Raw genomic sequence first — 100,801 nt, forward strand, 5'->3', positions numbered from 1 at the left:
CAGAAGAGGTTGAGATTGTTCTCACCGATTATTCCCCGGTAAAGACTTTTACATTTTCTACGAAAGAAAGCCCTAAAAAAGGCGGCCGGATTGTTCTGCGGGAGCCTGAGGGGATGTCTGTGCCACATATATGGTTACCTTATAAAATTAATGGAGAAACGGTTCAGTTGCATGCGATTTTTTGTACTCAGCAGCAGACGAGCAGTCAGCTTTCAGAACTTGAACAGAACTATGAATCGAGAGCGACTGAAATTACAGGCATGGCTACCTACACAAAGGATAAATCTTTCACTGATGCAAATTCGGTGATTCAGAACCTGACAATCCCGGAATCACTCACGCCAGATTCCAAAAAATATAGTTTTGTGAATAAACAGATAAACAGAAATATTGCAGCTGTTTATCTGAATGCACCGCAGCCAGAAATTCGCCTGACCTATTATGCCCATCCACAGGTTGATCAACCGGATGATTATTTTGAATTATCAGATTCTGAAAGTGAATGGACACAAAAGGTTTATCTGAGAAGCTGTGATTTTATCGATCAAAAGCATCGAATGATCCGTTTTTCTGGCTGGCCGAGTGAAGTAAAAAAAGTCACATTGAGCCGAACGAATAAAGGCAGTGAAGCGTTTGATGTGATTGAACCTGTAATTATTTATAAAGATATAGATATCAGCGAATTATTCAATTAAAGGTTGGCAAAGGAAAGAATGATTGTGATGAAAAAAAATATGAAATCAGCACTGAAATTAAGCTTATTAAGTACTTTGCTGCTTGTCGGTTGCGGGCAAGATGAGTCCAGCGTTGAAAGTAAGCAACCGAAAAAAGAACTGACTACCGTCGAGCAAAAAAATGCTCAAGAATGGGAAGATGGTCGGATATACATTACAGAGCATAACTATATTAGCTATCAGGATAATAATGGGAAGCCCGCATATTATATTTATAAAGCTAAAGAATGGCCACGTGAAGATTTAAGTCATGAAAGTTCTTATGATTTACCACGTGTGCTTTTCCGCTGGGATAATGGTGAGGGTGAAACAGATGATTATTATGAAAGAAAAGATAAGGTCTGGAGTATCAAAACGGATGGGACTGATTTGCGTCTCGTCGCGGATGAGTTTGATGGAAACGTTCGTTTAATGAGAATGTCACCGAATAATCGTTACCTTGCTTTAGCTTATGCCAACAGTGATGGTATGTTTAAAGTGATTAAAGATTTGAAAACGGGTGAGTATATCGAATTGGGTAAATCGCGAGGGTACCCTGAGTTTTTATGGGCTGAGGACAGTAGTTATCTGTATTTTACAGATCAATGGCAGGACTGGAAATATAATCTGAAGACATCAGAAACTAAGGAAGTAGAGGTTCAATATAATGAATACTCTGTAATTTATACTGGGAAACGATATGTTCTGAATGATTATGGTGTGGTTGTATATGATGAAAAGACGAACGAATGGTTATATTCAGTTGGCGTAAACCCGGATGAGAAATCACTTGGTAAATATAAGTTTATCAAAAAATCAATTAGTCCTACAGGTCGATTTGCCTGGGGTGAAAGTGGTCGAAAGCGTTTCCTGATTGATACACATAAGAAAACATTCAATTATGAAGATATAGACAATAATAAAATAGGGAAATATCAATATTTAGATATAATTGGATTGAATGCTAACTATGCACGATCTGGTGCAGGGAATACTATATTATTTAAGTTAAACGACAAAAAAGAAATTGACGATAACTACAAAAAATGGGCGCAAATTGCGACTGGTCGTTCCGCCACAGATTCTACACTTTATAATAGTTTTGCAAACAATGGCAGTTTTGAATAATAGGAAGTGACAATGTTGGTTGAAATGTGTTTAGCACCAAATTACTATATCTTTAGTGCATATTTTAATAAGTTTCATAATCATAAAACGCAGCTAGATGAATATCCTGACTGGCATGATATATCTGATTTGAGAGAAGAAAGTGAGCTCAAAAATATACGTCCACTCCAATTGGTTCCTGTTGTTTCTTTAGACGACAATGGACAACATGAGCTATGGGCAACGGACTCCAACTATCGTTTGTGTTCACTGAGGCATGGGAGTCAAGGGAAAGAAGGGGAGTCTGATAAAAACTATTCAATTCTTGCACATTCCAACCCGATACATTCATTGTCAGATGAAAATTATAAGTTGAAATTTCCACCACTGCCTATGCTCGCGAAACTAACACAGGGTGGAACCAGTTATGAAGATTTATGTGAGAATATTAAAAAAATATCAAAGAAAGTTAATCAAAAGGATTTAAGCTATAAGTTGACGACAATTAGTTTAGACCAGTTAGCTGAACCTTTTGAAGCTAAAATAAATGGTGGGCTAACTAATGAACAGGAAAAGTATAATGCTTGGTTAATGGAGGTCAAAGAAAAAGGCGAACCGTTAAAAGGATTTATCTTACCGACTGTATCAACTCTTGTTGTTGTTTTTTCGCATGCAGATTACCAGAATGCAATTGTTTCATTACATTCATATGATGAGTTTGGAAAGGATAAATTCGATGATAAGCTTATATCAAGAGCTAATGTGTTTAAATCTAAAGAGGGTGATGAAGACTCTAAGCCATGTGCAATTTTTCATTTAAGTCCTGATGAAATAGATGATGGATTATATACAATAAGTGTGAAAGTTAATTCAGAAACAGTGGGTAAAAGTGATATACCTAACCTATTTGTCAAATCAAATATAAAATATGAGTCGAATGGTTTAAAAAAAGAATACTCATATGAACTAAGAGAGTATATTAAATTCAATTCTGATTCACCACTTGGGAAATTAGCAATTGTTAATGGGGATATGATTTCTCTTGAAGAAACACTCATCTACCAATTTCCACAGTATTTGAACGGAATGAAGCGATATTTATCAAATGATAAAGGCGCAGAAGGTGCTTCAAGTCCGACTTTGAATAGTTTGTCAACATTGAAATCTATTCGTGATGCATCCGTTCAATTTGGCGTTGATAGTCTGATAGGTGGATTACAGGGGCAATATATTGAAGCTGGAAAACAAGCAGCTTTAAACTCAGTGAGTCAAGTGTTTTGGGATAGCGTTAATAATGATATGCCGGAAGCATTGCGTGCTACAGGTGAACTGTATCATGGTATATTCACTGTTAAAGATGCATGGGAGCACTATTCAAAAATATTTAATAATAACTTAACATATGCAGAGCGTGGGTTAGGCGCCAGGGCTTTATTTTCGGAGAAGGTGCTGAATATATCTCAAGGGAAAGAGTTTCTCCAGGGATTTGTAAATGATTTTGAACATAAAGATTTCAGATCATTAAGTGGGCGTGTTGCTGAAACCTGGAATGGGGGACTGTCAGGGCTTGCAGATAATGGTTTGAATTTTATTTCGACCGCTCAATCGATGAAGTCTTTATATGATAATTATCAAAACTTAATTGATGCTGAAAAGAAAACCGAGAATGCCAGAAAAGATTTATCGACGATTGCAGGGGACTATCTCGATAAGATTCCTGTTTATCGTGAAAATGTTTTCCAGGACGCTAAAAAAATAAATGAAGCTTTAGCATGTGCAAAGGAAAAGATCGCTGATTCATCAAAATCGAATGAAGATCAGGCAGAAGCGCAAGATCAAGTTGAATTAATGACAGATGAAGGCGGTACTGGCATTAAAGTACTATTCCACTTTAATTCCAGGAAGCGTGAATTAGATGAAAATAAAGGCGTGATTGACGTCTTAGTCGAAGCTCTGAAGAGTGAAAGAAAGCTGCGAATAGAAATTGAAGGGCATGCATGTCAAGTGAGTTCAGATGCTATCAATATGAGAGTATCGAAAGAGCGAGCTGAAAATGCCAAAGCACTGTTCCCAGAAGAACTCCATCAATTTATTACTGTAAGGGCATATGGTGAGTCTGCTCCGATTTATATACCAGATGACCCGAAAGATATTCGCAGAGATAATCCAAAACTTGCAGTAAATAGACGCGTTGTTATCAAGATTTATTTAGTCTCTTTAGATGTTGTCTATAGTCCAAGTCGATTTGGCTATCAGGCGATGGAAAGGTATCGCTTGTCTTCGCTAGATGCAATGAAGAATGAAGACGATGCTGAAACTGCATTACAACTTGCAATTCTCGACAGCTTTTTGAATGTCGCACAATTTATTCCTGTATTAGCACCATTCGCGCGGGGTTTAATGCTCGCTTCAGCATCTGGTGATGTGGTTAAATCAGCGTTGACTGTATTGGATGAAACCTTGTTTGATCACAATATCAAAGAGTATTTCAAAAATGTAGAAAAAATTAATAGTCTCGTTAATCTTTCTAGATTAAATATGGAAATGCTAAGGGAAATAAAAGATATAAATATTAATTTAAATCAATCTCATTCGACATATGAAGACGTTGAAAAGTTCTTGAAGGATAAAAAAACAAACAAAGAGTTACTGAAGCGATTTAAATTAAGAGCATTTGCATTGAATGGTTTGATGCAAATGCTTGCATGGATAAAATTCAATTGTGACGAAATCAATCAAGAAAGCTTAGAAAAATATAAAGTCAGAGAATATCTTTCAAACTATATATTTAGTGATGATTGGAAATTAAACGCCATGACACAGAATTTAGGCCTTGCTTGGATTAATGGCATTAGATTTGGTGATATGGATGATGGAAAGGTTAAAGAGCTAGAAAATATCAGATATGATGTATACAACTATGCAAGTGAATTACAAAAAAATAATTCATTGAGTGTATATGTCGCACCATTACCGATAGATAATAAAATATGCATCAGACCACCTGACAATTACATTTCTGGTGCATTCAATCGGGTTTTTCCTGTTCAGACAAAATTGTTTGAACAAGGAGATGAAAGTCTTTTTGTTGAATTTGCAAATAACTTTTCCATTATCAAGGGTGCGATAAGAGAAGATAATATTGGGTTTTGCAGGCTGCTCATTGCTGATCCGAATAGTGAAAATTGGAAGACTTATCATGATTGGTTAGGCAAAAATAGATCGAACCGTATTTCACCATATCATAAAGTAAAGCTGCAATTAGTCTTAAACACGAAATACGACCAGGTGATGGCAGTTAAACTTGGATATGATCGAATTGATGGTTTGTGGAATTTAGATGGCCCATCTTATGAAGCATTAATATATCCAATGAAGATTACTGATTTTACTTGCGATCCAGGTGGTGAGTTAGCAGAATACTTTGAAAAACAACAATCTGAAACGCTTTCATCTGTAGAGTTTACACCATTTTATAATTTTGGTGAGGCTAAAATATTTGGCATCAAGCCTCTGACTTCTAAAGGAAGGATTATCTTTAATGAGTTTATTCATGATTTAAAAGAATCTGCGACTAAAACTTTTCATTATTATAATAAGCTGATGCTGTCTTTAGATATTCTTGAAGAAGATAAGGAAGTCAGTGATTTTGAACGCTATGTAAATGAAGGTGGTTTCCGCTCAATGAAGTATCGCTTATGGATTAGTGATAGTGACGGGGATTTTAAAATGTACCTGCCGAAATGGTTTAGTGATCAAAAGTATGGGACGAAGATCATTAGACTTTTGAATAAGGATATTAAAGTTGGAGTGCATTCTGAGAATAAATCTGAGGTTACCGTTTATAGGAGATTCGGTGAGAAGGCGTTACATTTAAGAGAGAAAGATACGCTTCATGAATTATTTACCTTGACCACAGATACGAAAAATTCTCAGCCAGTTCCGATTATTGAGGATATTTCAACTTACGTAGTCGGAATTAAGTCAAAAGAAACTGGCTTGAATATGTTTACGAAATCTGGAAAATTAAATGATTTTTATTTAAGTAAGCATAGACTTGCTGACAGGAGTTCCTTTGCAGATCTCACCCCAATAGATGAAAACCCTACATCAATATTTGTCATGTTTTTGGCAGAGAAAGATAATATTGAGCATTACAAAACAACTAATCTTGCATGGGACAAACTGGATATGTCTTTACAGTTGATTCTTGGTATGGATGATGCGGTATTCTCAGCAGAGAAAATAAATCATGGTCCAAGTTTTAGAACAGCATTATGTTTCCAAGGGAAATTATCTTTTAGTGAATATTATGAAAATATGAATAAATCTCATGGGACTAACTATGAAGTTTGGCGTTGGGAAGATGAAATATCTGATGGTGGTAAAGTTCATTATAGTGATGAATTACAGAGTTTTGTGAAAGATGCGATGGACAAAATTAAATCAGAGTCAGATGATTTAGATGAAAGTAAAATTTATACAATGTACGCCATGGAAGTACCTTTAAGTTATTTCTCACCGACTGGGAAGAAAGTGAACGGACTAAGACCATTTGGCGATATATTATCAAGTGGTACACTCACACTATCTCTGGCTGTTTCTCAGTCAGATACAGCAAATCAGGATGTCTATTCTGGGTTAAGTGAGATTGGTGTTGAAATCCAGCCTATTGGTAATGGCCTATTTTATGCGCCTTGGCTGCAAGAACCAGAGTCAGAAAAAGACATGAACAGGGATGCATTTGAAAGATGGAAATTGCTTTCCAAATCTGAGAAGAGAACTCTTGTTCAACACTGGATTAAAGAGCAAAGAACGGTATTGGAAGCTCCAGCAGACCCCGATCCGAGTTTACTATCATAATTTTAAGGCCCTGTTTATCAGGGCTTTATTTTCATCCCTAAACCACCGCCTTTAAGATGGTTTAGGAATGATTTGATTAAAAATAGTTATCAACTATTTGTTCAGTTCTGAATCTGTCGGGTAAACAGTGCAGAATGAAGCCAAAAACATGAATTCGTTATTGTATGCAAAAAGGTGGAAATCATTGGTGGTTCACGAAACAAGTGAGATTAAAATGAAAAGAAAGATAATTTTAAGTGTTGTCGCTGCGATACTGATATCCGGTTGTGAACAAGAAACGATGACGTCATCGAATACAGAGCATGACTTAGCAGAGCAGAGTACGACATTCGATAGTACGCCAGATAAACCCATGAGCATTGTCGAACAGAAAAATGCACAGCATTGGGATGATGGCCGGATATATATTACAGAACATAACTATATTAGTTATCAGAATAATAATGGCAAGCCCAAGTACTATGTTTTTAAAGCCAAAGAATGGCCGCGTGAAGACTTAAATAATAAAAGTTCATATGATTTACCCCGTGTTGTTTTCCGCTGGGATAATGGGGAAGGTGAAACAGATGACTATTATGAAAGAAAAGATAAAGTCTGGAGTATTAAAACGGACGGGACTGATTTACGACTCGTCGCGGATGAATTTGATGGTAGTGTAAGAGCAATGCGGATGTCACCGAATAATAGATATTTAGCATTGGGATATTGGGCAGACTCTGGTGTACATAAAGTTATAAAAGACTTGAAAACAGGTGAATATATTGATTTGGGTAAGGAATATGGTTTTCCGAATTTTTTATGGTCGGAGACAAGTGACTATCTGTATTTCTTTGAAAACAGAAAAACTTATAAGTATAACATTCAAGAAAAAAGTATTACTGAAGTTGATGTTCAGTTTAATAAAGACTCAGTAATTTATGATGGAAAGAGATTTGTTGTCAATAAACATGGGGTCGCTGTATATAATGAAGGGAATAATAAGCTTTTATATAGTGTTAGTGTGGATCTTAACTCTAAACAATTAGAAAAATTTGTTTTTAAAGAGAAAGGAATTAGCCCGGGAGGTAAGTACGCCTGGGGAGAATCAAGTGAGTATCGATTTTTAATTGACGTGAATAATAGGAAAATATATCAAGAAAAAATAGATCTTTCCAAACCGGGTGATTATGAAATGTTAAATATTTTAAGTTTGGATGCAAAATTTGCACGAAGCGGCGGATCTGCACAAGTTTTCTTATTTAGTCTTGATGAGGAAAAAAGAATAAAAAAATCTCAAGTTTGGAAGCAAATTGGTACTGGACACAGTGCAACTGAGTCTTCCCTATATAATGCCTTTGCGAACAATGGCAGTTTTGAAAAATAGGAAGTAACTATGTTGTTTGAAGTATGTTTAGCGCCAAATTATTATATTTTTCCTGTATCTTTCAAAAAGGTATTTAATAAAAAATGCAAGATTTGAATATCCTAGTTGACATGATAAATCAGATATTAGAGAAGATAGTGAGCTGAAAAATGTTCGACTTTTCCAATTGATTCCTGTTATTTCTTTAAATAATAGTGGTCAACATGATATATGGGAAACGGACTCCAACTATCGTTTGTGTTCACTGAGACATGGTAATTAAGGTAAAGAAGGTGAAATGGATAAAAATCATTCAATTCTTTCGCATTCCAACCCGATACATGTTATCTGAGAAGCTGTGATTTCATTGATAAAAAGCATCAAATGTTCCGCTTTTCTGGTTGGCCGAGTGAAGTAAAAAAGTCACATTGAGCCGAACGAATAAGGCAGTGAAGAGTTTGATGTGATTGAACCTGTAATTATTTATAAATATATAGATATCAGTGAGTTATTCAATTAAACGTTGGCACAGGAAAGAATGATTGTTATGAAAGAAAATATAAAATCAGCACTGAAATTAAGCTTATTAAGTACTTTGCTGCTTGTTGGTTGCTGGCAAGATGAGGCCAGCGTTGAAAGTAAGCAACCGAAAAAAGAACTGACTATTGTAGAGCAAAAAAATGCTCAAAAAAGGGAAGATGGTCGGATATATATTACAGAGCATAACTATATTATGCTATCAGGATAATAATGGAAAGCCCAAATACTATGTTTATAAAGCCAAAGAATGGCCGCGTGAAGACTTGAGTAATGAGAGTTCATATGACTTACCGCGTGTTGTTTTCCGCTGGGATAATGGTGGCAGAGATAGCTCACCAAAAGATGATTATTATGAACGAAAAGATAAAGTCTGGAGTATTAAAACGGATGGGACTGACCTAAGACTTGTTGCAGATGAGTTTGATGGTCAGATTCGATTGATGCGTATATCACCTAATAATCGCTATCTAGCTTTAGCATACACAAATGATAAAGGCATGTTTAAAGTCATTAAAGATTTGAAAACTGGAGAGTACATTGAACTTGGTAAATCTCGTGGTTATCCAGAGTTTTTATGGGCAGAAGATAGCAGCTATTTATATTTCACAGACCAATGGAAAGATTGGAAGTACACACTATCCTCGAATAAAGTTGAAAAAACTGATGCGGTTTATAATGAGAACTCAGTAATATATAATGGTCGAAGATATGTAACGTCTGAACTGGGAGTTGGTGTTTATAAAGAAGAAGCAGGAGAAAAGTTGTATTCAATAGTTCCTGATGATAAAAGTGAATTTAATATACGAAAATTTCTTAAAAAATCTATAAGTCCAACAGGACGGTATGTATGGGCACAGACCTCCGAGCGGAGATACCTAATAGATACTTATAAAAAATCATTTCAATCTGAGGTTATCGATAATTCTGTTCCTGGTAATCTTGAAATGTTGCATATTCTTGGTTATGAGGCGAAATATGCACGTAGTGGAGGCGGTGCACAGATATTCCAATTTAAGATGGATGATGATAAGAAAATTGGAAGCGAAGAAAAATGGTTGCAAATTGGATCAGGCCATAGTGCTACAGATGCTTCACTTTATAATGCTTTTGTAAATCATGGCAGTTTTGAAAAATAGGAAGTGACAATGTTTTCCTCTGTGCAAAAAACCTATCAACAAATTGAAGCCCTGAAAGGTGATCCGGCCAAACTGGATGCCGCTGCAACGCATTGGATGAACTTTCTGTTTATTCGAAAGGTAAAGCTTCTGAACCACAGGAACATACTTCCGATATTCAGTCAGCACAACTCCATACCGTTATTGAAGGGGAAGATATGTCATGGTTGAGTCATCAGTGTGCGGTTTTTGAGCAGTTTACTGCAATGAAAACTACTGTGGCGTATGTGGAGGGTCATAATAATGGATTGAAAGTGACTCTTGAACGAGGTTTGGACATCAGGATGTCGCTGTTGCTTTGATAACAGTAAATATTCTAGTGCGAGTTCTTTTAAGTTCGAAATGATGTCGTTCGCTATGATTTTGGCTGCGCGCAGGTTGATATGTATAACATCGCTTTCCGGCCTCAAGGATTTGTGGTTGCATCAGATGTTCCCGTTCTTCATGATTGACTTCTCTCAAGCTCACGATGAATGAAAAATGATAGAAATCCAAACAGGAACCATCACGCATGTCCCGGCAATCACAGCCCTATTGAATCATTACATTGAGCACACAAACGCGCGGTTTGAAACCGAGCCGATGACGCTGGGGAATCGTAATAACTGGTTTGCACAGTTTCAGCCAGATTCCCCGCATCAACTTTTTGTTGCGGTCGAAAATCAGACCGTGATTGGCTTTGCTTGCAGTCAGCCTTATCGACCAAGCCTGGCTTTCGCCGAAACGGTTGAAGTGACCATTTATCTCCATCCGGATGCTAAAAGGCAAGGGACAGGCAGCGCACTCATGCAGGCAATTCTCGGGGCGCTGGCAAGTCAGTCGGTGCATTGTGTGCTGTCAGGGATCGCGCTACCGAATGACGCCTCCGTGGCGTTGCATCAAAAGTTCGGATTCACAGAAGTGGGCGTTTTTCAAAACTACGCCAGAAAAAACGGTGAGCGCATCAGTTCTCTCTGGATGCAAAAACTGTTTTGAGAATCAATGGAAGCTATTTCATGCTTTGGGTTCTGTGTGCCAGCTATACTCAAACCGATTGCATGAAGCAGTAGCAGTCTGAGTTCATCATGAATCTGATCGAGGAAAAGTCATGAAATACACAGGAAGCTGCCACTGCGGAAAAATTGCGTTTGAAGTCGAAGGGAAAATTCAGGAAGCGCTGGCATGTAATTGCTCCATTTGTCGGCGAAAAGGGTCTTTATTGTGGTTTGTTTCTCGCAGTGAGTTTCGGCTACTCACACCAGAGAATGCAGTAAGCACTTACACTTTCCATCAGCATGTGATTCAACATCATTTCTGTCCGAACTGTGGTATTCATCCTTACGCTGAAGGCAAAGATCAACGAGGCAATGCGATGGTTGCGGTGAATATTCGTTGTTTGGACGAGTTTGATTTGGATGCTATCCCGGTGAAGTATTTCGATGGTCGCACGTTGTAATCCATATGGATGGATGTGATGATGTATTCTGTTGCACAAGGAAGAATGGGGCAAATGGTCGGACGTTGTGAGGTCATTTCTCTATGATTTTAGGAAAAATGATTTTCGGTAAAAATGGTTCTAGGTAAAGAAGGAAAAACCTTGCGGGGAACACACAGCACAAAGGAATTTTCGAAGCTTTGGCGACCGGCACAGAATCCTGAGATTGAGCTTTTGTCGGCTTCGTTTCAGCGGTTTGAGTTTTCCCGGCACTGGCATGATGAACTGGCGATTGGTGTCATTGAGTCTGGCGCGGAAGGTCTTTTTTATCGGGGGAATAATCTTGTTGTCCCTCAACATCAAATTGTTGCGATTAATCCTTCTGAAGTCCATACGGGGTTTTCTGGCTGTGAGCAGGGATGGCGCTATCGAATGTTCTATTTACCGCCAGAGTTTATCGCGAGTCATTTCCAGGCCAGTGAAAAACATGTCGAGCCAGTGATTAACACCTCTTTAATTCGAGACCCGGCTTTGTTCGGCCTGCTTTTACAGTGTCATATGGCTTTAGAAGTGCCCAGTCTGGATTTAACACAGTCGTCGCTGTTAACCCTCGCTCTGGAACAACTCTTTACCCAATATGGTACGGCAAAGTCTGATCGTGATATCACAGGAAAAGCGACGGACCGGACGAAACAAGTCCGGGATTATCTTCATGACCACTGGCAGGAGAATGTTTCGTTAGAAGCGCTTGAAACAGTCAGCGGTTTGACGAAATTTCAGCTCATTCGTTATTTCAAAGCCCATTATGGGCTGACACCGCATCAGTTTTTGCTGCTGTTGAAAGTACAGAAAGCTAAAGGGTTACTGATGAGTGGTCATAGTTGTGTCGACACGGCATTAAGCTGTGGCTTCTTCGACCAAAGCCACTTCACCCGCAATTTCAAACGTGCTTTTGGCGTACCGCCCAAGCATTACATGGTTTAACCTGCTCGCCTGCAATTTTATACAAGAACAAATCACTGCCAAGCAATACCATGAGGTCACTGTTGAATCTGGAGGTGAATTCATGAGTTTTTTATTGCTGTGGTTAGGGGTGATGTTTCCCTTGGTTTTTAGTCCGGGGCCGGCCAATATCGTGTTTGCGGCATCCGGAGCCAGTGTTGGTGTTCGGCGCTCAATCCCTTTATTGCTGGGCATTGATTTTGTATTCGTGATTAAGTCTCTGTTGATTGGGCTGGGTTTAGGGGCACTGATTCACGAACACCCAATGGTTTTGCAGCTTCTGCAGGTCGCTGGCGCATGCTATATCATGTATCTGGCCAAGGGTTTTTTGAAAACCAGTTTGCATCAGGCCAATGGGCCACTGAAACATCTGGGGTTTACCGATGGTGTCCTCATTCAATTGCTGAATAGCAAAGGATGGTTGTTGGTTCTGCTCATGTTTTCCCTGTTTTCAGAGAAAGCGCAGCATGAATTCGGCGATCATGCCGTCTGGGTACTGATTGTATGGCTTGCGGTTCTGAATATTTCCATGCACTTCGTCTGGATTTGGGCGGGCGGTTTACTGGCAAAACTTTCTGGGAACCGGAAAAATCAAAAAATTCAGGGATTCATCTATTTTTCCCTGATGATGGTCGTCGCGATCTGGTTGCTGGTGGATAACCCGCTTTGGCAACACCTCGTGTCATCGGTCTGATGCTGTGTTCATGCTGTGAAATCGCACGTTTAAGCTTCAATTGCATCCCTGTTGAAACGGTTTATAGTGCTGTAAAACAGTTAGAATTCGGATCGTTGAAGGTGAGGGGCGATGTTTGCAGATTATGGCGTATTGAATTTCTGGGCTTATGTTGTCGGGGCGATGTTTATCGTCCTTTTACCTGGCCCTAATTCATTGTTTGTTTTGAAAACCGGCATGAGTCAGGGAATCCGTGCGGGTTATCTGGCGGCTTCGGGGGTATTTATCGGGGATGCCGCGTTGATCTTCTGCGCCTATGCGGGCGTGGCAACCCTGATTCAGACGACGCCGATCCTCTTTACACTGGTACGTTATCTGGGGGCGATTTATCTGCTGATTCTTGGCGGGAAGATTGTTTACAACGCCTTTCAGTCCGGTGCGTCTGAAGATGCCTTACCGACTGCTGCCGGTCAGCGGGTCTTCCGAAAGGCGCTCATCCTCAGTCTGACCAATCCGAAAGCGATTTTGTTTTACGTTTCTTTCTTTGTGCAGTTTATTGATATGACATACGACAGCCCCGGGATTCCCTTCCTGATCCTGGCTGCGGTACTGGAATGCTTCAGCCTGATTTTTCTCAGTGTTCTGATAGTCGCCGGCTCTTATGTGACCCGGCTGGTCAAAGCGAGCAAGCGAGCCCAGCGATTTGGTAATACGCTGATGGGGACACTGTTTATTGGCTTTGCAGCCCGGCTGGCATTATCGAACGCGTGAGTGTGTGAACAATTCAAACCAAGGCTCAGGGATGATCGCCTGAGCCTCCCTGACACATGGTTGTTCAGATGTTCAATGCCTTCCTCATTTTAATCCTTTCACTCAATCACTCTTCTGTGTCGACTTCCGTATTGTTTAGAGCCATAGCTGTTTGATTTCTGGCCCCGACTGGCTGTTGTCTCTTGGCAAAGGTTAGAAGTTCACGCATAATCACTCAAAATTACTTAAGTGTTTGTAAGCTAATGACACAGGAAGAACGTCTCATCCATTTAACTTCGCTGGTTGAACAGCGAGGTAAAGTGACCCTCAATGATATTTGTGAACAGTTCGATGTCTCACGCGATTCTGCACGCCGAGATTTGGTCAAGCTAACGCAGCGACCCGGTATTCAGCGGATTCGGGGTGGTGCAGTCAAGGCTGCCGTCTCGACTCGGTCGGAGCCCTATGTCGGTAAAGCGATCAGTGCAGCGAAACAGCAGCTCGCGCTTTGTGCGGCCTCACTGGTTGAAGCGAATGACACCTTATTGCTGGATACAGGCACAACGCACACGTTGCTGGCTGGCCAGCTCAGTCAGCCGTCAACTGTGGTGACAAATTCGGTCGATATTCTTCAGCAGCTCGCTGGGAATCCTGACATGAAGGTTCATCTGCTGGGCGGACATTTTGATGCCTTTCACCGTGCGATTCTCGGGGCACAGGCAGAAAAACAGCTGACCGAGTACAGAGTGAACAAAGCGTTTATTGGTGTGTGTGCATTGTCGGAACACGGACTTTCGACCAATAATGAGCAGGAAGCTTCGTTGAAAAAGGCCATGATGGCGCAGGCACAGCAGGTCATTCTGGTCTGTGAGCATCATAAAATCGGACAGGATAACTTTCATCACATCTGCTCACTGGATGCAGTTGACGTCCTCATTACGGACCAACCCCTGACAACGACTGATGCCGAACTTTTTGATCACCATGATATTCAGGTGATTGTGATCAACGTAACAAAAGGACAATGCTGATGCCTTATGCTCCCGTAAAAACGGCCGTTGTTGGCTATGGATTTTCTGCAAAAACTTTCCACTTGCCTTTCATTCAAACCCTACCGGAACTCGAACTGACGGCTTTGAGCAGCAGCCAGAAGTCGGCCGTCCAGGCCGACTGGCCGGGTGTGGCTTGTTACGATGATGCAGACACCATGCTGGTGGAGAGTGATGCCGAACTGGTCATCATTACCGCACCGAATGATGTTCATTTTCGTCTGGCTAAACTGGCGCTTGAAAACGGCAAGCATGTGATTGTTGAAAAGCCTTTTGTGACCAAGGTGGAAGACGGGGAGGCACTGATTCGACTGGCTGAAGAGAAAGGGCTGGTGTTGAGTGTGTTCCACAACCGTCGTTGGGACGGTGATTTCCTGACCGTGAAAAAGCTGATCGAAGAAAGCAAGCTGGGCGATGTGAAATACTTCGAATCTCACTTTGATCGCTTTCGGCCGGAAGTGCGTCAGCGCTGGCGCGAGCAAGCACAGGATGGCGGTGGGATTTTATTTGATTTGGCACCCCATCTGCTGGATCAGGCGCTGGCCCTGTTTGGTGCACCGCAGGCATTGACCGCGCAGTGCAAAATCATGCGCCCGGGTGCAAGTACAATCGACTATTTCAATCTGGTACTGCATTACCCGGCGCACTTTGTGCATTTGCATGCCAATCTGTACAGCCCGGAACCGAATTTGCGTTACAAGGTGCTGGGGACACAAGGGAAATATGAAAAATACGGATTGGATCCGCAGGAAGAGTACCTGAAAGCTGGCGTGAAACCTGAGTTGCCAACCTGGGCTGAGGAGCCATCTTCACACTATGGTCAGTTTCATCAGGAAACGGACTCACAGGTGATTCCAACTGAGCTGGGTGGTTATCAGTGTTATTTTGCTGGTGTTGCAGATGCGATCCGCCAGGGCAAACCCAATCCGGTTCCGGCAGAGGAAGCGTTGCTGAATATCAGACTGATCCAACTGGCACTGGAAAGCAGCCAATTGGGCCAAACCTTAAAGGTGGATGTATGAGTCTGACATTGGAAGTGCTGGCTGAACAGGAAACCTGTCTGCAGCTAGACGAATTTAATCATGCGACAGCCTGGGCATTAGGCACTTGGCTGAAACGCAGCGCGGAAGCCAAGCAGGTCTCGGTGGCAATTGAAGTCTATGGTTTTGGACAAGTGTTGTTTGCATATGCGATGCCAAATACCAGCAGTGACCATCTGGACTGGATTCGCCGCAAACGCAACAGTGTCTTGCGTTATGGGAAAAGCTCCTATTATCTCGGTCGCTATAACGCCCAAAAGCAGCGTGAGTTTGAAAATCAGCCCCATATTGACTCACAGGAATACTGTGCTCACGGAGGTTCGTTTCCGATCCGTGTGAAAAATTGCGGGCTGGTTGGCGCTGTGACTGTGTCCGGTTTACCGCAGGAAGACGATCACCAATTGGTGACGGAAGCCCTGCGAGCGATTCAATGACAACAGCGCTGTTGCGCTTCAGGCCGTCCTTCTGGACGGCCTGAGTGTGGACGACATTTCTTCTTTCTTGCTTCTGCATCACAAAATCATGACTTATGAGTCAATTTGCCTATCGCTGTATGTTCGGGTGAATGTAATATGTGCTTGAAATTCATGATAATAATGAAAGGAGTCTCGAATGCAGTGTCCAAAGTGTCATTCGAAATTTGAGCATGTGACAACCCCGTTGGGTGATATTGAACGTTGTACCGCTTGCAAAGGCTTGTGGCTGGATGCCTATGAAATTGAAAAAATGAAACCTTTGGCAGATACCGTGGATATCGGTGATGCAGGCATTGGGAAGTCTTTCAACGCCATTGATCAGATTGAATGTCCGGTGTGTCCGAATAACAAGCTGTTACGGCTCGTTGAACCGAAACAGCCACATATCTGGTTTGAAAGCTGTCCGACCTGTAAAGGCCGATTTTATGATGCTGGTGAATTTAAAGATCTGGCGAAAATCGACTTGTCGGACTTTTTTAAGAAGTTCTTAGTTGAAGAACGCGCTTAATTAAATTTCATCAATGCCATCAGCAAGGTCTGAAACTTTGCTGATGTTGAGCAGAAAGGATCGGCATGGAAAATCAGAAAACAGCGCTGAAAGCACAAATTATTCATGCCTTCACCGGGCATGCTAAGACCGGATTTGCTGTCAGCGGGAATTATGCCAATGGAAACCCTGCCGCTGTTGTTTTTCTGGAGGACTGGCTTTCAGATTCTGCCTTGCTTTGTATGAGTCAGCAACTGGCGCAGCCCGTCACTGCATTTCTTGTGGAATGCGCTGAGGGTTATCACATTCGCTGGTTCAGCGTTGATGCGGAAATCAACCTGTGCGGGCATGGCAGCCTGGCTGCAGCCGCATGTATTTTTGAGTCATCTCCAGAGAATTCAGTGACGCTGTTCAGCCCGCATGGCACTGTGGTGATTCATTGTGACGACGATGCTTACAGCATGAGAATGCCTGCCTGGCAGGCGGTTCGACATGAACAGAACTGGCTGGATGCGAAGCGGCTTGGACTGACTCCTGTTGATGTTTATGCAACCCGTGATTTAGTGATCGTGCTGGAGAGTGTGCAGCAGGTTCTTGATTACCAGCCAGACTTTGAACAGATCAAAAGCCTGAATCATCACCATGCGGTTATTCTGACCGCTGCAAGCGGGAGTGGGGGATATGTGCTCAGAAACTTTGTGCCGAATATTGGGATCGATGAAGATACAGCCACGGGTTCGGCGCAATGTTCGCTGGCACCCTACTGGCTGGAGAAGCTCGGGCAGGAACAATTAGAGGTTGATCAGCTCTCCGCGGATGGCGGCTATTTTCGGGTTTCTGCGGCAGGCGAGGATATCCTGTTGACGGTCAAAGCTGAAAAGAAAGCAACGGTAAGTCTTGCCTGAATGATGACATGAGCAATGTTGTTCAAGGAGGTTGAATGCAAACACTGGAAAACAAGATCCCACCGCTTGTGGTGATGGGCATCTTTTCATTGCTGATGGGATTGCTTTCACCCTATTTACCTTCAATGGCGTTAGGCGTAGTGCCATCGGTGAGTGTCGCCTTACTGATTGCTATATTTGGCTGCTGGTTTGCGGCTTCTGGTGTCAAAGAATTCCGGAAAAGTAAAACGACGGTGAATCCACGCCAGCCGGAAAATGCCTCTGAATTAGTTGTTTCTGGTGTTTATCAGCGTTCCCGCAACCCTATGTATGTTGGTTTTGCGAGTTTGCTGGTCGCGCAAGCGGTTTATTTGCAGTCACCTTTCCTGTTCTTCGGGGTGATTGCCTTCATTCTTTATATGAACCGATTTCAGATCCTGCCTGAAGAACGGGCCATGATTCAGTGTTTTGGCGAGAAGTATTTACGGTATCAAATGACGGTCAGACGGTGGTTGTGAGGTCATCTAGGTAAGCGATTGAATGTTTGCTTTCGGGGTGTTCAAGACTGACTTCAATATTTTAATGCTCCCATTACATATGCATACAAACTAATTCAAATTAACTCGCAATTTTTCAGACACATTCACTGATTATTCTCTTCCCTGCCAGACTCCTAATTGCATGTCATGCAACTGGAGAACATATAATCATGAATCAGTTAATTACGTTAGTGGCTTTATCCATTGTCGCCAGCCAGGCTGTACAGGCGCATGATCTTTATCCTGCTGTTCCAAGTTCATCCGTACCGCAACAAATCAAGCAACAGGGCATTCAGATTCAGCCGTTGCTGTCAGATGCCGACTTTGTGTTCAGACCCTATCAGCATCCGTTTGACGCAAGCGCATTTTTCGAGACGAATGCGCCGAACTGGTCGTCGCTGAAAGAAACCTTACTGCATTGGAGTGGCGCGACCGGGGTTGATCCAAGAGTGGTTTTGGTGACCTTGCAAATCGTTGAAAACTGGCAGCCAGATGCGGTGGATACTGAAACAGATTCGGAAGTGCTGAAAGTCGCTATCAAAGAAATTGCAAATCACCTGTCACAATATTTCTATCGCTATGACGCGGATACGCTGACATCAACGAATGCGTCGACACTTGCGATTCTTAGTACTCTGAACGATAGTCAGCTTGCATCAGCATGGTTACAGCAGTATGTCGCTTGGTTTGGCGAACCTGTATCTGCTGTAGAAAGCAGGGCGGAAGCGCGCTCACTCAAGACAATTGCACCACCGAATGAGTTCATGCAAATGCCCTGGCGTCAGGGCTATAACTGGGTGCCGAATGGTCCGCATGCACACAGTGGTTCTGGTTTTCCACTGTCTTCGATTGATGTGTCTTATGACTGGCCGAGGTGGGGTGGAACGACTTACAGTGTGACGGCGGCACATGATGGTTACGTGACTGTGTTGTCCCGTTGTCAGGTTCGGGTCACCAACGCCAATGGCTGGGGAACCAACTATTACCATATGGATGGGGTTCAGGTTTCGAACGGACAGTGGGTGAATAAGAACACCAAACTAGGTGTCTATGCCAGCCAGAAATCAGTCGCACTGTGCGAAGGCGGTTCATCAACCGGTCCTCACTTACATTTCTCGCTGCTGTATCAGGGGCGCTTCCAGTCTATGCAGGGCACGAGCTTCGGGCCGTATCAGGTTCAAACGGGCCGCTACAGTTACGACGACAACTGTAACTACAGCTGGCTGGTGGATCAGCGCAGTAATCAGAAAGTCTGCTTCTGGAATCGGATTGATAATCCGGTGATGTGAACGGCTGTTGTATCCTGCGTTGCTTATGAGACAGGTATTGAATACCATCAAGGTATTCGTAAGGAATACGGGGCAGAATGACTGCCCCATTTTGAACGTAGTGCCGAGAGTTGTATTTACTTCTTCAGCGTTTTCGGTGCACTGTTCCGGTTACGAATCGCACGTTGTAAACGCATCCGGCGCTCAGCAGCAGATTGATCCGGGTTGTTGGTACGGCTTTTACGATCCCGGTACGAAGCTTTGGTGTTCAGCTTTTCGATCAGGGCATCGCGTTTCGCTGGTTCGTAGCCTTCCAGAATCACGCGGCGGATCCGTTGTTTGATAATCTTCTCGACCTGCAACAGCGTCAGCTCTTCTTCGCGGCTGACGAAGGACACGGCATGGCCTTGTTGTCCGGCACGGCCAGTCCGGCCAATCCGGTGGACATAATCTTCGGCCAGAAATGGCATGTCATAGTTCACCACATGTGGCAGGCCTTGAATATCCAGGCCGCGAGCTGCAACTTCAGTGGCAACCATCACCCGGGCTTTGCCTGTGGTGAATTCTTCCAGTGCCCGGCGACGTGCACTTTGTGCTTTATCCCCATGACAAATTACAGCTTTAATGCCGTCCAGTTTCAGTTCCTGAACTAGGGTATTCGCCGTTTCTTTGTAGTTCACAAAGACCAGAACCTGTTGCCAGTTCTTTTTCCCGATCAGCTCAGAGAGTAATTCGCGCTTGCGATCTTCATCAACCGGGTAGACCACGTGTGCAACGGTTTCAGCGGTTGAGTTTTCCGGGGTGACTGAAATACGTTTTGGTTTTTGCAGAATTTCGCCAGCCAGCTTGTTCATCATGCCTGAGAAAGTCGCTGAGAACAGCATGGTTTGCGGGTGCCCCTGAATACCGCTCATGATGGTGCGAATATCGCCGACGAAACCCATATCCAGCATCCGGTCTGCTTCGTCGAAGACCAGAAATTCCAGGTTGGCCATCGACACATTGCCCAGCTCGATATGCTCAAGCAGTCGGCCAGGCGTAGCAACCAGAATATCCACACCAGCTTCCAGCTGTTTTTCCTGGCTGGACATTTTTTTTCCGCCAAAAACAGCAAGCACTTTTAAGTCCAGAAACTGACTGTAATCTGAAATATTACGGGCAATCTGTTCTGCCAGTTCACGGGTCGGTGCAAGCACCAGTGCCCGGGTACTGAAGCCTTTACGCGGTTTGGGCTGATCCGCAATACGCTGAATGATGGGGAGTGAAAACGCTGCGGTTTTGCCCGTACCTGTCTGGGCATTCGCCAGAATATCTTCGCCGCGGCGGGCAGCAGGAATCGCTTTCTGTTGAATAGGGGTCATTTTTTCATAACCGCACTCATCCAGTGCGCGAACAATTTCCGGAGCAAAATTTTGTGAAGCAAAAGACATCTTAGATTCCTACAGACGGTATACCGAACGGAACAACCTTCAGGTTAGATGATTCCGTTTGGTATGACAGACCAAAAGCGGGGATTATAGAGCAATAATTATCGTCTGTGGCAGCAGATTTACGTATTGGCTGAAAATTTAAGCGGAAATCATGAAAACAGGCCGGGCAGATCCCGGCCATTATCAGGCTTTCAACAGCAGGGGGGGATTGTCTGTGATGATGATATCAACACCCCATTGATAGAATTGGTCAACGAGTTCCGGTTGATTCATGGTCCAGATATGGAGATCCAGTCCTGCTTGTTTAATTTGATTCGCCAGCGACGCATTCAGCAAATGGTAATCCAGGTGCAGGCTGAAGAGTTCGAGCTGGCCGGCTAAAGCAAAAAGGTTCTTTGGCAGTTTGTCGCAAATCAGCCCTCTGCGGATATGAGGCATCATTTTCTGGCAATGGGATACGGCGTTTGCAGAAAAACTGGACAGTACCAGCTCATCGGCAGAAATACCATTGCTGGCAATGGTTTGTGCGACTTGTTGAACCAGAATTTCAGCTTCATGATCATCGTGGACTTTGATTTCCAGATTCAGGTTCAAACCGTACTCATGACAGGCATTGAGTGCTTCATCCAGGGTCAGAATCCGTTCATGGGTAAACTGAGGGCCAAACCAGCAACCGGCATCCAGTGCTTTGAGCTGGGCAAGATCCAGTTCGCGCACTTTTCCGCGGCCATTGGTGCAGCGGTTCACTTTAGCGTCATGGAACATGACCGGAATGAGGTCAGCACACAGTTGGGTGTCCATTTCAACCCACTGAAGGTGACTTCTGGCTGCTGCCTGCAGCCCGGCGAGTGTATTTTCTGGAGCCAGCGCAGCGGCTCCGCGATGTCCGGAAATCATAAGTATCTCAGTACCGTCAAAAACAAGAAGGCTGGTGAATCAGGATCATTGAGCCTGAAGTATGCGCCTGAAATATAACAATTCGATGACGAAATGGAATCGGTTACTTTAGCGTCCGGCCGTGGCATTGCCAACATAACTGCCCAGCTTGACGAAATACTGCTGATGGCAGTTGCTGCACTGAAATTTGTGGCTGTTTTTATGAACAAGTTTGTCGAGAAAAGAGCGGCGGATCCGTTGAGGCACACTTTTACTTTTGCAGTGAGGGCACATATGCAATCACCTTTTTTGTGAAACAATGGGCGCATTTTAGGTGAGAATTTAATATTTTCTGGGAGTTACGTCACAAAATATTGTTGCATATTAAGCAGGATGTTATTTAAATACCCGCATATTGCGCAAAGGATAGACAGGCTGTCAAAAGGGTGTCAGGCATCATGAAGAACTATGAAAGCATGACAGGAAGTGTGATACCATGCGCCCACTTGATGACTGTGGCAGCCTGCACCCTGTGAACAGCGGTTCTCTGGCTTGCACAATAATGATGAAAAAATGAGGAATTTCAGTATGAAGCTGACTGTGCTGGATCAGGCATTGTTTGACCACTTGTATCGTGACATTCGAGAGTTTCGTACGACGTTTGATCTGGACATTGAGTGCCCGTCGACCCTGAATGAGCAAATGGATCAGCTGCATACTTCACTGGCAGTGGAAGAGCTGACCGAACTTGCGGAAGCTGATTCTCTGGTTGAACAGGCGGATGCCATTGTAGATTCAGTCTATGTCCTGATGGGACGCCTGGTTCATCTGGGACATGCGCAACTCGAAGATAACCTCGGTGTCAGTTATATGATTGATTTGCTGTTGCAAATTGCTCAGCGATTGAATATTGATTTTGTACCTTGTTGGGATGAGGTCCATGCCAGCAATATGAGCAAAGTCTGCCGGAATGAGCAGGAATTTTCTGAAACTCAGGCTTTCTATGCGCAGCAGGGTGTTGAAATCACTGGAAGTCAGAAAGGGGATTACATCATTGCGAAGTGTGCAAAAGATGTTGAGCTGGAAGATAAAGTGATTCGGAAGGGTAAAGTCTTGAAATCTGTATACTATCGCCCGGCTGATCTGGTGAAGATTGTAACTAACTAATCACATTGTTTCATCATTTATTGATCCCTGCCAGAATGCAGGGATCGTCTGAAAGACACCTGCTTGACAGACTTCGAACTGTCGACCAAACGCTTTACACTACCTTTTTAATCTAATGAATGTTGCTTATGCTCCGACGAAATGCCGCTGATTCTCAGCACTCAGGCGCGCTGTCGCGACAGCTTTTCTCGATGACCTGGCCGATGATGTTCGGTGTCCTTTCCCTGATGAGTTTTCAGCTTGTCGACAGTGCCTTTATCGGCCAGTTGGGTGTTTTGCCTCTGGCAGCTCAGGGTTTCACTCTGCCAATGCAGATGATCATTATCGGCCTTCAGGTTGGATTGGGCATTGCAACCACAGCGGTCATTTCCCGCGTCCTTGGCAGTGGGGATGAAAGACGAGCCCGGCAATTGGGCGGTCTGGTGGTTCTGACCGGCGCTGTCATTGTGGCGGTGATTGGACTGTGTATCTGGTTGCTGCGCGGCCCGATCCTCTCATTGCTCAGTGCACCCAGTGAAGTCTGGCCATTAATTGATGCCTACTGGCCCGCTTGGCTGATCAGCAGTTGGTTTGGTGCCATGGTGTATTTTGCCTACAGTCTGTGCCGCGCAAATGGGAATACGGTGTTGCCCGGTATCATGATGGTGGTGACCAGTGTACTGAATATGATTCTGGATCCCATTTTCATTTTTACTCTGGATATGGGGCTGGTCGGGGCTGCACTGGCAACGATCGTGGCGTTTGGCGTGGGGATGCTGGTGATGTTTCCGGCCGTGATTCGACGTCGTTGGATGACATTCAATTGGCACGGGTTGAAAATTCTCAGTTCTGTGAAAGAACTGATTCATATCATGGCACCTGCAATGCTCAGTCAGTTGATGCCGCCGCTGGCTTCAATGCTGGCGACAAAACTGGTGGCTGGTTTTGGGGCTGCTGCGGTTGCTGCCTGGGCGTTGGGTTCCAGACTTGAATTCTTTTCTATTGTTGTCGTTCTGGCGTTAACGATGTCACTGCCGCCGATGGTGGGCCGGTCTCTGGGCCGTCAGGACACCTCTGCCATTACCACACTGATCAAACTGGCCGTGAAGTTCGTGTTGATCTGGCAGTTGGGAATTGCGGCGATTCTTCTTGTTCTGTGTTTTTGGTTACCGACACTACTGAGCAGTGATCCTTCAGTCCGTGACATTCTGACGCTTCATCTTCAATGGGTTCCTGTAAGTCTGGGGCCTTTGGGCGTGTGCATGCTGATGGTTTCGGTCAGTAATGCGCTAGGCATGCCAATGCGTGCTCTGGTGATTTCTTGTCTGCGGCTGTTTGCCTGTTTTCTGCCACTGATTTGGCTGGGGGCGTTGACTGGTGGTATTCAAGGTCTGTTTATTGGCGCAATGTTTGGTAATCTTGCCGCCGGTATTATGGCCTGGCTTTGCTTTCAGCAGGGGATGCACAGGGTGGTGGCGAAGTTCACTCCACGTGTGATGGCAGAATCAAACGGATAAAACGAATCTAACCTGGAGTAATCATGAGCGGTATTTTTCCGGCAAACAGACAGCGTTTTCAAGGGATCAGTTATCTGGATATCGGGCAAGGGCCGGTGCTGGTTTTAGGACATGCTTTTCTTTGGGACAGCGGAATGTGGGATCATCAGGTTGCGCGTCTCAGTCAGCATTTTCGTTGCATTGTACCGGACTTCTGGGGGCATGGAGCGTCAGAGCCAGCACCTGCGGCTAGTGCAACACTGGCTGACTATGCACAGGTTATGTGCGAACTGCTGGATCATTTAGAGATTGAAACGGTTGGTCTGATTGGTCATTCAATGGGGGGGAGTTGGGCCATTGAGTTTGCCGTTCAAGCACCAGCCAGAGTCAGGGCTTTGGTGCTGCTGGACAGTTTTGCCGGTCTGGAACCGGAAGTGGTGAATCTGAAATATCAGGCCATGCTGCGTGAGGCTGAGGACAACCAGAGCTTTTCCCCAACATGCATTGACACCTTCACACCCTTGCAGTTTGGCCGCAATGCCGGGAGTTCACATCCTGAACTGATCAAGGTGTTTCGCAGCAGACTGGCACATTGGCAGGGAGCGCAGGTGACAGCTATCACTCAGGCGGGACAAATGTGGTTTGGTCGCCGGGACAGTTTTGAGGATGCAGAAAAGTTGGCGTTGCCTTGCTTGCTGATGGTTGGGGCCGAAGATCGCATTCGTTCTGTTCTGGAATCTCACCTGATGCTTGACGGGATCACGGGTAGCCAGCTTCAGGTAATTGCAGATGCCGGGCATTTGTGTCCGTTGGAACAGCCGGAAATCGTGACCGAAGGACTGTTGGCCTTCTGTCAGAATGTCATGGAATAACAACGCCAGATCAAAGGACAAAATATGCTAGGGATGGTGATCAGGCTTTTTCCGCTTTGGGCCGTATTACTGTCGGGTTATGCCTTGGTATATCCGACTTTTTTTATTGAGATGAAAACGGCGATTGTGCCATTGCTGACGGTGATCATGCTGACCATGGGGCTGACCCTGAAACCGTCAGACTTTCTTGATGTGGCAAAGAAAAAGCGAGCAGTGAGTGTCGGCGTATTGCTTCAGTTTACGGTCATGCCGATGGTCGCCATTGTGGTCAGCCTGGCGTTTGGGTTTAACCCAGAGCAGACTGTTGGCATGGTGTTGGTGGGGAGTGTCGCTGGCGGTACTGCATCTAATGTGATCTGCTATCTCGCCAAAGGCGATGTTGCCCTGTCGATTTCCATGACCGCTATTTCAACCCTACTGGGTGTTTTTCTCACTCCTGTCTTGACCGGTGCTCTGGCTGGACTCAGTGTGGAAGTGCCCATGGCGGCGATGCTACTCAGTCTGGTGAAAATCGTGCTGTTGCCCGTTCTTGGAGGCGTTTTGCTGAATCGCTACGCCTCCAATGTCACCGCCAAACTTGCGCCTGTGCTTCCTTTATTGTCTGTCTTTGCCATTGTGGTGATTATTGCGATTGTCGTGGCACTGAATGCCGAAAGTCTGGTGCAAGTGGGAACGGTGATGGCACTGGCTGTTGTGCTTCACAATAGCATTGGCCTTGCCGCGGGTTATTTTGCCTGTCGCCTGTTGGGCTTTAATGAAACCATCAGCCGGACGATTGCAATTGAAGTGGGGCTTCAGAACTCTGGTCTTGCGACTGCATTAGCGATGAAGTTCTTTAGCCCGGTTGCGGCAATTCCAGGGACTTTATTCTCCATCTGGCACAATATCTCCGGTTCACTGCTGGCGGCTTATTGGTCGAAAAGCAAACCGGGAAACGTAGCTGAGCAAATCGCGGGTTAACAAACGCGGATATCATGGATTCTGTAGTGAAAGGGCCGCATGAATCTTTCTGTTGTGCACTGGCTTTGTCAGTGCACTCGGTTTGCCAATCAACCGAGCAGTGGTATTCGATAACGAAAGATGAAGTAAATGCGACAAATATTTATCATCTATTTATCAACTTTTGCTCAGCTCTGATAGCTAAAATTCAAATCAGTTCAGTGATTCTTTTGGTTTGTTTATTCTGGGCTGTTTCTTCTGTTAAAGCTGGATGAAAAGTATCAGCGAAGTCTTATTTCATTTTCTGTTTCGCACCAATGTCTCACGAATAACGATCTGAAATCAATGACGCATTGCTTTTCTGAAAGTTCATCTTTACTGTAAGTCCGTCGTTGTAAAAAATAAGTGTTTATCATTTCAAGCATGCCATAGAAAGGAGTTATTTTATGGGCTTATACATTAAAGATTCTGCATTTACTTGCCCGCAAACTCGAATTTTAAAAGCCACGGAGTTCTATAAACCTTTCCCTACGAACGAAGATGTCGCATTCAATCAAGATCAATTACTGCCCATTGGCTTACTGGCATATTCTCAAATAGACAAACAAAGCGACAACAAAGTTTTGATTGCACTGCCTGTCTCCATGGCAATATTCGATGGCGATGTTCCTTTTATGACTTACTCGCTTACTGAGTCTGGCTGGCAAGTTGATGCGCACGATGCAGAGCACATTGATGAAGACTTAGAAGATTTTGAAGACTATGGCGAATTTTATGAACGTGCTGCGGCATTCTATGCAAAGTATCAGCGCCTCTCTTTGTCGCTGGAAGAAGAGAGCGAAAGTGTAGAGTTGCTACAGATAGGCGGCCAACCGATCCTTGGCTGTAACTGGGACGCGTATTTATGGGATGAAGCGCGTGATGACGAAGACAAGTATTTTGATGCACTAGATGAAGAAAGTGGTGCGAACTACGACGACTATATGTCACGGGAAATTGGCTTTTATGATGAAGAAAGCGAACTTGACTTTGTTTACCTCGGTACTTTCAGCTACACCACGTACGTTGATGGCGGCGGCGAGTGTATTTTGTTTTATAACGCGCAACATCAAAAAGTAATGGCTATTTCTGAGTTTTCTTAATCAAATAAAAAGCCAAAGTCCGAAAAACGACAGCGGATTTTGGCTTTGACAAAATTTCGAGCAATCGAGAGAGTTCTAATTGCTTTCCTAAGGTTTCAAACAGGCCAAATCTTCCTTTCTTTCATTTCCACTTCTTTCTCACATTCATGGTGTGAAATCGTTTTTTTCACAGATGACGGCCTTCTTTTGGTTCTGTATGAGCATCTAAATTAGGGCTTCTCAGTCATGATGAGAGTACGGTGAAACCAAGTTTTTCCGAATTATTCCTGATAAAAATCAATCAACTGATGAAGTGGTTCAGGGCTATTCTCGTGATGCGACCTTGAGAGGCTCACAAGTCAGAGAGCCCACAAGTAAAATCAATTGCATATGATTATCTATGAGATCTGTTTCACTATTTATGAAACACAACCTGTAGTTTCATTCTTTCCTTGACTAGGGTCAATGTGGTTGAAGTCAAACCAATTGCTGTCTTAACTTAAATTCATTGTTGAGGAAAATAGCATGGAAATCAGAAACAAAGCGTCAGAGGCTAAGAAAGAAGAGCAGGTTCAGCTGAAAGACTTAGATATTGAGGTTGTTGAGTCAACTGAGTTACCAGTAAATATGATGCGGCCTATCCGCCATATTCGCAGTAATCATATGGAATGATAAACATTGGCCGGTACTTTTGAGTATCGGCTTTTTGTTGTGAATATCAGGAGGAAGCTATGTCTTCAATCTCAACATTCATCAATATAAAAGAAAACTGTGTCTCTGATCTTGTCGAACATATTGTTGAGCATGAAGAAGTTTATACGCATCGGAGATATCAGCCAGAGGAAAACCCAATCTTCATGGAACCTAAGTTAATTCGTGCTTCATTTGACGCTGAGCGTTTCAATGAAAATGTGATTTTCGAATTAATGAGAAGAATTTCTAAAGATGCAGAGAAAGCAATGTCATCTTTATTTCGTGTTTATATCGAAGGTAAATTGAGCCCAAAAGATGAGCATGAGTTTATATTTAGTTCCAGAAATGAATGTGAGTCGATTGAGGCATATTTTCTAAGGTTAGCTGGAAATAGAAAGTTTGGTGTGATTATTAATGGTGCGGAGCAATGGTCTGATGAATTAAGCCGGTTTGCTCAACAAACATTTTCTCCTGTGATTCATAAAATGGGATATGACTGTTCAACTATTGAAGTCACACTATTTATTGGTAATTACGGGTATACACCTTTTGGGATTCATGTTGATGACCCTTATACCCAAGTGGTACATTTTCATCTAGGCCCATCAAATAAATCACTGACCTTATTTGAACCCAAGTTATTCCATCAGTTCAATGGTCCAAGCAAGAATTGCTATGATCCAGATGCAATGATTGAAATGGGGAATACATTCAATATTCAGCCGGGTGATATTTTTGTACTGCCACCTCATTATTATCATGTCGGAAATACGGAGTCATTTTCGATTGGGATCGCAATTGCCATATCAAAATACCCTAAAAGTCATGTGACAAAAAATGTGATGAGAACGGCCATCACAGAAAAAATCTATGATAAACCAATTAGCGATGCAATATCCTCAGATGAATTTGAATGCTTGAGTTTTTCAGAGTGGCTTTCATTTCATTATGAAAAGTATTGTTTCATTCAAAAAAGCCGAGGTGGGCTGAGATACGCATATCAAGCAGACCGAAGCGAAGAGATCAATCATGACACTATCCTGGAGATGGATAAGGATTTCAGAGTCTTACTGCATGAGAAAAAGGACAATCTTTTTGTCTTTGCAAGAGGGAATCATATCAAGGTCAGAAATCATCCGGCAGTGAAACAACTCTTTCAGATACTTCATGAAATTTCAACACCATTTACGATTCATCATTTAAATGAGTGTGTGCTTGATCAAATCAGTCAGTCTGATATTCAATATTTTATTGATTTGCTGTACTCATTTGGTGTTATTCACCTAAGGGAAAGCCATGAATATTAGAGAGAATGCTATTCAGGAACTCATGGCATTCAGCCAGGAACTGAAGAAATTTTGTGTCATTCAAAATGCAATCACGAATCATGAAGACGTTTTTTTTCAATTGAAGCAGGTTTTTACAACATTCAGCGAGTCAAATATTCCACGTGCAAGAGTGTGGATCGACGGTGGGCAAAGATATACGGCTGCGGATGATCTGGTTTCAAAATCAATCTCGCAAATTGCCAACTTAGAATTGTTTTTGAAAGAGACGCTTTCTTCTGAAAAATTTTGTATCACACTGAATGGTTTAAGTAGTTACTCAGAAGTGCTCTCTTCAGCGATTGTTGCGCATATTTTACATCCCATTTTTGCACAAGCCGGAAAAACACCCAATTGTGGTACAGATGTCTACTCATTTATTGGGAACTATGGTTTTACACCGTTTGGCGTCCATGATGACCAGGATCATTCGCTACTTTTCCATGTCGGCCCAGAGCCGAAGATTGCCTATATATGGGAGAGAGAGCAATATGAGTCAATCACAGGTGGCACCCTGGCGTCGACCGATTATGAAGCATTGCTCTCGCATGCGAATGTGATCACCCTATATCCGGGAGATTTACTATTTATCCCAAAGGGAGATTTTCATATTTTTGAAACAAAAGGATTTTCTGTCACGTTAGGGGTTACGATTTATCCAGACGATCTGCTGCTTGAATCGACGCAAGGGCTCAGATTAATGGCGGGTCAGTTGACAGATCAAGATCAAATCATGAATACAGCCCTGACCTTGAATGAGTTAGTGCAGTTACGTCGTTTAGCTGTTCTCAGTAACGGAAGTATTATTTATCCGCCCATGATGAAACGCGCTGATGATCGTCTGACGCTTGCTTTGAATCCATCCATTTCAGCGAAAACAATATACCCTGTGTATGCGATGAAAATTGGTGATCGTGAAGCATTGATCGTTCGAATGAGAGTGATTTGGTCAAAATCGACAGGATTGATGAGTCAGATTTCAGAACGAATCAATGCTGCAAACAGCCAACCTCTCAGGGAATTTCTAGTGCCATTTGAAGGTGACAATTTAAAGAAAATTGTTGTCTCTTTACTGAATCGAGTTCACCAGATGGGAGGGATCAGTGTTGAGTAATACACCACAAGAAAAAACAGGTGTTTTATATCGTATCTGGCATTCAACTTTTCGGCACTTATCGCGTCTGGATTATTTCCAGCTTCAGCAAATGTCGATTCATTATCGTGATCTGCGTATATTTCAATATATCTGTTATGCGGTTCGTTGCGCTGCACCTTTGAGTACACTGTTTCTGTTTTTTTCGTCAGCTTTGAGTGTGTCACTGAGTATCTATTTATCATTTATCATGGGTGATATTACTGAAAGTGTTTCGATTCAAGCCTATGATGAAATTAAAATGTTGGGCGTCGTCATGCTGTTGGTTTGGATTTCTATTCCAGCAGTTCAGATGATTTCATTTTTATCGAATATGTTTGTGTCTCAGAATCTGCGGGGGGCGATTATCGATCACCTTTCAGCCAGAATCACATTTGCTGAAAAGCGTGCATTGGAAAAGAATCATTTAGGGAATTTAGTTGAAAGAATAGAAGTGGCTTCTGTCTCACTTCCTGGTGTTGTGAGTGCATTATCAGATACTTTAATCAAATTATTTTCTGTGTTGATTTTAGTCAGTGTTCTGCTGACGGATGTGTCTGTAGAATTGGCTATATCCGTTGCTTTATGGATCACGAGTGCAATCATCCTTTCAGCATATCTTGCTTATTCAGGGATGAAATTTGTAGAAAATGCCAGTGACACTCACTCAAAACTAATGTCAGAAATGACCGAAGTGATTATGAATATTCCTGTGATCTCTGCTTTTCTGTCAAATCAATATGAAAGAAAAAGGCTCAACAAATATCTCTCTCAAGATATTGAAGCTTGTCGCCAGGTCAGAACCTACTGGCTACTGGTGCAATCAATTGAAACGGCCTATAAATGGCTTTTTGGTTTTTTATTTATTTTCTATTCTTTCTATCAGTTTGAATCAGGTGTGTTTACACTCGCCCAGCTTGTGACTTTATTGACTCTGATCATTATTCTATCCTGGCATTTTGAATCAGTTGCTTTTCACTTTGTCGATTTTTTCGATTCTTTGGGTGAGTTAAATGCCAGCCTGAAAGATATTCGAAGGATACCGATATCAGTGACTGAAATTGAGCCTATTGATAAGCCTGAGTCTTTCTCTATCTCCCTGAAAAATATATTTTTTGTGGAAGACGGAAAGATCATTCTGAATGATGTTAATTTAGATATTCAAAGTGGCAGTAAAGTGGCAATCGTTGGTTTTTCTGGCTCGGGGAAATCAACGCTGTTAAAAATCATTTCCGGTCAAATGAAACCCACGCATGGTGATGTTTTGATCTCGAGTGATGTTCATTTTGATGATTCATGGAATGCAATCAAATCCATTTCTAGTTTTAGCGATCAGAATGCACCCTTATTTAACAGAACTGTGAAGGAAAATATAACGTATTCATCTCATACAGCGAATGATGAAAAAATAAAGCAGGTTATCTCTGAGTCGGAATCCTTCAGTATTATTGAAAGGCTATCAGATGGGTTGAATACTGTGATTGAAGAACAAGGTACATCTGTGTCAACGGGTGAAAAACAGAGAATTTCGATTGCCAGAGCATTATATAAAGAGTCCAGTGTCTTGTTTTTTGATGAAGCAACATCTTCAGTGGATATCAAAACAGAGGCAAGAATTATTCGTAACTTGCTGAAAGATCCTCAACAAAGAACATTGTTATTTGTCACACATAGAGTTGCAAGTGTAAAAGAATTTGATCAAATTGTTGTTGTGAGTCATGGGAAAATTATTTCTTGTGGTACTCATGATGAGCTTATGACGTCATGCCATTTGTACGTATCCATGCAGACAGAAAAATCTTTTGATAACGATGAGAAAGATTTAAAAGTAGGTTAATGCAAATGAATATGAATAAACCACTGCTTTTCAAAGGATACTCAAATGGTTGGCCTGCGCTTCATCATTGGTCATGGGAATATTTCGCTGATCTGAAAGAGACCATGATTGATTTGTATGATCATCACGGGGATTTTGTATGCAAAAACCTGTTATCTGAATTTGTTCGTCAGATTGACAGCACCAAACTATATGCTTCTGGATGGCGGTTTTATCTCGAACATCCTGAAATGAAATCTCACTTCTCTGAACCTGAATTCTCTCGGCATGATTGTTTAAAAAAGATCCCGGCGACATGTTTTCTGGAACTACTGTGGATTTTTATTGGGGGGCGGGGAACCGGAACATCTCTGCACCAGGATGTGCTTGGCTCTCATGCTTGGCTAAGTATCATTGATGGGAAGAAGCTTATGGCCTTACATCCACCGGAAGATTTTTCTACCTGTATGGAAGAAAAAATTATTGAATCCGAATGTGTTTTAGAGTCTGGTTTTGGGAAAGGGCACTGGCAATTCTTTGAATTAAATCCGGGCGATCTGATTTTTATCCCCAGTCTGTGGTGGCATGCAGCAAGGAACGAGTGCAAAACGATCGCTTTAACACGAAATTTTGTTTCTGAGGATATTAAACAGAAAGCAACAGAACATTTATACGGGAATAAATTAAATCATCTGGTGAGTTATTTGGAGTAATCTATGCATTTTTCTGAAAAAAATAATGACACTTGGCAGATCCACCCTGAGATATGCATTTATCTTCGGCATGGTCATCGCGCAGAAATTGCATTAGAAGATTTTGGAATCAAAATATCATCATCGAGAAAACTGGCAGAGGTCATTGATGCGCTCAACGAAAGAGATCATTTTTCAGTAGATACTATGAGGGAACTCGTTTCGGAAGATGTGATAGACGTTCTGATGAAAAATTATTTTGTAATACCAGTGGCTATGCAAGATTTATTGAAGAAGTGTCCTGTCTATCCGGCGAATCATCCCGTTGGTCAAACGCTGAATTTGAATCAAATGGACTCACTCAAAAAAGATGATGTTGTGGTATTTCATGCCCCTGTATGCAGTACAACGCACTGTGACGTACCTGTGACCCAAGGGGGAAAATGGGTCAGAAAGTTTTTAGCAGATACTTTTCGGTGTACAGGTAGCCCAAATGACGATTGCGATATCGTAGACTTAGATTTTGGCGAGAAAGTTTCTGCCTCTGATTTGCATCTCTATGATTTAGGCGATATTGCTTATGACCCAATGACAGAAACACAGCGAACCGTTGGTGAACGGTTATCTTTTCTGTGTATGGAGATCTGCGAAAGACAATCGAAAATGATTGTATTAGGCGGGGATCATTCCCAGGCGTTTTATACGATTCAAGCACTCAGTCGTCGTCATCATCGAATTGGTGTCATTCAATTTGATGCGCATCATGATTTATATGTGTCCGGTAATCCGTCTGATTTGGCCATGAATCATGCCAATGTGTTTCATTGGGTGAAAGAGATGGCGCATGTAGAAACCATCTGGCAGGTCGGTGTCAGGGATATTTACCCTCAGAATACGCACAACGTTCAGAGAACGCAGCATTGTAAGGTGAATACTTTGTCAGCTTATGAAGCGCGAACTCGTGGTTTTGGAAGATTGATTGATGCGCTCGATCCTCAGTTAGACTGGTTTATCTCATTTGATGTGGATGTTCTGGCCGGGAGCGATATTCCGGAGACCGCCACTCCCGTGCTGGGTGGGCTGGATTATTATACCGTTCTGCCTCTTTTTGAACGGATTACACGAGCAGTGAATGTGGTCGGTATGGAAATTGTTGAAGTTGGTGAGGGCCAGCCGTCTTCCCATGGGGCTGCGGCTATCGCTGCCAGGCTTGCATCGCGCTATATCTTCAGTCTTCGTCATCCCGAAAATGTCTCCCAATCAATTTATGCACATTTGAGCCATCACACTGCGGAATGATCAGAATTTTTTAATCTGGAGGTTTCTCATGATCAACATGATGGATTTAGTCAAAATTGAACGCGGGGTACTCACATCTCAACAATGCGACTATTTAATCCGTGAATATGAAAATCATCGGGAAAAAGCCTGTCAGGAATCATCTTTTAACGCGCAGACAAAGCGCATTGAAGCGTCTTCATTTCGAGCGGTTTCTCTGCAACCTCAAACAACTGCTTTTGATCTTTTACATACAGCAACGACCAGCATGATTGAAATCTGGATTGAACATTTAGAGCGGCAAGGACGGTTCAATACCGCTTTGCTGAGGCGCTGTCTTCGGTTTTCACATGATTATCGTATTTTGAAATATCAAAAAGGAGAGCGGATTCATCCACACACAGACTGGGATTTTTTTACATTGGGAAGCTGTAGTTTCATGCTGAATGATGATTACACTGGCGGTGAATTTGTCTATTTTAACCGTGAAGTCCCAATTGTTTTGAAAAAAGGTGATGCGATTATCTGGCCTGCCGATTGTTTTTGGGTGCATGAAGTCAAAGCTGTTGAAGAAGGTGTACGATACAGTTCGAACAGTTTTATTGGTTACCTCCCTGAGCCGTATAAAGAAGAAATCAGCCCGCTGATTGAACCGACAGCTGAACAACTTGCGTCATCTCTCAGCTATTTACATAAACCGTGTGCATCCTCAGGTGGGAAACAGTAAGAACCATCATCCTAAGTCGTGAACTGATACGTTTTGAAAATCACTTTCTGGTGAGAAATATTTCTCGCGGCTGCGTATCGAATGGGCTCAGGTTATGGGGCGCGAATAAATACGAGTGTCTGCTGGTACTCTGATCCTAAATCGGGTAGAAAAGCCCCTATGATTGTTTATCTATGTGACAGTGTCACTCTTAGGGTAGGGAAGGTTGAAAATGCAGCCCACGGTTCGCGCGCTGATGGTTCAGGGGACAACATCTGATGCAGGAAAAAGTGTCCTGGTTGCCGGTTTATGCCGGGTTCTGGCAAGAAAAGGGATTCAGGTCGCGCCATTTAAACCGCAGAATATGGCGCTGAACAGTGCCGTGACTGCTGATGGTGGAGAGATTGGTCGTGCACAGGCGGTACAAGCGTTTGCCTGTGGGATTGAACCCACGGTCGATATGAATCCGGTCCTGCTCAAGCCAAATACGGATACCGGTGCTCAGGTCATTGTTCAGGGCAAAGCCGTTCAAGATATGGATGCCATCGGCTATCAGGGTTACAAAAAGTTCGTGCTTCCTTCGATTCTGGATTCTTTTTCTCGTTTGCAGCAAAACTTTGAAACCGTGCTGATTGAAGGGGCGGGCAGCCCCGCTGAAATTAATCTTCGTGAAAACGATGTGGCAAACATGGGATTTGCTGAAGAAGCGGATGTGCCGGTCATCATTGTTGCGGATATCGATCGCGGTGGAGTCTTTGCCCATTTGTACGGCACACTGGCTCTGCTGTCTGAATCAGAGCAAGCGCGTGTGAAAGGGTTTGTGATTAACCGTTTTCGGGGAGATATTTCGCTGCTGCAGTCCGGGCTGGACTGGCTGGAAGAGAAAACCGGGAAGCCTGTTTTGGGTGTGCTGCCTTATCTTCATGGCCTGATGCTGGAAGCGGAAGATGCCATTTCGGTAGAACAGGTTACTAAAGTCGCCAAGCCTTTGCAGGTGGTTGTGCCGGTGTTGACGCGGATCAGTAACCATACTGATTTTGATGTGCTGCGAATGCACCCGCAGGTGAATGTGCATCTGGTCGGTAAAGGACAGCCTTTGCCTGCTGCCGATTTGGTGATTCTGCCCGGAACGAAAAGTGTTCGAAGTGATTTGGCTTACCTGCGCGAACAGGGATGGGACCGGCAGATTGAACGTCACTTGCGTCTGGGTGGCAAAGTGATGGGAATTTGCGGCGGCTACCAGATGCTGGGCGAAATGATTGCAGATCCGAACGGGTTGGAAGGCGATGCGGGCCAGAGTCCGGGCCTGGGTTATTTGCCGGTTCAGACTGTGCTGGAGCCAGAAAAGCAGTTGAAGCAATCACACGGGACGTTAACGTTACCGGGACAGGCACCGGTTGCTGTACGTGGTTATGAAATTCACGCCGGTGTGACTTCTGGTGTCCTTCCTGATGGAGCACCGGTGAAGCTGGAAACCGGGCAAGGGCCGGTTGCCGAGGGTGTGATCGGGTTAGAGGGGCAGGTCTTCGGGACTTATCTGCACGGGGTATTCGATTTACCGGAAGCCTGTGATGCAATTCTGACCTGGGCCGGGCTTTCTGAGAGTCAGACCCCGGATATGGCGCAAATCAAGGCTGAGAATATTGAACGGCTGGCCGATGCCATTGAGTCGCATATGGATTTGGCGGCCATCTGGCCGGCGTGGCACGCTGTCTTTGAGTCAGCAGATAAAAAGGAGTAAAGCAATCTGCTGCATATGAGGTGAGCTTTAGTTCATCATAAAGATGAACAGGAAAATATCTATATAGAATTCTAAGATTGTATGGTCTGTCGTCTGGACCATACAACATTCAACGGAAAGTCGCCGACTCGGGCTGTGATTCAATTTCAATTAGCGTTTGCACATGCTGGTTGAAGGCGATAAGTTAAATGGCTATTGGAGTAGATGATCGGCCTGATACTGACCATATCAGACCAAGACATGTAAATTGGAAGTAAGCAGTATGCATAAAACAGACGACGTAAGAATTAAAGAAATTAAAGAATTATTACCACCAGTGGCTGTACTGGAGAAATATCCGGCGACTGAAAGCGCGTCTGAGACCGTTTTTCAGGCGCGTCGAGCGATTCATAACATTTTGAATGATGAAGATGATCGCCTGTTGGTTGTGGTTGGTCCATGTTCCATTCATGATCCGAAAGCCGCCCTTGAATATGGTGCCCGTCTGAAGGAACTTCGTGAAGCACTGAAAGATCATTTGGAAATTGTGATGCGGGTTTATTTTGAAAAACCACGTACCACAGTGGGCTGGAAAGGCTTAATTAACGACCCGTATATGGATGACAGTTTCCAGTTGAATGATGGCCTGCGTATGGGGCGTAAGCTGCTGCTTGATTTGACCGACATGGGCATGCCGACGGCGGGTGAGTTTCTGGATATGATCACCCCGCAGTATATGGGCGACCTGATCAGCTGGGGTGCAATTGGTGCAAGAACGACGGAGTCTCAGGTTCACCGCGAGCTGGCATCTGGCCTGTCTTGTCCGGTCGGTTTCAAAAACGGTACGGACGGTAACATCAAAATTGCGACGGATGCGATCGGCTCAGCCAGTGCACCACATCATTTTCTGTCTGTCACTAAGTTTGGTCATTCTGCGATTGTCTCTACGGCCGGGAATGAAGACTGTCATATCATTCTGCGCGGTGGGAAAGAGCCAAATTACAGTGCAGCGCATGTGAATGCCGTGATTGAACAGTTGGAAAAGGCAGGTCACCGCCAGAAAGTGATGATTGACTTCAGTCATGCCAACAGCCTGAAGCAATATAAACGCCAGATGCTGGTTGCGGAAGATGTGGGTGAACAAATTGCCCAGGGCAATCAGGCGATTTTTGGGGTGATGATTGAAAGCCATCTGGTGGAAGGCCGTCAGGATATCGTTGACGGAAAAGTCGAGACTTACGGCCAGAGTATTACCGATGCCTGTATTGGCTGGGAAGATACAGAGAAAGTGCTGCGTGAGTTAGCAGATCACGTCGCGCAACGTCGTCAGAGTGCCTGATCCCCATTGATTCTTTCTGCATGAATATAAAGCGAGGATAAATTACGTCCTCGCTTTTTTATTTTCACTGGCCCCATTAACCTCGCGATGGCGGGTACTGTGCAAACATTTCTCCGACCTGTTCCTGAATAAAATTCTCTCGTGCTGATGGTGTCATGTTTTCCGTGAGTTGCCGTCGGGAAATTGAACGCCAGATGACTTTATTCGTCTTATTGTCAATAAGCTCTACGATCAGCTTGCCGTAGTTATATTCACGGAAACGGACGGGTGTTGAATAAGCAATACTGCTGTATCTGTAGCCAACCCCAAATGCGAGGGATGTGCCGTACGAATCAAAATCCGTCATTTCCCGGATGTACGGATTCACGGTCAGATCGGCTTGTTCCTCTGCAGGTTGCAGACCTTTATAACGTAGCTCTCGTTTGATGGTATCTTCTAATCGGTCTTTATCTAGACTGACAATCGAGGATTGAGGCCCCTTGGCAAACTGATAAGTGTGATACTGGCTGAAATCCACGCTGGCATTGTAGTCAGTTGCAACTTTGGCGCTGCATCCACCCAGCAGAATCAGAAAACAGGGAACCATGCTCAGTAAGGCGCGCATATGATTTTCCTCGTAGCCCGAACGGTTTCTGAACGGTTGCTCAAACAGTTACCGAACGGTTACCCGAACGGTGATGGTTTGTTTTGAGTATAGCGTTTCCGCTGATTCTATAATCAAGGCACTGAGACGACCGTGGCAGGAGCCATGCATGAAATGCGCTTTCGTTTGTCTGGGAATGGCACTCTTCATGGCGGGATTACAGGGACATCAGCGATTTTCCGCCAGTGAACAACGCCATCATTCAGCGATGGATATTATCCGCCTGTCATCTGATTTTATAGAGCAGACGAACGCAATACAGCAAGCGCCTATCCGTTCGGATGCACCCGACGATACATTCATCCCCGGAATGGTCGTTCACCCTGAAGATGGCTATGTTGAATTTGAGCGCCCCTGGTGTTTTTCAGCCCAATTTTCAGTCCATGACTATCAAACGCAGATCACAGCGCTCTGTCATCGCCAGAACGGGCGAATGCGAGGGGAATGGTGTGTGGAACCTTCATCTGAAATTGCGCTTTTCAGTGCATCTCTCGGCCTCGAAGGCTCAACGTGTCATGCCGGGGGTGAAATTGCTGTCATTCATGTGTATCGGCCATTGGGGTCACCCCAGGATCAGCGATGGCAATTTTTCGCAAGGGCCATCGGCTTTACACCAATGCAATCAGACCAGAAGCCGAGATTGTGAATTACCGGGCTGTTTTTTTTCATTCTGGCTGTACACTTAACTGGACTGACCAGATTTTTCACAAGGATGTAACATGACAGACTGGCAACGCCTGCACATTACAGAAGCTGAGGGGATCGTGACGGTTGCGCTGAACCGGCCGGAGAAGCTGAATGCATTGGATATTCAGATGTTTCAGGAACTGGATAAAGTCAGCCGTTTACTTCGGACACGCAAAGATATTCGAGCCGTGATTCTGACCGGGGAAGGTGGAAATTTCAGCAGTGGGCTGGATGTAAAAAGCGTGGCGACTTCACCGAAGAAAGTCCTTGGTTTGCTGAAAAAATGGCTGCCGGGTAACGCAAACCTTGCACAGCGTGTGTCCCGAAACTGGCGATTGATCCCTGTGCCGGTCATTGCTGTGATTGAAGGGCGCTGTTATGGCGGTGGTACACAGATTGTATTGGGTGCCGATTTTCGGTTTGCTACCCCAGAGGCTGAACTCTCAATCATGGAAGTGCGCTGGGGCTTGGTGCCTGATATGGCCGGGCTGGTTTCACTGCGTGAACTGGTTGCTAAAGATGTGGCCATGAAGCTGACCATGACCGGAGAGATAATTTCCGGTGAGCGGGCGCAGCAGTTGGGTCTGGTGACGGAAGTGCATCCTAGCCCTTTGCGTGCAGCTCAGACTTTCGCACACCAGATATGCCAGGCCTCTCCGGATGCTATTGCGGCGATTAAGTCCACCACAAATAAGAGTTGGGTCCGGGGTGAACGGGCTTTGCTTGCCAAAGAAACGATGAGTCAGTTGCGGTTGATTCTGGGGAAAAATTTCAAAATTGCGGGTCTTCGCCAGCGAAACAATACCGATAAGGCGTATCAGAAACGTCAGTCTTTTTGGTAAATCAACAACTTTTCCTTATCTTGTGATAGCAACAGGCTTATACTTTTTAAGAGAAGTTATGGAGGAAAGCCTGTTGGATCAAAGTGATAAAGATGCCATCAATTTCATTGGCACTGTTGTTGTACTCTGTTTTGTTGTTCATGTAATCAATATGCTGATGGGAGGCTACCTGGTGGATTACGGCCTTCTGCCCAGACATGTGACACATACCATCGGCCTCGTGGCCTATCCGTTTATACACGGTTCCTGGGCGCATTTATTCAGTAATATTGTGTCTTTCTCGGTACTGGGATATCTGGTATCGCGTTCGGGCCTCTCTCGTTTCATGGCCGTATTCCTGATCTGCTGGGCGATCAGTGGGGCTGGGGTCTGGCTATTTGGACGAATGCACTATCATATTGGTTTAAGCGGCATAATTTACGGGCTTTGGGCATATTTACTGGTGTACGCGTTGTTGCGCCGAAGTATTAAGTCGATAGTGATTGCGGTGATCGTGATGTTTTTTTATGGCTCGATGCTCGCAGGGATCATTCCGGCACGTAGCTGGATCAGCTATGAAAGCCATTTATTTGGTGTCGTTGGTGGTGCCTTTGCCGGTTATGTGTTTGCCAGACGTGATAAACAACGCGCGCTGGCGAATGTGGAACAATAAGGGGGAAGGATATGCTGATTACTTTTCACAGCAAGGCCAGTGCTAACATCACGATGTTTGGCCATGTCGCGAAACAACTGATACATATGATGGGGTATTGCGAGAATGTTCCGGGCATTATTGATGTTGATGATGTTCCCAAAGCTTTGGAAAACCTTCAGAAATCGCTGGTGGTGACCAAGGCACAGGAAGACGCACAGCAGGCAGCAGAAACGGAGAAGGATGATGATCCTTGGGACGATTCTGAGCCAGATATCAGTATGCTGACGCGGGCAAGACCTTTAATCGAAATGCTTGAGGCAGCGATAGAGGAAGAATGCACCGTAATGTGGGAATCGGACAGTTAAGCAACTGAGAGATACGGCGGCTTAGCAACAAGGCCGCTCAAAAACAGGGTTACTCCACGATATGCAGCGGGGCAAAGGGATCATCATCCGGATCGTTTCGCCAGAGATATTCGGCATCGATTGCCACTTTTCGGGCGGCTTCTTCGCCGACGAGAAAGGTGATTAGCCCCAGCGTCATATCTAGCCCCGCCGCCGTGCCGGATGAAGTAAAGGTATGCTCATCCTGTACCCATCGGGCAACAGGGCACCAGAGGACGTGGCTGTTCAGTTCACTGACCCAGTGATACTGATGCTTATTCGTGGTCGCTGATTTCCCATCCAGAAGCCCTGTCTGTGCCAGCAAAGCGGAGCCGGTACAGACAGCGCATTGTATCCGTGCTTTTCTGCCCTGATGGCGCAGCCATTGAATGAGCGGTGGATTTCCCAGCTCAGCTTTGACGCCAGTACCCCCCGGCACTAAGAGCACATCGCAAAACATGTCATCCTGGAAGCTGGCATTCGCAACGATTTGCACGCCTTGCTGACTCGCTACGGCTAAGCCATTTTGTGACGTCAGGGTAATCGTGACGTCCTCTTCAAGTCCGCATAACAAGGTGATCGGCCCACTGACATCAAGCAGGTTAAAACCGGGAAATAAGGGGATCACAATGCTGAGTCCGCGTTGTTTGTCAGGGGCAAGGGCTTTAGTCATTACTTTTGTTTGTCCTTTCATTCTTTACTTACCGTAAAGCATAGTTCTTCAGCGGCTTATTCAAAAAATTCGGTATGGCCCCGGCCCGATTCCCGGTAAGCTATGACTGACTTTTCAGCAAAATCAAGACAACAATGATGATCCGGCTTTCGATTCGAAGTTACTCCCTGACAATGCGGGCGCATGAACACCACTACCATCAGCTGGTGTTTCCTTTGGCAGGTAATATCACCCTGGATATGGCTGATTTCAAAGGAAAAGCTGGCCCGGGACAATGTGTTGTGATTCCGGCAGCAAGTCGTCATGGGTTTCAGGCAGATGAAAAGAGCCGGTTTCTGGTGGCCGATACAGACCGTTTGCCATCGGAGATGCTGCAATTGCCAAGGCCGCTTTTTACCATGTCTTCCGAGTTAACGGCTTACTGTCATTTTCTGGATTTACAGCTGTCTCAGTCTGCGCAGCCCGAACTGGTGAAAAGTATGTCCGGGTTATTTTCACACTTGCTGACAAATGAAAAAGTACATGTCGTTCGTGATCACCGGATCGCCCGGGTTTTAGAGGTCCTGAACCGGGATCTCAGCCAGTCTCTGCCGCTGAGAGAGCTGGCGGCACTGGCTTGCCTGAGTTTAAGCCAGTATAAGGTTTTGTTTCAGGCGCAACTTGGGATGACGACAGGCAAGTACCTGCAAAAACAACGGATGATGAAAGCCAGAGCATTGTTATCTCACTCTGATTTGCCGGTTTCACATATTGCGGAGCAGGTTGGATTCACCGATTTGTCTGCTTTCAGCCGGCGCTTTATGGCGTATTGGGGGGAAACACCACGGCAGATACGGCATCGTTAGCGTCCACGACGCTTTTCATTGAACTCCGGCTTTTCACAAAAGTAAATCGGCTTTTGAGCAAAATTCCAGACTCTGCCCTGCGCTATTCTGTGGCTGTTCATTACAGATAAATCAATACGGAGTGTTTATGTTAATTGCATGGCAGGATTTTGAAAAAGTCGATTTGCGGGTCGGGCAGATTGTGGCAGTCGAAGCATTTCCGGAAGCACGAAGGCCCGCCTATAAACTTTATCTGGATTTTGGGCCGGACATCGGCCAGCGAAAAAGCAGCGCACAGATTACCGATTTATATGAAGCAAACACATTGGTCGGCAAAAAAGTGATGGCAGTGGTGAATTTTCCGGCAAAGCAGATTGGCCCGTTTATGTCGGAGTGTCTGGTGACTGGTTTTTATCGGGAAGATGGCGCTGTGGTTCTGGCTGTGCCGGATCAGGATATTCCGGTAGGCGCGCGGCTGGGTTAAATGAGCGGGGAATTCGACGGGCAATTCAGCCCGCCTGACCGAAACTTTACCGGACGTGTATACGGCCAAGGTACAGATTCGTGTCGTATTCAAACGTAATTTTCCCGTTAATCTGGTAGGTACGGTGCAGCTCAGTGAGTACCAGGATGAGTCGGGTGTAATTTGCAGAGCCTTCCTGAGGGCAGTACGACACAGAACGGACCCGGCCGATCAGAGCGTCGAGATCCATGCATTGACTGTTTTCAAAGACGTGTTGTTCCATGTCTCCGGCAGCAAAGAATCGCCGGATATCTTCATCTTTGAGGTTCATGTGATTGACGTATGCATAATCAGGACTGAGCTGGCGCAGTATTGCGTCATAATCTCGCTGAAGCGGCGATGAAAACCGGCGCTTGTTCCAGATCAGCGCCAGATAAGCATTCGGTTTGGCAATCCGTTGAAATTCAGTTCGGGTTACCTCGTTACAAAACCAGTGAAAAGACTGTGCAGCGGTGATGAGATCGACGGTGTGATCTGGCAGACCGGTCTGTTCCGCCGGGGCCTTGCGGCTGGTATAGCCGGGCATCCCGGCAAGAGACTGGTCCGCAGCCTGACGCATGGCATCATTTGGCTCAACGGCACATACCTGAAGCCCTTTTTCCAGCAGGAGCCGGGTCAGGATCCCTGTTCCGGCACCGATATCTGTAATCACGGACTGCGGATGAACGTCTGTTGCGCTGAGCAGCGCTTTGATCATCTCCTGAGGATAACCGGGGCGGTACTTCCGGTAATCTTCAACCCGATCTGAAAAGCGTTCTGTCGCTTGTTTCATCATGACTTGTCATCCCTGAATGTTGGTTTTATTGCTGACTCAGCTGGAGCAACTGTTCCGGTTTTTCAAACAGATATTCGGGGTGCTCAATTTCAAGCTCTTTTCGGGAGCCGTAGCCCCAGAGAACCCCAGCCGATTGCAAACCATTGTGATGGGCGGCACTCAGGTCGACGGCCCGGTCGCCAATCATGACGGCATGCTGGGTAATGGTGTACCGCTGGCGTAATCCTTCCAGTTGCTGCCACTTTTCAATACCAATATCCCCGCCATTGATGAATTCGAAGCAGTTGTCCAGTTCAAACAGGGTGAGGATTTTGCGGGCAAAGTCAGCGCGTTTTGAAGTGCAGATCCCCATCCGGACGCCCTGATTGCGTAATGCTGTCAGCGTCTCTTTGACACCGTCATAGAGGGTATTTTCTGAGTATCCGATGTCTGCGTATCGCTCACGGTATTTAGCGACAAGACTGGCAATGACGGATTTGTCGTGATTTTGGGTCAGGGTAATGAAGGTTTTATCCAATGGTGGACCAATATGAGCCGCAATGGTTGCTTCAGGGAGTTCGGGCAAGTCGTGGTGAGATAAAGCGTAATTGAATGACTTGACGATCCCCTCTCTGGGGTCACTGATCGTGCCGTCTAAATCGAAAACCAAATGGTCGTGTTTCATGCTTATCTCCTTAATTTTCTATTCATGCAGTGCGTTCCGTGCTTTGCCTGCGTTCTTGCTGATGACGCACAGTGCGCCTCATTGAAAGCAGTGCGCCTGATTGTATATGAGGTCAGCAGTCGGTCATATGAAAAATGACTGCATAAAATGCCTGAGGTCTATTGAAGCCATGGAGCAGTCCCCGGTTCGCCAGTCAGTGACGGTTCACATGACCCCGATGCGGATTGCTCGATGAGTGCCAGCCAATGCGTGGGAGACGGAAAAAGCTTAACAGTGCTCATCATCTTGGGCTACAGTGGCAATACATTTGATTCATCAGGATATTCTCATGCCTCTTCTCGATTGCGTAGAAGTGAACCCCAGAGTAAAACCAACCGCGACGGTTATCTGGTTACACGGACTTGGCTCGAATGGACACGATTTTGAAGCCATACTGCCTGAATTAAAGTTACCTGCAAATGCGCCGGTTCGCTTTATTTTTCCACATGCTCCCTCAATGCCGGTGACGGTAAACGGCGGGATGGTGATGCCAGCCTGGTACGACATTCTGGAAATGGGCTTAGGCCGTAAACTGGATAAAGCCCAGTTGCTTGAATCATCGCAAAAGATCGCGGGGTTGATTGATCGAGAGCGAGCCCGTGGTATTGCCAGTGACCGAATCATCTTGGCCGGTTTTTCTCAGGGGGGCGCCGTGGCGTATCAGACGGCGCTGACGTATCCGCATCCGCTGGCCGGCCTGCTGGCATTGTCGACCTATTTCCCAACGGCTAAGCGTGTTGAAGTTTCGCCTGCCAATCAGGAGCTGCCCATTGAGGTCATGCATGGCAGTTATGATCCGGTTGTGTTGCCATCGTTAGGGAAAGCTGCGGTTGATGCGCTGGAAGCACTTGGTTTACAGCCCCACTGGCGTTTGTATCCGATGGAGCATCAGGTATGCCTGCAGCAGGTCGAAGATATTGCGAGCTGGCTGAAGCATACCCTTCAGATTCAGTAAAAAAATGATGTATCGCCGGCTGTTGCCATGACAGCCGGGTTACTACTTCCCAGCGACTTTATTCGCCAGTAGCCCCTGCAGTTTATAAATATTGGTTTTACTGCCAAATTCCATGCCAAAGGGTTCATGTTGACCAGAAACCCAGATTTTCAGTTCGGCATCCAGGTCAAAATTTCCGGTGGATTCGACTAAGAACATGGTGATGGATTTATACGGAATCGAACGGTATTCCACTTTGCGTCCTGTCATGCCCTGTTTATCGATGAGGATCAGGCGTCGGTTCGTCAGGATCAGCATGTCACGAATCAGTTTATAGGCCAGTTCGATTTGCTCATCAGGCCCGAGGATGGCACTGAGCTCATCTGTGGCTTCCTGAATGTCCATTTCACCCGCATTCCCAAGTAGCTTATCCAGTAGTCCCATGTCATTTTCCTTGAATATCAGTGTGCTGACGCTTGTTGAGTAAAAATGTGACGCTGTTTAAACAATACGCACCTTTAAGACAAGATGCCAGAGCCACGAATTGACAGGAAAGAATTGGACTGTATATTTAAACAGTATTTTCGGGCTTTGACGTTTCAGGGGAGGTTATTTCTTGGCTGATTTTTCGGTTTCGATGCTCTCGGTGATGGGCCTGAGTGGTATCGCGATACTGACCTCAGTGGTTGCTGCCGTTCTGGGTTTTGGTGGGGGGATGCTGCTGATTGCGTTTATGCCCCTGTTTCTGCCGGCAGCCGCTGTGATTCCGGTGCATGGTGTCACACAAATGGTCAGTAACGTCAGCCGGGCTGTGTTTTCCTGGCGTGAGGTGGCTTGGCCGTTGCTGCCTGCTTATCTCATGGGGGCGGTGATGGGAACATTGCTGATTGGGTTCACCGTCGTCCATGCCGCCACCAATTACCTGCCTCTGTTCATTGGCAGTTATATTTTGCTTAACGTCTGGCACAAAGGTTTCATGCGTTGGATCAGTCAGTTTGAGTCTATGTTTATGGCAGGGTTTGTCTTGAGTGCACTGGGTCTGTTGGTTGGTGCACCCGGACCTGTTTTTCATCCAATGGTGATGAAAAAACTTGAAAATAAGCATCAGCTTGTGGCAACGACAGCCATGATGATGACCATTGCACATGGCCTGAAGTTGCTGATGTTCGGCTGGATTGGTTTTGCCTATATTGAACAGTGGCCTTTGCTGCTTGTCTTGATGCTTTCAGCAATGCTTGGCTCCTGGTTGGGAACCCATATTCGTCGGCGAACAAATGATGAGATGTGGATGGTTGCCATGAAAATCTTACTGAGTGGTCTGGCGATCCACATGATGATATCCGTTGGTACGGGGCTGCAATAACAACGCGTGGCAGCCGGTTTTCGTCGAAACAGTTTTTGTTGAAACAGATAGGGAGAGAAAACATGCAGAAGGAAACTTTAGCCGCAGGCTGGCTGGCATATGTCGAAGTGACAGGGCCTTATGGCGAGAATTATAAACCGGCATTGCAAACCTTATTTTCCTGGGCTGGAAAAAAGGGGCTTGAAGGTGGTCAGTGTATTTTCGTGTATCTGGATGATGTCGAGACGACATCACCACAGGATTGTCGTACTCGGGTGGGCGTAACTGTGCCTGAAGGAACGTCAACCGATGGGGTGATCGCCCTGATGCATTTACCGGGAGGTGAATATGCGACCCTACGGAAACAAGTCACAGATGAATCTCAATATGCCCCGTACTGGCAGCAGCTGAATCAGGAGCTTTCGGCGGTTTCTTCACTGAGTATTGATGGTGAACGACCTTGCTTTGAACTTTACCACAGTGTGGATGAAGAAAATGATATCTGTGATACCAGCTTTTGTATTCCTGTAAAGTAAGTTCGTATCAAACAGGCTCATCGCGGGGTGGGCCTGCTTGATGAAGTAGAGAAGAAAGGGGGTGGGGATAAAATAAAAGCGGCGAGGCTAATGTCCGGATAAATCCAGATATGCCTGCAACTCTGAAAGTTGTCGGCTGCGCTCGGCGGCCAGAATTCCCAACCAGTCTTGCTGTGTCAGGTTTGGATTCAGCGATGTCAGTAAGGCTGCAGTCTGATCACGGTATGTTTGCCAGGCGCGCTGAACGCTTTTTATATCCTCAGCGGTGATCTCAAGGTTGAAGTCTTCGATAGGCTCCCCCTTTAACTGATGGGTCAGGCTGTTATATGTCTGTTCCATCGTTAGATTTGCTTCTTCTAAGGCCGGAATATCTTCCGGTGCTGTGCCTGCCAGCGTATCAATGATTTGCGAAAGATATTTGTCGTTCTGCAAGGATACCGATTCAATCCGGAACGCAGCGTAGCTGCTGCCACTGTGCAATTCTTCATACCGCGCTTTGTGTTCAAAAAAATCATTTGCCATCTGAATGGCATTTTTGATGGCTTTTTGCTGTGACGGGGGAAGATGGCTGATCGCCGCATCCTGACGTTTCTTCCGAGCGAGTTGTTGTTCTCCTGCAAAGCGATTGCTACAGAAGGCGGTGCCAACACCGCTGGTGATGTACTGGCATAAGTCGAATTCAAAAGGTCGCTGATGCTGCCAGTGATCGTAGACATCCAGCACGGCATATTTCACTTCTGCGGGGGCGAATCCTCCCTGACAGACTAACTGCAGGGTGAGGTGGCTTTTTTGCTGTTGCGGGTATTGGATGTTCCGGGAGATTTTCTCAGCCACTTCCCAGATCTGGTAAAGCGAATTATCAGAAGCCGCTTTCAGATAAACCGCTTTGTCGGCATCTGTCAGGTTGTCTGGTTCCAGGTTTCCTGCCTGCACGCAACGTTGTTGGGTGTCGGGATCAAGACTGACCATCTCAGACGAGTGATCGGCCAGTGAGAGGGGGGTGATAAACAATGTCATCAGGGAAAGTGCTGAAGCCTGAACCTTCACAAAAATAGCTTTACTGGCGTGTCCTGACATAGTGGCGAGTGTGGTGAATCGGAAAGAGTGGCTGTTACGATCGCAGGTTGTCTGAAAAAGAACAAGAGGGAATGTGACAATATTTTGGCCCGTTGTGATTTCTCTCGCCAAAGAGAACAGGAACAGGCCAAAAGTGAGGTTGTTAGCGGGGCTGAGCCAGTAGTTGCTCAATGCTTTGGGTCAGTTTGGTGTCGTCCGGTTTGGTGGTACTGGCGAAAACAGTCACGACTTTCCCCTGGCGATCGACCAGGTATTTGTAGAAATTCCACTTCGGTGTCACACCCGAATCTTCGGCAAGTTGGTGAAATATAGGATTGACGTCACTGCCACGAACCGCACTTCGGGACATCATCGGAAAAGTAACGCCGTAGTCCAGATAGCAGACTTTCGCGGTGTTCTTTTCCGTGCCCCGGTCTTGAAAAAAGTCGTTTGACGGAAAACCAATGACAGCAAACCCTTGATCCTTATAGGTTTGATAAAGTGTTTCCAACCCTTCAAATTGCGGTGTAAATCCACATTGACTCGCCGTGTTGACCAGCAACAGGACCTGCCCGTGATACTGCTGACATAAGTTCACTGTGTCTGTGCTGTTCAGCTTGCCAATCTCATGGTTCAGCAGAGGCGGGCAGTCAGATTGGGCTGCCTGAACTGGAATAAAGGCCAACAGTGACGATACGAGAATCGTGGCTTTGATGAGATGTCTGACAAATGAGCGTTGCATAAGCATTTCCTGTCTGTGGCGGCCAAATGATGTTGATGATCGTTCGAATCGCTATTGTGTTCAATTTAAGCACTAAATGATAGCAACACGATCATTTCAGCAGGAATTTCTGATGTGCTTGCCTGATTGATAAGCAGTTTCTCAGAAATTTACCCTGGCACAGGGCTGGTTGGTTGCGCGAAAGCATGAGCGTCGGGAATTTTTAGTGTACAGCGATCACATGAAAAAGTGTGTCGCGTCTCTTAGGGGGCATAAATCACTCATTTTTCATCTGATACTGATGAAAATTATCAGTTTTTTTGTTTAAAACGGTGCTTATGATTTAATTTTTCAGGAAACAACAGATTAACTGGCTCAATCAAACAAAATAATTTTTAAAAGTGCGCTGTTGCGTGCTTTTTTGTTTTTATTTGTTAAAAAATTGTCATGACAATGATCAATTTATTTAACATCTGTGTGTAAAAAAATGCTCGAGTTGGCAAATACTCAATGCGGTGCAATCAGCCGTATTTGCACATCACGCTTCCTAAAACTGAGCATATTGATAATTAAGAAGAATGACGATGATGAAGAAATATCCAATCTACCTTTCAATGGCGGCCGTTCTCATGACGGGATCTGCGCAGGCAGCGCTGAACGATTATGCGGTGGTTCTGGTCCATGGTTTTCAGGCTGATCAGCTAAAGTCAAAGCCGGGCAGCGCACAAGTTGCGACAGAAGGCGCTGAGTATTGGCAGGAGTTCTGGCTGGCTCGTGCAGATGCCCGGATTGACTGGCCGTCGCATGAGCGGATCGAAGGGAAAATTGCTACTGATTATCTGTGGCCGAAACTGAAGGAACTCTCGCAGAAAGGAACCTGTCAGGCGGGGTGCGTGTTCGTCACACACTCGACCGGGGATCTGGTCACCCGTTATCTGATTGATAATCAGGCTAACTGGCTGCTGAATGCAGGGCTGGAACCCTTGAATATTGTTGCGACTTATGACTTTGCCGGTGCTGGTGGTGGTTCCGAGTTAGGAGATATGGTCGTGAATGTCGCCGAAGGGGGCGGGGCTTGGAATGCAACCCTGCGATACGCGCTTTCGCTGTGGCTGGGCGAGATTCCAGATCGTCAGAATACAGGGGTGCTCAACGATTTACGTGTTGCGAATGCCCGTCAGCTGTCAGCGTTACCAGACAGTCGGGTGCCGCGGTTACGCTTTGCCGGAGACAGCAGTGATTACCTGGGCGTGACATCAGGTTTCCTGCCGGGTCACGATGATGGCGTGGTCGCCAGCCACTCTGCCTGTGGGGCCAGCGCAGCCGGAGATTTCAGCAGTTGTTCAGTGCATGTGGCCTATAACGGTAAGCTGGCCACTCAGTCGGACGGTGTGAGTCGGTTTATGCCGTATCACTATCCATTGCTGATGGGGGAAGATTACAGTCACCGTGGCTTGATCAGCCGTCGTCATGAGGGGGAGGTGACAACAGCTACCGCTCAGGCAACCCTGTTGGATGGTCAAGTGATTCGTGTGAATTCGACAGATGAATGGTACTGGCTGAATGGTCATTATTACCGTTATGTCGATGGTTCAGACTCGAAAACGATCTCTGAGCTTGCCTATAACTTTTAATCATGACTTTGTTCAGGCTTTGGTTCTGACCGAAGCCTTTTTTAGTGAATCGTTACTATGAAGAAGCGAAACGTGGCTGTTTTGTTGACGGGAGTGAGCATCCTGATTTGGGGGGTGTCAGCAGTGTGGCCGGAAAAACAGTTTCATCATCCCATCGCAGAGGTTAATCCGCCTCAGCCCTCGCCTGAAAATGCGAGGTCGGAAGAGCGTGCTCAGCTGGTGTCGGCCAACCCTGTCGTGCCTTCGGAGAGCAATGCGCAAAGCAAAATGAACCCTGAACCTGAATTGCGGTTGCCAGTTGCGATGCAAACGGAGTTTACGATCATCTCGAAAACGTATGCGGCTGAATTGTCCTATCCGGCATATTCTCGGCCGTTGACTGCGCAGGACATCCAATGGCTGGAGCCGAATCGCTATATGCCGGTGAATGCGCCGGTACTGGATGGGAATGATTCAGCAGCTTTAGTGCTGACAAAGTACAGACATTTTTATCCGGAAGAGATCAAACTCAGTGTGCAGAGTGGATTGCCTGTGGTCGGGATGAACGTTGAGCTGTTTGATTTGGTCACAGATGAACACCTGGCTGGTGAGCAGGTGCAGGGGCGGCAGGTTGTGATACCTTCTGGAGCGCATTGGCCTGATGAAATTCGTGTGAAAGCGAGCGTGGACTTTTCGACCGGGACAGACATTCTGAGCGCAGACTTTCGGTTCTATGTACCGGTCGCTGAGGTGATTCAGGTCGCCAGACCCACCGTCTCTGGTGCAAATGTTAACATCCCGGTGATATTGGCCGTGAAGAAGGCTGGAATTTACCGGGTACGAGCCAACCTGTTTACAATCAACGGACAACCTGTTGCCGTGTTAACGGCGAAGCAAAAACTGGCTGCCGGAGATCAGATCCTGACTTTGCAGGCGCATCAGCAGGTGCTTGCTGGTGCGGGGGAGTATGAACTCAGAACAGTTCAGGTCGAAAAAATGTCCGGTTTTCCCGGAGAGAAAACTCAGTATGGCACCAGTGTTCAACCCAACTGGCCTTTGGGGCACATTGATACGTCGCTATTGACTGAGGAGCCTTATATTCCCACCGAAGATGAACAGCAGCGCATGAACTTTCTGCAAAACGCAGCATCAGGCTGACGCCTGTGGTGAAACGTCACTGAGTATCCAGTCGAACAGTAAAGTCAGGGAAGGATTCGGTGCGGTGTTTGGCCGAACCAGAGAGTAGCACTTCCCTGACGCAACACGCTGCGGGTAAGGCAGGATCAAGCGGCCTGCATCCAGATCCTGCTGAGCCAGCGTGACATCACCGACCGCAATCCCAAACCCCTGAATTGCGGCACTTACCGCCAGATCGAGTGTGGCAAAATGCTGGTTCTGGACGGCAAGCTGCCCGTCATATCCCGTATGCTCAAGCCATAACATCCAGTCTGAGTGCTGCGGGGTGGCGTGCAGCCAGGTGTATCTGTGCAGCGCGCCCAGTTCGACGGGGAGTGATTCCTGGCTGAAAAGTGAAGGGGAGCACATGGGGGATAAATACTCATCAAAGAGCCTGAATGCTTTCGTGTCTTTCTGTGGCGGCTGTTCCGCGTAGCAGATGGCGGCATCAAAAGGCTCAGTGGCAAAACTGACGCTGTGCATGATGGCTGAAGTTAATTCGACATCAATTTCCGGGTGCGCCTGTTGAAATGACATCAGCTTGGGTAATAGCCAGGCGGTAATACAGCTTGGCGCTTTTAGTTTGATCTGCTGCTTTTCATTCGAAACCTGTTCGACTGCTTTTTGCAACTGAGTGACAACCTGCTGAACCAAAGGGAGAAACTCAAGCCCTTTCGGGGTCAGGATCAGACCGCGGGCATGACGCTGGAAAAGACGAACGTTGAGTTGCTCTTCCAGCGCCTGAATCTGGCGGCTCACGGCACCTTGTGTCACATTCAGGTGTTTTGCCGCCGCCGTAAAGTTGAGGTGTTCCGCTGTGATCAGAAAGGCATGGAGTTCTCGGGTTGAAGGCAGTCTCATCGGTCACATCATCTCTGTTTCGCTGTGTCAGTTAAGCCATGTGTTTTTCTCATGGCTAGTATGCCGACTTTTCGATTCTTCTTTCAATGAGATTTGTTTAATTTATGTAAACGGAAGATATAAAGCCGCTCAAGATGAATCTTTAATCGGAAATGTGCGCTTGGGCTTGCTATTCATGCATTGCGAAGAGGTATGCTGTGATGTCATTAGCAACAAAACTGGTTCCTGAGGTGGTAAAAAATCTCATACCCTATCAGTCTGCGCGCCGGATCGGCGGTCAGGGACATATCTGGTTGAATGCCAATGAGCTTGAACAGAGTGAGCGCTATGGTGAATCCGAAAGTTATAACCGCTATCCGGACTTTTTGCCGCAACTCATAGAACAGGCTTATCTGGATTACAGTGGCAGTGATTTCTTAACAGGCCGTGCTTTGCAATGCGAGACGCTGGCTGTCCGCGGAGCGGATGAAGCCATCGATTTGCTGATTCGAACTTTTTGTCAGCCCGGTGAGGATCAGATCGTTATTTGTCCGCCAACCTATGCTATGTATGAGTTTTGTGCAGATTCGATTGCACTGAAGACTGTTAAGGTGCCATTGACAGATGATTTTGGGCTGGATGTGGCTGCAGTGAAGCCGCATCTGAAAAACAGTAAGATTCTGTTTTTATGTTCCCCGAATAACCCGACGGGGAATGTGATTCCACAGGAAGATATTGTCACGTTGCTTGAAGCGGGTAAGGCGTCGACACTGGTGGTCGTGGATGAGGCCTATATTGAGTTTGCTCCGCAGACCAGTGTGGCGCATCTGATCGCAGACTACCCCAATCTGGTTGTGATCCGTACACTGTCTAAGGCTTTTGGGTTGGCATCCATTCGTGTTGGTTTTGTTCTGGCAGACAAAAGTGTGATGGATTATGTGGCGCGACTGATTCCGCCTTATCCGATTGCGGACCCCAGTGCGCTGATTGCGCAAAAAGCACTGCAAGAAGAGGGTCTTGCAGCGATGCGCAGACAGGCTAACACTTTGATCGCGATAAGAGACGGGTTTGTGGAAGCGGTGTCGGCCCTCCCATTTGTGGCGCAGGTTTACCCTTCTTCGACCAATTTTGTACTGGTCCGGTTTAAAACCGATGACTGCCTTTATGATTATTTGCTGCAAAAAGGCATCGTGACCCGGAATCAGTCGCATGATCCGCGTCTGGCCCGCTGCGTGCGAATTTCGATTGGAACTCAGGCCAGTATGGCTGAGACACTCCAGGCGCTGAAAGATTATCCATTTGATCCAAAAAAGATAACGACGGTGTAAGAGGGAATGACAATGAAAAAACAACTGGGAATGGGCCTGATCCTGGCCGCATCACTGATCAGCAATGTTCAGGCAGCAGACAGACCGGTTCGTCTGGCATCTGACTTTACTTATCCGCCTTTTAACTACAAAGATGAACAGGGAACACCGAAAGGTTTTGATATCGAAATTGCTGATGCGTTGTGTCAGGAAGCTAAGCTGAAGTGCGTGTGGGTGGCACAAAGCTGGGATGGCCTGATTCCATCATTACTGGCCCGTAAGTCTGATGCCATCATGGCTTCAATGCGTATTACGGAAGAACGTAAAAAGCGTGTCCTGTTTACCGAGAAGTATTATCAGACCCCGGCCCGCTTTGTTGCCAGAAACAATGCCGGGATCAGCATTGATAAAGCCGGTTTAGACGGAAAGCGGATTGGCGTTCAACTGGGCACGATTCACGATCGTTACGTGACTGATATGTACGGGGATGTGGCGAAAATTCAGCGTTATACCGGTCAGGATGAAGTGTATCTGGACCTGGCATCTGGCCGTTTAGATGCGGCGTTTGGGAATTCGGATCAACTTGCGCTGGCGTTCTTGGATAAGGAGCGGGGCAAAGGATTTGAGTTTGTCGGTGCTGCCGTGACCGATAAAGCTTATATCGGTGAAGGGACGGCACTGGCATTGCGAAAAACCGATAAAGCACTGGCTGAGAAATTCAATCAAGCGATTCAGAAGATTCGTGAGAACGGCACCTATGACCGCATCGCCAGTAAATATTTTAACTTCGATATTTATGGTGAATAACCGGCCAGAATGAAGGTCACTTCATTTCAGAATCAACGCCGATCTCTGGGTCGGCGTTTCTGTTGGTGCTTCCCATATCCTTTCTTTTCTCCTGGTCGCAGGCGTCGTGTCCGGAAAACTTGCCACAATCTCTGTTGAAGCGATTCGAGTTAAGTCTCGGATCTTCTTGATTTATTTTTTTGATGCCGTAGTGTTGCGGCTTCTGTTTCATATTCTTTGGTGAGGTCCCATGCATTACCCATCTCCTTTGCAACCCGGTAGTACGATCGCGGTGACAGCATGCTCTGCGGGTGTTCCTGCAGCCTGTCATGAACGCTTGGATTTTGTGATTCAGGGACTGCGGGATCGGGGATTTAAAGTGCTTGAGGGTCAATGCCTGCGTGAGAATCAGGAACATGTCAGTGCGCCTGCTGCAGTCCGTGCAAATGAACTGATGGGTTTTCTGCTGGATGATCGGGTCGACGCAATTTTTCCGCCCTGGGGCGGTGAACTGGCCATGGAAATTCTGCCGCTGCTTGATTTGAAATTGTTGCGTCATGCCAAGCCCAAATGGCTCGTTGGTTTTTCGGATATCAGTACGATTTCTGCTGTCCTGACGGCCCAATGCGGTTGGGCCAGCCTGCACAGCGCCAATCTGATGCAGCTTCATCCGGCTCAAGATGATGCGCTGAATCGCGCTGTCTTCTCTCTGCTGGGTTTGCCTGCCGGAGAATCTCTGACACTTGATCAATCGGCTTACCATGAGTCAGCATCCGTGGATTATGCGCAGGTACCAGACGCAACGTTCTCCCTCTCAAAGCCGACCCAATGGCGTGCCTTATCGTCGGGCCATTCTGATGATGCTGATTCAGTGCATTTCTCCGGGCGCTTAATTGGCGGTTGTCTGGATACGATTGGTTTGCTGTCGAATACGGCCTATCTGGATATCAAGCAATTAAAAACAACCTATGCCAGGGATGGGGTGATTCTGTTTCTGGAGAATGGCGAACTCTCGCCAACAGCCATGGCCCGGTTGCTGTTGTCGATGAAATTGAATGGTGTATTTGATGCCGTTGATGGCGTGTTGTTTGGCCGCGATGGCACTGCCGAGACACATGGGAAAATGCTTTCACATGCACAAGTGATTGCAAAAGTGCTGGGGGATCTCTCGGTACCCGTTTTATGGGATACCGATATTGGTCATGTGGCACCGAATCTGCCCCTGGTGAATGGTGCTTACGCTGAAGTGACTCTGGCCGGCGGGCAGGGGCGGGTGGTACAAACATTCCGGTAACCCGGTACTGTGGCAAGTGATTGATACTGAGTGGCTTGCCAGAGCGTCTATACTCTCAGGGAATGTGTTTCTGTAACCGCAATCGCCTCGGATAAGTACTGAGCTATGAGAGATGACAACACAGCCGTGCTGTATGAGCACGTGCGTTCAGCGTTATCAGACGAGCAGGGTTATGCACGTCATCTGGATGAGAAAGCTGCACGCCTGCTTGGGTTGCACTCTGCGGTGATTGCGGGGTTTACCATTTTGGTTTTTATGGCGTCTTCTCTCTTCCTTCCCCCCGAACATGTCATCGGCTGGTTGGCAGGCATCGCAGTTCTGTTGACCTATGTTGGGTTGATCTCTGCCTGGAGCCTGCTTTTTCGGTTGCTGCGTCCTTCTGATGCCTACGGTGTGGTCTTGCCGGAAACCTGGTTAGAAGATATGAAACAACAGGGGGCGAACATGAATGCCCATTTGGCGCTTGTTCGTTGCTATACCGTCTGGCAGAAGCTGAATCACAACAATCAGCAGAAAAATCTGTTGTTGACGAAGGCGTACCATGAAATTGTATTTTCTGCCTGGTTAATCGCGATTGCTTTATTGCTGTTACTGGCAGCAAAGTATTTCGGGCTTGATCTGTAACTTTGACCCAAAAGTGATGTTTTGGCTCACCGGCTGGCGTCTTAGTGTTAGAGTGTGCAAAAGCGATATTTCATGTGTGCATCAGGAGGGAAGATGCAATTGGTTCACTGTAGCTTTGAAAAACACGGCGAAGCCATTCAGGCAATTTTCAATGACGCGATTCTCAATACCACGGCTTTATACGAATATCAGCCCCGATCCATGGCAGTGATTCAGGCTTGGTTTGCGACCAAAGCAGCGAATGAATTTCCGGTGATTGGTTTTGAGAGTGATACCGGTGAACTGATGGGATTTGCCAGCTACGGTACATTTCGGGCCTGGGCAGCATTTCAATATTCTGTTGAACATTCGGTTTATATTCATCCGGACCATCAGGGCAAAGGATTAGGAAAAATGTTGATGGAAGCGTTGATTCAGTCAGCCAGAGCACAGAATTATCATGTGATGGTGGGGGGAATTGACGCCTCAAACACAGGCAGTATTGCGTTACATAAAAAATTAGGTTTTGAATATTCAGGGACGATTAAGCAAGCTGCCTATAAATTTGACCGTTGGCTGGATTTGGATTTTTATCAGCTGACACTCGACACGCCGTTAAAGCCAGTTTCTGGCTCACTGAAAGATTGAAAAGGACATTGGATGTTATTGAATTGCCCGCTTGGTGAGGAAAGAGTTGAACGCCTGATCTCTATTTTGGCGCTGACACCCGACAGTAAAGTGGTTGATATTGGCTGTGGTGAAGGCGAATTATTGCTTCGCCTTGCGAAAGCAACGGGCGCGAAGTGTCTGGGGTTGGATATTTCAGAAGCCTGTATTTCAACAGCAATGCTGAAAGCGGAACAACAGGGATTGTCGGATTTGGTTCGATTTGAAGTGGCTGATGGCAGCAAACTTCAACTGACTGCCGAATATGATGTCGCAATTTGTATGGGGTCGGTGCATGCGTTTGCAACGGGGGAGGCAGCCTACCCTGCCGCGCTGTCAACGATGCAGCAATGGTTGACACCCCGTGGACAGCTTTTGATCGGTGAGGCTTACTGGAAACAATCTCCGGATCAGGCATATCTGGATTTTATGGGTGAACCTGTGGGCATTTATCAAAGCCATCAGGGGAATATTGAAGTGGCAGAATCACATGGTTTGATTGTCGCCTATGCTGCGACCAGTCATCAGGATGAATGGGATCATTTCGAAGGCAGTTTTCGTTTAAATGCGGAACGTGCTGCACAGGCTAACCCGGAAGATGAAGCCGCACTTCAAAAGCGTGATGCGGTGAGAGAATGGAATACTTACTATCATCGCTATGGCCGTGACACGATGGGCTTTGGTTTTTATCTGATGCTCAAAGTTGAAAATGGGGATCGTTAAAAATTCAGCCTGAACCCAAAAGGCTGATGTCAGCGTTGACCTAAACCGATTGGGCCGCCCTATGGCGGTCTTATTTATTTCCGGAGATGAACCGGTTGGCTGGAACGTCATAAAGAGGCGAAAAGGAGACGGTTATGGAACACAGCAGGAATAAACGTGCGCTGGTGGTTGAAGGTGGTGCGATGCGCGGGATTTTTGCAACGGGTGTACTGGACGGGTTTCTGGAAAAAGGTTACCGGCCGTTTGATTTCTGTATTGGGGTTTCAGCCGGTTCAACCAATCTGGCGGCATGGCTGGCAAACCAGCATGGGCGTAATTATCAGGTCATTACCGATTATTCCTGCCGGCCAGAGTTTATCAGCCTGCGCAGATTCGTGCGGGGCGGCCATTGGCTGGATCTGGACTGGTTGTGGAGGATTACCATCAACGAAATTCGTTTGGATCTGGATGCCTTCGCAGCGCAACCTGTGCCGTTATATGTAGTCACCACTCAAGTCGCAACCGGTGAGGCTGTCTATGCCCGGGCGACGGCAGAGAATCTGGAGCAACTTTTAAAGGCGTCTTGTTCTGTGCCGGTTGCTTATCGGGATTTTCCTGAACTGAATGGAATTGCCATGACTGATGGCGGTGTAGCTGATTCGATTCCGGTCATGAAAGCTTATGAGATGGGCGCGCGGGAGATGACCGTGATTCTGTCTCGGCCCTTGGGATACCGTAAAAAGGTTAGTAAAGCCTCCTGGCTGGTGCGTCGTCTGCTGGCAGATACGCCGCAACTGGCTTATGCCATGATGCATCGTGCTGACAGTTATAATCAGGCAATTGATTTTATTGAAAACCCACCAGCCGACTGTAAAATTCGGGTGATTGCGCCGCCGGCAGAATTTGATGTGGGCCGAATCACGACGGATAAAAAGCGGCTGGACGCCGGTTATCAAATGGGACTGGCCGCGACGGCTGTGGTGGAATCGCAATAAATTTGACCGCCACAATCTGATGAATGATGTGAATCAGCAAGGAAGACAATGATTTTTAAAAATTTTGCACCGGCAACGCTGGCTGAGCAGTTCAACCTGACACCTCAGGCGGCAGCCTGCCTGTCGGCTTATCTGGTTACATTACCAGAGGCACAGATTCCGCAGATCCCAAGTGTGAGTGCGGACTATTTTTGTGCAGACAAAGAAAATGCCGATATTTGTGCTGAACTGGTTCGAATTGGACAGAAACAAGCAACATGCAGTATGAAATACTGGTACGTCACAGGGGATGAGCAGGGGCCAGAGCCAATGCCTCAGGTTGGTCAATTACTGATTGTGACCAACTGGGATGGCGAGCCTGTCGCCATCACTCAGATTACCTCGGTGACTGAAGCGCGATTTAAAGAGATCACCGCTGATTTTGCGGCCGCAGAAGGGGAAGGGGATCAGTCACTGGACTGGTGGCGGGAAGCACACTGGCGGTTTTTCAGTGCGGAATGTGATGCGCTGGGCATCCAGATGACAGAAGAGGTTTTGCTGGTGTTGGAGCGCTTCAAGACCGTTTGGGCGAAAGAGGCAGCCTGAATGCAATGAAATGAAGGTCTTTCTTGGGCCATTTTTTTATTTGTCTCGTGATTATCTGACCTGATTTCAGCGGCTTGAGTCCCGGCTCTGCTATCTTTAATCACATTGACGATTCAGTGATGGCAGAGCGGGACATGAAAACATACTGGCTCAATCGCTGGGAAACAATCCGGAACAGCTTTTGGTTTGTGCCGGCGATGCTTCTGGTCATTGCTGTCGGCCTGGCGCGTATTGCCGTCACCTTGGATCACCAATTACCCCAATTGCCTTTTTCCTTGCCTGAGATTGGTTTTACCGGCGGCGCAGAAGGTGCCCGAAGTGTTTTGTCGACCATCGCCGGCTCCATGGTGACTGTGGCCGGTGTGGCTTTTTCGATCACCATTGTTGCTCTGACATTAGCCTCTTCTCAGTTTGGCCCAAGGCTGCTGAGGAACTTTATGCGCGATCCGGGAAATCAATATGTGCTGGGGACTTTCATTGCCACCTTCATCTACTGCCTGTTGGTTCTGAGCACCGTCACCAGCAATCATGATCATGTCTTTGTGCCCCGGCTGGCCGTAAACATCTCACTCTTGCTGGCATTACTGAATGTGGGCGTTCTCATTTATTTCATCCATCATGTTGCAACATCGATTCAGGCGGATCATGTGATCAATGGTGTGTATGAAGAATTGAATCAGCATATTGCACATTTTTTCCCGGATGAACTAGGTGCACAGGCAGCAGGACAGCGATCAGATCAACAGAAAGCAGGTCAATCGTTCACCGGCATCTTCCATCGGATTGTGCCAGCCAGGCATGAAGGGTACTTACAGGCTGTTGACCGATCATCACTTCGTCATCTTGCTGAACAACAGAACTGTCGGATTGTGTTGAGTCATCGAGCCGGGAGCTTTGTGATTAAAGGCAGTTCACTGGCTGTGGTGTTGTCGGAGACTGAGTTGGACGAAGGGCTGGATTCACAACTGCAGTCTTGTGTCATTGTTGGCAAAGTCAGAACGCCGGAACAGGATCCGGAGTTTGCCATTCACCAATTGGTCGAAGTGGCCGTCCGGGCGTTATCACCGGGAATTAATGATCCCTTTACCGCGATGACCTGTGTTGATCGGTTAAGTGCGGTGCTCTGTTCGCTGACCGGGCGTGCTTTTCATCCAGCTTGCTGGTATCACGCCGACGGGCAGCTTCAGTTGGTTGAACAACCCCTGGATTTTTCAGGCATGCTGAATGCGTCTTTCGATCAAATCCGACAACATAGCCTGACTGATGTGGCGGTTTCTATTCGTTTGCTGGAAGGTCTGTCCCGGGTTGCCAGCCACTGTCGCACGATTGAACAGCAGAAATCTGTCCGGCGACAGGCTGACATGATTATCCGGACCCGCCGGGAAAGTCTCTCCGAACCGGAAGACTTAGCTGATATGGAACAGCGATATCAAGTTCTGCAGGATGAGTTGCGCCAGCTTGGCTGATTCTGAGGTCGCACTGACAGGTCTTCAATTTGCCTTCACAATCCGCGATTGGGGTCGTTGGCCCTTCCATAACAAGCCATATAGATCCAACCGTGCGTCAACAACAGTCTGGGAAATCAACTGATAACATATACCTCTTAAAAAAGATACTTGAAAGGGAGCAGTTGTACCGTTATATTGTCTTTTATAAAAGATATTTAATTAAAAGAAATCTGAGGGAGAGGGACATGAACTATTTACTTGCACTATCTGTGCCCATGTTATGGGGCAGTACCTATGCTGCCGTGAGTTTGTTTTTGCAAGATATGTCACCTTATTGGGTTGCTGTATGGCGGGCACTACCTGCAGGCTTCGTTTTGCTCATGCTTCGTCCGAAGCTGCCACCGCTGAGCTGGGGACGTATGTCGCTCCTGAGCTTTTGCAATATCGCCGCTTTTTTTGTTCTGCTGTTTATTGCGGCTTATCGTTTGCCCGGTTCTGTCGCCGGTACTTTGGGTGCCACCATGCCATTACAACTGATGTTGTTGCAGTGGATCGGAGAAGGGAAAAGACCCGACCCCCGTTCAGTTTTGTTGGCTGTGGTGGGTTTGATTGGTGTCGGTCTGCTGCTGAATCCGTCTGCCGATCTTGATCCGATAGGAACGCTGGCTGCTTTGGCCGGGACAGCACTGGTGGCCCAGTCGGCGATCTGGATGAAACGCTGGCCTGTGAATGACGCACTGGGTTTTGCAGCCTGGCAGCTTGTGTTGGGTGGGATCATGCTGATTCCTTTCGCCTGGTTTGTAGCAGGTGCACCAGTCGCTTTGTCGATGGATGCGCTTCCCGGACTTCTGTGGCTGGTCTTGCTGAATACAGCGTTTGGTTACTGGGCGTGGGTTCGTTCTGTGAAAAAACTGGGGCCGAATGTGATGTCAATGCTGTCTTTGGTGAACCCTGTGACGGCCGTGATGCTCGGGATTGGTTTGGTCGGTGAAAGTTTAGGACTTTTACAATGGGCAGGTATTGGTTTGATTCTGTTCGCTCTGCTACTGATGAAAAAACCAGCAGCACATGCCCGGCAGGAAACCCCTCAGACTGATGAGCAAGAAAGTCATGTCCTGAATGAGCAAAACAGGAAATCGGTGCAGGCCCGGTAGAACGACATGTGTTTCAGTGATCAGTGTGTCGGGCGAAGTGATTCATAGCCCGTCAGGACGAAAAAGCGGCTTTGGCCGCTTTTTTCAGTTGAGTCCGAGCTGTCTTCTGAACTCTGATTCCGTGGCATAATCCTGAGAGTCAGCGCGATCCAGGAAGACAATGCCATTGAGGTGGTCCAGCTCGTGCTGGAAAATCCGGGCAATAAAACCGGTTAATTCGCATTGTATTTTCTGGCCGTCAAGTTGCTCATATCCCACTTTGATTGTGGTTGACCGAGGCACCAGAGCACGCATACCCGGAATGCTCAGGCAGCCTTCCCAGTCTTTTTCGATCGTTTCGCTCATCCAGTAAATTTCCGGATTCAGCATCAGCGTCGGTTGCATGGCGGGCGCATGCGGATAACGTGCATTTGGTGAGGAAGCCACAATAAATGCCCGCACAGATTCACTGACCTGCGGCGCGGCAATTCCCACCCCCTGATGAGAGAGCATCAGGTCCTGCAGTTCGGTAAAAAAGGGCGCATACTCCTTCCATTGCGCTGCGGTTAACGCTTTGGCCTGCTGGCGTAAAATCGGATGACCTAATTGCGCAATCTTCATTCCATGTCTCCCTTTTGTGCTGATATTGGCGTTATATCGCGATGGGGCGGGTACTGCAAGTTGCTACTCACTGACTTTTTTCAGCGCAACGGCATTCATACAGTATCGTAAACCACTGGGCGCAGGGCCATCCGGGAAAACATGACCCAGATGCGCATCACAGACAGAACAGGTTGTTTCAATCCGTTGCATGCCATGCGTTGTGTCCAGATGGTAACTGATGGCGTTTGCTTTGACGGGTTGGGTAAAGGATGGCCAGCCTGAGCCAGAATCAAATTTTTCACCGGCATCAAATAGCATGTTTCCGCAGCAGACACAGGCATACTCACCCGGTTCGAAGAGTTCACACATTTCCGAACCAAATGGTCGCTCTGTTCCTTTCAGGCGGGTGACATAATAGGCGTCTTCACTGAGCATCTGACGCCACTCATCTTCGCTTTTTTCAACACGACGGTCGGCGGGCAGGTTACCTTTTGCCGCATGTTCAATGACATTTTCCCAAGTGAGCATGGTGTTCTCCAAGTAATAGGGTTTGCTTATACATAGGGGGGAATGGCTGGGAATTCAAGTACAGTGTGTTACTCAGACACAGACCGCCTTCCGGGCTGAAAATAACCTTATTTTTCTTATGTGTTTTACCGTGGCAGTCTTCGCTATAATGCCGCGCTCAATGATCTAAGCTCTTATCACAATGCTCTGGATTTACGATCCAGCCCGCACTGAGGAAAAACGATGTCTCAATATGTAGTTTGTGCACTGTACAAGTTTGTTGCACTGGAAGATTTTGAAGCCCTGCGCCAGCCGCTGCAGAATCTGATGGAAGAAAAAGAAATCCGCGGCACCCTGCTGCTGGCAAAAGAAGGGATCAACGGTACGGTTGCCGCCAAGCGTGAAGCCATTGATGCACTTCTGGCCTGGTTCAAAGCGGATAACCGCCTCGCAGACATCGTCTACAAAGAATCTTTTGACGACCATCAGCCATTCAATCGTTCGAAAGTAAAATTGAAGAAAGAAATCGTCACCATGGGTGTTGAAGGGATTGACCCGCGCCATGTGGTGGGGACTTACGTGAAACCGACAGACTGGAACGCTTTGATTGCTGATCCGGAAGTCTTTGTGGTGGACACCCGCAATGATTATGAGATCGAAGTCGGCACCTTCAAGCATGCAGTCAACCCGAAAACGGAGACGTTCCGTGAGTTTCCGGATTATGTGAAAGAGAACATGGACCCTGCCAAGCACAAGAAAGTTGCCATGTTCTGTACCGGTGGTATTCGTTGTGAAAAATCAACGGCTTACATGAAAGAGCAAGGCTTTGAAGAAGTGTATCACCTGGAAGGCGGTATTCTGAAGTATCTGGAAGAAGTTCCGGCTGAAGAAAGCCTGTGGGAAGGTGAGTGCTACGTTTTTGATGGCCGTGTCACAGTGAATCACCAGCTTGAAAAGGGATCATATGACCTGTGTAATGCTTGTCGACTGCCGATTACCGAGCAGGACATGCAAAGTGTGCATTACGAGAAAGGCGTGAGTTGTCCGAAGTGTGTTGATAAACACACCGAAGAACAAAAGGCCCGTTTCCGTGAGCGTGAAAAGCAGGTTCAGTTGGCTCAGGAACGTGGTGAAGAGCACGTGGGTGGCGATGCAATGAAAACGATTGAAGCGCGACGTCAGCAGAAGATTGAGCGCAAGAAACAGCAACGCGAACAGCGTTAATCTGCTGTCTCTGTTTTTCTTTTGAAAACATGCCTATCCCTGGTCAATCTGGCCGGGGATTTTTTTGTTTGCAGTTTGCGGAATCAGTCTGTTTTGTGTGGCTTGCTAGGCCGGCGGCTGAAATGACAATCTCGTGTCAGCTCAGATGAATTGCACGAAAATGTGCCGGTGCACGAAACCTTTTTTCCACTGGGCGGGTCAAACTGATGAAACAGCACAGGACAGGAGATGCCGCATGGAAACAATTGGCTTAGGCGGGAGTTGCCATTGGTGTACTGAAGCGATATTCCGATCGCTGAAGGGTGTCCGAGAAGTCGAACAGGGTTGGTTGTCTGCACAGGGGCTGGATGGGATGTCTGAAGGGATTCTGGTTCGTTTTGATCCGGCCGGGATTGATCTGTATACCCTGATCCAAATTCATCTGCATACCCATAGCTGTACGTCTAATCATTCGTTACGTCATCGCTATCGTTCAGCAGTCTATGCGTTCAGCCCGGAACAGCAGCGAGCTTCGCAGATTTGTCTGAAGGCGCTTCAGTCTGAATTCGAACACCCTGTGCTGACTGAGGCGCTGCGCTTCGATGCATTTGAACCCTCCCGGCAGGCATTGCAAGATTACTTTTACCGGAATCCGCAACGGCCTTTTTGTCAGGTGCGTATCTCGCCTAAATTGAGTTTTTTGCTGAAACAGTTCGGTGCCTATGTGGATGGCAATAAACGGCAGGTGATTGAGCAGTCGGTAGTTGATTCTGATGCTGATTCAGCGGTCAGTCCAGATACTTCGTCAGCAACCGAATCTGCCAATCTATGAAGACCTGGACTCTCTTCGCCATATGACGGCGGGGTGATTGCTGCATTGGTTGCAGAGGAAAATGACTGGATCACGGCGCAACGTATCGAAGCTTCCGGGAGCATGTTCCTGTAAATCGAAAGGCATCCGATAGCGGAGAGAAATGTCTCCGCTTTTTCATCTTTTTGATAAAAAATGAAATGAATTCTTGACCTCAGGTTAGGTTGAGGTTTTATCGTGGCGCCATGAACTTCGGATGATGGAGCAAAAATGGAAAAGTTAATTCACCAGTACCTGAAAACACTGGATCTGCCGGCACCGCAACACACGCTGGCGTGGGTGCAGGCGTTACAGACGGCCCATTTGGCACGGTATCCGTTCTCTAGCGCCAATGTCATTCTGGGTCGGGCGCTGAGTCTGGAGCCTGAAGCATTATTCCTGCGTCTCGTGACTGAACGTAGCGGTGGATATTGTTTCGAGCATAATAAACTGATTTATCTGACCCTGAAACAGCTCGGGTTTGATGTTCGGCCGCTGATTGGCCGGGTGATGCTGAATGGGAATCCGGATAATGGCCGTTCACACCGCCTGACCTTGTTGACGCTGAATGACCGTCAGTATCTGATTGATGGCGGGTTTGGTGTGATGACGCCACGGCGGATTATTTCACTGGATGAGTATGAAGCACAGCCTGGATTGCGCCATGATTATTATCTGGAGCGGGACGGCCGGGGTGGGCTGATGCTCCTTGCCAAAAGCGGTGAGGCGGCACAAATTCTTTACCGTTTTGACTTTGCCGAGTATCTGGAGTCTGACTGTAATATCGGCCACTTTTACAGTCATCAATCGCCGGATGCGGCCTTTGTGAATCATCTGGTTGTGTCACGCATTCTGGAAAGTCGTCGTTACCTGATTCGTAACCTGACGTATGTTGAATCTGATGATGTGAACCAAACTGAAAAAGAAGTCAGTATCAGTGACAGCACCATGCTGCATCATTTGCTGACGACTCAATTGAAGCTGTCGTTCACTGAACAGGAAGCGGCGACTTTATTTGCACATCAGTCTGCAAAATTACGCCAGTTACAGCGATAAACGAAGGCTGGATCAGTGAACCGGAATTGATACTGGTTTTCTAATACAGAATATTTAGAATGATCGTTTATAAATGATGATCAAGAAAACCGGGAGATAAGCCGTGGATGCAACGCTCTATTATGTGCACGATCCCATGTGTAGCTGGTGCTGGGGGTATCAACCTGCCTTTCAGCGCCTGAAAGCCAAGTTGCCGGAGCATATCCATGTGAGATATGTCCTCGGCGGGCTGGCACCGGACAGTGATCAACCGATGCCGGAAGAGATGCAACAGATGCTTCAGCAAACCTGGCGACGTATTGAAGGACAACTTGGCACACCCTTTAACCATGACTTTTGGACGCACTGTCAGCCCCGACGCTCGACATATCCGGCTTGTCGGGCTGTGATTGCAGCGGAGCTGCAGGGACAGGGGGAAGCCATGATCGAGGCCATACAAAAAGCGTATTATCTTCGGGCGATGAATCCCTCGAATGCGGAAACGCATGTACAGCTGGCTGAGGAATTAGGGTTCAATCCGGTGCAGTTTTCCCAGGATCTAACGAGTGAGGCCGTACAGACATTATTGGAACAACAACTGGCATTGACGGCAGCACTGGGTGTCTCAGGCTTTCCATCGCTGGTGCTGGAAGTGAAGGGGCAGCGATGGCCCATTGCTGTGGCCTATCAGAATGAGCTGACCACGCTGAATGACATGAACGATAGGCTGAGCTGGGCGAGAACAAAAGCGAAAGTCGCAGGCTGGATTTCAAAATAACCGGATGAATCCGGCGAGAGAGGAGAAAATAGGGGGAAATAGCCCCCTATTTTTACGGGTTCAGGTTCAGAATTTGTATGCCAGCCCGAGGGTGAACAGGGTTTGGGTTTCGTCGTAAAAGTTGATATTGGAAGACTGTTCGTCGACCCCGGCTCTGGCGATTACACTGGCATTGCGCCACTGAAAAGGTGCCAGATAAATCAAGGTCGCTGACAGGCCATAGCGATGATCTTCCCGGGTTTTGTCAAAGATAGGATGCGTGTCTTCATAATCCACTTTGGCCGTACTGGCACCCAGCATAAAGAGATAACGCTGATAACGTTGTTTGGCTGTCAATTCAACACCATAGCGATTGTTGGCGATTGCTTTGCCTTCGGCCTTATCTTTGATGTAATGCAATTTCCAGTCGATGCCGAACCAACGGTTGAAGTCGATATTCTGACTGAGTGCGGCGTAATACAGTGCTCCTTCACGCTTTAAAGCTTCCTGTGTTGCTGCATCATACCCAGAACCGCTTTGCTCCTGCTCGATCCGGCGTTTTCCGCCGGCAAACTCAAACGACACAGTGCTGCCGGCAATGTGGTTGTATTCGAATACGCCTCCCCGAATTGTGCGGTCTGTTTTGGTTCTGGCCGAGCCGGTCAGAAAGGGATCTTCCCAGACTTCGTTATCCAGAAAACCGGGAATGAATCCCAGTCCGATGCTTGAACTGTCGTGCAAATAGTAATTGACGCCAGTCTGCAGATAGAAACTGCTGGCCATGCCGCCCAGTGCCGATTTGAAGTAAAGGGCCGTCGATGGGGAGAGTCCCCATTGGAGATCCCACATGGGCAAAGGGAGCGTCTTTTCCTCTTTTGTGCCGGAATCATCCAGAGAATTGAGAACAGCAGGTTGTTCGGTGCTTAAATGAGAATCGTCCTGCATCCAGCTGAGGTGAAGACTGACATTGCCTGAAAGTCCGGGCCTGACCGCTTGCTGTGCTGAAACCGAACATGCAGTCAGCGCTGCCAGCATGAGCGCTGACTGACAAAGTATCCGTTGCATTGCCACATCCTGTGATAAATATCAGTTATTGTTGCTTCTTTTTATGACGTTTTTTAGGCTTTCTCATCTTGTAGAGATCCAGCCGACGGTGCTTTAGGTTAGTGACAGAGCCCTCGTTATGCAATAGTTTTAGTTTGGACAGGTCAACATCTGCGAAGATAATCATTTCGGTGTTCGCATTGGCTTCCGTAATGATGGCATCGTGGGGGAAATAGACGTCAGACGGAGAAAACACAGCGGATTGTGCGTACTGAATGTCCACGTTGTCGACGCGTGGCAGGTTCCCCACACTGCCGCCCAGTGCTACATAGCATTCGTTTTCGATAGCTCTGGCCTGGCCGCAAATCCGCACACGCAAATAACCATTTTTGGTGTCTGTCCAGAAAGGGACGAATAGAATTTGGACGCCTTGATCAGCCAGTAGCCGGCCCAGTTCAGGAAATTCCACATCGTAACAAATCAGGATACCGATTCGCCCGGCGTCAGTTTCAAAGACTTTGACTTTGTCGCCGCCGTCAATAACCCAGTCTCTGACCTCGTGCGGGGTAATGTGAATTTTATACTGCTCATCAATATCGCCGTCTCTGTGCAGCAGATAAGAGATGTTATACAACTTATCATGCTTCATGCAGGGCATACTGCCTGCAATGATGTTGATGTTATAAGTGACTGCCAGTTGTGAAAACCGGTGGCGAATTTCATCCGTAAACTGACTGAGGTAACGAATGGCCTCGACGGAATCTTTGTCTCTTGCCAGTCCCATGAGTGGCGCATTAAAAAACTCTGGAAACAGGGCGAAATCCGATTGGTATTTCGAAAGCGAAGAAACAAAAAATTCAGCCTGATTCATCAGGTCGTCGACCGAAACGACCCGACGCATGTGCCACTGCACAATGCCCAGTCTGATGAGTGTCTTTTCTGTCTGATGAACAGAAATATCTTCCTCATAGAAGATATTGTCCCACTCCAGCAGTGTTGCGTAGCCTTTTGACTTGGCATCTTCCGGTAAATAGCGATTCATCAGGCGTTTGACATCAAAATCATTTGCCAGTTGGAAAGAGAGAATCGGATCATGAATTTCCCGGCGTTTGACTTTGGCGATATATTCGGAAACCGGCATTTCGTCTGCGTATTTGTGGTAGCCGGGAATGCGTCCGCCTGCCAGAATGGCTTTCAGGTTGTTGGCGCGGCACAGTTCTTTACGGGCTTCATACAGGCGTCGGCCTAATCGAAGTCCCCGGTAATCCGGATGCACAAAAACATCCAGCCCGTATAAAGCATCACCATTCATGTTGTGACAGGCCACATCATTGGCATCCACAATGTCGAGATAGGTATGATTCAGTGAATAACGGTTATAACTGACTTTGATCGTCAGGGCGGCTGCGATCAGTTTTCCTTTATCTTCAATGCAGATTTGGCCATCAGGAAATTGTCTGATGAGTTGTTGAATGGTGGATTTTGGCCAGGCTCCGCCGACATCCGGAAAGACCAGATCCATCAGTGTCGCCAGTTCTTTGTAATCGGCCGGTTCTATGGTGCGCAGGTTCAGTAATGTTGTATTGTTCTCTTCCATAACTGATTGTTTTTCATCGTTGAAAACATTGCTTTAAAGTATGGAACATTCATTGTGAATCGCCAGAAAATAGCTGTGTTGACATGATTCGAACACAGTTTGATTGATCGTCTCACTCCATTCGTTCAGACTCTGCATACATGACATAAGGCTTGGAGGAAATATGAAAGCCCGTATGATTCAACGTTACACCTCAGTTGTTGCATTCTTCGTTTTGATGGGACTGGCGCCATTTTCAGTGAGTGCGGCTGATCATGAACAAGAAAAGGCAACGACCTCTGCAGAAGAAATCAGCCAGGAAACTCAACATTTGTTAGCGTCGCTGAAAGACTATTCAATTGAGCAGAAAGACGAAGCCATGAAGGCGACGAAAGATGGGCTGGATAGTCTGGATACACAGATCGAAGCACTTCAGGCCAAGATCGATAAAGACTGGGATAACATGGATCAGGCAGCCCGGGAAAAATCCCGGAACAGCCTGAAAATGATGCAGGAACAGCGCGTGAAGCTTGCCGAATGGTACGGCAGCATGAAAAGCAGTTCTGCCGGGGCATGGGAACATGTGAAAGAAGGCTTTTCTGGCGCTTACGATAACCTGAGTGAAGCCTGGCAGAAAGCCAGCGAGGAGTTCAGCCAGGAAAGTAAAGACGAAGAGAAATAAGAGGCACGGTGTGCTGAACAACGGTTGAAGAGTCGCCCCCGAAGCAGGGGCGACTTGCCTGAACATCATTTCACGCGGCTTGTTCTGAAAGCGGGCGGCACCTCCAGATACTGCACATGTTCAATGAATGCTTTCATTCTCGCCGACAACATGGTCCGGTCCCGGTACATCATCCAGAGCGACTTTGCTTCACCAGCCCAGTCTGGTAACAGGCGGGTCAAACCTGCTTGAGTTAACGCATCGGTTTCAAAGTAGTAAGCGGGCATCCAGGTGATTCCCAGACCTTCGGCTGCTGCATCGCGAGCTACATGAATGTCGTTGACTGTCAGGGCTGTTTCCTCAAGCGGCAGGTTAAAGCGTTCACCGCTCTTACTGTTCGTCATCGCCCACGAAGTTGTATGACTGGCTGCGATCAGCTTGTGGTGACTTAATTGCTGCGGGTGCTGAATGGGATCGTGCTGACTTAAATACATTTCCGACGCACAAAGTACAAAAGGCGTTTGCCACAGCTTCCTCGCAATCCATTCACTATCTGGCAGCTCACCAACCCGGAAGGCGATATCAAACTCTTTCAAGACCAGATTTTCTAACTCGTTGCTGAGGACCAGTTCCAACTGGACTTCAGGGTAACGCTTCATAAAGTCGTAGAAACAGCGTTTGAGCCATTCCTGTGTCATGTTGACTGGTGCTGTGATCCGAATTTTACCGGTTAATGTCTGTTTTTGATGGTCTGTCTGAGCCTGCGCCTGTTCCAGTTCCTGGATGAGCGGCTGGCACAGTGAAAAATATGATTTACCTTCTTTGGTCAGTGAAAAATAGTGCGCGCTGCGGTTCAGCAGGCGGCACTGCAACTGAACTTCGAGGTTTTTGATTCTCCGGCTCAACGTTGCCAGTGGGATACCCGTGATCTCAGCCGCTTGCGTCAGGCTCTGACAGGCTGCGGCTTTGACAAAAAGCCGCATATCATCCAGGGAATAATGACTTCTCATATATGGTATTTAACTTCCAAACAATGGCCATTAACTACCATATGTGAAATCGATAATCTATGCCAAACCTGAACTGATGTGGATAAATACAGATGCAATCTCAATCTTTTGCCTGGCTGATGGTGTTTTCAGCGGTCTTTCTGTGGGGCAGTAATTTTCATGCAATCACTGGGCTGAATCATTCCCCGACGCCTCTCAGTGCCGCAACGTTTCGTTTTCTGCTGGCTGCCGCCATTCTCTTATTGTTGAGGGCTTTCCAGAGAAAACCGGAGTCGGTTCTGACGTTCAATCAACAGATCAAACTGATGATTCTGGGAGGGATTGGCGTATTTATTTTTAATTCAGCCATGTTTATTGGCCTGACGATGACGAGTGCATTGAATGGCGCCTTGATTATGGGCATGACCCCGGCAGTGGGTCTGATTCTTTCTAGTCTGTTTCTTGGCAGCCGTATTCATCAATGGCAGTGGCTTGGGTTACTCGTTGGTTTTATCGGTGTTTATCTGGTTGTAACCAAAGGGCAACTCCTGGCTGTTCAGCTTTCTGTCGGGGATAGTTTTATTGCGATTTCATGTCTGTCGGGTTGCTTGTTTTCTGTGCTGGTCAAGCGATGGCTGCCGGAGGTACCGGCGGGACAATTGACACGATGGACGATCACTTCAGGCGCGTTGATGATAGCCGTGTTTGCGGGGTTCAAGGAAGATGTTGTTTCACAGGCGATGCAGTTAAATATCCAGTCCGGCTTATTGCTGGTGTATATGGCGGTGGCAGGCACTGTCGTCGCTTACTATTGCTGGCTTTATGGAAATTTGAATCTGGGGCCAGAGAAAACCACACTGGTGTTTAATATGGTTCCGGTTTGTACCTTGCTCATTGGTATTGGGCTGGGGCAGTATCCTGCACCCGTGCAGGTTCTGGGTATGGTGACGGTGCTTGTGGGGATGCTGTTTACGTCATTGGTGCCTTTCATCCGTCAAAAGCGCCAGAGTGCATTCAGTTAAAGTGCGTTAGTGAATAGAGAATCGATAAAAGGGACAGACACTTTCGCGGACACTTGACGGCTGAAAACTTACCGGGACAGGCATGATTTGAATAGCCTGCCTGTCCCCGAAAATATGGCCCAGAATATATGTGCCTGTCCCCAGAAGTCACCTGTCCCTGACCATCCGCGGCGACACATGTCACTCCGGTAACGGAATAAACTCCGTTTCATCGCCGGGCACCAGTGGGAACCGTTGATTCCGCCAGTCCTCTTTGGCTTGTTCGATGCGCGCTTTCCGGCTGGAGACGAAGTTCCATTCGATAAAACGCGGCCCGATATTTTCACCACCGATGATGGCGATCCGGGAGGACTCGGTTGCCTCGATTTCAACCCCATCCTGGGGGGAAAGGATAGCCATGCTGTGTTCGGGCAAATCGGTGTCTTTGGCTTTTAAATGACCTTTGGCCACATAGAGAGCACGTTCATCGGCCATCGGTAGGCTCAGGCGCTGGCCGGGTTCCAGAGCGGCTTCAATATATAGGGTTTCTGCAAAGGTTTTGACTGGAGAAGTAGCGCCGAATGCCGAACCCATCATGACTCTGACCGGAACACCGTTGACGTTCAACGCGGGAATACTGTCATTCGGATAGTGATAAAACGCAGGCTCACATTCTTCGTCTTCAATGGGCAGTGCCAGCCAGAGCTGAAGGCCATGTTGCTTGTGTTCAACCGAGGTGACTTCGTAGCGCTCCCGTTCAGAATGCACAATCCCGCGACCACACACCATGAGGTTGAGATCACCGGGTTTGATTGGCTGGAGGTTGCCCAGAGAATCCCGATGCAGAATTTCTCCTTCAAACAGGTAAGTGACGGTGGCGATGCCAATGTGGGGATGAGGACGCACATTAATACCTTCGCCCGCAGGAAAGTTGGCCGGGCCCATATGATCGAAGAAAATCCAGGGCCCCACCATTTTCTGTCTGGCCGTCGGCAACAGACGACGCACTGAAAACCCGCCTAAATCTTTATCTTTGGGGGTCAGAATGACTTGAATCGCACCGCAGGCATCGGTTGCGTCACAGGGTTGTTCCACGTCTTTGAATGCATTACTCATGATTATCTCCCAAGTAACCGTTTGTCATTCAGTATGGAAGAGCACAGGAAATTCGCGAGGCAAACACATCAGGCGCCGTTGATGGCGCCTTGTGCAAAATGTGCAAAGTCGTGTTTATCGGCTGGATGGGATCAGACGACGTACAGTCAACGATTCACCACCTTGTTCAGAAATATTGATGGCTAAGGTATGGGATGGTTCGCGATTGGTGTAGACAAAGACACGACCGTCCGATTTGGTATTATAGGCTGATTTCTGACTTGGGACAGACACATCAATGTTGGCTTGCGGCACGCCGTTTTTCTCGACGAAGACCCAAGCGCCACCCCGTTGAGGGGTGACTTCAACAGACAAATGGCTCGTGAGATCAGCAAAGGCTGAAGCGGAAAAAGCGAATGTACCAGCAAGTAGTGCAGCGATGAATGTTTTCATAATTCTTACTCCTTCAGGGAACGATTTGTTTTCTTTAATGCTCAACATGGAGAAATCATAAATGTGATTTGAGTCACCATCCATAGCGATTTATTGCTCTTCTTGTTCTAAAAATCTGAACAATTAGCTTTGCAGGCGCAAGAATGCACCACTGGGCGTCAGCTTCTGATAGGATTGCGGTTGCTCAGAATAAGGGAAGGACAAGCAAATGGCAGATATCAGGGAAGATCACCAGATCAAGTTAAGAAAAGCGGGCGAGCAGGATGTGCCGTTTTTGCTGGCTCTGCGTGAACTAACGATGACACCGTACCTTGAGAAAGCAGGTGCGCCGACTGATCAAGTGTCTCATCTCAGTCGTATTCAATATCACTTCGATGCGGCTCAGATCCTTGAAGTGAATGGTCAGGATGCCGGATTGTTTAAGGCGATTTATCAGCCGGAACAACGGCAGTGGTATCTGTGCCAGATTCAGATCCACCCTCAGTTTCAGAATCTCAATCTCGGAAAAAAGCTGATTGGTGATTTGATCGCGCGGGCCTTTGCGAATCATGAATCTGTGGCACTCAGTGTCCTGAAAGGGAATCCGGCGAAACGGTTGTATGAAAAACTTGGTTTTCGTTGTATCAGCGAGTCAGAAATAGAGTTCAATTTGTTGTGTCAGCCAGAACGGCAGGGAGGTGATTCGTGATTATCAAAGCCGTGACTCGTGAACAGGTTTCTGAATTACTGGCGATTTTTCAAGAACTGGAGACGTATTATTTTGGTGATGCTGCGGCATCACGACAAGACATTGAAGCCTACTTTTCCAACGCTCTTTTTGCGTCGCATTCCGGTGTCAGGGTGATTGAGGCATTTGCAGCAGGTCGTGAATCAGAACGCGGTGTTTATTAAGTTACTTATCAGGGAAGCGAAACCAAATGAAGATTATCCGGAGTCAGGCATTTCAGGCCGATCGGGCATGGGGCGCGATGGACATCGCCAAGATGAACGGGATCACCACTCGGTTACATTGGACGGATCAGCCCTATAAATGGCACATCAATGACGGTGAAGAAGTGTTTGTCGTGCTCGATGGACAGGTCGAGATGCATTACAGGGAGCACGGGGCAGAGCAATCGGTCATGCTGAACGTTGGTGATATTTTTTATGCCTCTGTGGGGACAGAACATGTTGCTCACCCGATAGGAGAGGCACGGGTTCTGGTGATTGAAACGGAAGGCAGTGTTTAAACGAAGAATCAAAAAAGGCGCCGTTGGGTCGGGGGAATGACCGTACGGCGCCCGGGTGTAAACGTTGAATCCGTATTACATCAAGAGATTAGAAAACGCTTGCATAGATTTCAACAGTCGCCTTTTCTCCTTCATTGCTCAGCATCAGATGGACATAACCTGCCTGATCTGCGGTGATTTCAATGAATTCACGGTTGCCGGTGTAAGTCGAAGCAACGTCGTACTTTTCAGCGGTTGGCCAGTGAGCGCTGGCAGCGTACAAACTTACATCGCTGCTGGAGCCATTGACGCTGGCGGCTTCTTGAGTTGGGTTGACCCAGACGCGCAGTGTCTGACCGGCTTGCGGGATATAGAATCCCAGATAACGCTGCTCGGAAACACGAATAACCTGTGGTTTATCTGCTTCAAGAACAACGGGCGTTAAATCATCTGCAGGTTTGGTATCGTGATGATCTTCACCATGAGCCGGGGCTGCAATGTCTGCTGCTGCCTTCAGCGTGACTGAACGGAAGGCTTCACGGCCGGTCACACTCAGGTAATAGCGTCCTGGTTTGATGTAGCCATTGGTTTGCGGAGCAAACGCCAGTGTTTCGTTGCTGCCGCGTTGAAAATCGGTGAAGTCAAAGTCATAGTAATGGGCGACGCGATCATAACTGGCATAGAGATCGGCATCACCATCACCAGAAATGGACAGCGAAAATTCACGGGTATTGGCCGGAATATCGACATAATACAAGTGCTCGCTGTAGGCTTCACCCGCCAGTGTGATCGGGTGATCGATCGCCAGCGCTGTGGCTTCATCCGGGTTTGGCTGAGGTTCAGGCTGAGGATCGGGTGTCGGTTCGCCCGGCTCATTCCCCGTAGACTCGACGGTCAGCAGCCAGTCCCGGAATTCTGTCGAATAAGTACTTCCCAGTCTTTTTGCGGTGTCTGTCCATTGGGCATAGTTACCTTGCCGGCCGTAGGATAAGAGGGTATTCACTTCATTCGGGTGGTTTTCCATCAGAAAGCGGACTGCCAGATAACCCCAGCGATAAATCCGGTTCAGATCATGATCATAAGTGGTTGCCAGCACTTCAGACAGGGTATAAGTCTGCTCGCGTGCCAGTTCAACCGCTGCGGTGTAACCTTGCTTGTAATGCATGTATTCAGCGAAGCCTTCCAGCCACCAGACCGTGTGTCCCGGACTCAGTACGTCATTGAAATCGCCGTATAGGTTAAAGCGGCCATCCAGATAGTGCACATATTCGTGCTCCAGATTCAGAATGCTGTAGCCTTCAGCATATTCATTGCGATAGGCCACGAAGCGCGCCTGATTATCCGGGTTTGCCGGGTTTCCTTCCAGATACTGACCGCCATTATTGGTGGTATTGCCAAACAGGAAGTTCGAGAAACTGACATAATCAGCGTTGTTGTCGAAAACCACCACTTCAACACGGTTGTTGTGATCATCGGCAACGGGCTGGTCACCGCTGTTGACCACCTGATGAAAATCAGCTTCTTTGTCGGAAAGCACATCGCACACGTTCGCCGCCTGAGCCTGCGTCATTGCCTGTGCGCGGACAATCGCGGGGCCGTCACACTCGTAACGGAATGGCATGACACGGGCTTCGAGCTGAGCTTTAGCATCTTTTAGCCCCAGCGATTCAGCTTTATCGGGCGCAAAGTAATTGATCATTTCAGCAATCCCGACCCACATCTTGTCGCTCTTGCCACCAAGTGGGTAGCGTTCCAGCAGGGATTCCAGAATTGAAAGCACTTGCTTGCGGGTTGATTCGTGTGGTGTCACCAGCAAACGACCCATCTCACGTGCCGTATTGCTCACAAGGAAATCGGCGTCTGTACCCAATGCCCATTCGTTATTCAGAATGAACTGATGTAGTTGCTCCAGGTATTCAGGATGCTTGGCCAGATCATCATAAAAAGGCGTCAGGCTGATATGGCCGCTCATCGCACGGAACAGGTTGTTGAGTGCGTCCACAAATTGCAGATCTTTGGCTGTTTCTGCATTGAAATGATTCAGGAGTTGTAACTGATTAGCCAGGGTCAGCGGTAACTGACGAATATTATCGACCATGATGGTCATGCTTTTCAGGGCAGCGACCTGCTCCCGGCCGCTCTGCGTGGCACTTGGCGAGGTGAGAAACGCATTGATTGTGTTCGCCAGAGCGACATCAAGCGCATCCGAAAAATCACCGTACTGCGCTTTGTTCGCGTAGCGGACGTAGTAGGCTGCACGAACGAATTCACCCAGGTTCTCGATGACAACGGCCTGCTGTGTTTCACCCTGATATTGATTGATGTGCAGCATGAGCTGTTGCTGGATTTGATGGATACTGTTTTCGCTGAACAGCGTATTCAGTGTGTCTGCCGGTGCAGAAAACCAGGCGTTTCTGCAATCAATATCGGCTTTTTCGATTTCTGAGATCGGGGAAGGGGAAGCAGACAGCGCATCCATTTCACAAGATGGTGCGGCTGCGGCTGTATTTGCGTACAAACCTGCAGAAATGAGCAGCGCCAGCGCAGAGCGCTGTAAACCGGAATGAACGTTTTTCATCATGACAACCATTTGATTTTTGGTAGAAAAAGGAAATGGCGTTATACCAATCAGACATTAAAATGCATTGGGTTGAATATGAAATTTAGAGGTCAGTTCACAAATAAACAAAAGCGTATATAAGTAATGAAAGAAAATAGCCTGATGTTTCACCGGGTTATCTCAGAATTGGGTCGTCATTCAAGAGAAACAGGTCGGGCATATTGCTGATATTGACCAGAATGAGCTGAATGGGGAAAACACGGCCCTGTATTTTTCCTTGCCAGCTCACCATAAACGGGCTGGTATTTTAAACGAACGGGTTTAAATACAGTTCAAGGCAAGGTGAAGTTGTATTTCCGCTTCAAAATTGATCATGAAATTCCTTCTCCTGAAATTCTGAAAGTTTCAGTGATTGGCCCGGAATTAGCTCCGTCTTTGATGAATGAAAAATGTGAGATTGAAAACTGACAGAAATGAGCGAGTGGATGTATTCAGGGAAAGTAATCTTTTGTTTTGATTGGAAAGGATTCAACTGACTGAATCAATTTGAAGCCATTCGGTTAGTAAATAAGTGATTTATTTATTTCATTGGTTAATTGATTCAAATCACGCAATGAGCCTTTGTATGACACACGGTGCGCAGATAAATCTTTGTGTTTTGCAGACAAGGCTATATTCAACAAAATAGTAGAAGTATTCCTTCTGGAAATACTCATCGTTGTTCAGTGTCAATTGTGATTTGAATGAAAGACGTGCGTGCTTTTCATTCGCAGACAGGGATCCGTCATGCATGACGCTACGGGTTGTCGTTGAATCTCTGACACATTTCAGTTGGGCAAGGTTGAACAATATGGATACATTTCATCGTACAGGCGCAGGCCTGGTGTTTTATGTCGTTGGCGTCATGGCGCTGATTATCTTTTCATTTGTCCTGTTTGAGCAGGATGTACAGTCTTTCGTTGCTTCAGCCATCACATTTCTTTCTGAAAATACGTCTGCCGGCTTCTGGCTGATTTCTTTATTTATTATTGCATTGCTGACCTTTGATATTGTCTTGCCGATTCCATCCAGCATTGTTGCCATGTTCGCTGTCACTGCCTTAGGGCCGTTATGGGGCGGGCTGAACATTGGTCTCGGATTAAGCCTGAGCTGTTGTCTCGGATATTGGCTGGGAGAACGTTCAGACCGATTATTGGGTGCCCGGTGGCTGACTCATCAGGAGCGTCAGAAAGCCCGTCGTCTGGCTGATCGCCTTGGTGGCGGAACGCTGGTGGTGATGCGTGGTGTGCCTGTGCTGGCTGAAACCTCAGTCATTGCTGCCGGGATGATTCAGTATCCTTTTGGCAAATTTCTGATGCTCACAACGCTGGCCAATACTGGTCTGGCTGCGGCGTATGCCTATGTGGGTACTTATGCCACGATTCAGGATCCTTTTTTGCTGGTCGTGGCCGGAAGCATTGCCATACCCGCACTGGGGTGGTTGCTGAAATGGACATGGCAGCATGTGACTGTTTCTGAATCAAATTCTGAGTCAAAAGAGGGTGCTGTTTCGGCAATACCTTCTGATGAGATTCAGACCCTGAAAGCGTCATTTCACGTTCAGCATCAGTATCCTGTCTGTTTTACCCGGCATGTCTTTGCCCGGAATAATTCAGATTTGCTTACCATTTTACTGCGCTCGCGCATGAGTGCCGGAGAGGAAATACGCTCACAGGGTTGCGTGATGATCGTGGATCAAGGCGTCGTGGATGGTAATCCTGAAGTGTTGCGTGAAGCATCTCAGTATTTTTCACAGCATCAGCAATATATTCATCTGATGGCCGCGCCGATGGTGGTTGATGGTGGAGAAACCGTCAAGCAGCCGGCTCAGCTTGACGCGCTGTATCGTTATCTGCAACAGCATCAGGTTGATCGTCACAATAGGGTCATTGCCATTGGCGGTGGGGCATTGCTGGATGCCGTCGGCTATGTCTGCGCGACTTTTCATCGTGGAATCAAACTGCTGCGGATGCCCAGCACCGTACTGGCGCAAAATGACGCTGGCGTCGGTGTGAAAAACGGCATCAATGCGTATGGCAGTAAAAACCTGATTGGTACATTTTGCCCGCCTTTTGCGGTGCTCAATGATCTGGCGTTACTGAACTCCCTGCCGCAGCGGGATAAACGGGCAGGACTGGCGGAAGCCGTGAAAGTCGCCGCCATACGCAGTGCCGAATTTTTTCAGTGGCTGGAACAGAATGCACAGGCACTCAACGCCTTTGACGCCCGGGCGACACAATACGCGATTGCCCGGTGTGCTGAGCTGCATATTCATCAGATTACCCAAGGCGGAGATCCTTTTGAAACGGGTAATACGCGCCCACTCGACTACGGACACTGGGCCGCACATAAGCTTGAATCGATGACGCAATATGACGTCCGGCATGGGGAAGCGGTCGCGATTGGGATGGCACTTGATGCCTACTATGCCAGAGAAGCCGGATTCCTGAATGGTTATGAGCTGAGACGGCTGACCCGTTTACTGGAGAAGCTGGGCTTTACGTTGTGGCACCCCGCACTCGATCGGTGTGATCAGACCGGACAGCCCCTGATCTTTCAGGGACTGGAAGAGTTTCGTCAGCACTTGGGCGGCCAGTTATGTATTCCCCTGTTGACGGCTATCGGGACTGATCAGGAAGTCCATGAGATCGACACCGGCCATTTATTGTTTGCACTTCACACCTTAAAGGAACTGCATCTGCCTGCCGCTGAACGGGATGCGCTGCAAGCCCAATGGCAGGAGGTCGGCTGATGCGGATGCACACCTGGCTGACACTCGGGCGAGCTTCAAATCTGCCCAGTGTCTGGAGCAATGTATTTGCAGCCGCACTGGTGGCACAGGCCAGCCTGGGCAGTGAGATGGTGCGGACGGGAAGTCTGAGCCTGCAAGTCCTGTTGTGGGGCGGATGCCTGATCTCCCTGTCGCTGATGTATCTGGCGGGGATGTTTCTGAATGATGCCTTTGATGCCCGCTGGGACAGACGGCACGAGAACGCGCGCCCGATTCCGGAAGGAAAAGTTTCTGTGGGAGCGGTCTGGCTCAATGGGGTCATGATGTTGCTGCTTGGTGTGGGCATCGCGGGGACGCTGTATCAGCATGCATTTCCAGAACGGGCGTCGCTTGGCTGGCTGATGGTGCTTTGCCTCGCGCTATTAATCTTACTGTATAACCTGGTTCACAAGCGCTTTCGGCACAGTGCGGTTCTTATGGGCGGCTGCAGACTGGGTGTTTACCTGATCGCAGCGATGATGCTGGCCGGGATCACACCAGAAATTGTGCTGGCTGCGGTGGCGCTGTGCCTGTACATCAGCGGGATTACCTATGCAGCGCGGGAAGAACAGTTCAACCGAGTGTCTCAGTGGTGGTCGTTGGGACTTCTGTTTATTCCCGTATTTCTCCTGGGAACGCTGGGATACGCCTTTCCTTACTTCTGGCTCTATGCTGGTTTGCTGAGCCTTTACCTCTTGTTTGTGTTGAAGCGCTGTCTGTTTTCGACGCCCAGAAATGTGCGGGCGTTTATTGGGGGTTTGCTCGCAGCTGTACCGCTTCTGGATGGATTAATGCTGGCCAGTATGAATCTGGTGCTGCCCAGTCTGTGCTGTGTTGCATTGTTTTTCATGATGCCTCGCTTACAAAAGTGGGTTCAGGCCACCTGATTGTGTGAGACCAAATTATGTATTCCCGACGTTTTGATACGCCACTAAGTCACTTTTCTCCGGATGCACTGCAAAGTGAGCTGTATGCCATGCTGGATCCTGCATCCAGAACCTGGCTGCAGGTTGCCAGAGACAAAATTCTGGATTGCAGAACCCTGGATCATGCGATGAATGCCCTGATATTGACCAGTGCCATGGCCCGTCGAAAGCTGGGAGAAGCTGAACTGAAATACCAGCCGGAAGGGACACACTGGCAGGTTGATCAGGCCGGGCGGCTGTTGTTGTTGCTGACACTGAGAAGCATCGTACCGGCGGTGCAGTGGGGGGAGTTATTGTTTTCGCTTTACCGGCAATTTGATGAAAACGAGAAAATTGTCACCGTTCGGGCACTGGATTGGCTGGGGGAAAACCATGAGCTGAACCCGATTGCGATGGAAACGACCCGGACCAATGATATCAACCTGTTCGCGGCACTGGCGCTGAATAACTCCTATCCGGTGAAGTACTTCAATGAGCGAGCTTTTCATCAACTGGTGCTGAAGGCTCTGTTTCTGGATTTGAATATTCAGCAGATTGAAGGATTACCGTTACGTCAGTCGCCGGAGCTGACTCAACTCTGCGTGGATTTAACGGATGAGCGGTTGCATGCCACTCGGGAAGTGCCGCCATCGATCTGGCTGGGCATGCGCTATCGCTATCTGACAGACACCGCGAAGCAGACTTATATGCGGTTTGTGTTTTCTGAATCGGAGGCACATCAGCATTATACGTTGCTGGCACTGGTGAATAATGGCGGGCAGGACTGTCCGCCTGAATTCTGGCGCAAGTTGTCTCATCTGCAGTCATCCATGTCAGATGCGACCCGAATGCTTGCGGATCGCCTGCTCTCTCAATTCTCATTCAAACGATCGCATTCTTCATTTCCAACGACAGGACATTCTCATCATGAAATTCTTTGACCCACATATTCATATGGTGTCGCGCACTACAGATGACTATCAGCGTATGTATGCCGCTGGCATTGTCGGTGTTATCGAGCCGGCATTCTGGCAGGGACAGCCCAGAACATCGGTCGGCAGCTTCGTCGACTATTTCGACACCTTGCTGGGTTGGGAACGATTCAGGGCCAGCCAGTTTGGCATTCATCATTACTGCACCATGGGGCTGAATCCGAAAGAAGCCAATGACTTGGCGCTCGCCAACCAGGTGATGGAAGTGCTTCCCCGGTTTCTGGCCAAAGATGGCGTGGTCGCCGTAGGTGAAATTGGCTATGACGATATCACACCGGAAGAAGATATTTTTCTGGCCGAACAGATGCAACTCGCCATGGAGTTTGAGTTGCCGGTGCTCGTGCATACGCCGCACAGAGACAAAATCGGCGGCACCAAACGGACGATTGCCCTGATTCGTGAAGTCGGAATTCCTGAAGAAATGGTGCTCATTGACCACCTGAATGAACTCACGCTGCCGCTGGTGATGGAAACCGGTTGCTGGCGCGGCCATTCCATCTATCCCAATACCAAGATGTCTGAACAGCGCATGGTTGCATTGCTGAAAGAATATGGTCTGGAAAAAATGGTGGTGAACAGTGCCGCAGACTGGGGATGCAGTGATCCACTGAAAGTCCCCAAGACTGGCGCTGCGATGAAAGATGCTGGTTTTAGCGAAGCAGAGATCACCCGGGTGTTGTTCGAAAACCCAATTGATTTTTTTGCGCAAAGCGGCCGGATCAGCAGAGAGGCGGTGAATACGCCCATTCAGGTTGATCAAACCCGGTTGTGGGAATCCAACTCTGCACTGCGGGGGCAGGAGCCTGTCATCGAGGGTTAAACCCTGAGCATTGCGAAAAACGGAAAAATGGATAAATGGACATAAGGCAATGAGGTGGGTATGTGGCACCCGAGTGAATTGGCCTATTGCAGTAACCTTCATCCAGGCGAAACCCTGGCAGACGTTGAAGCGAATCTCAGCCGATTTTTTTCGCCGGTGATGGCGAAGCGCGGGCAGACGCAGATGTCGAGCGGCTTGTGGCTGAGTGCAGGCGCTGCGTCTGAATTACAGCGCCCCGAGGCGCTGCAACATTTTCGGCAATGCCTGCAACGAAACGGAGTGTCGCTGACGACCTTAAATGGCTTTCCCTATGGCAACTTTCATCAGGGCGAAGTGAAAGAAGATGTTTATCTGCCTGACTGGAGTGATCCACGGCGGCTCATCTACACCTGTCAACTGGCAGTGATTCTGGCCAGTTGTCTGCCGCATCACGTGACTATGGGCGCGATTTCAACCCTGCCGCTCGGCTATCGGCAACACTGGCGTGACGACAAACACCTGAAGGCGATTGAGCATCTGATCTGGCTGAATGAAGAGCTTGCTGTGCTGAAAGCGCTGGAGGGCCGGCATATTCAGGTTTGTCTGGAAATGGAACCGGACTGCGTGTTGGAATCGACCACGCAGATGATTGATTTCTTTGGGGAACTGACTCAAGCGAATGGTGGCTATCCGGAGCATCTTGGGGTCTGTTTTGATGTCTGTCATCAGGGGGTGATGTATGAAGATGCCTATGATTCTCTGCGTCGTCTGACGGAAGCCGGGATCTATATTGGGAAGATCCAAATCTCGAATGCGTTTGAGGTCGATACGCAAGCATTGCTGGATCCTTTATCAGACTTACCGGACGTGCTGACACTCTTTGCGGAAGCGCGGTATTTGCATCAGGTGAAAGCCAGGCATACTGATGGCCGTCTCAACGCGATGCCGGATTTGTCTGGCGCTTTGTCAGCCTTATATGCGCCGGGTTCAGAGCTGGCTGAAACGGAGAACTGGCGGGTTCACTTCCACGTTCCTTTGGATATGTCGCAATGGATCCACCCAGCCATGACGTCACTTCATGACACACTGGAGAGTGTCTTTCAGTTTTTGTCTGATTACCGGTATCAGATCAAGCCCTGGCTGGAAGTGGAAACATACTCCTGGCTGGTTTTACCTGCCGACTTACAGCCACAGAATGACCATGAATTGATTGATGGCATTGTCAAAGAGCTGAGCTGGCTGGAACATCGGCTGAGAGACAGAGGCTTGCTTCGATATGACTAAGCCCCTGATCGTGATGAACATTGTCGGCCTGACGCCCGCGTTGCTCGGGGAACACACCCCGCAGCTTCAAGCGCTGGCGAATGAAGGCATCATGACGCCTATGCAGGGTGTGTTTCCCGCCGTGACGGCAACAGCACAGGCGTCGATGCTGACCGGGCTGAGTCCTGCTGAGCACGGGATTGTCGGGAATGGCTGGTATTTTCGCGAACTGGCGGAAGTGAAGTTCTGGTTGCAGCCGAATCAACTGGTTCAGGGCGAGAAAATCTGGCACAAGCTCAAGCGATCACGTCCCGATTTTCGCTGTTCCCAGTTGTTCTGGTGGTACAACATGTATGCCGATGTGGATCATGCCGTCACACCGCGTCCGCATTATCCGGCTGATGGCCGTAAAATTCTCGGTCTGTATTCCGAACCTGCACAGCTACATCAGGATATTGAAGCGAAAGTCGGCACCTTTCCTTTTTTTAATTTCTGGGGACCCGCGGCAGACATTCGTTCCAGCCGCTGGATTGTCGACTGTGCCATGGTGGAATTCACCATGAACCGGCCGGATCTTCAGCTCGTTTACTTGCCGCATCTGGATTACAACCTACAACGGCTTGGGCCGGATTCGCCGGCGATCAATGCCGATCTTGCTCAGATTGATCGTGAAGCCGGACGATTGATCGACTTTGCCCGGGAACAGGGCGCTGATGTCATGGTGGTGTCTGAATACGGGATCACCCCGGTCAGCCAGTCGGTCTCAGTGAACCGGATCTTACGGGAAGCCGGATTCCTGCGGGTCAGAGATTCGGTGGACTGGGAATTGCTGGATTGCGGTGCCAGCCGTGCCTTTGCTGTTGCCGATCATCAGGTTGCTCATGTGTATATCAAAGATCCGCGGGATATTCAGCCTGTGAAACAGTTCCTTCAGTCCCAGCCCGGCATTGAACAGGTGCTGGATCGCCGCGAACAGCAGGTTGTGCAGGTCAATCATGACCGCAGCGGTGAGCTGGTTCTGATTGCAGAACCCGGCTGCTGGTTTGATTACTATTACTGGTTCGACGACAGCAAAGCACCAGACTTTGCCCGAACCGTAGATATTCACCGCAAACCCGGGTACGACCCGGTGGAACTCTTTGTCGACCCTACAATTCGTTTCGTCAAACTCAAAATCGCTGCCCGTTTATTACAGAAAAAACTCGGGCAGCGCATGCTGATGGATGTGATTCCGTTAGATACGTCGTTAGTGAAAGGCAGTCATGGCCGACTGGCGGATTCTCCCGAGCATGGACCGATTTTCATCACCAATAACAAGCAGATGTTGAATCGGCTGGATCAGCCGGATTGCTTATCCATGCAGCAAGTTTGTGGTCTGTTGCAACAGCACTTTCAATAGCGAGGCAATATGAGCTACTTAAATAACTTGCGGATGGTGTTCTCCGGCAAATTCCAGTCGGATGTCTCTACCGTCAATAATGATGTCCGGCATTTTGATGTCGCGGAATTCAAACCGGAATATCAGGAATATCAGGACGACCAAAATAAGAACGGCTGGTGGAACCCGTGTGGTTCCGGTGCTTTCCGGTTGATTGACTGTCAGGTGACGGAAGTCGGCTATCAGGACGGCACCACCACCCGCGATCCGAAGAAAGATCCGGTGATTGGCATGCTGATCGGCGGTTCGAACGATCTGGTCAGCGCCAAAATGGTCGATTTGGATCCGCAGATGCAGTTGGTTTCAGAGATATGGGGACTGACCATGCGCCTGACTGACGGCAAAATCCCCGGCTTTTTTGAAGGGAAGTTTCTGCCTGCGCCGTTTCGCGACATTCTGTTCAGCCGCCAGCAGCAAAACGGCGGTGGGGATCAGACGGCAACGGCGATTTACCAGTCGGTGCTGGATGACTTGTCCTGGGTGAACGTCAGTCATTCGCCATTCCTGCAGCAACTGAAAGCCATGTCGGAGAAGGTCGGCAAGCTGTCGGTTCGGATGATGGTTTACAGCTATAACACGGATCATACCAACCCGGAATTTACAATCGGGCGAGTGTCGGGTGTGATTGGCCCCGCATTGGAAGGCGAGCCAGACAGCTTTGTGCTGGGGCGTCGATTTGCACCGGCAAACGGTGACAGAACGCCGCAGAATATGAACTTTTTTAACGCTCAGGTGGATGCAGAAGGACGCAATATTTGTGTGGACCTGAGTAATGCTTTACCCCTGTTGAATGGCAATGGTGATTTTGTCGATATTGGACCGATTCAGCTGGTGGTGCTGGGCAGCGAATTTGATGAAGGCACCACACATCTGAGCGAGTCGGTATTCACACCCATTGGCGATCCGATTCCGTATATGAGCACAAACTGGATGCACAATACCGGGGCGTTGTTCAATGCCACGAATCTGACAGACAGGCAGATTCAGGCCATGAGTTTACAGCCACTGGCTTTACTCAATACGAATGACAATTCCATCATGATTCGTGAAACACAGGACGGGCTGCTGGTCCGTGCCGAACAGGTGGTTCACCGGCTGAATCCGGATATGCCGGTGGCGGTTGATTTTTATGCTTCACGCTATGGGGTGCCGTCGAAAGGCGAGCAAATCGAGGTCACGCTTCAGCCGCCGGCATCTGATCAGGGTACTGGTCCGGATGATTTGGGCATCCCGATTCCCGTCATCAACGTGCCGGAATCTGCGATCACGCTGGGCGCCAATGCCGTCACGGATGCCAACGGTAAAGCCCGCTACGAATATTCGGTGACAGGGCCCGGCAATCCCAGAAAGTATATGGATGGTCAGGTGTATCTGATGAGTTATACACCGGTGGGTGCGACGGATTATATCCAGCAGTTCATGGATATCATTGCCAATCTGGTTTTTGACCATTACACCGTGCCGGCTCAGCCGACCTGGAATGACGTCAAACCCATCATGAGTCAGTACAACAATTTGTATCCGGTGATGGGTCGCATGCTGGTCAACCTCAGCAGCTACGCGTCAATGGTGCGATTCCGCAGTGTGCTGGAGCTGGCCTTCTCCCGGGAGCATAACGATCCCAACTATATGCCGGTGACACGCGACCTGTCTGAACCCAAACGGCAGATGATCCTGAAGTGGCTGTGTGAGCAGGACAGCAGCGGGAAGTATGTGCTGCGTCGCGGTCAGGATGAGGCCCCACTGCCGATTGAACCCTGTGCGTCCTGTGAAATTTCTGAGCCTCAGGGGCAGGTGAAAGCGCGTCTGCTTGCTGAAGCGCCGGAGGTGTTGAAAGGTTCAAAAGAACTGGCAGCAGACCTGTATCGACGTCATACCAACAAACAAGATTAAAGGGCGGGCAAGATCATGTTGAAACTTAAAAAGGAAGTTGTTGAAAAGATTCGCAGGATTACCAATGTCGTGGAATTGCATTATTACCTGCAAAATGCCATTGAACTGGAGCATGCGACGATTCCGGTTTACCTGACAGGGCTGTTTTCACTGAAGCAGGCTCAGAACGTGGAAGCCGGGAATCTGGTGCGCAGTGTGGTGATTGAAGAAATGCTGCACATGAGCATTGCCTGTAATGTGCTCAATGCGATTGGTGGAAAACCACAAATTAATAAGCCCGGGTTCGTGCCGACCTTCCCGGGGCCGTTACCCATGGGGGTTGGTGAAGATCGTGGATTGGTTGCCACGTTAGCACCGTTGACCAAAGAACAGGTCAAAACTGTCTTTATGGCGATTGAGGAGCCACAAAATCCGATTGATATTCCGGTTGAGAAATTCATGCTGGCAGCCGATCCATCCTATACCACGATCGGTGAATTCTATCAGGCGATTATTGACAAGATCACGCAGTTAGGGAACGGCATTTTTACCGGCGATCAAAGTCGTCAACTGGTCGATACCAAATGGTTCCCATCTGATGAGCTGTGGGCCGTGACAGATGTGGATAGTGCCTGCAGCGCGCTGCAATTGATTGTGGATCAGGGAGAGGGCAGCAGTAAGTCGCCGGTCGATGATGAGGGTGAGCTGGCACATTATTATCGCTTTGCTGAGATTTACTACGGCAAACGGCTGGTCAGAGATAAAGCCTCACCGGTGGGCTGGTCGTTCAGTGGGGCGCCTGTGCCATTGAATCCGGATGACGTATATAACCTGAAACAAAATGCCAAAGCGGAAGATTATCCGGCAGGCAGCGTCGCCCGACGTTATGCGGATCAGACCAATTACACCTATTCCTCACTCCTGAATTCACTGCACCATACCTTCAATGGGGAGCCGCAGCAGTTGGATCATGCGATGGGGCTGATGTATGAACTGCGTCTGAGCGTGCAGAAAATGGTGACGATTGATCTGGGCAATGGTGTGCATGCTGCGCCGCCGTTCCAGTATGTCGCAACCAACGTTTAAGGAGGCACAATGATGCGCAACTTGTTCGTCTTTCATGAGATCGTGACCCCATCGCCTTCAGGGCTGTGCCGTTTTTATGGTGAGGTGTTTGGCTGGCGCTTTCAGCCGATGGATGATCAGGGGGCGTTGTTTGCCATTCTTTCAGACAGGCCCGGCGATGCGCCGGTTGGCTTACTGACGCAAACCTCGGCGGAACCGGGGTTTGCTCAGGCCACGTTGTTTTACGTTCAGGTCGAGGATATTGATAGCTTTTTGCCCCGCGTTGTCGCGCTGGGCGGAGAAATCGTGATGCCTGCCACGTCGTCGTTGCTGGGGGAATGGCAGTATCGGCTGGCGGTGATTTCTGATCCGCAACAGAATCAGGTCGGTGTCATGGAGCCTGTGACCCGGGACGGGCAAGTTGTGCCTGTCCCGGTATCGCCTTTCCGGTTTAACGAGATTGTTACGCCTGATCCGGTCAGTCTGGCGGATGAATTTTATGCGTTGCTGTTTGACTGGCAGATTCAAGAGACCGGCCCTTCTGATGCTCCATTTCTGACCATCAGTACAGGCCAGTCGTTGGAGCCGGCGGGCGGGATTGCCCAAACAGCCGACAAAGCGGGATTCAATCATTTCGCCAGTTTTTATATTGAAGTGGATGATGTGAAGGCTGCTCTGGGACAAGTTGAAGCATCGGGTGGTCAAACCGTCATGCCTGCGGTGCCTGTCCCTTTAGGCGAGACAATGGTGACGATTGCCATGTTTACAGACCCGCAGCAGAACCAGCTTGGTTTAATCAGCCGAAGGGGAGGCAAATCATGAAACAAGGGATCAGTTTATACCGGTACGGGCTGTTTTTTTTCATCGCAATGATCCTGGGTTCGATGGGCACTTTTGGCACTTTTGGCATGGCGGGCATGGCGGGACAAGCTGTCGCGGCGGAAGCGCCTGTCGCATCAGAAGAATCATCGGATGTTTATTTCACGATGGGGGTTCACAACACCCTCGGCTGTGAACCGGCGAGTGTTTGTCTGCCAAAACGTCAGACGGGGGATCCCAGTGATCCACAATATCCCGAATACTGGGTCAGCGACTGGACCATGTTCCGAGTGTTTCAGAACTACCAGAATAATCCACCGCCGTATACCAATCCGCCGTCAACACTGAGTGCTCAGGATTATACGGTGTCGTACGGAACCACTTATTACGACAGTACTTACCGGCCAGCAGACGGGGATGGCGAAGGTGCGATGATGGAGCATTACAACAAGTACTGCCTGCCAATTTTCCCGATTCAGAACAACAATTACACCTGTTCCTTCATTTCGCTTGGGAATAAAGCTTATTTCCTGACATATCCGGAAGACAGGCCAGCGGATATGCCGGAATGCTGCTTGTTTTCGCCAGAGAACCATCCGCCGCGACGTGATTTCATCAAACATTTGCCCTACAGTGCGACGCGCAGTGAGTTGCTGAATGGCTCAGTTCAGGCCTATGCCCTGACGCTGCAAGGGCCAGAGCCGATTTTGTTTGGGTATGCATTCAATAAAAATGCGTCACCGGATGCAAATACCGGTGCATGGTATCGGCATCCTCAGTCTTTTTATTTTTCCGGTGATACCACGACAGCCAATGCGCCGATTGTCAGCCAGAATTACACGAGTTTTCGCACGCAAAAACCGGATGCAAAAGACACCTGGGACAGAGTTGGCCAAATGTGCACAGCCAAATCTTTGCCCAAGTGTCAGCTGTTTACTTATCAGCAGAATACACAACAGGACGCGAAACTGGATACAAAAGCTTTGCAAGCTGTCCCTCAATCTGTTCCGGCTAAACGCGGCGCAGGTGTGTGGAGTGATTTGAAACCGCCAAGGCTGAAAAATTAAGGGCGTAAATACGGTGGGTCACTCGTCCCTTGAGTGATGCTGAGTCATCTTCAAGGGACGAGCCTATGCTTTCAAGGTTTCAAGGCTTCAAGGCTTCAAGGCAGGAAGGCTTCACAAGCCTGAATCAACCGAATCATAAGCATTACAGTTGAATGCGTTTTGACTGGCGTAAGCATTTCTGGGCTGACCGATATCTGAATACCGATCACCGAGCCTATTTGGCCCGGAATAGACGGATGCCATCGAAACAGAGCAGGCGTCGTTCGGGTTGTCCTCGGTACAAAAACTTTCTGCGTAGACTGAGTTGATGGGGCCGATAATCACCCCATTACCTTCCTGCCCGCACTGCCAGTTGAATCCGGCTAAATATTCCCAGTATCGACGGTGGCCGAATAAAAGCCTTACCATGTCATCTTCATAGGGGCCATCCCAATTCAAAGTCCATAAAAAGACAGCGTTGATGTGCGTTTTGTGTTCAATATCGCCGCTGAGATAATTGAGATTATTCATGTCCCAGGAAGGCCCGGTATGTGTACCCAGCGCACCTAAAAAAGGGTTCCCGGCAGACAGGCCACACTGTATCCCCCATGTTTTGCAGGTGTCTGCGGCTGTATTGCTGTCTCTGTTACTGTCGACTTCAATCAGAAACGTACTTTCTTGCTGGCGCTGAAAGCGGGAAATGTCTTTTCTGACGACTTCTGTATAGACCGTATTTAGCTGGCTGATGGGCCATACCCCCCAAAACTTTCGCAGTGTGCCATCACCGGTGCCTAGCGTGTGGTAGACAAGATGTATGAGTGACTGGTACTCCGCCTCAGAGCGATGTCCTGATTTGATATCCAGCCAGACGGCACCGATTTTATTTTCACGTGCTCCGTTGTTGCCTGTCCCTGTATTGGCGATGTTGAGTACTTCCGACAAATTATAAGCTTTCTGATCTCCCCGGTGATAAGCACACCATTCTTCTCGACTGCACCGAATACGGGGAGAAATTTCCGAGGCATGGGTAATATCAATTTCTATCGCATTTAGCCCGTCATCAATTGCATGATTGACGGATGCCGGGCTGTTTGCTCTGTGCGCAAATAACCAGGCATGATTGGAAGCAAAACTCTGGATGGCATAAAACAGAAATAATGCAGGAATCAATAAAATCATTGGATTCATCGTAATCTCCGTGAATACGGTCATGAACGATACAAATATTTCATCATCGTTCGAATTGAATGAGAAAAATATATTTTGATGCGATGGTATTGAGGTGTTTTTGTTTCGCCGGTTCGGTTGATTGACTCGCTTTTGATCGAATGAACTCGGTCAATTGAACTCATCGCGATGATTGTAGGTGAACATGCTTACGGGGACAGACACTTTTCTGAGGTCAGTCGATAATCTGCGAGCGGGTGGGCATTGCGGCAGGTTTGACCTCTGATAAAGGGACAGGCACAACTGAATCAAGTGTCTGTCCCTTGATTCTTGCTCTGTTTATTGTCAGCCACATTTAAGAAATCATCAGATCAGAGCGCCATAAGGGTAGAGATATCGTGTTGAAATGATCATGGAGCCATATGAGTGGGTTAAAGACGGCCTTGAAGAAATCGATCATCTATCTTGGAATGATGATTATTCTGGCTTTGGTATTTCAGTTTACCTTCGGGCGCATTGCGCATGGCACGACGATTGTGGCGGCCTTGATGGTGTCGATCGCTCTGGCGCTCCGACTGCAAGTGAAACACCTGCCGGTTCTGTATGTGCTGGTGGCTGCTTTTCTTGGTCTTGACAGAAAAATGCATTGGTTTCTTTTGGTTGCGCCGAAAGCCGAGCATCTGATTTTCGTTGCGACAAACGCGATATTTTATTGCTTGCCTGTCTTCGGTGCGTTGATTCTGGAAAAAGTCTGCCGAAAATGTGAGCGGTTGATAGGTTGATAGGTTGATAGGTTGATAGGTTGATAGGTTGACAGGTTGAGAAGATCCAGCCAAACAGGCACCTCAACGTCAGGGGACCTCAATATTGAGGTCCCTGAAGTTCTCATCAATAGGCAAATACGGGCGATTGAATGAAAGTGTCCCAGCTTTCTTGGAAGTTGACCGTCCAGAATTTCACTTCGTCTTTTTTCTGTGGCAATTTGATTGTCGTCCATGCATAACGGGAAAATTGCTGACGTAACACTTGAAGCGCTTCCGGTGATTCAGGCAGGCTTGTTGTGACCTGGTTTTCTGCATCACAACTGACTTTCATCTTCACTGTCACGTCGTTCACCAGCACATCTGTCTGTTCTGGCAATGTTTCAGGGTTACACTGGCCCGGCCATTGAATGGCAATTGAAGGGGAATCCGTCATCGTGCGGGTCAGGGTTGCTGTATAGCGATCTTGTTTGATACTTGCCGCGACGGTTTTTGAGGACTGTTTCAATTGATGCTGATAACGTTCCCCTTCTTTTTGAGACAGGGTGATTCCTTTTCTGAGTTGTGCTTTCGTGACTTTCAAACCAGAAGTATTTTGGATAGTCCATATAAGATTTTCATTGTAAGTGTCTTGAACGATTTTGAGGACATATCCATCTGTTGATGGCACCAGACTTTGTTGAATGAGCAATAAACTATCTGAAATCTGCTGAAGTCTATCATGTTGCTCCTTTGAGAACCGGCTATACAGTGTTGTTGCACGATATTCTGATGATTCTGTATTTTGAAAGCTGGTATAACTCACCCGTTTATTATTCTGTATTTCAACCCAAGTGGTTTGATTGAATGAATTCGCAAACGCCATTTGCGTTTGTATCGCGAGAAAGGGAATCAATGCAAAAGAAATTAGCTTCATCATGAAGATCCAAAATTGAAAAATGACAGATGCTTATGGCGACCATCCACTTGAAAGCTTGAGCTGTCGTGATGTTAGAAGTGGATAAGCCGTTGTGGTTGAGCACATGAAAAGACAGCCACATCCAATGACGTGGCTGTCTGATGAAGGTTGTGAAATCGCCGAGTGGCCGGTTAGTTCATTCTCATTGAATCGGCGGCGGGTTGGTACTCACTTGCAACAGCCTCAGCATTTTTGGGTCGCTGCTGATTGGCTGACGCTCGCCACTCACGGAAATCATGACCCGTGGGTGCCTGAGAAACACGTAATCCGAACTCTGGCATTACGGCATAGAGATGATCGAAAATGTCCGATTGAATGCGCTCATATTCCACCCAGACCGTGGTGTTGGTAAAGCAGTAAATTTCCAGTGAAATGCCTTCATGCGTGGGCGGTAACTGACGCACCATCAACGTCATGTGTTGATGGATATTGGGATTCTGACGCAGGTAACGTTCCAGATAAGCCCGAAAGCTGCCAATGTTTGTCAGACGGCGACCATTAATCCGGCAAGCCAGATCAGAGCGATTGTGCTCGTTATAGCGGCTGATCTCTTCCACTTTATCTTTTATATAAGGTTCGAGCAGCTGTGCTTTTCGCAGGTATCGGGTCTCATCTTCCGAAAGAAAGTGCACGCTGGTGGCATCAATCAACAGGCTGCGTTTTATGCGCCGCCCACCAGACTGCTGCATGCCTTTCCAGTTTTTAAACGAATCAGAAATCAGCGCGTAGGTTGGAATTGTGGTAATGGTTTTATCCCAGTTCTGCACTTTCACTGTGGTCAGGCTAATATCAATGACATCCCCATCTGCGCCGTATTTTGGCATTTCCAGCCAGTCACCTACACTGAGCATTTTATTCGCCGAAAGCTGAATACCCGCGACCAGACCCAGAATGGGATCTTTAAACACCAGCATGATCACGGCAGTCATTGCACCCAGACCACTGAGCAGGATCACCGGAGACTTTCCAATCAGAATCGATGTGCTCATCAGAGCCGCCACGATAAAGAAGATGATTTTCAGACTCTGAGAAATACCTCTCAGCGGCAGATTACGCCCGGCCTGAGTACGACCCAGTAACACTTCAATCACGCCGAGCACGGCATAAAGTGTCAGAAGTGCGTACAGGACAATCCACAGTGAGGTGAGGGTTTGCAGAATCTCATAGATGGCACTTTCATCGGAAAGCCAGAGCTGTGCCTGAATTGCAATCACAATCCCCTGAATCAGCAGGGCAAAGCGGCTGAATAATTTCTGGCCGAATACCGCCTTGTGCCAGAGGGTTTCACTGTGTCCGGTAAACCGGTTTAACCACAGAATCACCCCGCGATGCAGGATCAAATGAATCACAATGGAAATCGCGGCGATCAGACCCAGTGCTTCACCAAGGTCGATCAGGCGTTGAACATCAATCTGATGGGAGTTGAACCATTCCGTAAGCATGGAAAATTTTGTTGCCTTCAATCAAAAACCAGCCGCCAATGTAGCATGAATGCCTTCTGAATCAACATGCAGAAACGGGTGAAAGATTGTGACGAACGTTGAAAGTGTTGCGGTAATTGCATCCGGCTGATGAATGCGAATGGGTGTTTTTATGGAATTGACTATTTTTTTTCCGGTTAGTCCATCTGTGCTCAATGTTTTATATCAATGGGTCGCATGATGAAAGCACACGATGTTTTTGAATGTGAAAGGCTTACGACGGCATGAATATTGGGAAAATATACTTCTGGCTTCTTCTGGCGATTTTTATTCTGATGGCAATGTTTTCTTCAGGAAGGACGACTGATCTTTATGAGATCTCAAATGTCTACCTGTTTGCCAATCTGTGGGCGGCATGGTGTATGGTTTCTATCGTATTTGCCCTTTGGGGCACAGCCGCTTGTGTTTATGGCACACCGTCGCTCAAGAATCGTTATTTGATGGCTTTTATTTTAATCAGCAATTCATTTATCTTTTTCGTTCAAGTGGAAATGCTGTCTATGTTTTATGAGATGTCTCTGAAATTTTCCGCCTTGTTTCTGCTGGAACTGATTTATATTCCATCCTCGTATTATATTTGTAAGCATTGGCGAAATTTATCTATCATGACCTTGAATTCAGGTGATAAATGATTTTTTCGAATAGATGACTGATTTATTATTATGTCTGGAACAGCGGTAATAACAGGAGAGAGATGGACTGGATTCTTGGTGAGGCTTCAGCCTCATTTTTAATTAATATGATAATTAACAGGAAATTACTTAAGGTTTTATTGTGGTTTTTGCTGTCATGCCATTTGATCTGAATGTAAAAAATATTCTTAGATTTTGGTTACATGAGGGTGAGAAAGGGAACGGAGAAATCATGGTTTCTGCGAGAAAATATATCAGGTGTAGACACTTGGCGATTTGGGTATTTGAGGCCGCTTAAAAGCGGCCTCAAATACCTCGGAAAAACCAATTACTCTCTTCCGTACACGTTGTTTTCTTGTTTTTGTACACGGATGAAGATGGTGCGTTTGGTCAGCTCTTTCAGCTTCACTGCGGCAACGTAGGTGCAGGTTGAGCGCACGCCGCCCATGATATCTTGAATGGTGTTTTCCACCGGGCCACGGTATGGCAATAGGACGGTTTTTCCTTCAGCGGCACGATAGTTGGCAACACCGCCGAATGCTTGTCCATCGCGCTCTGCGAAGACATGCCGAAGAATGTCATGAAAAATTATTAATCCATTTAAAAAACAGTAATTTAAATTACTTCTATTGTGTATTTTCTGTATGGTTATACAGCTATTCCATGCTATTTTTTACCGATTTTTTCACGAACGTAGACAAAATGTAGTCATTTTTCAGGAGGGAAATCAGAGATGGGCGAGAGGATTTTTGCTGATCGCATCTGAAAGGTGCTCTGGGGAAAATGAGCATAGCGCATCGTCATGCCAATATCAGCATGGCCGAGGATATCCTTCAACACCAGGATGTTTCCGCCATTCATCATAAAGTGGCTGGCAAAAGTATGACGCAAAACATGGGTAGCCTGGCCGGTTGGGATATCGTGAAAAACTTTTGTCTTCAGCAGATAACAAAATGGCGTATAGCACTCTTCAAACAACTGACCAGAGGTTGGCTTGAATATCTCTTGGTAGAATTCCGACGAGATAGGGACCGACCGATTCTTTTTGTTTTTCGTGTTCGTGTAGGTGATTTTATACTTACTCAGTTGGCTACCACTTGTTGTTTATAGTATGTGTGTAAACAAAGCGAACTCCGTTCGGCCTAACCTTCGCAGTTGAGTAAACCAAGTGAGACTTCGGCAGCAGGAACAACAGAAAGGCATGTTGGCCAGGAATACTTCAAACAGGAAGTATCAAAAGTTTGTGGCGGTCAATGTGTTGTCACTGGTGTGAAAGACCACGTACCTAGCATTATGATTGGTAGTCATATTAAGCCGTGGTCGTTATCGGATGACGATGAAAAGCTGGATGGGAACAATGGATTGCTGCTGTCACCGCACACCGACAAGCTTTTCGATAGATACCTGATAATCTTCTCAGAAGACGGGAAAATTATAATTGCGCCAGAGCTTGATGTAGCAGTGCTTGCGCAGTGGGGGATAGATGTTCAAAAAGCATATTCGATCTCACCACAGCAACAAGTTTACATGAAACATCATCGAGAAGAATTCAAGCGTAAGCGTTTGATTTAATATCACATTTACCAATGAAAATAGAATAAGCACCATAAATACTGTGATCTATGGTGCTTAAAAGTTAAGTGATAACATCAGATTGCTTATTTATTTCTTAATGAAAATTCAGATAGAGTTTCAATGTGGTGTATGAGTGAATAACAAAGCGATTTTCCTAAGCCAGGGTAATGATTGCTTTGGTGCAAATCTTTAAATTTCTTTAGTCCTTGGCTATCAAGAATGGTGTCAGAATTATTTGATGTGAAATATATGAGCTTCCCAAGTGCTTCTAAAAATTTCTTCAGCTGATTAGAAGTACCATCTTCAGCATTAGAAGTGCAATGCTTAATATGCACATCATATTTACCTCGATGATCAACAAATGTTAAATGGATAGTTACGGCAATAGCGGGACCACCACCTGATTTATATTTTTCAGTTTTGATCATGTAATCGCCAAAACCTATAGCATCATACTTCGTTTTATATTCGATGTTGATTGATGAAAATTTTCGTACTTGGTCACCATATAGTTCATTTTTTGTTTCACTTGGAAATGCATCCTGAACAACAACAACATTAGGTGCATTGTGAATAAATACATCACTACATTTGGTTATATTAAATATATTGTATGTTGAATTTTTCAAGTAGAATGAAATATCGTCTTGAATTGTTTCTCTAAAATAAAGGCAATACTCTTTATTATTTGATATTAAAATATCAAGAATCTGTTTTACAGAGTTGAAATTGATATCAGTAACTGCAATGCATTTCAAAAATGAAAAGTGTTTTTTTAGGTGGGATGAATAGCTTAATGGATCAACTCCAACAAGTTCATCAACTTGAGGATTGATAATAATGATTGGCTCAATGTCGTTATCATTCAGCACTTCGAGAGTATCGAAAAGTTGGTCGCTTTTATCTCTGACAGGTTCAATGATAGGAATGAATCCGTGTGAATAGTCCCCTTGAGAAACAGTTCGAAGTGCTTCTAGTTCATATTGTTTACCACGTAGGTATGGAAAGTACATTCGTATAGCCTCTTTGTTGTTCTATGTTATTCAACAAAGAGCTTATGATACTGTTTTTCCCTTTTCTATCGATCTTGTAGCTAATACCTATGTTTTTTAGTGATTCTGGCAACGAATTGATGAATTTGTGATCATTCTTGCGAAAATGCTTCAGGTTCTCTTTGAAAAGCTGATTGGCTTTATCTGAAGGGAGTGAGCAGAAGACTGATTTGCAGTAGTCGAAAAGCTCATAGCAAGGCACTTCTGGTTCTTTGCCAAGCACCGTTTTGGCAATGTTTGTGTATTCAGACTTGCGAAGCGAGTAGTACATGAGTTCAAGATCAAATTCTGTGTTCAGAGGTGCTTCTTTGATTGGCCGGCTTAAGTTGCCATTTTTGTTCGCTCTAATAATCCCGAACACAGGCATGTCATCATGAAGTTTAAGAACTGAATTTAGGTGGGATTCGTGTGTAACAACATAGGTTTTGTCAAACGCACGGGTGTACGCATGGAGCTGATCGGGCAATCGCTTCAAAGAATCAAGCTGGGTTTTGATTTCGTAGCAAGTAGAAAGGCCATTTACGACGACACAGTCAGCTTTGTTGCTGCCAATGCGCAATTCACTCAACATGCTGGCAGTGTTCATTGAGTGCTTTCCGAGCAAAATGCGATTGGCAATTGTATTCTTTACAACATACTCGTTCGGGTATTTCAGCCGCAGCAGGCGATAAGCCTCTTCATAGATGTCTTGTAATGTATCGAGATCAGCTAACTCATCGAAGGACTCTTGCAGTTCGACTACAGTGCTGTAATTGCCTTTGGCAACCTTGCTGATATCTGCACTGGTGAACAATTTTGCGAGTGGTTTGTAGTCCATATCGTTAGTTTTCTTCTCTGTAAACATATTAAATCTATAGCACTTTTAATCGTTTTCATCGTTGTGACATGTCACAATGGCCGGTGATGTTATGCAAATTACACCTCAACATCAACCTGTGTACTTCGACAGTAGTCGAAGAGTGAAAGTAATAAATTGCAATACGCCTGTCTTGTAAGCCCGCTCTGTCGAAAAGGACAGTGTTCATGTACTCATGCGGTTAAAACACAAGGTAAAATCCCGATATCACACACGAGATGGCAATGCGATTAATAGTCTTTTTAAAAACAGTAAGTTCAGCTGTCAGAAGCACAATTTGTGAAGTGGGTTTGCCGACAAGTATGCGTAAGGAAGATAATTGGCTTGTGAACGAAGCGAGGACCTATGGATCAGCTTCAAAGGTCAAGCATTTTTTATGCTTGAGAAGCGGTTAGTGTTTCAACAAAAATGTAGGTTCGATAGGATGGTTTGATAGAACTGAAGTGAAAGAGGATAGCAATTGAGCCAGGTAAATTTTCTCGCTTATTACAAAACCTTCGAGGATGATATTGATAAACTTTCACGATACATTGAAATCAGTGAAGACAATTTTAAAGTGTATTCAATTGAATTAACCCGATTGTATCTTTCAATTTGCTCTGAAGTCGATGTCGTCATGAAATTGCTATGCGGGCTATTAACAGATAATAAATCTAAGCCTAAGAACATGTGCAGTTGCCTAGAGATTATTGTTGAACATATGCCAGAGTTTGTTGATCAACAGGTGAGTTGTGCCGGTCTAAAGCGAAATTTTAAGCCTTGGGCGGAAGTTACTGAAGAGAAACGGCCAAGTTGGTGGGTGTACCATAACAAGGTGAAGCATGATAGGTCGAAGAATTATGCGAAAGCTAATTTAAATAATGTGCTTTTAGCATTAGCTGGTTTGTTCACCTTGATTGTTCACTATGAATATAGGAACAAATATCCGGGAATAGAAATGCAACGCTTAGACAATATCGATGATACTATAAGAAGCATTCATAGTGTTTGTAAGCGATTTCAATTACTTGATAATCCTTTTGCATACATCTGCTTGGATTGATTCTATTTGATTTGTAGAAATAACCGCACCAACAATCTAACCGGATTCTTGGTGCAGTTACTCACCCCTCGATCCCCACCAATTTCTCAACCAACGTTTGGTTGAATGTGGCTGCATCCACGGTGTAGTGGGCGCGGCGGTGGCAGGTGAGGCAGAGGGCGATGACGAATTTGGGATGATCGGGGCCGCCGTCGGCGAGGCGGTGGACGTGATGGGGCTCCAGGTAGGGGCCTTTTTTTGTTTCAAATGGGGCGGGGGTGTCGCAGTCTTCGCGGCTGTTGTCAGTAATGATTTTGTCCACTTCCCCTATGCTGAGACAGTCTAAACTGGAGTTTTCTGCCACAAAAAAGCAGGAGATCACCATGAAGAAGTCACGGTTTACTGAGTCACAGATCGTAGC

103 protein-coding genes and 2 pseudogenes (1 of these 105 running past the window's edge) are annotated in these 100,801 nt (G+C 47.0%); 78 read left to right on the forward strand and 27 right to left on the reverse strand.

All coding sequences use genetic code 11. From position 1 onward, the window contains the following. The 19 genes from EA58_RS12565 to EA58_RS12650 all read left to right on the forward strand — a co-directional run. Positions 1-695, forward strand: partial view of a hypothetical protein gene (locus EA58_RS12565; RefSeq protein ID WP_051642061.1) — the 3' portion only. Its footprint begins 724 nt before the window's first position; the window shows 695 of its 1,419 coding nt (coding positions 725-1,419); its start codon lies off the left edge, out of view; the stop codon is at positions 693-695. An 18-nt stretch (positions 696-713) separates the two neighbouring features. Next, the gene (locus EA58_RS12570) at positions 714-1,841 is read left to right on the forward strand and encodes a Tricorn protease domain-containing protein (RefSeq protein WP_235199608.1); all 1,128 of its coding nucleotides are present in this window, start codon (positions 714-716) and stop codon (positions 1,839-1,841) included. 12 nt (positions 1,842-1,853) lie between these two features. Then, positions 1,854-6,683 carry an OmpA family protein gene (locus EA58_RS12575; protein ID WP_036753287.1) on the forward strand — a complete coding sequence of 1,610 codons (4,830 nt, stop codon included), beginning with the start codon at positions 1,854-1,856 and terminating at the stop codon, positions 6,681-6,683. 148 nt (positions 6,684-6,831) lie between these two features. Continuing rightward, positions 6,832-8,046, forward strand: coding sequence for a TolB-like translocation protein (locus EA58_RS12580; RefSeq protein ID WP_235199610.1), 1,215 nt, complete (start codon positions 6,832-6,834; stop codon positions 8,044-8,046). 526 nt (positions 8,047-8,572) lie between these two features. Then, positions 8,573-8,773, forward strand: coding sequence for a hypothetical protein (locus EA58_RS22010; RefSeq protein ID WP_235199611.1), 201 nt, complete (start codon positions 8,573-8,575; stop codon positions 8,771-8,773). Next, complete coding sequence (locus tag EA58_RS12585; protein WP_235199612.1) at positions 8,724-9,701, forward strand: Tricorn protease domain-containing protein; 978 nt, start codon at positions 8,724-8,726, stop codon at positions 9,699-9,701. The genes EA58_RS22010 and EA58_RS12585 overlap by 50 nt, the downstream gene beginning before the upstream one ends. Positions 9,702-9,793: 92 nt before the next feature. Further along, entirely contained in the window at positions 9,794-10,042 is a 249-nt protein-coding gene (locus tag EA58_RS21695) for a hypothetical protein (RefSeq protein ID WP_161781041.1), read from the forward strand. A gap of 181 nt (positions 10,043-10,223) precedes the next feature. Beyond that, the gene (locus tag EA58_RS12595) at positions 10,224-10,715 is read left to right on the forward strand and encodes a GNAT family N-acetyltransferase (RefSeq protein WP_036753480.1); all 492 of its coding nucleotides are present in this window, start codon (positions 10,224-10,226) and stop codon (positions 10,713-10,715) included. Positions 10,716-10,827: 112 nt separating this feature from the next. Next, positions 10,828-11,175: a GFA family protein gene (locus tag EA58_RS12600; protein WP_036753293.1), complete on the forward strand. Its 348-nt coding sequence runs from the start codon at positions 10,828-10,830 to the stop codon at positions 11,173-11,175. Positions 11,176-11,289: 114 nt separating this feature from the next. Continuing rightward, complete coding sequence (locus tag EA58_RS12605) at positions 11,290-12,138, forward strand: AraC family transcriptional regulator (RefSeq protein ID WP_051642062.1); 849 nt, start codon at positions 11,290-11,292, stop codon at positions 12,136-12,138. An 82-nt stretch (positions 12,139-12,220) separates the two neighbouring features. Beyond that, positions 12,221-12,850 carry a LysE family translocator gene (locus tag EA58_RS12610; RefSeq protein ID WP_036753296.1) on the forward strand — a complete coding sequence of 210 codons (630 nt, stop codon included), beginning with the start codon at positions 12,221-12,223 and terminating at the stop codon, positions 12,848-12,850. A gap of 111 nt (positions 12,851-12,961) precedes the next feature. Beyond that, complete coding sequence (gene leuE / locus EA58_RS12615; RefSeq protein ID WP_036753299.1) at positions 12,962-13,600, forward strand: leucine efflux protein LeuE; 639 nt, start codon at positions 12,962-12,964, stop codon at positions 13,598-13,600. A gap of 242 nt (positions 13,601-13,842) precedes the next feature. Then, entirely contained in the window at positions 13,843-14,610 is a 768-nt protein-coding gene (locus tag EA58_RS12620; protein WP_036753302.1) for a DeoR/GlpR family DNA-binding transcription regulator, read from the forward strand. Further along, positions 14,610-15,650, forward strand: coding sequence for an oxidoreductase (locus EA58_RS12625; RefSeq protein ID WP_036753485.1), 1,041 nt, complete (start codon positions 14,610-14,612; stop codon positions 15,648-15,650). Before EA58_RS12620 ends, EA58_RS12625 begins: the two co-directional genes overlap by 1 nt. After that, a complete protein-coding gene (locus tag EA58_RS12630; protein ID WP_036753305.1) occupies positions 15,647-16,102 on the forward strand; it encodes a heme-degrading domain-containing protein in 456 nt (151 codons plus the stop codon). Before EA58_RS12625 ends, EA58_RS12630 begins: the two co-directional genes overlap by 4 nt. Positions 16,103-16,280: 178 nt before the next feature. Next, on the forward strand, positions 16,281-16,652 hold the full coding sequence (locus tag EA58_RS12635) for a zf-TFIIB domain-containing protein (protein WP_036753308.1): 372 nt from the start codon (positions 16,281-16,283) through the stop codon (positions 16,650-16,652). 65 nt (positions 16,653-16,717) lie between these two features. Further along, entirely contained in the window at positions 16,718-17,536 is an 819-nt protein-coding gene (locus EA58_RS12640; protein WP_081819645.1) for a PhzF family phenazine biosynthesis protein, read from the forward strand. A 35-nt stretch (positions 17,537-17,571) separates the two neighbouring features. After that, positions 17,572-18,033: a methyltransferase family protein gene (locus EA58_RS12645; protein ID WP_036753311.1), complete on the forward strand. Its 462-nt coding sequence runs from the start codon at positions 17,572-17,574 to the stop codon at positions 18,031-18,033. A 191-nt stretch (positions 18,034-18,224) separates the two neighbouring features. Further along, entirely contained in the window at positions 18,225-19,343 is a 1,119-nt protein-coding gene (locus EA58_RS12650) for a M23 family metallopeptidase (protein WP_036753314.1), read from the forward strand. A gap of 116 nt (positions 19,344-19,459) precedes the next feature. Here the strand turns inward: EA58_RS12650 and EA58_RS12655 are convergent, their stop codons facing one another. Beyond that, entirely contained in the window at positions 19,460-20,752 is a 1,293-nt protein-coding gene (locus EA58_RS12655; RefSeq protein ID WP_036753317.1) for a DEAD/DEAH box helicase, read from the reverse strand. A 183-nt stretch (positions 20,753-20,935) separates the two neighbouring features. Then, entirely contained in the window at positions 20,936-21,649 is a 714-nt protein-coding gene (locus tag EA58_RS12660) for a glycerophosphodiester phosphodiesterase family protein (protein WP_036753320.1), read from the reverse strand. A 93-nt stretch (positions 21,650-21,742) separates the two neighbouring features. On the opposite strand from EA58_RS12660, the gene EA58_RS21700 reads away from it, so the two are divergent. The 15 genes from EA58_RS21700 (at position 21,743) to aroG (ending at position 37,903) form a co-directional block, all read left to right on the forward strand. Continuing rightward, positions 21,743-21,943 carry a hypothetical protein gene (locus EA58_RS21700; protein WP_036753323.1) on the forward strand — a complete coding sequence of 67 codons (201 nt, stop codon included), beginning with the start codon at positions 21,743-21,745 and terminating at the stop codon, positions 21,941-21,943. A 273-nt stretch (positions 21,944-22,216) separates the two neighbouring features. Continuing rightward, the gene (locus EA58_RS12670; protein ID WP_036753327.1) at positions 22,217-22,795 is read left to right on the forward strand and encodes a nucleoside triphosphate pyrophosphohydrolase family protein; all 579 of its coding nucleotides are present in this window, start codon (positions 22,217-22,219) and stop codon (positions 22,793-22,795) included. Positions 22,796-22,923: 128 nt separating this feature from the next. Continuing rightward, entirely contained in the window at positions 22,924-24,291 is a 1,368-nt protein-coding gene (locus EA58_RS12675) for an MATE family efflux transporter (protein ID WP_036753329.1), read from the forward strand. A 23-nt stretch (positions 24,292-24,314) separates the two neighbouring features. Continuing rightward, complete coding sequence (locus EA58_RS12680) at positions 24,315-25,142, forward strand: alpha/beta fold hydrolase (RefSeq protein ID WP_051642063.1); 828 nt, start codon at positions 24,315-24,317, stop codon at positions 25,140-25,142. A 24-nt stretch (positions 25,143-25,166) separates the two neighbouring features. Next, positions 25,167-26,102, forward strand: coding sequence for a bile acid:sodium symporter family protein (locus tag EA58_RS12685; RefSeq protein WP_036753331.1), 936 nt, complete (start codon positions 25,167-25,169; stop codon positions 26,100-26,102). A gap of 425 nt (positions 26,103-26,527) precedes the next feature. Then, positions 26,528-27,223 carry a hypothetical protein gene (locus EA58_RS12690; RefSeq protein WP_036753334.1) on the forward strand — a complete coding sequence of 232 codons (696 nt, stop codon included), beginning with the start codon at positions 26,528-26,530 and terminating at the stop codon, positions 27,221-27,223. Positions 27,224-27,727: 504 nt separating this feature from the next. Beyond that, positions 27,728-27,874, forward strand: coding sequence for a hypothetical protein (locus tag EA58_RS21705; RefSeq protein ID WP_161781042.1), 147 nt, complete (start codon positions 27,728-27,730; stop codon positions 27,872-27,874). A 59-nt stretch (positions 27,875-27,933) separates the two neighbouring features. Next, positions 27,934-29,202 carry a cupin domain-containing protein gene (locus EA58_RS12695; protein WP_036753337.1) on the forward strand — a complete coding sequence of 423 codons (1,269 nt, stop codon included), beginning with the start codon at positions 27,934-27,936 and terminating at the stop codon, positions 29,200-29,202. Continuing rightward, positions 29,192-30,334, forward strand: a complete 1,143-nt coding sequence (locus EA58_RS12700) for a hypothetical protein (RefSeq protein WP_036753340.1) — start codon at positions 29,192-29,194, stop codon at positions 30,332-30,334. Before EA58_RS12695 ends, EA58_RS12700 begins: the two co-directional genes overlap by 11 nt. Beyond that, on the forward strand, positions 30,324-32,189 hold the full coding sequence (locus tag EA58_RS12705; protein ID WP_152548017.1) for an ABC transporter ATP-binding protein: 1,866 nt from the start codon (positions 30,324-30,326) through the stop codon (positions 32,187-32,189). The genes EA58_RS12700 and EA58_RS12705 overlap by 11 nt, the downstream gene beginning before the upstream one ends. A gap of 11 nt (positions 32,190-32,200) precedes the next feature. Further along, positions 32,201-32,881 carry a cupin-like domain-containing protein gene (locus tag EA58_RS12710; RefSeq protein ID WP_161781043.1) on the forward strand — a complete coding sequence of 227 codons (681 nt, stop codon included), beginning with the start codon at positions 32,201-32,203 and terminating at the stop codon, positions 32,879-32,881. Between the two features lie 3 nt (positions 32,882-32,884). Then, the gene (locus EA58_RS12715) at positions 32,885-34,159 is read left to right on the forward strand and encodes an arginase family protein (protein ID WP_051642064.1); all 1,275 of its coding nucleotides are present in this window, start codon (positions 32,885-32,887) and stop codon (positions 34,157-34,159) included. A gap of 28 nt (positions 34,160-34,187) precedes the next feature. Next, the gene (locus EA58_RS20985; protein ID WP_051642065.1) at positions 34,188-34,865 is read left to right on the forward strand and encodes a 2OG-Fe(II) oxygenase; all 678 of its coding nucleotides are present in this window, start codon (positions 34,188-34,190) and stop codon (positions 34,863-34,865) included. 211 nt (positions 34,866-35,076) lie between these two features. After that, on the forward strand, positions 35,077-36,585 hold the full coding sequence (locus EA58_RS12725) for a cobyric acid synthase (protein ID WP_036753348.1): 1,509 nt from the start codon (positions 35,077-35,079) through the stop codon (positions 36,583-36,585). 262 nt (positions 36,586-36,847) lie between these two features. Further along, on the forward strand, positions 36,848-37,903 hold the full coding sequence (gene aroG, locus EA58_RS12730) for a 3-deoxy-7-phosphoheptulonate synthase AroG (RefSeq protein WP_036753351.1): 1,056 nt from the start codon (positions 36,848-36,850) through the stop codon (positions 37,901-37,903). A gap of 76 nt (positions 37,904-37,979) precedes the next feature. Here the strand turns inward: aroG and EA58_RS12735 are convergent, their stop codons facing one another. Continuing rightward, complete coding sequence (locus EA58_RS12735) at positions 37,980-38,507, reverse strand: DUF4136 domain-containing protein (RefSeq protein WP_036753353.1); 528 nt, start codon at positions 38,505-38,507, stop codon at positions 37,980-37,982. Between the two features lie 148 nt (positions 38,508-38,655). Between EA58_RS12735 and EA58_RS20990 the strand changes: the two genes are divergently transcribed. The 4 genes from EA58_RS20990 to EA58_RS12755 all read left to right on the forward strand — a co-directional run bounded on the left by EA58_RS20990 (position 38,656) and on the right by EA58_RS12755 (position 41,074). Beyond that, a complete protein-coding gene (locus EA58_RS20990) occupies positions 38,656-39,192 on the forward strand; it encodes a hypothetical protein (RefSeq protein WP_051642066.1) in 537 nt (178 codons plus the stop codon). Between the two features lie 73 nt (positions 39,193-39,265). Beyond that, on the forward strand, positions 39,266-40,075 hold the full coding sequence (locus EA58_RS12745) for a crotonase/enoyl-CoA hydratase family protein (RefSeq protein WP_036753357.1): 810 nt from the start codon (positions 39,266-39,268) through the stop codon (positions 40,073-40,075). 73 nt (positions 40,076-40,148) lie between these two features. Beyond that, a complete protein-coding gene (locus tag EA58_RS12750; RefSeq protein WP_036753503.1) occupies positions 40,149-40,727 on the forward strand; it encodes a rhomboid family intramembrane serine protease in 579 nt (192 codons plus the stop codon). 11 nt (positions 40,728-40,738) lie between these two features. Further along, positions 40,739-41,074 carry a DUF1840 domain-containing protein gene (locus EA58_RS12755; RefSeq protein ID WP_036753360.1) on the forward strand — a complete coding sequence of 112 codons (336 nt, stop codon included), beginning with the start codon at positions 40,739-40,741 and terminating at the stop codon, positions 41,072-41,074. Between the two features lie 49 nt (positions 41,075-41,123). Here the strand turns inward: EA58_RS12755 and EA58_RS12760 are convergent, their stop codons facing one another. Next, entirely contained in the window at positions 41,124-41,765 is a 642-nt protein-coding gene (locus EA58_RS12760; RefSeq protein ID WP_036753362.1) for a DJ-1/PfpI family protein, read from the reverse strand. A gap of 134 nt (positions 41,766-41,899) precedes the next feature. Here EA58_RS12760 and EA58_RS12765 point away from each other — a divergent pair, with 134 nt between their 5' ends. Continuing rightward, positions 41,900-42,610 carry an AraC family transcriptional regulator gene (locus EA58_RS12765; RefSeq protein WP_036753365.1) on the forward strand — a complete coding sequence of 237 codons (711 nt, stop codon included), beginning with the start codon at positions 41,900-41,902 and terminating at the stop codon, positions 42,608-42,610. A gap of 127 nt (positions 42,611-42,737) precedes the next feature. Next, on the forward strand, positions 42,738-43,073 hold the full coding sequence (locus EA58_RS12770) for a tRNA-binding protein (protein ID WP_036753368.1): 336 nt from the start codon (positions 42,738-42,740) through the stop codon (positions 43,071-43,073). A 46-nt stretch (positions 43,074-43,119) separates the two neighbouring features. Here the strand turns inward: EA58_RS12770 and EA58_RS12775 are convergent, their stop codons facing one another. Next, a complete protein-coding gene (locus EA58_RS12775) occupies positions 43,120-43,887 on the reverse strand; it encodes a class I SAM-dependent methyltransferase (RefSeq protein WP_036753371.1) in 768 nt (255 codons plus the stop codon). A gap of 25 nt (positions 43,888-43,912) precedes the next feature. Further along, positions 43,913-44,551, reverse strand: coding sequence for an HAD hydrolase-like protein (locus EA58_RS12780; RefSeq protein WP_036753374.1), 639 nt, complete (start codon positions 44,549-44,551; stop codon positions 43,913-43,915). Positions 44,552-44,879: 328 nt separating this feature from the next. Here EA58_RS12780 and EA58_RS12785 point away from each other — a divergent pair, with 328 nt between their 5' ends. Beyond that, on the forward strand, positions 44,880-45,545 hold the full coding sequence (locus EA58_RS12785) for an alpha/beta hydrolase (RefSeq protein WP_036753377.1): 666 nt from the start codon (positions 44,880-44,882) through the stop codon (positions 45,543-45,545). A gap of 42 nt (positions 45,546-45,587) precedes the next feature. Here the strand turns inward: EA58_RS12785 and EA58_RS12790 are convergent, their stop codons facing one another. Continuing rightward, positions 45,588-45,968: a PH domain-containing protein gene (locus EA58_RS12790; RefSeq protein ID WP_036753380.1), complete on the reverse strand. Its 381-nt coding sequence runs from the start codon at positions 45,966-45,968 to the stop codon at positions 45,588-45,590. Between the two features lie 172 nt (positions 45,969-46,140). Here EA58_RS12790 and EA58_RS12795 point away from each other — a divergent pair, with 172 nt between their 5' ends. Both EA58_RS12795 and EA58_RS12800 read left to right on the forward strand, forming a co-directional pair. After that, positions 46,141-46,887: a sulfite exporter TauE/SafE family protein gene (locus EA58_RS12795; protein ID WP_152548018.1), complete on the forward strand. Its 747-nt coding sequence runs from the start codon at positions 46,141-46,143 to the stop codon at positions 46,885-46,887. 62 nt (positions 46,888-46,949) lie between these two features. Beyond that, entirely contained in the window at positions 46,950-47,402 is a 453-nt protein-coding gene (locus tag EA58_RS12800; RefSeq protein WP_051642069.1) for an AraC family transcriptional regulator, read from the forward strand. Between the two features lie 87 nt (positions 47,403-47,489). Here EA58_RS12800 and EA58_RS12805 read toward each other — a convergent pair whose 3' ends face one another. After that, positions 47,490-48,419 carry a hypothetical protein gene (locus tag EA58_RS12805; protein ID WP_152548019.1) on the reverse strand — a complete coding sequence of 310 codons (930 nt, stop codon included), beginning with the start codon at positions 48,417-48,419 and terminating at the stop codon, positions 47,490-47,492. A gap of 202 nt (positions 48,420-48,621) precedes the next feature. Further along, entirely contained in the window at positions 48,622-49,200 is a 579-nt protein-coding gene (locus tag EA58_RS12810) for a glutathione peroxidase (RefSeq protein WP_036753384.1), read from the reverse strand. A gap of 566 nt (positions 49,201-49,766) precedes the next feature. Between EA58_RS12810 and EA58_RS12815 the strand changes: the two genes are divergently transcribed. Together EA58_RS12815 and EA58_RS12820 are read left to right on the forward strand one after the other, a co-directional pair. Continuing rightward, complete coding sequence (locus EA58_RS12815; RefSeq protein ID WP_036753512.1) at positions 49,767-50,813, forward strand: hypothetical protein; 1,047 nt, start codon at positions 49,767-49,769, stop codon at positions 50,811-50,813. Positions 50,814-50,870: 57 nt separating this feature from the next. Then, complete coding sequence (locus tag EA58_RS12820; RefSeq protein WP_051642070.1) at positions 50,871-51,950, forward strand: hypothetical protein; 1,080 nt, start codon at positions 50,871-50,873, stop codon at positions 51,948-51,950. Here the strand turns inward: EA58_RS12820 and EA58_RS12825 are convergent. Further along, a complete protein-coding gene (locus tag EA58_RS12825; protein WP_036753386.1) occupies positions 51,942-52,829 on the reverse strand; it encodes a LysR substrate-binding domain-containing protein in 888 nt (295 codons plus the stop codon). The two genes, EA58_RS12820 and EA58_RS12825, sit on opposite strands and share 9 nt — an antisense overlap. 200 nt (positions 52,830-53,029) lie before the next feature. On the opposite strand from EA58_RS12825, the gene hisC reads away from it, so the two are divergent. Beyond that, positions 53,030-54,136 (forward strand): histidinol-phosphate transaminase, encoded by a 1,107-nt coding sequence (gene hisC / locus EA58_RS12830; protein WP_235199613.1) that lies wholly within the window; start codon positions 53,030-53,032, stop codon positions 54,134-54,136. Between the two features lie 30 nt (positions 54,137-54,166). Then, the gene (locus tag EA58_RS12835) at positions 54,167-54,922 is read left to right on the forward strand and encodes an ABC transporter substrate-binding protein (protein ID WP_412177947.1); all 756 of its coding nucleotides are present in this window, start codon (positions 54,167-54,169) and stop codon (positions 54,920-54,922) included. Positions 54,923-54,938: 16 nt separating this feature from the next. Here EA58_RS12835 and EA58_RS12840 read toward each other — a convergent pair whose 3' ends face one another. Continuing rightward, complete coding sequence (locus EA58_RS12840; protein WP_036753392.1) at positions 54,939-55,157, reverse strand: hypothetical protein; 219 nt, start codon at positions 55,155-55,157, stop codon at positions 54,939-54,941. On the opposite strand from EA58_RS12840, the gene EA58_RS12845 reads away from it, so the two are divergent. From EA58_RS12845 to EA58_RS12880, 8 genes are all read left to right on the forward strand, one after another. Next, positions 55,152-56,195, forward strand: coding sequence for a S66 family peptidase (locus EA58_RS12845; protein ID WP_036753394.1), 1,044 nt, complete (start codon positions 55,152-55,154; stop codon positions 56,193-56,195). The two genes, EA58_RS12840 and EA58_RS12845, sit on opposite strands and share 6 nt — an antisense overlap. Positions 56,196-56,300: 105 nt before the next feature. After that, complete coding sequence (locus EA58_RS12850; protein ID WP_036753395.1) at positions 56,301-56,819, forward strand: hypothetical protein; 519 nt, start codon at positions 56,301-56,303, stop codon at positions 56,817-56,819. Positions 56,820-56,912: 93 nt separating this feature from the next. Continuing rightward, positions 56,913-57,446, forward strand: coding sequence for a GNAT family N-acetyltransferase (locus EA58_RS12855; RefSeq protein WP_036753397.1), 534 nt, complete (start codon positions 56,913-56,915; stop codon positions 57,444-57,446). Between the two features lie 12 nt (positions 57,447-57,458). Then, on the forward strand, positions 57,459-58,187 hold the full coding sequence (locus tag EA58_RS12860) for an SAM-dependent methyltransferase (protein WP_036753400.1): 729 nt from the start codon (positions 57,459-57,461) through the stop codon (positions 58,185-58,187). Between the two features lie 134 nt (positions 58,188-58,321). After that, the gene (locus EA58_RS12865) at positions 58,322-59,161 is read left to right on the forward strand and encodes a patatin-like phospholipase family protein (RefSeq protein WP_036753403.1); all 840 of its coding nucleotides are present in this window, start codon (positions 58,322-58,324) and stop codon (positions 59,159-59,161) included. 96 nt (positions 59,162-59,257) lie between these two features. After that, complete coding sequence (locus tag EA58_RS12870; protein ID WP_036753518.1) at positions 59,258-59,746, forward strand: ASCH domain-containing protein; 489 nt, start codon at positions 59,258-59,260, stop codon at positions 59,744-59,746. A gap of 134 nt (positions 59,747-59,880) precedes the next feature. After that, entirely contained in the window at positions 59,881-61,212 is a 1,332-nt protein-coding gene (locus EA58_RS12875) for a DUF2254 domain-containing protein (protein ID WP_036753521.1), read from the forward strand. Between the two features lie 227 nt (positions 61,213-61,439). Beyond that, positions 61,440-62,348, forward strand: a complete 909-nt coding sequence (locus EA58_RS12880; RefSeq protein WP_081819646.1) for a DMT family transporter — start codon at positions 61,440-61,442, stop codon at positions 62,346-62,348. An 84-nt stretch (positions 62,349-62,432) separates the two neighbouring features. Here EA58_RS12880 and def read toward each other — a convergent pair whose 3' ends face one another. Both def and msrB read right to left on the reverse strand, forming a co-directional pair. Beyond that, a complete protein-coding gene (gene def, locus EA58_RS12885; protein WP_036753406.1) occupies positions 62,433-62,948 on the reverse strand; it encodes a peptide deformylase in 516 nt (171 codons plus the stop codon). A gap of 63 nt (positions 62,949-63,011) precedes the next feature. After that, positions 63,012-63,458, reverse strand: coding sequence for a peptide-methionine (R)-S-oxide reductase MsrB (gene msrB / locus EA58_RS12890; protein ID WP_036753409.1), 447 nt, complete (start codon positions 63,456-63,458; stop codon positions 63,012-63,014). 222 nt (positions 63,459-63,680) lie between these two features. Between msrB and trhO the strand changes: the two genes are divergently transcribed. The 4 genes from trhO to EA58_RS12910 all read left to right on the forward strand — a co-directional run bounded on the left by trhO (position 63,681) and on the right by EA58_RS12910 (position 67,303). Continuing rightward, on the forward strand, positions 63,681-64,661 hold the full coding sequence (gene trhO / locus EA58_RS12895) for an oxygen-dependent tRNA uridine(34) hydroxylase TrhO (RefSeq protein ID WP_036753412.1): 981 nt from the start codon (positions 63,681-63,683) through the stop codon (positions 64,659-64,661). A gap of 235 nt (positions 64,662-64,896) precedes the next feature. Next, positions 64,897-65,472: a peptide-methionine (S)-S-oxide reductase gene (locus EA58_RS12900; RefSeq protein WP_081819647.1), complete on the forward strand. Its 576-nt coding sequence runs from the start codon at positions 64,897-64,899 to the stop codon at positions 65,470-65,472. 249 nt (positions 65,473-65,721) lie between these two features. After that, positions 65,722-66,546, forward strand: coding sequence for an arylamine N-acetyltransferase family protein (locus EA58_RS12905; RefSeq protein ID WP_051642073.1), 825 nt, complete (start codon positions 65,722-65,724; stop codon positions 66,544-66,546). A 103-nt stretch (positions 66,547-66,649) separates the two neighbouring features. Continuing rightward, positions 66,650-67,303: a DsbA family protein gene (locus EA58_RS12910; protein ID WP_036753415.1), complete on the forward strand. Its 654-nt coding sequence runs from the start codon at positions 66,650-66,652 to the stop codon at positions 67,301-67,303. A gap of 66 nt (positions 67,304-67,369) precedes the next feature. On the opposite strand, the gene EA58_RS12915 is transcribed toward EA58_RS12910, so the two are convergent. Together EA58_RS12915 and EA58_RS12920 are read right to left on the reverse strand one after the other, a co-directional pair. Next, positions 67,370-68,347 carry a DUF2860 family protein gene (locus tag EA58_RS12915; protein ID WP_051642074.1) on the reverse strand — a complete coding sequence of 326 codons (978 nt, stop codon included), beginning with the start codon at positions 68,345-68,347 and terminating at the stop codon, positions 67,370-67,372. 25 nt (positions 68,348-68,372) lie between these two features. Continuing rightward, positions 68,373-69,923: a bifunctional GNAT family N-acetyltransferase/carbon-nitrogen hydrolase family protein gene (locus tag EA58_RS12920; RefSeq protein ID WP_036753418.1), complete on the reverse strand. Its 1,551-nt coding sequence runs from the start codon at positions 69,921-69,923 to the stop codon at positions 68,373-68,375. A gap of 163 nt (positions 69,924-70,086) precedes the next feature. Here EA58_RS12920 and EA58_RS12925 point away from each other — a divergent pair, with 163 nt between their 5' ends. After that, positions 70,087-70,584 carry a sll1863 family stress response protein gene (locus EA58_RS12925; protein WP_051642075.1) on the forward strand — a complete coding sequence of 166 codons (498 nt, stop codon included), beginning with the start codon at positions 70,087-70,089 and terminating at the stop codon, positions 70,582-70,584. Between the two features lie 65 nt (positions 70,585-70,649). Here the strand turns inward: EA58_RS12925 and EA58_RS12930 are convergent, their stop codons facing one another. Then, positions 70,650-71,546, reverse strand: coding sequence for a LysR family transcriptional regulator (locus EA58_RS12930; RefSeq protein WP_161781044.1), 897 nt, complete (start codon positions 71,544-71,546; stop codon positions 70,650-70,652). 119 nt (positions 71,547-71,665) lie between these two features. Here EA58_RS12930 and EA58_RS12935 point away from each other — a divergent pair, with 119 nt between their 5' ends. Further along, the gene (locus EA58_RS12935) at positions 71,666-72,574 is read left to right on the forward strand and encodes a DMT family transporter (protein ID WP_051642077.1); all 909 of its coding nucleotides are present in this window, start codon (positions 71,666-71,668) and stop codon (positions 72,572-72,574) included. A gap of 180 nt (positions 72,575-72,754) precedes the next feature. On the opposite strand, the gene EA58_RS12940 is transcribed toward EA58_RS12935, so the two are convergent. Beyond that, positions 72,755-73,669, reverse strand: coding sequence for a pirin family protein (locus EA58_RS12940; protein WP_036753422.1), 915 nt, complete (start codon positions 73,667-73,669; stop codon positions 72,755-72,757). Between the two features lie 114 nt (positions 73,670-73,783). Continuing rightward, positions 73,784-74,101: a hypothetical protein gene (locus tag EA58_RS12945; RefSeq protein ID WP_036753425.1), complete on the reverse strand. Its 318-nt coding sequence runs from the start codon at positions 74,099-74,101 to the stop codon at positions 73,784-73,786. Between the two features lie 208 nt (positions 74,102-74,309). Here EA58_RS12945 and EA58_RS12950 point away from each other — a divergent pair, with 208 nt between their 5' ends. Genes EA58_RS12950 through EA58_RS12960 form a run of 3 tightly spaced genes read left to right on the forward strand, consistent with a single transcriptional unit; the run spans position 74,310 to position 75,330 of the window. Further along, positions 74,310-74,789: a GNAT family N-acetyltransferase gene (locus EA58_RS12950; protein ID WP_036753428.1), complete on the forward strand. Its 480-nt coding sequence runs from the start codon at positions 74,310-74,312 to the stop codon at positions 74,787-74,789. Then, entirely contained in the window at positions 74,786-74,992 is a 207-nt protein-coding gene (locus tag EA58_RS12955) for a hypothetical protein (RefSeq protein WP_036753542.1), read from the forward strand. Before EA58_RS12950 ends, EA58_RS12955 begins: the two co-directional genes overlap by 4 nt. 26 nt (positions 74,993-75,018) lie before the next feature. Then, positions 75,019-75,330, forward strand: coding sequence for a cupin domain-containing protein (locus tag EA58_RS12960; RefSeq protein WP_036753430.1), 312 nt, complete (start codon positions 75,019-75,021; stop codon positions 75,328-75,330). 88 nt (positions 75,331-75,418) lie between these two features. Here EA58_RS12960 and EA58_RS12965 read toward each other — a convergent pair whose 3' ends face one another. Beyond that, positions 75,419-77,887, reverse strand: a complete 2,469-nt coding sequence (locus EA58_RS12965) for a M9 family metallopeptidase (protein ID WP_235199614.1) — start codon at positions 77,885-77,887, stop codon at positions 75,419-75,421. Positions 77,888-78,719: 832 nt separating this feature from the next. Between EA58_RS12965 and EA58_RS12970 the strand changes: the two genes are divergently transcribed. From EA58_RS12970 to EA58_RS13015, 10 genes are read left to right on the forward strand one after another with little or no spacing between them, the layout of a single operon-like run. Beyond that, positions 78,720-80,660, forward strand: coding sequence for a 3-dehydroquinate synthase (locus EA58_RS12970; RefSeq protein WP_036753544.1), 1,941 nt, complete (start codon positions 78,720-78,722; stop codon positions 80,658-80,660). Further along, positions 80,660-81,565 (forward strand): UbiA family prenyltransferase, encoded by a 906-nt coding sequence (locus EA58_RS12975; RefSeq protein ID WP_051642079.1) that lies wholly within the window; start codon positions 80,660-80,662, stop codon positions 81,563-81,565. The genes EA58_RS12970 and EA58_RS12975 overlap by 1 nt, the downstream gene beginning before the upstream one ends. A 17-nt stretch (positions 81,566-81,582) precedes the next feature. Beyond that, complete coding sequence (locus EA58_RS20995; protein ID WP_051642080.1) at positions 81,583-82,524, forward strand: EboA domain-containing protein; 942 nt, start codon at positions 81,583-81,585, stop codon at positions 82,522-82,524. Continuing rightward, the gene (locus EA58_RS12985; RefSeq protein ID WP_200872183.1) at positions 82,511-83,395 is read left to right on the forward strand and encodes a TatD family hydrolase; all 885 of its coding nucleotides are present in this window, start codon (positions 82,511-82,513) and stop codon (positions 83,393-83,395) included. Before EA58_RS20995 ends, EA58_RS12985 begins: the two co-directional genes overlap by 14 nt. Before the next feature lie 60 nt (positions 83,396-83,455). Further along, the gene (gene eboE, locus EA58_RS12990; protein ID WP_036753435.1) at positions 83,456-84,658 is read left to right on the forward strand and encodes a metabolite traffic protein EboE; all 1,203 of its coding nucleotides are present in this window, start codon (positions 83,456-83,458) and stop codon (positions 84,656-84,658) included. Next, entirely contained in the window at positions 84,651-86,036 is a 1,386-nt protein-coding gene (locus tag EA58_RS12995; RefSeq protein ID WP_051642081.1) for an alkaline phosphatase family protein, read from the forward strand. Before eboE ends, EA58_RS12995 begins: the two co-directional genes overlap by 8 nt. A 9-nt stretch (positions 86,037-86,045) precedes the next feature. After that, on the forward strand, positions 86,046-87,968 hold the full coding sequence (locus EA58_RS13000) for a hypothetical protein (protein ID WP_152548021.1): 1,923 nt from the start codon (positions 86,046-86,048) through the stop codon (positions 87,966-87,968). A 15-nt stretch (positions 87,969-87,983) separates the two neighbouring features. Continuing rightward, a complete protein-coding gene (locus EA58_RS13005; RefSeq protein ID WP_051642082.1) occupies positions 87,984-89,033 on the forward strand; it encodes a ferritin-like domain-containing protein in 1,050 nt (349 codons plus the stop codon). 9 nt (positions 89,034-89,042) lie between these two features. Further along, on the forward strand, positions 89,043-89,834 hold the full coding sequence (locus tag EA58_RS13010) for a VOC family protein (RefSeq protein ID WP_036753441.1): 792 nt from the start codon (positions 89,043-89,045) through the stop codon (positions 89,832-89,834). Then, on the forward strand, positions 89,831-90,898 hold the full coding sequence (locus tag EA58_RS13015; protein WP_200872184.1) for a hypothetical protein: 1,068 nt from the start codon (positions 89,831-89,833) through the stop codon (positions 90,896-90,898). Before EA58_RS13010 ends, EA58_RS13015 begins: the two co-directional genes overlap by 4 nt. A 111-nt stretch (positions 90,899-91,009) precedes the next feature. Here EA58_RS13015 and EA58_RS13020 read toward each other — a convergent pair whose 3' ends face one another. After that, positions 91,010-92,065: a PI-PLC domain-containing protein gene (locus tag EA58_RS13020; RefSeq protein ID WP_036753443.1), complete on the reverse strand. Its 1,056-nt coding sequence runs from the start codon at positions 92,063-92,065 to the stop codon at positions 91,010-91,012. A 401-nt stretch (positions 92,066-92,466) separates the two neighbouring features. Here EA58_RS13020 and EA58_RS13025 point away from each other — a divergent pair, with 401 nt between their 5' ends. After that, complete coding sequence (locus EA58_RS13025; protein ID WP_036753446.1) at positions 92,467-92,826, forward strand: hypothetical protein; 360 nt, start codon at positions 92,467-92,469, stop codon at positions 92,824-92,826. A 106-nt stretch (positions 92,827-92,932) separates the two neighbouring features. Here the strand turns inward: EA58_RS13025 and EA58_RS21710 are convergent, their stop codons facing one another. Together EA58_RS21710 and EA58_RS13035 are read right to left on the reverse strand one after the other, a co-directional pair. Next, on the reverse strand, positions 92,933-93,724 hold the full coding sequence (locus EA58_RS21710) for a hypothetical protein (protein WP_161781045.1): 792 nt from the start codon (positions 93,722-93,724) through the stop codon (positions 92,933-92,935). A 170-nt stretch (positions 93,725-93,894) separates the two neighbouring features. Further along, complete coding sequence (locus EA58_RS13035; RefSeq protein ID WP_081819649.1) at positions 93,895-95,205, reverse strand: mechanosensitive ion channel family protein; 1,311 nt, start codon at positions 95,203-95,205, stop codon at positions 93,895-93,897. A 263-nt stretch (positions 95,206-95,468) separates the two neighbouring features. Here EA58_RS13035 and EA58_RS13040 point away from each other — a divergent pair, with 263 nt between their 5' ends. Continuing rightward, on the forward strand, positions 95,469-95,876 hold the full coding sequence (locus EA58_RS13040; RefSeq protein ID WP_036753451.1) for a hypothetical protein: 408 nt from the start codon (positions 95,469-95,471) through the stop codon (positions 95,874-95,876). A 328-nt stretch (positions 95,877-96,204) separates the two neighbouring features. On the opposite strand, the pseudogene EA58_RS21370 reads toward EA58_RS13040, so the two are convergent. Beyond that, positions 96,205-96,461: pseudogene (locus tag EA58_RS21370) on the reverse strand (IMP dehydrogenase); the annotation flags it as partial. A gap of 142 nt (positions 96,462-96,603) precedes the next feature. Continuing rightward, positions 96,604-96,971, reverse strand: a pseudogene (locus EA58_RS21375) (tyrosine-type recombinase/integrase); the annotation flags it as partial. A gap of 60 nt (positions 96,972-97,031) precedes the next feature. Between EA58_RS21375 and EA58_RS13050 the strand changes: the two are divergent. Continuing rightward, positions 97,032-97,448: an HNH endonuclease gene (locus EA58_RS13050; RefSeq protein WP_152548023.1), complete on the forward strand. Its 417-nt coding sequence runs from the start codon at positions 97,032-97,034 to the stop codon at positions 97,446-97,448. Positions 97,449-97,534: 86 nt separating this feature from the next. On the opposite strand, the gene EA58_RS13055 is transcribed toward EA58_RS13050, so the two are convergent. Further along, positions 97,535-98,464, reverse strand: a complete 930-nt coding sequence (locus EA58_RS13055) for a sce7725 family protein (protein ID WP_036753457.1) — start codon at positions 98,462-98,464, stop codon at positions 97,535-97,537. Beyond that, positions 98,439-99,347, reverse strand: coding sequence for a sce7726 family protein (locus EA58_RS13060; protein ID WP_235199615.1), 909 nt, complete (start codon positions 99,345-99,347; stop codon positions 98,439-98,441). Before EA58_RS13060 ends, EA58_RS13055 begins: the two co-directional genes overlap by 26 nt. Before the next feature lie 472 nt (positions 99,348-99,819). Between EA58_RS13060 and EA58_RS13065 the strand changes: the two genes are divergently transcribed. After that, positions 99,820-100,401 carry a hypothetical protein gene (locus tag EA58_RS13065; protein WP_051642084.1) on the forward strand — a complete coding sequence of 194 codons (582 nt, stop codon included), beginning with the start codon at positions 99,820-99,822 and terminating at the stop codon, positions 100,399-100,401. A gap of 61 nt (positions 100,402-100,462) precedes the next feature. On the opposite strand, the gene EA58_RS21380 is transcribed toward EA58_RS13065, so the two are convergent. Next, positions 100,463-100,801: HNH endonuclease signature motif containing protein (locus tag EA58_RS21380; protein WP_161781046.1), on the reverse strand; the 339-nt coding region annotated here is incomplete at its 5' end.

This window comes from Photobacterium galatheae (assembly GCF_000695255.1).
In the GTDB taxonomy this organism is placed as follows: Bacteria; Pseudomonadota; Gammaproteobacteria; order Enterobacterales; family Vibrionaceae; genus Photobacterium; species Photobacterium galatheae.

Excerpts from the sequence above, each read along its gene's own strand:
- EA58_RS12570 (WP_235199608.1), top strand. The coding sequence starts at position 714 with ATGATTGTGATGAAAAAAAATATGAAATCAGCACTGAAATTAAGCTTA.
- EA58_RS12575 (WP_036753287.1), top strand. The coding sequence starts at position 1,854 with ATGTTGGTTGAAATGTGTTTAGCACCAAATTACTATATCTTTAGTGCA.
- EA58_RS12580 (WP_235199610.1), top strand. The coding sequence starts at position 6,832 with ATGAATTCGTTATTGTATGCAAAAAGGTGGAAATCATTGGTGGTTCAC.
- EA58_RS22010 (WP_235199611.1), top strand. The coding sequence starts at position 8,573 with ATGAAAGAAAATATAAAATCAGCACTGAAATTAAGCTTATTAAGTACT.
- EA58_RS12585 (WP_235199612.1), top strand. The coding sequence starts at position 8,724 with ATGGTCGGATATATATTACAGAGCATAACTATATTATGCTATCAGGAT.
- EA58_RS12600 (WP_036753293.1), top strand. The coding sequence starts at position 10,828 with ATGAAATACACAGGAAGCTGCCACTGCGGAAAAATTGCGTTTGAAGTC.
- EA58_RS12605 (WP_051642062.1), top strand. The coding sequence starts at position 11,290 with ATGGTTCTAGGTAAAGAAGGAAAAACCTTGCGGGGAACACACAGCACA.
- EA58_RS12610 (WP_036753296.1), top strand. The coding sequence starts at position 12,221 with ATGAGTTTTTTATTGCTGTGGTTAGGGGTGATGTTTCCCTTGGTTTTT.
- leuE (WP_036753299.1), top strand. The coding sequence starts at position 12,962 with ATGTTTGCAGATTATGGCGTATTGAATTTCTGGGCTTATGTTGTCGGG.
- EA58_RS12620 (WP_036753302.1), top strand. The coding sequence starts at position 13,843 with ATGACACAGGAAGAACGTCTCATCCATTTAACTTCGCTGGTTGAACAG.
- EA58_RS12625 (WP_036753485.1), top strand. The coding sequence starts at position 14,610 with ATGCCTTATGCTCCCGTAAAAACGGCCGTTGTTGGCTATGGATTTTCT.
- EA58_RS12630 (WP_036753305.1), top strand. The coding sequence starts at position 15,647 with ATGAGTCTGACATTGGAAGTGCTGGCTGAACAGGAAACCTGTCTGCAG.
- EA58_RS12635 (WP_036753308.1), top strand. The coding sequence starts at position 16,281 with ATGCAGTGTCCAAAGTGTCATTCGAAATTTGAGCATGTGACAACCCCG.
- EA58_RS12640 (WP_081819645.1), top strand. The coding sequence starts at position 16,718 with ATGGAAAATCAGAAAACAGCGCTGAAAGCACAAATTATTCATGCCTTC.
- EA58_RS12645 (WP_036753311.1), top strand. The coding sequence starts at position 17,572 with ATGCAAACACTGGAAAACAAGATCCCACCGCTTGTGGTGATGGGCATC.
- EA58_RS12650 (WP_036753314.1), top strand. The coding sequence starts at position 18,225 with ATGAATCAGTTAATTACGTTAGTGGCTTTATCCATTGTCGCCAGCCAG.
- EA58_RS12655 (WP_036753317.1), bottom strand. The coding sequence starts at position 20,752 with ATGTCTTTTGCTTCACAAAATTTTGCTCCGGAAATTGTTCGCGCACTG.
- EA58_RS12660 (WP_036753320.1), bottom strand. The coding sequence starts at position 21,649 with ATGATTTCCGGACATCGCGGAGCCGCTGCGCTGGCTCCAGAAAATACA.
- EA58_RS21700 (WP_036753323.1), top strand. The coding sequence starts at position 21,743 with ATGGAATCGGTTACTTTAGCGTCCGGCCGTGGCATTGCCAACATAACT.
- EA58_RS12670 (WP_036753327.1), top strand. The coding sequence starts at position 22,217 with ATGAAGCTGACTGTGCTGGATCAGGCATTGTTTGACCACTTGTATCGT.
- EA58_RS12675 (WP_036753329.1), top strand. The coding sequence starts at position 22,924 with ATGCTCCGACGAAATGCCGCTGATTCTCAGCACTCAGGCGCGCTGTCG.
- EA58_RS12680 (WP_051642063.1), top strand. The coding sequence starts at position 24,315 with ATGAGCGGTATTTTTCCGGCAAACAGACAGCGTTTTCAAGGGATCAGT.
- EA58_RS12685 (WP_036753331.1), top strand. The coding sequence starts at position 25,167 with ATGCTAGGGATGGTGATCAGGCTTTTTCCGCTTTGGGCCGTATTACTG.
- EA58_RS12690 (WP_036753334.1), top strand. The coding sequence starts at position 26,528 with ATGGGCTTATACATTAAAGATTCTGCATTTACTTGCCCGCAAACTCGA.
- EA58_RS21705 (WP_161781042.1), top strand. The coding sequence starts at position 27,728 with ATGGAAATCAGAAACAAAGCGTCAGAGGCTAAGAAAGAAGAGCAGGTT.
- EA58_RS12695 (WP_036753337.1), top strand. The coding sequence starts at position 27,934 with ATGTCTTCAATCTCAACATTCATCAATATAAAAGAAAACTGTGTCTCT.
- EA58_RS12700 (WP_036753340.1), top strand. The coding sequence starts at position 29,192 with ATGAATATTAGAGAGAATGCTATTCAGGAACTCATGGCATTCAGCCAG.
- EA58_RS12710 (WP_161781043.1), top strand. The coding sequence starts at position 32,201 with ATGAATAAACCACTGCTTTTCAAAGGATACTCAAATGGTTGGCCTGCG.
- EA58_RS12715 (WP_051642064.1), top strand. The coding sequence starts at position 32,885 with ATGCATTTTTCTGAAAAAAATAATGACACTTGGCAGATCCACCCTGAG.
- EA58_RS20985 (WP_051642065.1), top strand. The coding sequence starts at position 34,188 with ATGATCAACATGATGGATTTAGTCAAAATTGAACGCGGGGTACTCACA.
- EA58_RS12725 (WP_036753348.1), top strand. The coding sequence starts at position 35,077 with ATGCAGCCCACGGTTCGCGCGCTGATGGTTCAGGGGACAACATCTGAT.
- aroG (WP_036753351.1), top strand. The coding sequence starts at position 36,848 with ATGCATAAAACAGACGACGTAAGAATTAAAGAAATTAAAGAATTATTA.
- EA58_RS12735 (WP_036753353.1), bottom strand. The coding sequence starts at position 38,507 with ATGCGCGCCTTACTGAGCATGGTTCCCTGTTTTCTGATTCTGCTGGGT.
- EA58_RS20990 (WP_051642066.1), top strand. The coding sequence starts at position 38,656 with ATGAAATGCGCTTTCGTTTGTCTGGGAATGGCACTCTTCATGGCGGGA.
- EA58_RS12745 (WP_036753357.1), top strand. The coding sequence starts at position 39,266 with ATGACAGACTGGCAACGCCTGCACATTACAGAAGCTGAGGGGATCGTG.
- EA58_RS12755 (WP_036753360.1), top strand. The coding sequence starts at position 40,739 with ATGCTGATTACTTTTCACAGCAAGGCCAGTGCTAACATCACGATGTTT.
- EA58_RS12760 (WP_036753362.1), bottom strand. The coding sequence starts at position 41,765 with ATGACTAAAGCCCTTGCCCCTGACAAACAACGCGGACTCAGCATTGTG.
- EA58_RS12765 (WP_036753365.1), top strand. The coding sequence starts at position 41,900 with ATGATGATCCGGCTTTCGATTCGAAGTTACTCCCTGACAATGCGGGCG.
- EA58_RS12770 (WP_036753368.1), top strand. The coding sequence starts at position 42,738 with ATGTTAATTGCATGGCAGGATTTTGAAAAAGTCGATTTGCGGGTCGGG.
- EA58_RS12775 (WP_036753371.1), bottom strand. The coding sequence starts at position 43,887 with ATGATGAAACAAGCGACAGAACGCTTTTCAGATCGGGTTGAAGATTAC.
- EA58_RS12780 (WP_036753374.1), bottom strand. The coding sequence starts at position 44,551 with ATGAAACACGACCATTTGGTTTTCGATTTAGACGGCACGATCAGTGAC.
- EA58_RS12785 (WP_036753377.1), top strand. The coding sequence starts at position 44,880 with ATGCCTCTTCTCGATTGCGTAGAAGTGAACCCCAGAGTAAAACCAACC.
- EA58_RS12790 (WP_036753380.1), bottom strand. The coding sequence starts at position 45,968 with ATGGGACTACTGGATAAGCTACTTGGGAATGCGGGTGAAATGGACATT.
- EA58_RS12800 (WP_051642069.1), top strand. The coding sequence starts at position 46,950 with ATGCAGAAGGAAACTTTAGCCGCAGGCTGGCTGGCATATGTCGAAGTG.
- EA58_RS12805 (WP_152548019.1), bottom strand. The coding sequence starts at position 48,419 with ATGACATTGTTTATCACCCCCCTCTCACTGGCCGATCACTCGTCTGAG.
- EA58_RS12810 (WP_036753384.1), bottom strand. The coding sequence starts at position 49,200 with ATGCAACGCTCATTTGTCAGACATCTCATCAAAGCCACGATTCTCGTA.
- EA58_RS12815 (WP_036753512.1), top strand. The coding sequence starts at position 49,767 with ATGAAGAAATATCCAATCTACCTTTCAATGGCGGCCGTTCTCATGACG.
- EA58_RS12820 (WP_051642070.1), top strand. The coding sequence starts at position 50,871 with ATGAAGAAGCGAAACGTGGCTGTTTTGTTGACGGGAGTGAGCATCCTG.
- EA58_RS12825 (WP_036753386.1), bottom strand. The coding sequence starts at position 52,829 with ATGAGACTGCCTTCAACCCGAGAACTCCATGCCTTTCTGATCACAGCG.
- hisC (WP_235199613.1), top strand. The coding sequence starts at position 53,030 with ATGTCATTAGCAACAAAACTGGTTCCTGAGGTGGTAAAAAATCTCATA.
- EA58_RS12835 (WP_412177947.1), top strand. The coding sequence starts at position 54,167 with ATGGGCCTGATCCTGGCCGCATCACTGATCAGCAATGTTCAGGCAGCA.
- EA58_RS12845 (WP_036753394.1), top strand. The coding sequence starts at position 55,152 with ATGCATTACCCATCTCCTTTGCAACCCGGTAGTACGATCGCGGTGACA.
- EA58_RS12840 (WP_036753392.1), bottom strand. The coding sequence starts at position 55,157 with ATGCATGGGACCTCACCAAAGAATATGAAACAGAAGCCGCAACACTAC.
- EA58_RS12850 (WP_036753395.1), top strand. The coding sequence starts at position 56,301 with ATGAGAGATGACAACACAGCCGTGCTGTATGAGCACGTGCGTTCAGCG.
- EA58_RS12855 (WP_036753397.1), top strand. The coding sequence starts at position 56,913 with ATGCAATTGGTTCACTGTAGCTTTGAAAAACACGGCGAAGCCATTCAG.
- EA58_RS12860 (WP_036753400.1), top strand. The coding sequence starts at position 57,459 with ATGTTATTGAATTGCCCGCTTGGTGAGGAAAGAGTTGAACGCCTGATC.
- EA58_RS12865 (WP_036753403.1), top strand. The coding sequence starts at position 58,322 with ATGGAACACAGCAGGAATAAACGTGCGCTGGTGGTTGAAGGTGGTGCG.
- EA58_RS12875 (WP_036753521.1), top strand. The coding sequence starts at position 59,881 with ATGAAAACATACTGGCTCAATCGCTGGGAAACAATCCGGAACAGCTTT.
- EA58_RS12880 (WP_081819646.1), top strand. The coding sequence starts at position 61,440 with ATGAACTATTTACTTGCACTATCTGTGCCCATGTTATGGGGCAGTACC.
- def (WP_036753406.1), bottom strand. The coding sequence starts at position 62,948 with ATGAAGATTGCGCAATTAGGTCATCCGATTTTACGCCAGCAGGCCAAA.
- msrB (WP_036753409.1), bottom strand. The coding sequence starts at position 63,458 with ATGCTCACTTGGGAAAATGTCATTGAACATGCGGCAAAAGGTAACCTG.
- trhO (WP_036753412.1), top strand. The coding sequence starts at position 63,681 with ATGTCTCAATATGTAGTTTGTGCACTGTACAAGTTTGTTGCACTGGAA.
- EA58_RS12900 (WP_081819647.1), top strand. The coding sequence starts at position 64,897 with ATGGAAACAATTGGCTTAGGCGGGAGTTGCCATTGGTGTACTGAAGCG.
- EA58_RS12905 (WP_051642073.1), top strand. The coding sequence starts at position 65,722 with ATGGAAAAGTTAATTCACCAGTACCTGAAAACACTGGATCTGCCGGCA.
- EA58_RS12915 (WP_051642074.1), bottom strand. The coding sequence starts at position 68,347 with ATGCAACGGATACTTTGTCAGTCAGCGCTCATGCTGGCAGCGCTGACT.
- EA58_RS12920 (WP_036753418.1), bottom strand. The coding sequence starts at position 69,923 with ATGGAAGAGAACAATACAACATTACTGAACCTGCGCACCATAGAACCG.
- EA58_RS12925 (WP_051642075.1), top strand. The coding sequence starts at position 70,087 with ATGAAAGCCCGTATGATTCAACGTTACACCTCAGTTGTTGCATTCTTC.
- EA58_RS12930 (WP_161781044.1), bottom strand. The coding sequence starts at position 71,546 with ATGCGGCTTTTTGTCAAAGCCGCAGCCTGTCAGAGCCTGACGCAAGCG.
- EA58_RS12935 (WP_051642077.1), top strand. The coding sequence starts at position 71,666 with ATGCAATCTCAATCTTTTGCCTGGCTGATGGTGTTTTCAGCGGTCTTT.
- EA58_RS12940 (WP_036753422.1), bottom strand. The coding sequence starts at position 73,669 with ATGAGTAATGCATTCAAAGACGTGGAACAACCCTGTGACGCAACCGAT.
- EA58_RS12945 (WP_036753425.1), bottom strand. The coding sequence starts at position 74,101 with ATGAAAACATTCATCGCTGCACTACTTGCTGGTACATTCGCTTTTTCC.
- EA58_RS12950 (WP_036753428.1), top strand. The coding sequence starts at position 74,310 with ATGGCAGATATCAGGGAAGATCACCAGATCAAGTTAAGAAAAGCGGGC.
- EA58_RS12960 (WP_036753430.1), top strand. The coding sequence starts at position 75,019 with ATGAAGATTATCCGGAGTCAGGCATTTCAGGCCGATCGGGCATGGGGC.
- EA58_RS12965 (WP_235199614.1), bottom strand. The coding sequence starts at position 77,887 with ATGAAAAACGTTCATTCCGGTTTACAGCGCTCTGCGCTGGCGCTGCTC.
- EA58_RS12970 (WP_036753544.1), top strand. The coding sequence starts at position 78,720 with ATGGATACATTTCATCGTACAGGCGCAGGCCTGGTGTTTTATGTCGTT.
- EA58_RS12975 (WP_051642079.1), top strand. The coding sequence starts at position 80,660 with ATGCGGATGCACACCTGGCTGACACTCGGGCGAGCTTCAAATCTGCCC.
- EA58_RS20995 (WP_051642080.1), top strand. The coding sequence starts at position 81,583 with ATGTATTCCCGACGTTTTGATACGCCACTAAGTCACTTTTCTCCGGAT.
- EA58_RS12985 (WP_200872183.1), top strand. The coding sequence starts at position 82,511 with ATGAAATTCTTTGACCCACATATTCATATGGTGTCGCGCACTACAGAT.
- eboE (WP_036753435.1), top strand. The coding sequence starts at position 83,456 with ATGTGGCACCCGAGTGAATTGGCCTATTGCAGTAACCTTCATCCAGGC.
- EA58_RS12995 (WP_051642081.1), top strand. The coding sequence starts at position 84,651 with ATGACTAAGCCCCTGATCGTGATGAACATTGTCGGCCTGACGCCCGCG.
- EA58_RS13000 (WP_152548021.1), top strand. The coding sequence starts at position 86,046 with ATGAGCTACTTAAATAACTTGCGGATGGTGTTCTCCGGCAAATTCCAG.
- EA58_RS13005 (WP_051642082.1), top strand. The coding sequence starts at position 87,984 with ATGTTGAAACTTAAAAAGGAAGTTGTTGAAAAGATTCGCAGGATTACC.
- EA58_RS13010 (WP_036753441.1), top strand. The coding sequence starts at position 89,043 with ATGATGCGCAACTTGTTCGTCTTTCATGAGATCGTGACCCCATCGCCT.
- EA58_RS13015 (WP_200872184.1), top strand. The coding sequence starts at position 89,831 with ATGAAACAAGGGATCAGTTTATACCGGTACGGGCTGTTTTTTTTCATC.
- EA58_RS13020 (WP_036753443.1), bottom strand. The coding sequence starts at position 92,065 with ATGAATCCAATGATTTTATTGATTCCTGCATTATTTCTGTTTTATGCC.
- EA58_RS13025 (WP_036753446.1), top strand. The coding sequence starts at position 92,467 with ATGAGTGGGTTAAAGACGGCCTTGAAGAAATCGATCATCTATCTTGGA.
- EA58_RS21710 (WP_161781045.1), bottom strand. The coding sequence starts at position 93,724 with ATGATGAAGCTAATTTCTTTTGCATTGATTCCCTTTCTCGCGATACAA.
- EA58_RS13035 (WP_081819649.1), bottom strand. The coding sequence starts at position 95,205 with ATGCTTACGGAATGGTTCAACTCCCATCAGATTGATGTTCAACGCCTG.
- EA58_RS13040 (WP_036753451.1), top strand. The coding sequence starts at position 95,469 with ATGAATATTGGGAAAATATACTTCTGGCTTCTTCTGGCGATTTTTATT.
- EA58_RS13055 (WP_036753457.1), bottom strand. The coding sequence starts at position 98,464 with ATGTACTTTCCATACCTACGTGGTAAACAATATGAACTAGAAGCACTT.
- EA58_RS13060 (WP_235199615.1), bottom strand. The coding sequence starts at position 99,347 with ATGTTTACAGAGAAGAAAACTAACGATATGGACTACAAACCACTCGCA.